A 115,343-nucleotide genomic window follows, 5' to 3' on the forward strand; every position below is an offset into this window, starting at 1 on the left:
TTTAGGTCGCGATAAAAACAACAAACCAATATTGGCTGCTTGTGGGCTAAATAATCACGGTCAACTTGGGTGCGGTGATATTAAAACCAGAACAACTCTTTATCCAATCAAATTCCCCAAAGACATTGTTTCTATTGAGTCGGTGCAAATCAGTGATAACCATACGGTGATTTTGGGAAGAGATAAGCACAAGAATCCGATAATAGCAGCCTGTGGACTTAATAATTACGGTCAACTAGGCTGTGGGGATACAAAAAACAGAATGCTACTCACACCCATCAAACTGCCCAAAGAGATAGTTTGCATAGACTCCGTGACAGTAAAATACAGCAGCCTTTTTGTTTCAGGTCGTGATAAAAACCATCGTCCCATACTGGCGGCTTGCGGGGATAATCGCTACGGTCAACTTGGGGTTCCAAGCAAGAAACTTCTAACCGAACTGACCATCGTTCCCACACCCATTCTCACATTGCCTGCAACACCAAAAAGAGAGGCTTCTTCCAGGAAAGAGGCTACAGAGAAAGCTCTAGTCTTTGCTACCCATGGCAGCAGAGAGCAAAAACCCCGAAAAAGCAATAGGATACTCACTGCAATCATTGCATCATTCGGTCGTTTTTTTACTGGAGCACATCCTCATACTCCGGACTCCGATAAAGAAAGCCCTTCACCCAAACGAAGCGCCTAAGCAAAACATGCATTTTAGAAGCAAGAGGATCCAAAAGTCCTCTTATGCTCGTTCATCAATTGATTGTTTTTTGAATTCCATTTGTCCTATTGTTTGATACAATCGTCATAATTTAAACAACAATGATAAATTCTTTCAGGGCCTGTTTACATTTGTCACTCAGTCGATATGTTGAAGCTTTATTTTCAGGTATGTTATCTCTCAGCAATAACCTCCTGAGAGATAAATTTCGGTTTGGTTTGCCCATGCATGCCAGCTAATAATTTCTCCTTTGGAAGTTGCAACAAGGTCACGGGCAAAACTTCTTCGGTTTCCACACTATGAGCATAAGTCGGGCTAATATGGATTAATTGCTCATGCAGTTTTTTCAGTGGTAACTCAGAAATCTCTGCCTCATCATCAGTCACTAAAACAATACGATTCCCAACACTATTGCGCGCAAAATACCAATAAGGCTCTAGGTTGATCAGGGTTGCCTGGACTGCACTTTGCAGTTCCTTGCCTGTAATTGAGCAGGTTTCCAATTTCAGAAGTTGAGTTTTATAACAAAACTCAAGCTTTGGTGAACTATTCAAATATCCGGTACATTTCACAATATCTTTGAGTCTGTAGCGAACAAATCCCATAGCTGTTGTCAAAAATACTTCGTATTTCTTCCCTACTTCCAACTCCCAACATTGTAAAAGATTCTCTTTTTCAATTGCCGCCCCCTCTGGAATAAACTCCACAATATGGGCACCTGGATGTAAAATTCCACCCACGCTGTTAGTCTCTACAGGAACTGTTAACCACCCCTCGGTTGCCGAATAAGTACCGTCTACCAGTTTAATCTCAGAACCCAGCAATTTTTGTAATTGCTGAGCGGGATACTCACAAAGACCAGAGGTCCAGCATCCAGCCATTTCCAGTGATGGCCACAGTTGTTTGAATGAGAGATGGTCAACCTTGGCTAAAGCCTGCAAATGTCTTCGTCGTTTCCGGGTTATTTTGAGAGGTGGAAGATGTGATGGAAGAAGTTTATCTCCCAATAAATAAGGAAGATAGTCTTTAAAACCGTCGATGCAGCGTTGATAAAAAGCATCGATTACCATCGGCGTCACCGCAAATACCGCACTTAAATCAGAAGCCAAACCATAGATGGGTCCCCACTGGTTGTATGCTTCATGGCTGGCAAAAACCTCATCAGGCATGGCATAAAATTTTTTAATAAAGGAAGGCAAATGACGATAATTAAAATTACTAATCCATCCCGTAGGAATACCGGCAGGAGTCGTTTTATGAGTATCTACCGCGACAAGATACAACATTTTTTCCTTAAAAAAGCCGGGGAATCGCTGAGTTAGACTGTAAATATACGGGGCCATTGTACGCTGAAATTGTTTCTGAAATGAATCTGTTATAGGGAAAAACTTTCTAACTCCTGATGTTCCTGAAGTTTCTGACCAAAAAATCAATTCCTCACCATTAAAAGGTTGGATAGTAGAATGCTGGGCTGCCAACAATCCTTCCTGATAATCTTCATATTCTGTAATTCCAAAATCATTAAGAACTATAGAAGATTGATCTTTTAATAATTCCTGCCAATAAGATGATTTTTTCAGCAACGGGACAATTTCTGAATTCCATAATCGTTCTCTGGCCTCTTTAGGATGTTTGGTATCATTCAGAAAAAATTGGTATTTTTTCTTTGTCATGGCAGCAATTAAAAACCTTTTCCAATTCATCCTTCATTACCCCGCAATATGTATTGGCATAATAGAAAACAGCTGTTTTTCCTGATAAAAAGAATACAAACGCTCACTCATAGCTTCTTGTAACAAGCTATCAATCATCGAACATGAATTCAATCGCTTAAGAATTAACTGCATAGCTAAATCCAGCCAATCTGTATTTTGCAAATCATCAGAAAGTATCTCCTGATTATAGTGCCAGAACTGCAAACAACAGCTGGCTGCAAAAATCCAGCAATATTTTTCTGCCAAACGAAAAACAGTTAAGCTGCGTGGGTCAAATAATTTCTGATCATGTAAATGGATAACTTCCTGATCCAATTTTTCAATTTCATGACGTATTGTAGTAATCAGTGGATTGATTGCAGGTGAGTTTAAACGCATGATACCAGCCAATACATCATCTTCCTCATGAGTAAACAAACCGAGTCTATCCTCCTTAAAAGGAGGACAAGACAAACGAACATTAAAAATTTTCTCAATTTTTTCGGAATGCTCTGCCTGATGTTTACCCCGCATGCCTGCCTGAGGCAACAAATTACCAGCAATAAGTGATAAATTAACTTGAGTACTTCCATCAAACAAGCCAACCACTTGAATGTCGCGTCTTATTTTCTGAAAAATCGCCCATTGCGTGGTTCTCAGATAAGCTCTGGCACCTAGAATAATGGCACACTGTTCTGCTATATCTTCTCCAATATGCGGAATAAGAAATTTAATAATTGCTGACCAAAGACTCATTTTTTTCGGTATTACCGTACAGGCGCGAACCATAACCTGAGCAGTGCAATCCGCGATTAATAAAAGAGTAAACAATTCGCCAAGCCGCTGTTTTACTGCGGGTATTTCAAACACTGATTTGCCATACAGTTGTCTTTCCAAGCTATATGATAATGCCAGCCTCAAAGCAGTATCAGCGCCCCCAATAGCCAAACAGGCGCATAAGGTTCGCGAAATCTGGAATACCTTATAGGTTATTTCCAAACCACGTTGTTCCTTCCCTATTAATGCGTCTTTAGATACTTTCACTTTATCAAAAGAAAAACCACTGATATCTAACCCTCTGACTCCATGAGTCGGCAGCTTGGGCGTAGGAGAAATACCCTTTTCGGCTAATTTTTTATCGATATAAAACAAAGAAAAACCTAATAACCCGCCCTTTTCATTAGTACGACACAACACCACAGCGTACTCGCTCAAGGTTGCAAAATTAACACACCATTTTCGCCCCGAAATTTCCCAGCCATCTTCAATTGGCTTGGCATTCATCTTATTGGAAGTCAAATCAGTTCCATGCTCTTCTTCGGTCAAAGCCAAAGCACCTATCTTTCCCTGGCGAAGGCTCTCACTCAAATGTTTCTTTTGCTTTGAGTTTCCAGCTATCCATATTGGCAATGCAGCAAAGAAAGCCAATCCAAACATAATAGCCATCGTGATGTCACGTCTGGCCAACAACCTGGTTAAGGTATATAGCTCATCCAGGGAACTCAGCTTACCCCCTAGATAATGAGGTATGGTATAGTCCAAATACCCCCATTGTTTAATAAATTCTATTGCTGACGAAGCTAATACTTCCTGCTCATCAGCGAGCAAAATTTGTTGAAAATTAACAGGGGAATTGTTTTCCAGAGGATTACCCAGGCATGACTCAAAAAATTCAGACAGTTGTATCAAATTTTCATAAGAGGTCATTATTTTCCTTATACAATAGAGTGTTTTGCCGGGGGCATGGTTTCCATGCTTCTATATAAAAACTCCAAATGGGAGGCAAGACGACTGCGAATTTGCGCTGCCTGGATAATTTCATCAATCAAGCCCAATGAATAAGCCTCCATGAGGGAATCATCAATTTGAGACTTTTCTGTCAATTGGGATTGTGATGATTCCTGTACTGGTTGACCATCCATGGCTTGCACCTTATTAGTTGTTTCCTTCCCCATGACACCAAGATTTGCTGTTTCCAGAGCCAAAACCAAATCGCCATTCTGTGATTTGGTTTGCATCATGAGAAAGGCTGCCGCTCCATAACATTTACGCACGATGACACTTAGCCTTGGCACTCTGGTTTGCATAGCTACGCAAAACCTTGCACCATGCTGCAATAATCCCTTTTGCTCCTCTCTTTTACCGGGCATAAAACCGGGAACATCGATAAAAGTCAAAATTGGAATAGAATAAGCATCACATATTCTTATAAATTTGGCTGCTTTTTGAGCTGCATCGGAATCGATGGCTCCGCTGTAACGAATGCTTTGATTAGCGACGACCCCAACAGCAAAGCCATGTATATGCACAAAAGCACAAATCATCGCCTGTCCATAAGTCCTTTTGTACTGGATAACGTTTGAATTATCCACGACAGCCTGAATTAAATTGAGCATATTAAATGGCATTCTCGGATTTGCAGGAATATCAGGAATGGGGTGATTAGGCTCCATGATAGGATGAACTGGCGGACGTTCATTGGTATGTAGAGGAAAAAAGCCAAGCATTGCTTTCACATGGTTTATTTGTGCGGTAACACTATCGTCCACGAAATCAGCAATACCCGTTGTCGTTGCATGCAGTGTTGCGCTCCCCAGCTCGCCCATAGTCACTTTTTCACTAATGGCTTGTTGTACTACCGTAGGGCTAGTCACCATAAGATAGCTTCTATGCTTGTTAAAAAATAATAAGTCCATTAACACAGCAGAATAGGCCGGAGCTCCAAGAGTGGGTGCCAGTATCACTGCAAATTGTGGGATAATTCCTGACAGTCTAATATTTCGAGCAATAATTTGAGTGTATTCGTCGCCACTCAGCAAATTTTCTTCGAGAGAAACCCCGGGAGATGCTAAAAAGGCAACAATAGGAATGCGTAATTTTTCCGCCTTATCCATTAAATGAATAATCTTTCTAGCGCCTTGTCGGGTAACATACCCCCTGTTGACTGAAGAATCATGAGCATAAATCGCTACTGGCCTTTGATTCACTTTGGCTAATCCGGTAATCACCTCAGCGCCAGGAAGGGAATGAAGATTATTATCTGGAATATATTCAGAACCTATTGGTAAAAAGCTTTGTTCATCAATTAAATTATCTATCCATTTAATTAACGTCTTATCTGTATGTTGGGAAGACATACCTCTTTCCTCTTGCAATATTTAAATCTTGGAATCTGAGACTTTGTAACTTGGAAATTTGATCAATATCCATAATAACTTAATTCCCAAAATAGGCTACTCTTAATTGTATAAGTTTAGAGCTATTTATATGAAAAAGATAAAAATTCTTGATCTGGCAGGATAGAAAGAGTGTAATTTCAATAATTGTAACCTCTATGCGCTCCAGACAAGATAAGGCCACTTTATGAATATCTTAAAACCTAACATACAATTTGAAATTACTGGCGCATCAAGGATTCTGCCTGCATCAGGCCCTATCACAAACCTGGAAATTTTAAAGAATTTTCCGAGAACTGCAGATAAGTCTCAAGGTTTTCTCGAAAAATTCGCAGAAAAAATAGGCGAAGAATTTGGCTTTCATACTCGATACTGGTGCCACAAACCTTGGGAATCACTCGATAATTCAAGAGAACTGTCTTCCGAATCACTAGCTATGCAAGCAGTAGATAAACTGATAACCCACAGTATGTCAAAAGATGTCGACGCATTTCTCTTAGGCTCGACAACTAATAAACGCTTTACGGGATCTCAAGCGGCTGCTGTACTTGGAAACCTGAAGTTGAATGCGCCCGCTTACGATTTAAAAACCGGTTGCTCCACTTCTTTATCGACCTTGCATTTTGCCTACGCATTGATGGCTTTGGGTTATCAAAAAATATTGGTTTGTTGCTCTGAAACACTTTCCAAAGTGATTGACCCTGAGAATGAAAAAACCTGGATAGGTTTGGCTGATGGAGCTGCCTCCTTACTTTTAGAAAAAAGCAAGGAGGGGTCTTTTACCATTGAAAAGAGTTTTTTTTCTACTGATGGTCAATACGTCAACGCATTTACGACTCAAGGGGTATTCCCGCCAACTCATGAGCAAATCGATTCGGTTGGTTATCATCTGGTGGGTGATGAAACCCTAATGAAAGAATTAGCCTATTCCAGATACATGCAAATGCTTGATCATTTATTGCCAACAGAAAAGGAAAAAAACGAGATAACATGGGTAATCCCCCATCAGGTCAATCGAAAATTAATAGACCAAGTACTTCATGAAAATAATTTAAACAACAAAATAATAATCTGGGATGCTGATACGATAGGCAATATAGGTGGCGCATCAGTTCTCTACACATTAGCAAGGGCAGTTGAGGAAAAATTGTTTGACAGATCAGGGAAAATTCTCCTGATGAGTGTTGGTGGTGGTCTATCCTATGCGGGACAAGTCCTAAACTATCAAAAAGCATCATATAGCAATTAAGGTGTTTTATAGTGAAAAAAGAATATTTGCAGTGCCAGTCTCTGGTTGACGTCGTCAGGTTACGTGCTTTACACAGCCCTAACAAGAAAAGCTGTACTTTTCTGAACAAAGAGTTGGAAGAGACGATGACTTATGAGCAACTGGATCAACACGCCAAAGCAATTGCGGCAACTTTGCAAGCAGAAGGAGCAAAACCTGGGGATAGGGTCTTGTTATTGTTTGCACCTGGATTACCCCTTATCCAGGCATTTTTGGGCTGCCTTTATGCAGGCTGCATTGCTGTACCCATTTACCCACCAGCCCAAGAAAAATTATTGGACAAGGCACAACGCATAGTTACCAACTCAAAACCGGTCATAGTACTGATGATTGCGGATCACATCAAAAAATTCACCGCAGACGAATTAAATACAAATCCCAAATTCCTGAAAATTCCTGCTATTGCGCTTGAGAGCATTGAGTTAAACAGAAGTAGTAGTTGGCAACCAACCTCCATTAAGAGCAATGACATTGCGTTTCTGCAATACACTTCCGGCTCAACCATGCACCCTAAAGGAGTGATGGTAAGCCACCATAATTTACTGGATAATCTGAATAAAATTTTTACCTCTTTTCATATGAATGATGAAACCATTATTTTCAGCTGGCTGCCCCCACATCATGATATGGGTTTGATTGGCTGCATTCTGACCCCCATCTATGGTGGAATTCAGGCAATCATGATGTCCCCTTTCTCATTTTTACAAAACCCGCTTTCCTGGTTAAAACATATTACCAAATACAAAGCAACTATCAGTGGAAGCCCTAACTTCGCTTACGATTATTGTGTCAAACGAATCAGGGAAGAAAAAAAAGAAGGGCTGGATTTAAGTTCATGGGTGACTGCTTTCAACGGTGCTGAGCCAGTACGAGAAGAAACCATGGAACATTTTTATCAGGCATTTAAAGAGTTTGGATTTCGTAAAGAAGCCTTCTATCCATGCTATGGCCTGGCTGAGGCCACTTTGTTAGTGACGGGAGGAACACCAGGAAGTTCATACAAAACATTAACTCTGGCCAAAGAACAATTTCAAGATCATCGCGTGCATTTTGCAGACGATAACAGTCCAGGCAGTTACAAGTTAGTCAGCAGTGGTAATCCCATTCAAGAAGTTAAAATTATAGATCCTGATACCTTGATCCCATGTGATTTTGACCAGGTTGGTGAAATTTGGGTACAAAGTAACAGTGTCGCCAAAGGATATTGGAATCAACCCGAAGAAACAAGGCATGCGTTCGCAGGAAAAATTAAAGACGATGAGCGTAGCGCAATCTATTTAAGAACCGGGGACTTGGGCTTTCTCCATGAAAATGAGTTATACGTTACTGGACGCATTAAAGACTTAATTATTATTTATGGTAAAAATCATTATCCTCAGGACATAGAGTTCAGCCTGATGCATTCTCCGCTCCATCACGTATTGGGCAAATGCGCTGCTTTTGTGATTCAGGAGGAGCATGAATATAAACTGACTGTGATGTGTGAAGTAAAAAATCGATTCATGGATGACGTAGCTCAAGACAATTTATTCAATGAGATTTTTGAGCTTGTTTACGAAAACCACCAATTGGAGGTACATACTATAGTCCTGATTCCTCTTAAAGCAATGCCACATACTACCAGCGGAAAAATTCGCAGGAATTTTTGTCGAAAACATCTTTTGGATAAAACTCTGCCAATAGTGGCTACCTGGCAACTCAATAAAATTGAGGAATAAAACCATGCTGTTTTTGGCACCAGATGTTCCAAATAAAGTAGCAATCACTCAGGGCAATCGAGTAATAACCTTTGATGAATTAAGGCATGAAGTTTTAGCAAATTCAAAGCAACTCATGAAACTTCCAAAAACCATCATTGTCCTCCATGCAACACCTGAGATTGGATTTATTATTCAACTATTGGCCTGTTTGGAAACAAATCGCCCCATTGCCCTTTTCCCCAATTCCATTTCAGAGGAAGAAAAGCAAAGACGGCTTTCTCTTTTAGGTAATGCCGTAATGATAAATGAAGAAGGGGAATTGCAGGAAATATGTGAAAATAAGACGATCCAGCCCCATCCCCAGACAGCACTTATTCTCTTCACCTCAGGAAGCACAGGAGCAGTCAAAGCAGTTCAACTATCAAGCATCAACATAAAAGCCAACTGCCATGCGGTCATAAAGGCGCTGGAATTTAAAAAAGTTCAAGATCAATTGCTCTTTTTACCTTTATCCTATTCTTTTGGCCTTCTGGGCCAATTGCTCCCTGGTTTAATGTTTGGCCTGACCACTCGACTAATCACTCATTTTACAGACATTAAAATGCTAATGGAGCAAGGTACCGTTCCTCAAATGTGGAGTGGCGTACCTTCTCACTGGGTAGCTATCAATGCCATAGCAAAACGATACCCTGATAGCGCAGCCAAAATTAACGCGATTGTTTCTGCTGGCGCTCCTTTATCCACTACACTCAGAGCGGATTTGAAACAAATATTTCCTAACGCTATCATCTATAACAATTACGGTTTAACTGAAGCATCTCCGAGAGTGCTGACTTATTCCAGTAAGGATCCTTTATTCACAGAAAATTATGCAGGTTATCCTGTTGGCGATTGGAAGGTCAAACTTTCTGCTGAACATGAATTATTAATTAGCGGCACTCAAATGATGCTGGGTTATCTTGGTGAAAAAGACAGTACTAAAATACAAAATGGCTGGTTATCAACAGGAGATATTGCGGAAATATTACCCAATGGGTTAGTTGCAATCAAAGGACGTCGAGACAGTCTTGTTAATATTGGGGGAGAAAAAGTTAACCTCTCTGAGATCGAGCAAGCAATTTGCCAAATTGATGTAATAAAAGAGGCCATTGTTATCCCTCAGGAAGACAAGATATATGGGACACGATTAATTGTCTGTATCGAAAAAAAATCGCTGCCTTCTTCCATTTCTGAACAAAATTTAATAGAAAAAATACAAACGCATCTACTACCCAGGAAATTGCCTATTCAATTACAGCTCATGTCATCCCTACCCAGAAATCAACATGGGAAGCTTGATAGAAAAGCGTTGGTTTTGAATATTGATGGTTTAGATAATAAGGAAAAAAATAATGCTAAGTAATCGAATTGAACAAGTACTGGAACGAATTGGTCTTACCAATCTTCCTAAAAACAAACAGGCAAAACTTGAGCAAGGGGGCTTGGATAGTTTGATGCTGGCCTTGTTAATCATTGAGTTGGAACGTGAATTTGAAATTAAAATCCCTGTCATTCCACTCGAGAAAGAACATTACGAATCGATCAATACTATTGAACAATACCTCATTGAGCTGGGGGCAAAATGAATATCCTTATTACTGGCGGCTCCTCTGATATTGCCCAAGCCATAGCGAAACGACGCAGTGAATCAGGCGATAAGATCATCATTACCTGCTCTAATGACATCAGTCTTAATCAAACTCTCGCAATATACCGCCAACAGAACATTGACGTGACGGGTTTCATTTATAACTTTTCAGATCCTCAAGCTTGTGAGGCCGATTTGGAATTGATTTTAAAAGAACCACTCGATGGCATCATATTAAATGCGTTCACTCGGGTCACCCAACTGCGTAAATTACATGCATTGCCCTATCACGCTGTTCGTACTTACCTGGATAACAATCTCAATGGCAACATTTGGCTTATTCATCGTTTATTACCTGCCTTGCTAAAAAATAAATTTGGGCGACTAGTCCTCATTTCAAGTCTTTCAGCAACAGCTGGCACCAGTCGATATCCGGTTTATTGTACGGCAAAGGCTGCTCTAGAAGGATTATTTTTTAATTTGGCTGTTGATTATAGTGCTAACAATATCTTGTCTAATATAGTACGCGTAGGCTTAATTAAAACCTCCAGAACAGAGCAATTTTGGAAAAATCCAGCCTATCAAGAAAAAGTAATACAAATTATTCCACAGGGCACTATGGGTGAACCAACTCAAGTTGCGGAAGCCATTGATCCACTTTTGTCAAAAACCTCGTTTATGACGGGATCAGTTGTAACAGTCAGTGGTGGTCTGCCTTTAATGCGTTCAGAAGGATTGTTGTCATGAATTTTTTCCGTTGTGAAAAACCCATCTATATAAAAGGCCCTTTTGTTGCGCTTCCCGAGAGAATCATGAGCAACCAAGATGTTCTCAATTGGATGAACAGTACCCAAAATCCAACCGTGATTGGATTTTCAACTGGAATTAAAAACCGGCATTGGGTAAATGAGGATCAAGCCTGTAGCGATCTGGCTGTGCGAGCGGCAGAACATTTGTTTATGGAAAAAACGAGGGAAAAACATAAAGTGAACCAAGTGATCCTGGCCACTATCTCAGGGGATTACCCCTCCCCGCCAAGCAGTCCTCTCGTACAATACAGACTTGGCCTACAAAACGCAGGGGCTTTTGATATAGGGGCTGCCTGTGCCGGATTTGTTGTCGGTTTGCATACCAGTGCTGCTTTAGCACAGACCAATGATGGTTCGGTATTGCTCATAGCTAGCGAAATTCGCTCCAAATTCTTAAATAAAAACAATTTTGCAACCAGTGTCTTATTCGGTGATGGAGCAGCAGCATGTTGTGTTTCTCAAGATAAAGAAGAAGCTGATTTTCGCTTTATAGCGTCTGCGTTGTTTGCTGACGGTGAAGTATACGATGCCGTCTCAACTCCGGCAGGAGGTTCCCGCTTGCCCGCCGCGGTTTGCAATGATCATGAGCAATTTTACATTACCATAAAAGAAAGTACTGCTTTATTTGTAAAAGCAGTGCATGGAATGGCAGATAGCGCCAAAGATTTTCTAAAAGAATTAAATCTGACAATCTCTGATATCCAATGGCTTGTTCCTCATCAGGGAAATAAAAATCTGGTTTTGTCGGTAGCAAAACAATTAGGTTTTCCTGAAGAAAAAACGATAAAAACTGTTGAAGAAACAGGAAATACTTCAGGATCCAGTGTAGGCATTGCTTTGGATCGACTGAGGTCGGATGGCAAAATAAAATCTGGAGAAAAGGTACTTTTGGTGGCAGCAGGTGGAGGAGGAATTGCAGCCTGTTCTTTATTGGAAGTTGTCTGATTTGGCTTCAGGAATTGTTTGGGTCGAGACTTGCGAAAAACCCCATGGTCAAGGGAAACGATTAGCAAATTCTAATTTAACAAATTCAATTTTATATAAAAATAAATAAGATAATCTTTGAAATTTTTTCGATAATCCCTTGTCCTTGTTCGTTTGGGCTGAGGAGGCGTTTACGCCGTCTCGAAGCCTTTACGAAAAAAATAACAAGGCTTCGAGACAGCGCTTAAGCGCTTCCTCAGCCCGAACGGATAGTTGATCTATACGAATAAGCAATTTTAGATTGGCGGCCCTGGATCAAAATGCCCCAACTCTTACTACAAAAAATGGAATAACTGGCAACAATCAAGCTTGCGTAAAATCATACAAATCTTTATAAGTATGAAAATTCATCGCGTCTTCTTCACTGACCTCTAATTGATATTCTTCACTGAGGATAGCCAAAAGCTCAACAATTTTTAAAGAATCCAAATGCAAATCTTCTATTAGGGCCGTATCATCTTGAATTTCATCGGCTTTAGAGCCAGATAATTTGCTGATAATTTTTTTCAATTCTTCATCGGTAATTTTCATTAATACCCCTTAATTTGAAATAGCGTCATCTTGCAATCCAAGATAATACCATGCCACTAAAGAACTTAAACCTAAAATCAGTAATATTATAGCTAAAGAATATTGACCATACCCCTTAATTCCCGCAATAAAACCACTGGTCAATGCTGCACTTAAATCCTGCATGCTGGCATATAAAGCCCCAACCGTTCCAGCCATTTGCGGAAAAGGATGAAACGCACCGGCAAAGGCATTAATAAATGTAAATCCGGCGCCAGCACTAAATAATGTCATTGAAATCATAATAAAATAGATTTGTGACCAACCCAGTATCGTAATTAATAACAGGCTTAAACCACCGACAATCATAAAAAGAACACCGGTACAAACCATAAAGGATATTCCTTTACGCATGACCAACTGACTGTTGACAATCCCGCTAAAACAGATGGCGCCCGCAATAAAAAAAGTTAAACGTCCAAATTCCAAGGGACTCAATCCCATGGTATTTTGAAATAAAAATGGCGCAATCGTAAGATAAGAAACCATTCCCGCAAAAGCAAAGCAAGCACACATTGTATATCCCACAAAGATCTTGCTACGTAATAAGGTGAAATAATTCTTCGCCATCACTTTGATTTTTGTAGCTTCAGGATTTAAGTGTTTATTCGTTTCAGGAAGAATACAAAATGCTAAAAGCCAAACAAGGATTCCAAAAACAAATAAGAACATAAAATTGGCTTTCCACCCAGCCATCTCCTGAATAAATCCTCCTAAAGTGGGTGAGGCTGCCATAATAAAAATACTGACAACACCGACATAAGAACCAATTTTAGCCAGCAAACGATCGGTGAATAAATCTCTCACTAAAGATCGCCCCACTGAATTGCAACACCCAATTCCAAACCCCTGAAGAAATCGACCCAAGATTAACACACTGACATTGGGCGCAACAAAACAAACCAAACTACCTAATATACTTAGCCCAACACCGAACATTAACGGAGGTTTGCGTCCTATTTTATCTGACAAGGGGCCATAAAAGATATGAGATAGGCTTAAACCCAACATAAACATAGAAATGGTTAACTGAATAGACGCCTCAGTGCTGTTCAATGCTGTGGTAATCGCTGGAAGAGAAGGAATGTATTGATCGGTTGTTGTTTGCATCAAAGCCATCAACATTAATATGACAAATATTAACCAAGGATCTATTTTTGGGGTATCGGTTTGGCCTGGATGTTCCTGATGCATCAAATATCCTTTAGAATGATTTCTAACAAGGCTGATAACAATATCATTATTTACAAGCAAAACAAAAGTATTAGAAAATAAGGCATTGGCCTCAACGTCTGCAAAATAGAAAATACCTATTGCAAAGCGTCTATCACTGTTCAAAGGATATTTATGGATATAAATTTAATGGTTTTTGCCTCACCTCTTTTTTTGATCCTCATAGGAATTGAAACTTGGGTAGCCTATTATAAAAAATCCGGTGTCTATCAACTGAATGATTCGGTCAACAATTTCAGCAGCGGTATCCTTGAAGAAATTGGCGCACTCCCCATCAAGGGCCTGATTATTTATAGTTACTATTATTTATATGAGCATTACGCTATTTTTAATGTGAATACTCAATCGATTTTTTCCTGGTTACTTTTATGGATCGGGGTTGATTTTTTCTATTACTGGTACCACAGAGTAAGCCACAGAAACAGTTTCTTCTGGATAGGTCATTCGGTCCATCACCAAAGTGAGCACTTTAACTTATCTGTTGCCTTAAGACAGGGCTATTTCCAGACATTAACTTCCTGGGTGTTTTATTTGCCCTTGGCTCTGATTGGTTTTCCAACCTGGATGTTTGTCATTGTCGCCTCTGTCAATACCATCTATCAATTCTGGATTCATACTGAATCCATTCGGAAAATGGGTTGGTTTGAAAAAATATTTAATACTCCGTCTCATCACAGAGTTCATCATGGCAAAAACCCTCAATACATAGATAAAAATTATGCGGGAAGCCTGATTATCTGGGATAAACTGTTCGGCACTTTTGAACCAGAAGAAGCGCCGGCTGATTATGGAGTCACCGAACCCCTGGATTCATGGAACCCTTTTTACGCCAACATCAAAGTGGTTAAAGATATCCTGTATTATGGTAAAGGGCTAAAAAGTAAATGGGATGTGTTACGCGCGTTCTTTATGCCGCCAGAATGGATCATTCATCGCTTGCAACAAGAAAAATCCCCTCTCTCAAAAAAAACAACGATTAAAAAAAATACGACCTCACCTGGGATTTATATGTTAACCAATACTGCATTTGCAGTGTTATTATATACTTATCTCTCTCTTGTTTTTGATCCCGCCATGGTCACATCCTGGCTGATTGGCGCATTAATTTTATTGACACTTTATACCCTTGGCCGAATTGCAGATGGCCATAGCAATACTCTTTACCTGGAAATATCGCGCGCAACATTGGTACTTTTAATATTATTGCTATTTAAAAATACTCTGTTATTGTCGCTCGGTTGCAGTGTTTTGTTTTATGTCATCAATTATGCCTTATGCACTACTTTTCCTTATAAAAGAACCGCATCTTCTTTCTGAGAAGCAGACACTATTCAACAAGGATTAACCCTGTGGGTACTGGAGATGTATGGTTTTCTAAGAGTCAGTTTTGTAGCTAACATGAATTGTTTCTTGTAAAGATCCTCTTTATAATCAATGCCGAATTGAACCATTCCGCTAAGGATAGCCTGATGCATACTATTGCAAATGAAACACCTGTTCAAAAGGATCACTCATTTGACCCAATAACTAATGTTTTAAAATGGGTTTTACTAGTCACTGCCATTCTTTGTTTTCTAATCCTCATCTGGGGCACTGTTAAAACCTATCAATTGGTACCTCCTTTACCAGACCGTTTTGTGACCTCTACAGGCGAAACGGTGATGACATCACAAGACATCGTGGAAGGAAAAGCAGGTTTTCAACGCGCTGACTTAATGGACTATGGCAGTTTATACGGTATGGGATCCTATTTTGGTGAGGACTACACGGCAAAATATCTGGTGCGTTTGGGAGAATTGGTTCAGGAAGAATTGGCAAAAATTCGTTTTAATAAAGCCTATTCTGAATTAACAGAAAGTGAACAATTCGTTATTAATAAAGAAATGCAGAACTCACTGCAGCGCCTTAATCTCAATAAAAAAACGAGCATCCTGACACCGGCAATTGCCACCTCAATACGGCAATTACAGGCTGAAATCAGTCAATCGTTATTGAATCATAATTTTATGGCGGGTTATACCCAGGCCTATAGCTTAAATCCTGATACCGCGCTTCAAACCGCAAACTTTCTTATTTATTCCTCTTTAACAACGATAGCTCGCCGCCCAAATCAAAACATATCTTACACCAATAATTGGCCATACGAGCCAAGCGTTGGCAATACCCCTTCATCAGGGACGTTTTATTGGACCTGGATTTCATTTTGCTTTGTGTTTATGGGATTTGGTGCGGTTCTCTACATTTATCATCGCTATTTAAGTGATGTTGATCATGGACCCATGGAACCTATTTTTTCAGGTTTCAAACCCCTAACTCAAAGCCAGCGTAAAGTAGGTCAATATTTCCTTGTAGCCGCGTTGTTTCTTTTGCTGCAAATCGCGGTCGGAGCCATCATGGCTCATTATTATGCTGAGCGCGAAAGCTTCTATAGTATTAATGTCAATACTTGGCTGCCTTTTAATTTCCTTCGAGACGTCCATATCCAGACTCCCATTATCTGGATTGGGCTTTCATGGATAAGTGCAGGCATATTTATGGCACCCATCATTAGCGGTAAGGAAGCCAAAGGACAGGGATTTTTAGTTGACTTCCTGTTTTATGTCACCTTGCTCGTAGTGGGTGGAGCCATCCTTGGCAATTACCTGGGGATTATGGGGTATATTGATAAAACCTGGTTTTGGTTGGGCAATCAAGGTTTGTCTTACATACAATTAGGAAGACTGTGGCAAATCGGGTTTTGCATTGGATTGTTTCTTTGGAGCTTCATTGTTTTCCGCGGCATGTGGCCTACGTGGGAAGGATTAAAAAATGCCACCATTGAGTTCTGGACAGGTCGAATCAAACTTGAAAACCTGTTCTGGGCCAGCACTATCAATGTCGCTGTTTTATATTGCTTTGGGATGATCCCCTTAACAGGAATTGAAAAATCATTCACCATAACGGATTTCTGGCGTTGGTGGGTTGTGCATCTATGGGTTGAACAATCCTTTGAGTTTTTTGCTGCTTGTGCCACCGCCTACGTACTTATGGGAACTGGTTTGGTTTCCAGAAAAGCCGCAGAGAGAACAGTATTCTTTGAATCCATTTTAATCTTCCTAGGTGGGGTAATAGGTACTGGTCATCATTGGTACTGGACAGGTACTCCCGAAATTTGGATTCCGCTAGGTTCCATGTTTTCTTTTATCGAAGTCTTGCCACTGGTTCTTCTTATTATTGATGCGATTCAGCATCGACAATTAATTAAAAGGCAGGGGATGTTTACCTACAATCTTGCTTATCTTTACATATTGGGAGCTGCGTTCTGGAATTTTGTTGGTGCCGGTGTGTTCGGTGGAGGTACACTTAATGCGCCACTGATTAATTACTACGAGCATGGAACATTCTTGACTTTAAATCATGCCCACACTGCTTTATTTGGCGCATTTGGGCTTCTTGCTCTCGGGTTAATCTATTTTTGCCTGAGATATGCTGCTGGTGAAAGCAAGGCATGGAGTGATAGATTGGGTGTTTATGCCTTTTGGTTATATAATGCAGGTCTCTTTTTATGGATTGTCCTGAATTTTTTCCCGATCGGCTGGTCACAATTAATGGCAGTATATGAACATGGACTATCCTATGCCAGAAGTCTTGAGTTCTATAACACCACATTATTATGGCAATGGCTTCGTTTTCCGGGAGATGTCGTATTTGCCTTGGGAGCCCTTCTTATGGCTTATGATTTTATTGTTAAGATTGGACCTTTTTTCCCGAAATTTGCCCGTAATCGTCGCTTTATAGCTGGCCCTCCAAAAGCAACAGATCCAAGCTTATGACCAATGATAGCAAAGACAAAGCCAGTGTATTTTTTTGAAAAATTATTTTGAGAAACCGTGTTTAGAAGTGAATGTCGACACCCAGATGATGGGTGTCGGCTTGCAATCAAATTCAAGGTAAGAGATCAGCCTCTACCTGGAACGGGCGTATTTGGTTCATCTTGAACGACAATTGTTTTTTGGTTAAATTACACTTGCGCCAAATAAGGCCGGTCAAATTCTTTAGCTAGCTCAGTCTCATCTTCTTGTTCCACAGGCAAGAAACCTGAGGTTTGCGCATCCCACATGGATTTATATAATCCATTGTTTTCTATCAACTCTTGATGTGTGCCATCTTCTACTATTGCTCCTTTATCAAAAACCAGGATTCTATCCATGTTAAGGAGGGTTGAAAGCCGATGTGCTACAACGATAGTTGTTTTTCCCTCGCATAATGGTTGCAAGGATTCTTGAATGCATTCTTCAGTTAAAGAATCCAGTTGTGAAGTGGCTTCATCTAAAATCAATATAGGAGTATGATGCAAAAACGCTCTTGCTATAGCGATTCTTTGTCTTTGCCCCCCTGACAACTTAGTACCCCTTTCCCCTACTATAGTATTAAAACCCTGAGGCAAATTCTGAATAAAGTCCATGCAATTTGCTAAAGAAGCTGCTGTTACTACTTCATCCCTGTCAGCATCCTCTTTACCATATTGAATGTTTTCTAATAAGGTACGATGGAATAGATTGGTATCCTGAGGAATCATACTGATTGATTTTCTTAAAGAATATTGCGTGATCTCGCTAATGTCTTGATTATCAATCAATATCCTTCCGCTATCCACATCAAAATAACGGAGAATTAGATTGATAAATGTTGTTTTGCCTCCCCCGGAATAGCCTACAAGCCCAACTTTTTGTTTAGCCGGGATGACCAACGATTTATTGGTAAATAATACCTGACCATCTCTATGACGAAAGGTCACATTTTCAAACCTGATTTCACCATGCGTGACTTTCAACTCCTTTGCATTGGCTATATCTTGAACTTCGATAGGTTGGGATAATATGGCAAGTGCTTGCTTGACTATTCCTATTTCGACAAACAAATCACAAAGCGAATTACTGAGACTCCACATTTGATTCATAATGGCAAATGAAGTAGCAAATATAAAAACCACGTCACCAGTGCTGATTAAATTTCTTTGCCAGAAGCTGATGACTGAATAAATCATGGCGATTAACATAATACTGACAGGAACATCGACTAAAAGACGAAAAAAATTGATAAAAAGAACCAGGCGCTTATTACTTTGAACCTCTCTATTTTGTGTTTTCCAAACGTATTTTTTTTCATACTCATTTTGGACAAATAATTTCACGGTATTGATATTGTTCAAAGAATCAACGATCTTTCCCTTTAAAATACTTTTATCTTCCGCATTCACCCTAGCAAGCTTATTGATCTCTTTAGCTGAATAAAAGCTGATAAATAATTGAATTATGATCCAGCTTAACAAAATGAATGCAAACCAGGGATTAATGGTTAACATTAAAACGATTGAAACTACAATTGCCGCAAAAGTAGTGTTTACATTACAAGATACGATTTTACGAATGGCTTCCAATGATCGAGGTATATCACTTATCTTATTAGCCAGGTTTCCCGCTAATTGATTAGAAAAAAAATGATGGGAATGCTGTATTAAATAACCGAATAGGGTCATACGGATATTGGCTTGAAATTGAGGAACAAGGTAGGCTTGCCACCAATTATGCAAGCGCAACACCAGAATCACACCAAACCAGGCAACTCCACCCAAATACAAAGCCGGTGCGATGTCTTGAAATATGCTGTCTTTTCCCCCTTTATGGTTTGTTATCCCATCAATAATCATTTTTAAAGCATAGGGAATCACATTCGTTTCAAGCACCATCACCACTGGTGCTATGAAAAACAAAGCATAAAGCCAGGGACTTTTTTTTATAAAATGCCAGGAAAATCTCAGGATAGTCTTAGGCAATTGTTGTAAGTCAGACATATTCACATCCTTGTAAAAAATCTGTAACTTCTTATTTAAGATAACAAAGTCAAAGACAAAGAGTAAGTGTCTATAACCAATTAGATGCTAAATTGATGGATTTTTGCGCCTTAAATCATCACTCGGTGAATTTTTTTGAATAAAGACATACCTTGCCAAAATTTTTAAGGAATACTAAGCCATAAAATAGAGAGACAGCATATTACACCCAAAAACCATACAGTGGAGCGCAGGGAAGACCAATTCAGCAAATAAAACAAATGATAAAAAAGCCGGGAAATAATATAGGCGATAGCGAAATATTGGGTCATTAAAGTGACTGAATTAGTGGCCAATGCAGTTAATGAAGCTGTTGCAAATATCAGTAAAGACTCAAAAGCATTTTGATGCGCTGCCAGAGCTCTTGCGCCAAACCCTTGCAAGCGAGCTTGTTGCTCTCTGGGATAACGATTATTATAGCCACCCGCCTTATGCATGGCATAAGCTACAGGAACTTTTGCCAGATAAGGTAGCAATATAGCGATAAACAAGCAAACAATTATAGTATACATGGTTATAGAGTATCTCAGGCATATATTAAAAATAACTAAATGACATATTAACCAAGATGTTCTCTCAACTCAATCGGGCAAATTTAATTGTAGTCCACTTTAGTTAGCAGGAATACTCCTTAAATAGCTTTTAAATTACTTCACGGCCAGTTTTTGGTCAATAATTAATAAAATTGCTATAATTTTATTCTAAAGTATCTTTTTGGTACGATGAAAATGAACGAATATATTGAGCTTTATGAACGCCATAAATATGAGGGAAATAATACAATAGATTCCTTGATTCTGACTTTGAATAGTTTAAAACAGAGCAGGGAAAGCTGGGGACAGGAGAATAAGCTTGCCAAGTATTTAGGCTTTGGGTTGCGTATTGACAAACATCCGTTTTTTCAACCCAAAGTGACGCAAAAAAATTTACATGTAATAGAAACTGTTATCGAAAAATTAAATGCTTTAAAAGAGAGTCCAGATTACCAGCAAGAAGGAGAGACATCAACAACTCGCCTGGATATTTTAGGGATATTAGGAGAGCGATTTAACGAACTATCCAAGAATGGTAAAACCCGTGGATTATTTAATTACGTCATGTTTAATGAGGGTTCAATTGATTTCTCAATGAGAGAGAGCACTCTTGTGGAGCCATCACCTTTAGAAATTCTTACTGGAAATGAGGAGCCTTACGAAGATGAACAAACGTGGGAACCTCCCTATATTCATAAACTACTCGATTCAAAAGGAATACCATATACAATTTTTGATTCTTTAGAAACGAATGATTTAAATCTTGAAAATGATTTGGGCGATCATGTCAAGTGGGCTTATGACAATATTTATCGTTATTCCTATCCTGACTCGCACCAGGAATCAACTATAGCTAGATTTCATCACGGAATACAACATGTTACCCGAGCTGCAAACTATGCATGTGCATTTGCCAATTTATACAGGAGACATGGTAACGAGGAAGCCCAAAATTTAACAGAAACAGACATCAAACTCATTCAAATTGCTTTGTTATTCCATGATTCGGCCCGAGAAGGAGATGATGAAGATTTATGGGATCATGAAAGTGCTATCTTTTTATACTATTATCTGACACGTGTTTTACATATTGATGCAGAAACAGCAAGATTTGTAGCTGAGGCAACTGCGAACAAAGATCCGAGTCCGGAAAATGGCTATTTTCAGCTCATTGAGGACGAATATGGTCAATTATTCTGGCAGTTTGCGAAGTATGAAGAAGGAGATTTTCCTGCAAAAAATATCTATCAAAAAATAATTCATGATTGCGATTGTCTTGATATCATCAGGGCAAGAAATCAATACGATGCCACCTATCTTGATTTTTATAAGGATATAGCCAGCAAAAACAATCTCGCATTAGAAGAAATGGCCGAACTTGTCATAGAAGCCAGAGGCCTCATCTATAGCCAGGGTGATTCCCACATTACTAAAAAAGCAGAAATCAAAGCAGGTTATGAAAACGAAGAAGCTCATGCCCGCATAATCAGGGATATGCAGTCAGAAGCTTATCCAATACTCAGCACATTGTATGGAAAACTGTTATCTTTAGAAGAATTACAGGCTATGACCTTGGTTAATCTTACTCCCTTCGATGAAACAGCAGGAATGGCTGGAGAAAACCTTGCTGCGGCATTGAGAGAAGGGAGAGTTCTGGCCCGTGGCATTACTACACCAAGTGCCATGCCTACACCCAGACCCAATAAACCAACTCTAACAGATGAAACATTGGCCGAAAGAGAAATGCGAAAATCCATGCGCTCTGACAATATTAACATCAAAAGCAGAAAAGAAGCACCTAATCTCAAATACAAAAACCCGCTGCGCTCAACCTCCATACTCGGTTATGGAAGTGGAGTCTATCCAGCTGCAGGCATGTTGATCTTCAATCCGGATATAGGTCAAATTAAGAGGATTTCAGCTGAGGATTTTGATAGTGGCCGAGGTCAAAAAAACCATCTGGCCCATTTACAAGAAAAAGAATACAAAGAGTCTCGTGAAATTCTGGAAAGGGAACTTCATGATCTTCATCATAAAATGAAATTGGGCTTATTTGGCAAAAAAACGCAACTTGGCTCAAATTACGTTGAACTTTTATATGACATTAACAAATACGATGCCATTTTCTTTACTAATGACCCAACCATAGGAAATGAAATTGCCTATAATGATTTCAATCCAGCTCATCCCCTGTCCCCTCTCTTGCAAGCCATTTATTTACAGAAGCAGTATGCAAGACAATATGAAGAAACTCGTAAAGCTTATTATGAACGCTATGGACAAGAGAGGGGTGAAACACTATTCCTCGAACGCTTTGGCCCTAACCAATTTTTACCAATTTACGAATATTCCGGCTTAAGGAATAAGTTAACGCCTTATGATACAGAAAAATTAACAGATGAGAATATTGTTAATATGTGGGTGGAGATGTGTTCTGATTTCATGAGAAATGCTCTGTCCCATATGGGTAGAGATAATAGCTATGATTTTTACGATGAACTTCTTTATAACATGAGTATTGAAGACATAAAAGTTTTAAGCATGTACAAAACAAAAGGAAATATATTGGCAAAAGTGAATCAACCAGCTGATTTAAGCTATAATGTTGAATTAAGGGAGAAAATTACTGATACCATAGCCAAAGCTAAAGAAAAAATAATAGCAGAATATGAAGAGGCTGTTTTCAAAAGACTTCAAGACAATCAATTATCTCCATTTTCAAAAGAAGCATTTTTAGCACTAGAATATAGCCCTCGTTTGAGAGATTTGTGCTCTGATAAAATAAAGGATGATCTATTACGCTTTATATACTCCCCAGATGGAGTCATTTCTTACAAATTATCTGATATTGCCTCAACCTCATTAAGAGAAAAAACAACGACGCTTGATATCCAACATTGCAGCACTGATCAAAGGAATTTTTTGTGTAAAAATCAATTTTTACAAGCCTTTATTCTATGTCAGCAATTAGGTTTAGAGGGAGAAATACAATTCTTGCGCAACAAAGTGAATGAATTGGCAATACAAGTTATTAATGATCAAAGTGCTTTCATTACAGGGAGCAAATATGAATTGCAATCAGGCTTACATCAGATGATTAACCTAAACAATATAATGACTTTAATAGATAAGGACAATCACCTAAGGGGTAACATTGAATCAATCTTATTGGAGATAGTTTCTAAACTGATAGACACTTACACAAATGAAAGGCTGAATTTATACGAAAGCTACATGTTACTTAAGACACTCGAAAATGCAGGCATTCCAGATGTCAAATTAAAACACTACTTTAGGCCTGTATTAAACAAAGCGAATGAGACCCTCCATGAGAGGAAACCCCATGATTGGGGTCATTATTGCTCCATTGCCAGGTTGGTAGGAGATGAAGCGAAACCTTATATTTACAGCTGGTTGAATGATTACGACAAGCCATTCTATTCCGAGATTAATTCGATGCTTGAGACATTTAAGAATGCCGGGATTGTTTTTGATGATGAAAATTTGGATGTATTCAAATCATTATTGGAAAAAATTCATTACAATGATGTGGCCTACAACTACGTTCGCTTATCATATTGGCTTAGGGTGATGAATAACCTGCAGTCCTTAGCTTCTGAAAGCCATTATTCAGGATCCCAACTGGAAATTTTAAAAAACCAATTTGATAGAGTCATTGAAAAGCTTATCAAGACTACAAAATCAGAGTATGAACATGCTTCCTACTACTCACAAGAACAAAAATGTTACCGTCAATTAACATCGTTTGCTGAAGAAATTAACACCATTTTGGCCTCTGATTTTTGTTTACCAGTCCCTGACTCGCTGATTACGGAATTCAATCTGACTCTGATTGCCTTTAGTGAAATGGACTTAAGCCAAACTAAAGTGGATGAATCAAAGTTTCATCTTTTAAAACAACTTCATAATAAATTGCCAAATCCGGAAAAAAGAGAGCAGGCGATGGAAAAGCTCACTGAATCTATGGATACAAAAAAACAAGTTGAAAAAGATCAAAATAAAAACATTTCAGCAGCGGGCCTCTAGCGTGATAATATCAGACTAATTAGATCATTATTTAATCTACTTGAGCCAATAAATTTCATATTAATGCGTTGAGCGATGTTAACATCTTTTGGTTTGTAAAATTTATACCATATTTTATGCATTATCATGATTTAAGGATTTTTTATTTAAGATTGATGTTCTTGGCATGTACCGTTACTATTAAGCTCATAACACTCTGTAAAACGGAAATAACGGAGAAGTAAAATGAGTGATATCAGTCGTGGCGATATTCGGGTGAAGGGTTTTACTGATTCAGAGATGGATTTTCAACTAATCCGGCAACTGGGATCCAGCAGCTATAGAGCCGCATCAGTAGGTGAATGTTTAAATATTGCAAACACCATGAAAAATGAAGACCCTGAAGAATGGGTCAGACAGTTTGAACGGTTAGCCGAGTGGCAAAAAAAGGACGGTTTGGAACGCATGGTAAAAAACCATGTCATAAGCGGTCGAGAGCAATTGTTCAAAGCCTCCAATTCATTTCGTGCCGCTGAATATTACTCCCCTCCTTCCTCAGAACATCACAGAAAATTGGGATTGAATTCAGCAGATTGCTTTTGCACAGCCATCTCAAGCATGGATATCCATTTTGAAAACCATTCCATTCCTTATAAAAACATCAATCTCCCATGCTATTTTATCTCCCCTGCCAATGATGGAGAAAAACGAGATACCGTCATGATAGTCAGTGGCTTTGATGGAACTTTGGAAGAAGAGTTCCTCATGCGCGGATTAGCTGCGGTAGAACGTGGGTATAATGTGATTCATTTCGCAGGCCCCGGCCAAATGGATGTCTTTCGAAAATATCCGGACACTTATTTTGAGCCTGATTTTGAGCAAGTGGTTAAAAGAATCATTAATTATTTTGAGTTCAGGCAAGAGATCAATATGGCCAAATTGACATTGATGGGCATTAGTTTTGGCGGCTATTTCGCAACTCGTGCCGCGAGCCATGAACCAAGAATCAAAGTTTTAATTGCTAACTCCCCTATTCTGGATTTACATGCTTATATGTGTTCCTTTGTAAAAATGGACCCTTGTGAAATGCCTGATTCTGAAGATTTTAGCATCAATGACTTACCCTCTATACCCAATGAAGTGATGCCCCCTCAACTCAAAGCCCAAACAGAACATTTAATCAGAAGATTTGGGCAACCTACTTTTAAGGCAACATTTCATTATTTAAGAGAGTTCACCGTAGGTGATTCATTAAATCATATTAAAATCCCTTGCCTTGCATTATTAGGAAGTGGCGAAGGAGGAGAGCCTGGAAAACAATTCGCGGAATTTTGCAAAATAACGAATTCTGCACAATATGAATTTAGTGATTTTGAAGGGGCTGGAAGTCATTGTCAGGTAGGCAATGTTTCTTATTCCAATGCTGTGGTTTATGATTGGTTAGACAGTTTATAACAACAGTGTGCACCTGCTTATAAAAGATAAAAGATAAAACAACCGATTTATTTGAGCACCGTTGAAACAAAAGGAATTAAGTATCATGTCACCAGATGATTCAAAGAAAAAATCAAAAGGACACATTGTCTTGTCTTCACACCCGGCAAGCCACACACAAGCTCCATTAAAAATCAAATGGGGTGAAAAAAACCCTAAAGAGAGGGGGCCTGTTATTGCTTCTCTCACTAATATCAAAAATCGAAATGCAGTTGGAACTCACTCAGGGTCTTACTCTGTTTACAGGGCCTTGGCAGTAGCAGCTGGTCTGCTGGATCCCGAACACGTTCCTGATCTGACCGATACCCTGCCTCCTGTTGACATAGGGCCTCATAAGCAATGGGGTGAAGCAGGCAAAATTGTCTCCCTCGATCCCTGGGGGCATCTAGTGGCTTCTGTTTTCTCAGAAGAAATAAAAGCCGGCTATGACATCAGACCAACCATTGCCGTCACAAGGGCACATATTAATATCCCGGAATTGCATATTGCCATGCAAAAAGGCAGATTAAAACCTGATGGAAAAATTTTAAGTGAAACAGGGGATGTCGTGGTGACTAAGGCCGCGATTGAACCAGTCTGGTACTTGCCTGGAATTGCGGAGCGCTTCCAGGTTTCAGAAGCATTGCTCAGACGCACTCTTTTTGAACAAACCGCTGGAATGTTCCCTGAACTGGTGACCCGTAGCGACTTGGATGTCTTTTTGCCGCCCATTGGAGGATTAACTGCTTATTTCTTTGGTGATGTGACTACCATCCATAATCCGGAAATCGAATTAACTTGCCGTATCCATGATGAATGTAATGGCTCCGATGTCTTTGGTTCTGACATATGCACTTGCAGACCATATTTGGTCCATGGAATCGAATTATCCATCGAATCCGCACAAAAAGGAGGCGCAGGCCTTATCGTTTATAATCGCAAAGAAGGAAGAGCTCTTGGGGAGGTCACTAAATTTCTGGTTTATAACGCCAGAAAAAGACAGAAAGGTGGTGACACTGCAGCCAAGTACTTTGAAAGAACGGAATGCGTTGCCGGTGTTCAGGATATGCGTTTCCAGGAATTAATGTCCGATATTCTTCATTGGCTGGGGATCACTAAAATTCATCGCTTCGTTTCAATGTCCAATATGAAATACGATGCCTTGCTCAAATCTGGAATCAATGTTATTGAACGGGTAAAAATACCGGATGAGTTGATTCCTCCAGATGCCCGGGTAGAAATAGATGCCAAGCGTGCAGCAGGATATTACTCACCCGAAGGAATTATTGATATCAACGAATTGGCTAAACCGAAAGGACGTGCCCTTCATGAATAATCAAGAGCAGCAAATACAAAATGTTTTGAATACGCTTCGTGATCCTGACACCATAAGAACCCGGTCGCATCGTATTTTAAACTTGGCAAAACAAAATCGGCTGGAACACTTTTCCCTGAACCCGGAACGAATGACAACAACGGCATCGTATATCGTAGACATTATCACCAGCCGTTATCCTGAGCTTGATATTCCATATCACAGCCGCTGGCGTCATTTTGAAATGGATGGCCTTCCCCGAATTCATAATTTACGCAAACAACTGGATCCAATTTCCCCCTCAGAATGGGGAAAAATACTCTACGAACTGGTCATCATCAGTGTTTTCCTCGATGCAGGGGCAGGCCCCCTATGGCGCTATAAAGAAGCTCTCACTGAAAAGGAGTACAGTCGCTCTGAAGGATTAGCCCTGGCCAGTTTATACCTCTATGAAAGTGGGGCATTTAGCGCTGACCCAACTAACCCGTTTCGCGTGGATGCCGAGCGTCTGCTTGACTTTAAAGAAACGGATCTCATAAAAGGTTTTCAGGTTAGCTCTACCAATCTGCTTGAAGGAATACCCGGTCGAGTATCCTTGCTTAATCGCCTTGGAGAAATCATTCATCGCAAGGAACACTGTTTTAATCGCCGAAAACGTCTTGGTGAATTTTATACTTATGTGGAATCCTTGCAAGACAACAAAATACTGCCTACTACCAAATTATTCGAGGCCGTGTTAGAAACATTCAATGACATATGGCCTGTTCGATTGATCTATCATGGAGTATCTTTAGGCGATGTCTGGATCCACAGCGCATTGAAAACCAATGAGGCCGGATCTGAATACATACCCTTTCACAAATTATCACAATGGCTCACTTATTCTTTAGTAGAACCACTGGAACAAACAGGTATTGATATTGCTGATTTGGATGTATTGACCGGATTGCCTGAGTATCGAAATGGTGGTTTACTAATCGATACCGAACTATTAAAAGTAAGAAATAATAAAATTCTGGAGCAACCTCAAGACCCTGGCTCAGAGCCCATAGTAGAATGGCGTGCTTTAACCGTAGCCTTGCTGGATGAGCTAGCGCTATTAATCAGGCAACAGCTCAACATGAATGCAGAATCTCTTCCCTTAGCCAAAATACTGCAAGGAGGCACTTGGGAGGCGGGACGACAGATTGCACAAAAGAAACGAATTAATGGAACACCCCCAATAGAAATTATCAGTGATGGCACGATATTTTAATAAGGAATAATAATGGACTTCAATCAAGTTAAGGTTATAAATCATCCTCTCATTCAGCACAAACTCACCATAATGAGAAAAAAAGAAACCAGCACAGTAAAATTTCGGACACTCATGCACGAAGTCAGTATGCTATTAGCCTATGAAGTCACTCGGGATTTGGAAATAGAGTACGAAGAAATAGAAACTCCTTTGGCCACTATGCAATCACCTGTTTTGAAAGGAAAAAAACTTGTTTTTGTCTCGATATTACGCGCGGGTAATGGTCTACTGGACGGCATGTTACAATTAGTTCCTACTGCCCGAATTGGTCATATAGGTCTCTATCGAGATCCCAAAACGCTGGAAGCAGTCGAATACTACTTCAAGCTACCTGAACACACACAAGACAGAGATGTTATTGTTGTTGACCCCATGCTGGCGACAGGAAATTCAGCCATTGCCGCGGTTAAAGAGGTCAAGGCATTACATCCCAAGTCAATTAAATTTCTTTGTCTACTGGCCTCTCCTGAAGGAATTTCCAATTTTCATGGAGAACATCCTGATGTCCCAATATTCACCGCAGCCATAGATGAGCAGCTGAATGATCATGGATACATTGTTCCTGGTTTAGGAGACGCAGGAGACAGGCTATATGGCACAAAACTGGCTCATTAATGCTGAATTATCCTTATTTCAGGGATACCTAATCAGCCAATAGTACGTTTAAATAATAATTAAGATTGTCTTGCCCTTTCAGTAATGACTGCTTTCACTTTTTGACAAGGGCATGCTGAAAAATTACCACCAATTTTTCTGTGGACTCCCTCTGAGTGTTTATGCGGGAACAACAGATGTGATGTATCAAGATTCTAAAGAATTTTGGCAGGGAAATGCCAGGAAACAAGCAACAGCAAATATAGTCTCTTGGCATAGCCCTTATTGCATAAAGTCATATCTAATCACTCTACGAGGGAGCGAAGAATGTTAGAACTGAACGACAAAGAAACTGCAGTCATTAAGGCTATTCATCATAACCATAAGAAGCGACTTGAAAGCCAAATGATAACCCGTTTTGGGGTATATTTTGAGCAATCAAAACATCCTGAAAAATTATATTCCTGGATAGAAAAAATTGAAGACACGCGCCTCTTAGCTAATCACTATCTCGACACTATCGCTCTAAGCCGAGCTCCAAGCACAATATCTTCATTGGAAAAGGAAACAGCAGGTTCTTCCTACTACATTGAAAAGGCAAAACTGCTTATCCCGGAATCTATAAGAAATTTTCTTTCTGATATCAATTCTTCCAATGACAATACCTTATTCAATTTTGTAGCCGCCGAGGTCTTTTCTCTCGCTTTAGGCAAATCAATTACCGACCTGTTATTCGATTACTTCAATAATGAATTTTTAGGGGCGCCAGAGAATGTACAAAAAGAATTTAATGAAACCCTGGAAAAACAAACTGAATTATCCAATTTGATAAAAAAAGAATGTGAGCGCATCTCCATAGAAATTATCAAATTATTTCATTTCAGAGAAATGTTGCTGCTTGGGAAAATAAGCAAATCACCAATCGAACCCAATTCCAGAGAGGAATTCATTGCCAAAGCAAAAATTGCCAACCAATCTGGCGAATCTGTTCATTTGGCTATAGAAATCTATTTTGCACGTGAATTAAGTCGTATTTTTAACTCAGGTTTTAAATCACTTTATCAAGTCCACGATGTGGAAATTCAAAGTGAACATCAATCGCCTCTGGTCAAGTGGATCAATCAAATGTCAGAGTCTGAACAGGTTCGATTGGCCTTTACTCAGGAAATCCAGTTGAAATTCATGCTTCTGGCAAAAGATTTTTTACTGGAAAAAATGAATCAGAAAGGGATACTCGCAAGATACCCTATCATTTTTTCACTCTTTGCAGGAGTCATTATTGCTCCAATAGTCGGTGTGACTATGATTATTATGACTGGCGGTACTTTTCTATGGGCGATAGGTGCTCTAGCTGTCCTGGTTTTTGCTCTCTCTTGCATAGCAACGCACCTCCTGATCAATAAACTCAGCGTATTAACTTACCAACGTTCTTCGGATAATAGAGCTCATATTCAGCAATCTATCGACATGATAAATGGAGAGTTTTTACGTTTGAAAAAAGAAAGTTTATTAAAAAAAGAAACAACCAGTGAGGTTATTGAAAATACAAGAGATTTTCAAAAAATCAACCAGAATTTTCATTTAGTCACGATTGGTAAAAAGGTAGCCAGAGGCTCAGTATCTGGATGGTTAAGAGAATACGCTTCTCGGTATAGGCACAGTAAAGCCATCGAAATTGATTTGGGGGATGAATACAAAGAATTAATTACTCAAAGCAGGATACAAACTCAAGAACTCATTCATTCGATTAACAAGAAAAACTCCAAGTTATTGATTAAGTGGATTCACGATACCATGACTTATTTGCAGGATGAAAAAAATCAATCTGTGATTGAAGAATTTGAATTAATCCCCAAAATGAAAGAGCAAGTCCTTGAGATTGTCTGTCAACTCAATTACATCCCCCCTATGTTATTGAAATTCTATTCTAACTCCAGAGAGAAAGGTGGCCTGGGAGGTAATGAATCTGATTTTTCTCATATAAAACGTTTGACCCCCATTGATGCGCCAGATAAACCCAGGCATAATCCCTATAATTATCTCTGCGATACAGCTCTGAATCTGTTTAAAAAATATGAGCCTTTATATACTTCGACTTGTATTTTTTTAGGAGACCCGGAATATCGACAAATGTTAGGTATCGCCAGAAGAGATGCCGGGGAGCCTCTAACAGCGGAAAACATCAATCGTTATCTTGATAACTCCTATGCCTTTTTATTATCGCTTTGCCATAAAATCAAACCTGGATTAGGCTTGGATCCCTTACAACAATCAGCGCGTGTCACTGATGAATTCGTTCTCTACAGAATGCTGTTGTTAAAACAGCTGGCAGCAATTTCCGAATCTGATAGCAAAGAAATAAGCAATGAAATCAAATTTAAGATTAGGCTTTTTATTCAAAAATACTTTAATCAGGATACCAAAATCATTTTTGATGATCTTGAAAACCAAATGTTTTTGCTAAACAAGGAAGCCCCCAACTCCCGTATCTATAAAAACAGCGATCATTTTGAGGTAATTGATACGGAATTGGATAACATTTTTCAAGCCATCACTCTTGATATGGCTTATAACTCCAATAATTTCAGATTCATTGATATTCTTGACTACTTCATTAATAAATTTATTAAAGAATACGACTCCCAGTCCGCAACAGTATTTGCTTATGGAAAAGCAGAACAGGAAATCAACCCTCAAGGCACAAAATACTATCTCAAAACTCTTGCTCAATACTGTAACAATACGACCGAATTTTTAAAAAGCGCTCAAACCAATACAACATTAACGGCCACAAATCTCCTTGATTGCTATCGATACAACATCAGTTTGCAAGTTTGTAGAACGCAAATTCGGATTATCTGTAGCATAAAGGAAATCAATAAATTAAAAATAACAAATGAGACTACTGAACAAATAACCCTTCTACTCAAATCCTTTCAACAACTTGCAGAGTTCGCAAAAATCCATTGTTTCTTGTTAAAGACTGACTCTTCTTGTTATCGATTATTTAAACTGATTGAAAACAAAGCAATGCAATCTACTTTATCCAGAGATTGGATAAGACAGCTCGATGCAAAAGAAGCGCTCGTTTACATGATGGATGATCTGCCTAATCAGTTAAGACTTTCTACAGATTACAACGTTTCAAATTTATTTTTTAGTTCGACAAAGCAAAATAAAAGAGAAAAAATGGAACCCTTGGAAGAACATATAGTGAAACCAACCTAAATTAATTTAGAGGTATTATTGGTAAATAAAAACTCGGTATTTTGGAGCCTGGATGGCTAATACAAGGACATCCAGGTTTTTCTATAAGCTTGATTTTTTTGAGGGGTTACATGCCCCCTTTCGCAATAGAACGGGACTTACCAAAAACTCCAAGGTCGAGGCAAAAAATGTTTTTAATGAGGGAGCTTAGATAAACTAAATGACCGAATTAAAAACATTTTTCACGATGAGATTGGGGTTTTTCGTGAGTCCTGTAGAAATTTTACATCTCACTAGCATAAACACTTTTGGTTTCTGCTTGTCCTTTTTCTTGCAATTCAAATTGAGTTTTCTGGTAATCCAAAGATTGTTGCCACCTGGAAATAATAATCGTGGCGATTGCATTAGCCATCATATTAATAATTGACCTGGCTTCATTCATGAATTTATCGATACCCAAAACAAGAACGACACCTGCAGCAGGAATATGTCCTATCGTAGCTAATGAGCTTGCCAACACAATAAATCCGCTTCCGGACACCCCAGCGGCACCCTTGGAACTAATGATCATAACTCCCAGAAGCGACAGTTCCTGCCAAACAGTTAAATCAGTATTGGTAGCCTGTGCAATAAACATAGCTGCCATTGTTAAATAGATTGCAGTTCCTGCCAAATTAAAAGAATATCCTAATGGCAAGATCAAACCGACTACAGATTGCTCACACCCCAATCGCTCCAGTTTCTGCATCAAACTTGGCAGTACGGTTTCGGAGGAAGCAGTACTCCATACGATTAAAAGCTCATCCTTTAAATATCGTAACAGATGCCAGATATTAATTTTGCAGTACCATTGCAAAAGACTTCCCAAGATAATCAAGATAAAGAAAATGGAGGTCAGATAATAACAAGCCAATAATCCAATTAAATTAAACAAAGGGCCAACTCCAAATTTCCCAACGCTGAACGCCATAGCAGCAAAGGCAGCTATAGGCGCCATATACATTACAAGATGAATGATTTTAAAAAAGACATTAGACAGGATTTGCATCCCATTAACCAAAGATTTGCCCATATTGCCTGTAAGAATCAGACCTATAGCAAACAATATCGAAATAAAAATAACTTGCAGCAGCTCACCATCGACAAAAGCGCTAATAAAAGTTCTCGGGATAATATTAATTAGCAGATCAGTCACATTGGTTACCTTATGTGCCCCCTCAAGGTATGAACTCGCTTCCTTGGCATCCAGAGAATTGGGATTCACATTTAAACCAACACCAGGCTTAAAATAATCTGTCGCCAGAAGACCTATTAGCAATGCCAGAGTTGTGATGAACGTAAAAAAAAGCAATGCCCCACCTGCCAAGCGCCCAACTTGCCTCATATCATTCATTGCTGCGATTCCGGAGACCAGGGTGAGAAATATAATAGGAGAAATTAGCATCTTAATGATTTTGATAAAAACATCGGCTATAGCTTTTAATTGAACCCCTACATCAGGCAAAAAATATCCAAGCAAAATACCAATGAAAACACCCAGAAGAACTTGTACATATAATTTTTTAAGAAAATTCATTTTTATTCTCCAGGTCGTTTACTATAAACAACTATTCAAAAGCAAAGCATGAAGCACTAAAAATTCTTTCCCTAGACAAATCATTATTACATGAATAGTTTAAATTATTCTAGATATGATCAATATTGATATATTTTTTCAATTTTAACTATTATTACAACAATTTGAAGAGATTTTGAAAAATAAAATTGCAGAATTGATTGCTTCAGGTTTGCTTGATGCATCATTATTATTGGATAAGTCCAGATCATCTTAGACTGGATCTGAACAGTCATTAAGAAATGAGCCAAATGAAAGAAGTAAACTTTATACCTCGAGAGCTTAAGGACTATTGTATAGAAACAACCCATTTTCATCATTGCCATTACTGATATCACAAAGCCAATCGATAATTAATACGCTTGTACCTAAGGCGGGATTATAGAAATTCACACGCAAGGTGGCAGTATTATCTTCAAAGACATTCAAACGACTTGAAACAGATAAAAATACACCCGGCGAATATTCAAATATCTTGCTTGAGACAGTAGTTACCGTATCTCGTAATTGATCATTAATTCTGGTTCGAAAATGCAAATACTCTGTAAAATTGAATCTTGTTGAAGCGCCATCCAAATTTTGTACTAATTGAGTTTGCAGTGCAGGATCTGTAATTTGGCATCGATCCAATCGTATAATGGCCTTGACATCATCACCTTGTTCAACTGCTTTAACTAATTGCGCAAAATTAGTCAACAAGGAAGTGTTAGTTAACAAAGAAGTAATTGCATGGGCATGGCCTATAAATAAAGACAAATAAATTAACAAAAGAAAGCTATTCCATTTCTTCATAACGTCCCCTCTTATTGATTCATTATTTGCTTAATCTATAAGAACAAATATTACATAAAGTGTATAATCAATAATCCATATTTGCCAGAAAATTTCATTTTCTTTTAAGAAAATTGGGGATTTTATGTAAGTCGTGTAGAATTTAGTAAGCTTTTTAAAAGGTAATAAAAACAATAATATTTTGGGCTGATGAAAAAGTAAGCTTTCACGGGTATAAATTTCGAGGTCGAGTTAAAAAGATCAAAATTTTTCATAAACTCTATATTTTCAAAATGGGTATCCTTTTGTTTCTTTAGAGTAACGTGAGTGATGAATAAAGATTATATAAGAACCAGTCGATACCCAGGGAGCCGTTCAGGCTGAGGAGATGCCCGAGTGGTTTGAGATAACAGCTGATTTTATCCATAACTCACGTCAGTATAGATACCCTGGAATTCACGTCATACATTTAATCCAAAGAGACACTATGCAAAACATACAGCACCTGATTGACTACATTCTTCATATCGATGTTTATTTAAATGCCTTTGTATCAACATATGGGTTTTGGACTTATCTTGCGTTATTTGCTGTCATCTTTTGTGAGACAGGCCTTATCGTCACTCCTTTCTTACCAGGAGACTCCCTGTTATTTGCTGCAGGAAGTATAGCAGCTCAACCAGGAAACCCTATGAATATCATGCTGTTGTTTGTTTTGCTTTTCATGGCTTCGATATTAGGGAATCAAGTGAATTTCCTTGTAGGGCGTGCAATAGGCCCTCGTGTCTTTAGCGCTAAACGCTCCTGGTTACTGAATCCCAAGCATCTGCATGATACCCATGCTTTTTATGAGAAGCATGGCGGCAAAACAATAATACTGGCGCGTTTTATTCCCATAATACGCACCTTTGCTCCATTTATTGCAGGTATTGGCAGGATGCGATCATTGCATTTCACGCTTTTCAATCTGATCAGCGCCATACTTTGGATTGGAAGTCTTCTTAGCCTGGGATATTATTTAGGCTCAATCCCATTAATAAAAGAGAATTTCTCATTGGTTATCTATGGGGTCATAGCGATTTCAATTTTACCGCCCATCATCGCTTTAATTAGTAAAAAATCGACGTCCTCAATTAAAAAATAATATACTTTAGGGACTTATGCGGGTGCAAAGGGCTCTAGGATGCCTTTTACACCACGCTCTTACTAAGGAAGTAACCTTTACACGGGGTATGCAAATTTTTCTGTTTATAAGCCTATTTATTTGAGTTGTCTTTCCCGCGAAGGCGGGAAGCTAACTAAAAATCAACCCTTGTGCTAGCTTTATGGATAGATTCCCGCCTTCGCGGGAAAGACATAGGACCTAATATTCCTTAATCACATACCCCATGAACAGTTACCTAAGGAACATATCTGTTGGCAAACAATTGCACTTCTAAAACAGATGCTAGTTTATTTAAAGAAGAAGTAAAATGCCTGGACAAATATTGCAAATCTTTTTTATTGTCATGATTCCCTTGTAATTCATGCAGTAACATTGTTCTGTAGGAATGTGGATGTGTATTTCCATTCCTGCTGTCATTTAAATAATGAACCAAAGCTTCTTTGGCTTGGCCATAATCTGTTATTTTAGAAAATGTTTTGCAGAAGTTATTAGCCCGATCTCGGCCTGTTTGACCATGATAATGAAAGAAGCAAAACCAGATGCTTTCACTGTAGGTAGTGTAAGCGAGCGTAGCATTGGCAACAATTCGTTTTAATTGCTCCAATTTTCTCTGCTCTTCACTAACTACCGGTCTATCATGGAAAAACCCTTTACCGATTGGTTTATTGGTCTCTACCTCTTTCTTATGATGGGGGTTAGATATTTCATCAAAAGGAGGTATCATAAAATCGTTGGCTGATTCTTTTCCAGGAAACCCCTCGTTAACTCGCTGTTGCTCCCCGGTTCTTTTAGCTCCACTCAGGTGAGGGTTTCGCCCCAAAAGCATTCCTGTAGTGGCTCTCGCCGTTGTAATTTGGGTAGTCCAATGGGTATTATTGCTATTAGTTAAAGTAAGAGTGTGTCGCTCGGGAATATCGACAAACTCTTGAATTGGACTATTATTCCTTAGCACATGAAGATTTACCTCAAACGCTTCGGCTAAATAATTTAAATCCAAATGGGTGCCCCAGAAAAAATCCTGAGTGATGTTATTCATCGCAGTAATGATAGGTGAATCACTCTTTGGTTCTGTTTCCAGGGTGATATCAGCTGGATTCGTAGTGTCACCATATAATAAATCTAAAAAGAGAGGAACCAATACATCGTTTTCATGTCCTGGATGAACACTGTCTCGATCAATGTTTGCCATTTTAATCAGTATAGGAACAGAATCGGCAAAAGGATTGAATCGAGAATCTGTATCCAGAGGATCGCCATAATATAAGGCTGCAAAATTAACAAAATTACTGTTTCCAGTTAATCGATTATAATTTCCATTTCTGAATACACAGACATTTCTTAATTCTCGTATTTGATATTGATAAGTCACTATTCTTAAGGAGCTTTGCAACCTGTCCAGTAATTCTTTATCGGGATCTTCGAGATTAAGTTTCAAAATCTCATCGTATTGACCTGAAATTGACCTGTCGAGACCTACCCATCGATCAAACATGGTTCTTCTATTATACTTTGCCTCTTCCTGAATTATATTCACCAAACCTATCGCAAAGGCATAAAAAGCGCAATTGCCAAGGCCAGGGTTATCAATGGTTCTTTCTCTTAAAAAAACGCCAGGCTCTTCAATCAAATCCAACTGCTCAGATGTTGGTGCACTAACTTGTTTATCACCTCGATAAGCCTCCAAGGAAGTCATTTTCAAACGTGAGGGTGTCGAATCCAGAAAACGCTCGCTATCTTCTTCATTACACAATACATTCCAATGCTCTTCCTGGTTCTCTAATCTGATTTTGATTCGGTTGTCCGTAATGTCCTCTTCTCTATTCTCAACCAGACTGATCGCTAAGGCATCTGTCATACCCTTTAACTCATCACAGCTATAACCCCTTTGAAAGGCATGAGGATCTGAACTGATCTTTTTCTTTAAAGCGGATAATAATTCTTTAGCCTTTTCGGTCAGAAATTGTTTTACATTTTCACGTGTCAGTTCAAGTTTGTAGTCTTTAAGAATTTCTCGTAATTTATCTAATAAAGGAGCCCTGTCTTTTTTCAAATCCAGATTTTCCAATTTGGGAAAAAGTGCCTCGCCCAAATCCCCTGTGTTTTGCAATTGAAACCAGGCTTGGCCATTTTCAATATTGGCCTTATTTTTCCATACAAGATTGGTTAATTCATTGAGAATTTCTTCATCCAGATGATCTTGATATTTCTGATTCAAATTAAATAATACGGGTGCTAAAATCAGCTCAATGTCTCTGGTATCGTTGTAATAGGCTAGCCACTCTTTTAAAGTTTTCCAGCTTTTGGGGTTAAATTGCGGGTGATGTTTGGCAAATTCATCCAGCAAGGCCTGATAACCGGGTGTATCCAGCTGCGAATCCAGTCTTCCGCTCAAGATCTCGACACTCAGTCCGATTGACACTGCATTAAACAGACAAGCGCCATCTCCAGTAGCCTTAATTGTCTTCGCCATACATACTCCCGATAGTTCTGGTCAGTGAATAAAATTAATGTTCACATATTGTACTCTAAGGGGGTATAATAATCAATTAAAAACAGCTCATCAGGCTTTTAAAAAATTAACTATCCACTGGGCAATAATTGTGTCATCCTCATGTAACTCAAGAGATTTCATCCCTTTTGCAAATTCAATTTCATTGACCGAATCCTCGCGAGACACCATCAAATCACGAGAATAAGATTTAGTAAACTCAGGGTGCCCCTGCACACTAAAGAAAGAACCAATTTGCATCATATAATTTGGACAAAAATCACTCCCTGCCAATATCTCCGCACCGGTTGGTAACTCAATCACCTGATCTTGATGGCTAACCAGCAAGTTGAAGCAATTTAGAGATGGTCTCATCCATTCTTTGAATTGGTAAATTTGATTTTGTGACATACCTACCCCCCAACCCTTGGGAGATTTAATCACTTTTCCACCTAAGGCTTTCGCTATTAATTGATGCCCAAAGCAAATACCAATTAATTTTTTTTGGGAAGCATGCAAAGTACGAACAAACTCTTCAAGCTTTCTTATCCAGGGATAATCATCATTCACCCCATGTCGACTTCCTGATATCAGATAAGCGTCTACGGCATGGATATCTGTTGGCAGCTCCCCATGCTCTGCATCAAATACAGTCAATTCAAGAGTAGAATCCGCCGGGCGCAATAGATTGGCAAACATCTCAGGGTATTGACCATGATCCGCAACAAATACTTCACTTACCTTATCACAAAGCAAAATACCAAGATTCATTTAATTCACCTAATTAATTATCGCAAAATTTTTATTGTCTGGATTAGACTTAATTTCAATATACAAGTCCTTTCCATCTGATTTATACCTGGCAAACAACCCGTTTCTGCACCTTTTCCTTTACAACGATTACTCACCAATGGCTTTGCTCAATAGTTCTTTGTATTGCTCTAATGTAAAAAGAACAGGATTGGAAGCTGCTGCCGCATCCTCGGTGGCCATTTTTGCCAGTCTGTCTATCTGCGAATGATCAATACCTAACTGACTTAATGTATTTTCGATTCCTAACTCTAATCTCATCTGCTCTATCCAATCCAAAAAACCATCAAATCCATTTGCTATTGACAAATAATTTGCCAGGTGCTCTATCTTGTTTTCAATTTCACTACGATTAGCCAATAAAACATAGGGCATCAAAACCGCATTAAGCCGCCCGTGATGGACATCATAAATTGCACCTAATGGATGAGCCAAGGCATGCATCGCTCCAAGACCACGCTGAAAGGCGGTAGCCCCCATTGCTGAAGCAACCAGCATATGGGTTCTTGCCTCCAGGTCACTACCATCCTTGTAAGCTTGAATTAAGTTCTCCTTGATTAATCTTATTCCTTCCAACGCAATACCTTCTGCCATAGGATGATAATAATTGGAACAATAAGCTTCAAGACAATGGGAAAGAGCATCCATACCTGTAGCTGCAGTAAGTGATTTGGGAAGACCGACTGTTAACACTGGATCCAGAATAACCATAGCAGGCAACATTTTAGGATGAAAAATGATTTTTTTAACCTGCTTTTCAGCATCGGTAATTACAGAAGCTCGCCCGACCTCTGAACCAGTTCCTGCTGTTGTTGGAATGGCAAGAACTGGGGCCATGGCTGAAACATTCACCCGAGTCCAGTTATCACCCACGTCCTCAAAATCCCATAAAGGTCGATCCTGGCCAACCATTAAAGCGATGGCTTTGCCGGCATCCAAAGCCGAGCCACCTCCGAAAGCAATCACGCCATCATGCTGGCCAGCTTTAAAAGCATAGACTCCATTCATCACATTGTCACCGGTAGGATTTGTTTTAATTTGGCAAAATAACCCCGTTCGCAAACCGGATGCCTGAGCCTGTTGTATGACTTTACTCACCATTAACGACGAAGCCAATCCCGGGTCTGTGACTAACAGAGGAGCATTCATGCCTAACTCACGACATACTTTCGCTAGTTCATTGATTCGCCCAGCCCCAACCAGGATTCGTGTCGGGTAATTCCAATTGACAATTAATGATTGGTTTTTCATGTGTGATCTTCCTTTGATTCGAAAAAGACCATTGTAACTGATAGCAAGTATCTTTCCGCAGGAAAGATTAGGTCTTTTTTATAATTATATTTTGAGTTTTAAGGCGTAGGTAATCGTAGGTATCAGGCTTTAAGTCTCAATTTTAGCTCTGATATGGAATGATTTGGGCCGCGTTAAATACTCATAGCCTATGGCGGATAAAGTGCAACCCCTGCCTGATTTTTTTACACCTGTCCAAGCCAAACCGGGATCAAGGTAGTCGCAACGATTGATAAAAAAAGTACCTGTTTGTAATCGTTCACCAATCGCTATTCCTCGATGAATATCCTGAGTAAATACAGCAGCGGTCAAACCATAGTCACTATCATTCATCCTTTCGATTGCCTCTTCATCACTATCAACCGACATGATCCCTACGACTGGGCCAAAAGTTTCTTCTGTCATAATTCGCATGCGATGATTAACATCGGTTAAAATTTGCGGTGCCAGATAGGGTGTACCAGGTCTATCCATTACAAAATCCCGGGTATTTATATGTGCTACTGCTCCTTGGGCTACCGCTTCTTTGATTTGCTCTCTGACAAAGTCAGCTGAAGAAGCACGTACCAGTGGACCCAGAGTGGTTTCTGGATCATCGGGCCGTCCCAATTTATACTGTTTAACCAAATTAACTGCTTTATTAACAAATTGTTCGTATATCTCTTTATGAACATAAATCCTTTCTATACCACAACAGGATTGGCCTGAATTAAAAAATGCACCATCTATAACTGTTTCTACTGCATGGTCCAAATCAGCGTCTGCTCTGATATAAGCCGGATCTTTTCCACCTAGCTCCAAATTCACAGGAATGAAACGTCCTGCCACTGTCTGTTCCACTCTTTCACCACCAGCAACTGAACCTGTGAAAGCGACAGAATTAACTGCTGGCGATCTCATGAGTTGTTCTGTATCTTCATGTGTCAAATGCAAATATTGAAAAACACCCATGGGTAAGCCTGCTTTTTTGAATGCCTGATCGAAACGCTCAGCCACTAACGGAGTTTGCGCAGAATGTTTCAAAATCACAACATTACCCGCCATAAGTGCAGGAATAATCGCATTGACTGCTGTGAGATAGGGGTAATTCCATGGCGCTATAACCAACACAAGTCCTAACGGCTCTCGTTTGATGTATCTTGTAAATCCTTTTTTTTCAGGTAACTCCACAGAAGCCAGTGATGATTCGGCCTGTGCAATCATATATCTTGCTCTCTCTTCAAACCCATTGATTTCACCAGCTGCGTATCGAATTGGTCTTCCCATTTGCCAACAAATTTCTTCTGCAATGTCTACTTTGCTAGCGACTATTTCATTGACAGCAGCCAAACAATATTCCTGGCGTTCGGCCAGAGAAGACAAAGACCACAGTTTTTTTGCTACTTGTGCTTTGCTTAAAACAGTTTTTATCTCTTCTTGATTCGCATACTCTCTCTCAACATAAAGAGAGTTATCGACAGGAGAATAGGTTTTTAAGGTAGCAATCATTTTTAATCCATAAATTTTATAAAATCTGTCGTTTCAATTAAATAATTTCAAAATACCTGTCGAGTTCCCAATCAGTAATATGTTTTCTAAACTCTCTCTCTTCCCATTCTCTTGAAGCAGCAAAATGCTCAACAAATTCTTGACCAAATAATTCGTAAGCAGCGGAAGAGTTTTTTAAATTTTGTGCCGATTCCCATAATGTGCGAGGCAACGCCAATGCCGGACTATGATGTTGCTCGTAGGAATTCCCTTTTACCTCAGCCTCAGGCTCCAACTCATTCTCAATGCCATATAAACCCGACCCTATGGCAGCAGCCAACGCCAGATATGGGTTCGCATCTGCAGAACCCAAGCGATATTCAATACGCTGTGACTTATCACTGCCGGGAATCACTCGTAAAGCAGTGGTGCGGTTCTCGACACCCCATGTTGCCTCTGTTGGAGCCCAATAGCCGGGAATTAGTCTGGAATAGCTATTCACAGTCGGGGATAACATGGCTAAAAATTCAGGCATCAACTTTTGCTGCCCGGCTAAAAAATGGCGTTGAATTTTGCTCATATTATATTCTCTGCCTGATTCATAAAAAGCAGACTTGCCACCATCTCTATCTCGCAAAGACAGATGAATATGACCACTTTGCCCAGGGTAATCACCTGACCATTTAGCCATAAAAGTTGCCATTTTATTATTGCGTTGCGCGAGAATTTTCATAAATGTTTTAAACAAAGCCGCTTTATCTCCTGCGGCCTCGGCATCATCAACCGCTATTGCTGCTTCCAGAACTCCCGGGCCTGTTTCAGTATGTAAACCTTCAATGGGGAAATCCATTTTTTCCGCCATAGTGAGAATTTGATGATAAAATTCAGCATGTACCGTATTACGAATAATTGAGTAGCCAAAATTATCAGGAGTAACAGGCTTTAGATTACGAAATCCTTTTGCACGCACGCTGTCAGGTGTTTCATCAAATACAAAAAATTCATATTCCAATGCGGCATAAACATCATACCCCATACCCGCAGCTTTATTGATTACACGACGCAAGATCCCGCGAGGACAGATGGCTTCTGCTGCTTGTGAAAATTCAGCCATAAACAACAGTTGATTTTCTTCAAATAGTATTTCACGACAGGTTGAAGGAACAATTCGCACTGAGGCGTCAGGGTAACCCGTATGCCAACCCGTATATTTCACATTATCATAAAGCTTATCTTTAGAATCCCATCCTAAAATGACATCACAAAAAGCAAAACCATGCTCCAAAGCCGAAAAAAACTTGTTACGGCTCATGTACTTGCCCAGCATCACACCATCGATATCAAAAAGACCAACCTTAACATGAGTTAATTGTCTTTCTTCCACGATGCGTTTTGCATCTTCTATGGTTCGGATCTCTCTTGGGTTTAGCATGGCATATCCTTATGTCGTTCTGTCAATGTAAGCTTCTTTACCTCCCAATGTCTAATTGCGACGAATACGACACTGAGATAATAACCCATTTTGAATCCAGTTTTTTAAATAAGACGCTGCTTTCATTCCGACCTCTTCGGCAGACATCCACTGGCATAATCCCTCACAAATCACCCCAAAAGAGGAGCCCTGAATCAGAGCGTCTAAAGCCCAAGCCTCTTCTTCCGACAAGCTGTAATATTGAATGATATAATTTTGACCTCGCCATAACACCCAGCCAGTAGTAGCAGGACTATCTTTCAACTCTGGAATCTCAAGATTATTGACCAAAGCTTGCCACAATGAAAAAACATTCCAACAAAAATCAAGCCTATGGACTGATGAATGAAGTACAAACCCCATCTCAGCCCAGGATTCGGGCGGCACTGCTGCCATCTCTTCTACATTAAGCACTGTATCATCTGCTGCATCGAAGGCTAAGGTCATTTTCCATTCCAGCTCAGCCAGTTCATACAAATAATAGCAAGACTTCGCATAGTACTTTTTTATCAATTCAGGCAATCTATCACCATACCATCGGATTGAACGGTAAGCAGATGGGTAAGAATCAATATAACGAGCACTTAACTTTTCAAATTCCTCAGTACCTAAATACGCATATAAAGCGGGGTAATTCGCTGCCAAACATTCAATCAATCTCAATCGATAACCGTCTTTATAAATATTCAGACGCGTTTCTGTTGAAACTAACTTGGTTGGAACTATGGACTCTTTAATTGATCCCTGCCCGGAATAAATGAATTCTTGAAATTGGGTTTGTAAAGTCAATAGCGATTTCATACGGCTACCTTTTCTTTTGCAGCTTGTATGGCAAGGCGTTTTGCATGATTAATTTCACTTAAAAGCTCGCTAAAATCAGGCATGTTATCATCACGTTCAATCATAGTAGATACAGGCCCAAGTCTCTGTATGGTTGCCTCATAAAGATCCCAAACTGGCTCAATTACTGGAGCATTGTGAGTGTCTATAATGTAATCTCCGTGATTAGTGTGACCTGCCAAATGGATTTGAGCTACTCTTCCAGGAGGCATGGAATTAATATAAGCCATTGGATCGAAATTATGATTGAATGAACTGACATAAACATTGTTGACATCCAACAATAAATAACAACCGGATTGTTTTACTATTTCCAGAATAAAATCCCATTCTGACATTTCTGACTGTTTGTATGTAAGGTAGCTTGATACATTTTCAATCAAAAAAGGACGTTTTAAGAAATCTTGTATTACTTGAATACGGGATACTATGTGCTGAATCGCTTCACTTGTATACGGAACCGGTAATAAATCATGCGTATTTAATCCATGAACGCCAGTCCAACATAAATGATCTGAAATCCAGGCTGGTTCAATGCGAGACGCTAATTCTTGTACTTGTTTTAAATAATCGAAATCCAAAGGATCGCTACTTCCCAGAGAAAGAGAAACACCGTGCATGACAATAGGATAGTGTTCGCGAATTTTGTCCAGATAATAGAGAGGCTTGCCTCCAGGAATTAAATAATTTTCAGTTAATATTTCAAACCAATCCAAATCAGGTTTACTCGTCAGGATTTCTTCATAATAGTTTGGCCGTAATCCTAAACCAAAACCTAAATATGGTAATTTTTGAGCCAATTTATTGGGGAATACTTCCATATTAGACCATAAAAAAGAATGGGGACCAGGCATGTTTGTTCTACATACCTGGTAAGATGCGACTGAAATAATTGCTATTAATTACTCAGCAACGGTACCACCTTGTTTTTCGCAATCTTCTTTAGACATTTCAAGAATGCCTTTGCCTTTGCAAGAATTTTGACCTTTGCAAGCGTTATCAGCAGTTTTACAGCTGCCTTGGCCTTTACAAGCATTAACACCTTTACAGTGAATAGTGGTAGCTGTAGCATCAACAGCAAATGCAGGAGCCAAAGCAAACATAGAAGCAGCGCCAACAGCTAAAGCAGCGCCTGTTAATTGTAATTTATTCATAGCAATTCCCTTTTTAATTAAATGAAAATGATTATAAATCCGGCAAAGATCTCTCGTTTTGCCAATAGCATTTTAAGAATCAATAATCAAAAAAGTCAAGATTATCCAAACCAATAAATAATTATTTTTTCAAATAGTTAAGTAAAGATACTCGAACAGCTGTGAGTCTTGGAAAATACTTTATATCACCAAAACCCAGCCATTAAACCAAACAGACTCAGCGTCTAATGGAATCAATCTGAGATTTTATAGATTCTGGATCATCAGATTCAATTCATGCCCAACTGTTTCAACTAAAGCTGATTTTTAGGGGACTAACCACTTTTGCTCAGAATATTAAATTAAGTACTATTCTTGGGATTTATCAATCCAAGTTTACCTTTTGAAGATAGTCAGGTATCTTACAATTCCACCCCAGTTCCGTTTCAATATGCCCCTTTAATCCCAATGCCGCTTGAGGCTCGCCATGGGTAATAAAGACTTCCTTTGGGGCCTTCTCAAAATGCTTTAGCCAAATTAGTATTTCCTCATAATCTGCATGAGCAGAGGCATTGGTTAACGTAGCTACCTGAGCCCTGACGGGGTAATCATCACCATGGATTTTAACGGACGGCTCATGATTTAACATTTTTTCACCTCTCGTTCCAGCAGCCTGGAATCCAGTCAAAAGGATAGTACTTGCAGGATCAGGAGCATATACCTTCAAATGATGCAAAACCCGGCCCCCTGTCATCATGCCACTTGCAGAAATAATAATTTTAGATTCGCGCTCCCAATCCACTGCCATGGATTCATTTGGGGCATGGACATAAGTCGCTATTTGGCAGACGGCTCGGCACTCCTCTGCACTTAAGCGGTGTTCGTTATGATGTTTTAATAATAATTCAGTGGCATCAATAGCCATAGGGCTATCCAGATAGACAGGGACATCAGGAATTAATTTTTTTTGTTTTAAAATATACAAATAATACAACATAGTTTGTGCTCTACCGACTGCAAAAGCAGGAATTAGCACTGTACCGCCTCTTTTACAAGTCGTATTGACTATGTTGGCTATAAACGCTAAAGGATCGGTTTTATCATGCAAGCGATTCCCATAAGTTGATTCAATCACCAAATAATCGGTAGATTTCATTAACTCGGAAGGCTTCATAACAGGATCATTGAGTCTTCCAATATCACCACTAAATAATAACTTGATTTGCTTTGTTTGAAATTGAATAAATGCAGACCCTAATATATGCCCAGCCCTATGCCAACTGATTTCGCAATCATCCATTAAAGGATAAGGGGTGTCATATTCTACTGATTCAAAATACTTTAAGGTATTATTTGCATCTTCCTGAGTATACAAAGGTAAAGCCGGATGGTGCTTGCTATACCCATATTTATTTGCCCTTCTGGCATCTTCCTCGTGCAAAAAACCGCTATCGGGCAGTAAGATAGAACATAAATCGGTTGTCGCAGCAGTTGCATAGATGCGCCCCTTAAATCCTTGTTTCACCAATAATGGCAAATAACCGCTATGATCAATATGTGCGTGGGTCAAAACAACAGCATCTATTGATTTGGGAGACACAGGAAGGGGTGACCAGTTTCTTAGTCTCAATTCTTTTAAACCCTGGAAAAGTCCGCAATCTACCAAAATCTTTTTATTATTTGATTCTACCAGGTACTTAGAGCCGGTAACCGTACCAGTCGCACCTAAAAAAGACAATTTCATAATAATACCTTGTTGTATGTCATTCGCAGTACTGTAATGAATAATACGACCTATTGCCAATTTATTTTAAAGTCATTTGAAGCTTCAAATGCTAACTTTTTATCCCGCCCATTCTTTTGCACTTACGGTGTGGATATTTTTATAAAACTGTTTTTTAAGTTTTTTATCCACTTGTCTCGATTCTCTTTAGTCATATCCGATTTTTTAATTGCATAATGAAGTACATAAATTCCGTCCTTACCTTTGGTAATTTTCAAGATTTCGTCTTGTTGCAGATTAGCAGGCTTTTGAATTTTAAATTCAAAAATGAGTAGCTCGGGTTTTTCCTCAATGACATGGACAATATATTTTACCCCTGATTGATTCAGGTTATATAAAAATTGATTGCCAAACTGGGCTGGTGTCATGTGAGTTAAACCCGGCATAAATTGTGTGGTAATCAACTCTTTCCAGTTATTAATGTCATCTCCAACAGGAATATACTCAACGGTAGCTACCTTATCCGTTTTCTTTCCCCAAGCGATCTTCCAGGGCCGGTCATCAAAACGTACTATTTGCTTCTCATAATGGATAACTTGTGAATCACCTGAGGAATCAGCCAAAGGAACAACACTGCAATAAAGTTCTCCCTTATAGGTTACAAACTCCACACATTTAGGATTATTTTCTTTATTGACTTTGATTAATTCTTTTGGAAGAGAAGAGCCATTAGGCTCTGCGTAGCAAATAACGGCATTAAGTAATCCAAAAAACAACCCAATGAAATAATTCATGCTCTTAATCCCAAAAGTGGATACTATTTAATTGTAGACGTTGAAACCCATGACCCACAATTTTGATTAGACAAACTGGTATATAATTATATTAGAGAGCTAATAAGGAGATTGCCATGAATGGTTGCAAAATCAGTCCTGTTGGACTGGGTCTTTCTTTAGGAATTCTATGGGGATTATCATTGTTAGTCATGGGATTAATCGCCTATTTTTATGCCTATGGCAGGCCCTTTGTTGAAGCAGTTGCCACCTTATACCTTGGCTACGAACCTTCTATCCTGGGAAGCTTCATTGGTGGCGTCATTGGCTTTATTGATGGGTTCGTCACGGGATTCCTTATCGCTTGGCTTTACAATTGTTTTAGTTGTTGTTCTTGCTGCCGAGGTAAAGAAAATAAAAAAGAATAAGCTTGCTAATAATGAGAAATCATGTGGTCAATGACGTTAAAACCAACGTCATTGACAAGAGAAATTAATTTATTCAAGAGTTAAAATAGTTTAGGGGCGAACAATAATACGGTTCTCCACTGACTGAACTCCCTGGACTTGTCTGGCAATTTGTTCTGCGATATCACTCTGGCGAATTTTTTTCACATAACCACTTAATATGACCACATTTTGATTGGATTCCACATGAATTTGATTGATCACAGGATCATTGCTTTCCATTAGCGAATCTTTTACCGACTGAGCCAAAGTCATGCCTGATGGATTAGACGGAATAAACATGTTACTCACAGTATTGGTTTGACAACCGGTTGTAAACAAAATCAAAAACACAATGATTACACTGGATAAACATTTTAGCATCACAATCTCCAAGATAGAGTGGATTTATCTACACTAAATTAAAAGAACCGAATAATAGCACAACTCCCCTTATTTCTATAGTCAAGCCACTGCCTATAAATCATCGTTTAGCAAGAGAAACTTAAGTCTTTTCAAACAATAACTCAGATTAAATTGTCATTTATGGAATGCTGCTATACTATTTTTTATAAATCAAACACCTACAGGATGCAAGGTATGAAAAAAACAAACGAGAAACCTATCAATAAAACAAATGAAATGCCTGCATCCTCAAAAAAAGAAATCGTAAGCCCACTAGAACAAACACCTGCTTCCGAACAATCTGACCCCATTTTCAGATTCATTGATAAGCTATATCAAGCTAACCTGGGAAAGTTAACTGCTGGTATAAGTCCTGCCGCATTAGGTACAGCCTATTACTCCTGGTTTGCTCAACTGCTGCAATCACCTGGTTCAATGTTACGACTGGCCTCTTATCCTCTGTTGCATGCTAACGATTATCTTTCCAACCTTTTCAAGTATGACAAGCCCAGAGATGGCAAAGATGTACGCTTTCATACAGATAACTGGAGTTACTATCCCTGGCGGCTTTGGGCTGAACAATTTCTCCAATTCGAAGATTGGTGTTTACAAGCCTCGAGCAAAGTTCCAGGGATACCACTTCATGTCAAAAGGACAGTAACCTTTTCCACCAGACAGATTCTTGATGCCTTGTCACCATCCAATTTTGTTTTGACCAATCCTGATTTGCTTCAGGAAACAATTCGCTCGAACGGACAAAATTTAATTCGTGGAACAGAACTTGCTTTTCAGGATTTTGTAGAAAAGATAACCGGTTCTCCTCCTGCGGGAGTCGAGAATTTTATCCCGGGGAAACAAGTCGCTATAACAAAGGGGAAAGTCGTTTATAGCAATCATTTAATTGAATTAATCCAGTACACACCCCAAACAGAAAAGGTATACAAAGAACCGATCTTGATTTTACCCGCCTGGATCATGAAATATTATATCCTGGATTTGCTGCCGGAAAACTCTTTAGTAAACTGGCTGGTTAGACAGGGACATACTGTATTTATTGTATCCTGGCGCAATCCAACGAAAGAAGATAGAAATCTTGGACTGGATGATTATTATAAGTTGGGCGCTATGGATGCCATAAATGCAGTGAGCAATGCCATTCCACATACCAAAATCCATTTAATGGGTTATTGTCTTGGGGGCACCCTGGCTCTGTTAACCGCAGCAGCGATGGCTCATGATCACGATAACCGTCTTAAAACATTATCCCTGCTCGCAGCTCAAGGCGATTTTATTGATGCCGGCGAATTACTGCTCTTTATAACCAAAAGTGAAGTATCCTTTTTAAAAAGTATGATGTGGGAGCAAGGGTATCTGGACACAAAACAAATGTCTGGAACTTTTCAAATGCTCCGTTCGTACGATTTGATTTGGTCTAAAATGGTTCAGGATTACATGCACGGGACTCAAAGAGGGATGATCCCTTTACTGGCATGGAACGCCGACGCAACTCGTATGCCATACAAAATGCATAGTGAATACCTGGAAAAACTGTTCCTTAATAATGATTTTGCCGAAGGCCGATTTATTCTGGACGGAAAGCCGGTCGTAGGTGAAAATATTCGTATACCTGCTTTTGTCGTAAGCACAGAAAAAGATCACGTAGCTCCGTGGAAATCCGTATACAAAACCCATTTGTTAATCAATTCCGATATTACTTTTGTCCTGACTAATGGAGGTCATAACGCTGGAATAGTCAGTGAACCCGGACATGAAGGACGTTATTACCGCATTCGGGAAAGAAAAATGGATTCAACCTATCTTGACCCAACTACCTGGGTAAAAAGGGCTGAATTAAGAGAGGGATCCTGGTGGATTGCCTGGCACGATTGGTTAGTTAATCACTCATCCCAAAAACAGGTGTCTGCACCCAAACTGGACAAAAAACTACCAAACGCTCCTGGGAAATATGTATTACAAAAATAAAGGAATTAGTAATGAATAATGAATTTCTTGAAAATGTCACCTATGAAGAGCTGACTTTAGGACGCAGAGCCAGCTTAAATCGTACATTAACTCAGGATGATATTAATTTATTTGCCGCTATGTCTGGAGACATAAATCCCTCTCATGTCGATCCTCAATTTGCTAAAAGCGATGTATTTCATGGCGTAGTCGGACATGGCATGTGGTCTGGAGCTTTAATTTCTACCCTGCTGGGCACTGTCCTTCCCGGGCCTGGAACTATCTATCTTGAACAAGACATTCAATTTATAACTCCCGTTCGCATTGGAGATAATCTGACAATTACCATCGTTGTTCGTGACAAACATCCTGGCAAATCGATTGTTCATTTCGACTGTATGGGGGTAAATCAAAAAGGAGAAACAGTAATTAAAGGCCTTGCCAAAGTCATTGCCCCGACTAAAAAAATGAAGGTACCCCGAACTGTTCTGCCTCTGGTGCAAATCCATCACAATGATCACTTTAATAAAATCATTGAAGCCTGCAGTAACTTGCCCTCAATCAAAACAGCAGTTGTTCATCCCGTCACTGCCAATGTCCTGGAAGCAGTTTATGACTCAGTCAAGGCCGGTTTAATTACTCCAGTATTAATAGGTCCTATGGCAAAAATCAAATGTGCTGCAAGTGAGGCTAAAATCGATTTATCCAATTGGGAAATGATTGATACAGAACACAGTGATGCTGCTGCTTTTAAAGCAGTTGAATTAGCGGCATCCGGGAAAGTCGATTCTATCATGAAAGGCGCCCTGCATACTGATGAGTTAATGTCTGCGGTGGTACCTGCCACTTCTGGACTAAGAACCAAATACCGCATCAGTCACGCCTATGTTATGGACGTTCCAACTTACCATAAACCTTTAATCATTACCGACGCAGCCATTAATATAGCCCCAAACGCAGCGGATAAGGCAGATATATGTCAAAATGCAATCAATCTCTGGCGTATTTTATATGGAGAAGAAATAAAACCCAAGGTCGCTATCCTTGCAGCTGTTGAGATAGTAAATCCCAAAATGCAGGCAACCGTTGATGCCGCTGTCCTGTGTAAAATGGCTGACCGAGGTCAGATAATTAATGGCATACTGGATGGCCCCCTCGCCTTTGATAATGCCATCAATAAGCAAGCCAGTAAGGAAAAAAACATTATCTCTCCTGTAGCTGGTGATGCCGACATTTTGCTGGTACCAGACATTGAATCGGGAAATATGCTAGCCAAACAACTCACCTTTCTCGGACATGCTGATGCAGCAGGAATAGTTCTCGGAGCAAGAGTCCCTATCATTCTAGCCAGCAGAGCTGATTCATTACGAACACGTTTATTGTCCTGTGCGGTAGCAACTAAGATAGCAGCGGCTCGTAAAGCAGGCAAAATAAAATGAGGCATTCTGCACTGTTAATCATCAATTCAGGTTCCTCCAGCGTTAAATTTCAAGTGTTCTCCAATACAGAGACACTTGATCTTCTCGCCAAAGGCAAGATTATTAATATTGGAGGAGAACCATCTTTTACCGCAGTTAACGAAACATTGGAGCACCAGAGAACTCTAATCACTTTGGAAAAGGACATGACGTATGAGCAAGCCATTCATCTTATACTGGACTGGATTAGCCAACAACAGCAAAGCTGGGAAATTCATGCTGTCGCCCATCGGGTCGTTCATGGCGGAGAATATTTCACTCAAAGTGTCCTGGTTACTCCGCAAATCATCAGCCAATTGGAAACACTGAATTCTCTCGCGCCCCTACACCAGCCTCATAATTTGGCTGCCATAAAAATCATTGGTCGGATTAAGCCAGAATTACCTCAGATTGCATGCTTTGATACCGCCTTTCATGCTCAACATACTCCATTATTTACTACTTGTGCTTTGCCCGAATATTTAAGACAACAAGGGATTAGGCGTTATGGATTTCATGGCCTTTCCTATGAATGGATTTCTCTCGTTCTCAAAAAAGACTACCCTGATTTGGCTAACAATCGAATTATTATTGCCCATTTAGGCAACGGCGCTAGCTTGTGCGCTATAAATAGGGGAATCAGTATAGACACCACCATGAGTTTGACAGCGCTGGATGGTTTACCAATGGGAACTCGTTGTGGCAGTTTGGATCCTGGGGCTGTTATTTACATGATGAGAGAATTGAATCTTCCACCAGATAAGGTAGAGGAAATACTTTATAACGAATCCGGCTTGCTTGGTTTATCAGGAAAAACCAATAATGTGCTGGAATTACAATCCAGCCCTGATAAAAACGCTCAATTTGCTTTGGAGTATTTTTGCCTGAAAACAGCTCAATTTATTGGAATGATGGCCATTTCACTAGGTGGAGTAGATGGTATTGTATTCACAGGAGGAATAGGGGAAAATTCAGAACCGATTAGAGCAAATATCCTTAAGAGGATAGAGTGCTTACACCCTTTTTCTGTTATCGTTATTCCTGCGAATGAAGAAAAAATGATGGCTATGCATACCTTGACAGCCCTCAGGACGTAAAGGCGTATTGTTTACTGGCATAGGTAATGAGTATAAAAAATGGATAAAGACTACTATAAAATCATGGGAGTCAGTCAGGATGCTTCTGAAAAAGACATCAAAATGGCTTACCGAAAATTAGCCCGCAAATATCACCCCGATATTAGTAAAGAACCAGATGCTGAAGAACGATTTAAAGAAATGGCAGAAGCCTATGAAGTACTGAAAGACCCTAAAAAAAGATCCGAATATGATCAATATCTGAAATACAAGGAATTCAATCCCCAAAGCGATGGATTTACCGGGCGAAGAACTCAAGAGCAACCCTTTCAGGAATTTCATTTTGACAGCGATTTTTTTGAAACCTTGTTTGGACATTCGCGCTATCAACAGCAACCGATGACTGGTCAAAACTATCATGGCAAAATCACTATCAGTCTGGAGGAAGCTTACCATGGAGCTGTTAAAAACTTACAAGTTCCTGTTGAACAAGGCACAGAGACTAAAATACAGACCCTGAAAGTTAAAATCCCTGCAGGGGTTAAATCAGGACAACAAATTCGCTTGGCAGGACAAGGAGGCAGTGGAAGTGGAGGGGGGGCTCGTGGCGACCTTTATCTAACAGTCGAAGTGATGAAACACCCCATATTTGATGTCATGGAGAATGATATTTATCTGACATTACCTGTCACACCGTGGGAAGCTGCTTTAGGAGCTACGGTTGTCATACCAACCCTGGCAGGAAAAATCGATTTAAAAATCCCTCCGGGCTCACAAGGCGGGCAAAAACTCAGAATTAAAAATCGCGGATTACCAGGTTCACCCCCTGGTAATCAATATGTTCTATTAAAAATTATTACCCCCCCTGCTCAAACTGAAGAAGCAAAAGCTTTATATAAAAAAATGGCGGAGGTAATGCCTTACAACCCTCGTAAGACTATGGGAGTATAAGCATGGGCAAAGACAATCTTTTAATAGGCATGCTTATCGAAGAAACCACAACGATTTCTTTTATTGAAGTATGCCAAAAGTATCATATTCCTGAAGAATTATTCATTGAAATGATCGAACAAGGTTTGTTTCCAGATCAACCATCTGATCCCGAAAAAATTGCATTAGGCCAAAAAGAATTGCGTCGCCTTGAATCCGCCTTTCGATTACATAGAGATTTAGGCATTAACCTGCCTGGAGTCGCTTTAGCTCTTGATTTACTGGAAAAAATTGATCAAATGCATCATGAGCTTGAAATTTTACGCAAGCATTTTTAGGCATCAGAATCTTTAGGATTATAATCAGGTATCTCTTTAGGGCGATAACCTTTAATCGTTCTAAAAAACTCGATAATGCACTGAAAATCCTTTTTAATATCTCCTGTGGTCCAAAAAGGTTCATGGATACGGATTTCTTTAGTAGAATAATCAGGCCCCACCATCACTATAGGAATACCTGCTTGCCGAGCAATATGATAAAACCCCTCTTTCCATCTGGTCACCGGACTTCGGGTACCTTCGGGAGCTAGGCCCAGCTTTAATTCATCGTGTTGGCGAAACAACTCTACAACTTTCTCAACCCTGTTCCCCTTTTTAGAACGATCAACCGGAGTACCTCCAACTGCACGCAAAAAATAGCTCAAAGGGAAAAAAAATAACTGATGTTTCGCTAAAAAATTGATTTTAACCCCGACAACAAAACGTGCACACAGGCAAATGACAAAGTCCCAATTGCTGGTATGCGGAGCAACAATCACAATATATTTTTTTTCATTCGGTAATTCACCAACTATCTTCCAACCGATTAATTTAAAAATAAAACGACATATTTTTTGCATGACAAAAATCCATTTTTGTTTTAACCAAAGTATACTTGATTTTGATATCTATTTAGAAGAAATTGTTATTTCACATGATCAAGGTACAATATCCCTTTTTTCGAAACCACTTACCCTATGCTCTATCATGATCCATTGATTTCAGAACACACCATGAAATGGGTGCGGACATTCATTATCAATTACACGATTTGCCCTTTTGCAAAAGGCCCCGTAAACAAAGGCACTTTAAGAATAATTACTTCAGATACCCCCAAAAAACACCAGGCACTTAAAGATTTAATCACTGAAATTCAATTTCTGGAAGCAAACCCTGCTGTTGAAACGACTCTGCTTATTTTTGCTCGAGCATTTAAAGACTTTTTTTCTTATCTGGATTTCATAAGCCTTGCTGAACAATTAATTCAAAACTTAAATTATGAAGGGATATACCAACTCGCTACTTTCCACCCGGATTATTATTTTGCTGATACTTCTCCAGATGATGTTGCCAACTACACTAATCGTTCCCCTTATCCCATGATCCATTTATTAAGGGAAGACAGCCTAGACAAAGCAATCGCTGCCTATGGTGATACCCACACTATACCAGAAAAAAATATAGCAACTATGAATGAGCTTGGTTTAGAAAAAATGAAACAGTTATTGGCTTCCATTTCTATACCCTAGTATTCAACAGGACTTCTGAAAAAGACCTTGCTTTATAATTCATTCTTATAAATGACCCCATCTTTCATAATCAATTTAAGGTTTTCATCCGGGCGGAGCAGAACATTTAAATTGACTAAAGGATTACCATCTACTACTAACAGATCAGCATAAGCTCCTTCGCTTATGACGCCAAGTTTTCCCTTTTGCATTAATAATTCCGCATTGACTACGGTAGCTGAACGAATAATATTGGCTGCTGAATCAAGCTCCTTGAGCATTTCAAATTCTCTTAACTGATCTCTCTGTGCCTCAGGACCCCACAAATCTGTACCAAAAGCAATAGGAATCTTATATTTTAAAGCATATTCATAAACCTTTTTGCCTTTTTCAATAGTATTTTTCAAATTGGCTACAATAGCTTCAGACAACCGGTTTTGTTCAGCACTTTCAATTCTTTGCACCAATGAAATAAATGTCGGATCGTAAAACACACCACTTTCCGACATTAATTCTACAGTTGGTTCGCTTACAAAATTAGCGTGTTCAATGGAACGCACACCCGATTTAATGCACTTTCTTACTGATTCATCGCTATAAGCATGGGCCATAACATAAGTATTTCTTGCTCGTGCCTCTTCAACAATAGTCGATAACTCCTCCTCGGAATATTCATACAGTGTTGGATTGCTAAGGGAAGGGAAAACAACCCCGCCTGAAGCAAATACTTTTAATTGTGTTGCTCCTTTCCTTAACTCTTCTCGAGCAGCCTTTCTCACTTCATCAATCCCATCTGCAATAACCGACATCGTCGAGAAAGAGCCAACATGCCCACAAGGATCAATCTGTTCATTCGGTTTTCTAAAGTCAGCTCCTCCACCCGTTTGAGTTAATGCCCTCCCAGAATAAAATAATCGAGGCCCTGGAATACTCTTATTATCTAGTAATTGTGCTATTCTAAAATCAGCGCCTCCAGCTTCTCGTAAAGTCGTAAAACCATAAAACAAGCTGTTTTTAAGATAAGTAGCAGCAGCCAAAAATATCTCTGCTTCAGAGTAGAAGATATTTTTTGGGCTTAGGGTCAATCCGGTAATATGAGCATGGGCATCGATTAAACCAGGCATTAATGTTTTCCCTTTGACATCGATAATGCGCATTCCTTCGAAAGGTTGAAGCGGTGTTTGCGACACCTGGGAGATCAAATTATTTTGCACCAGAACATCAAATTTTTTTTTAAGCTCTGTAGACTCTCCCAAAATAACGTTGGCATTTTTAAAAAGAATTGAGTTCATTTTAATCTCGAAGTCATTAATCTAACTTACTCTATTTATAGTCTATTTTGGCAACTCCGACTCGCTCTCATTTTCCTTTACCCTGCTTTTTCAAAAGTATTTAATTTAACGTGAGTTACTGATAAGGATGATATAAATCCAATTGATATCCAGGATTCGTTTGGGCTGAGGAGATGCATAAGCATCGTCTCGAAGCCTTAGCACGAAACATTAAATTCCATACAAGTCTTCTAGATCTAGATAACGACCACTCTTGCCCATAACTATAGAAAATTAATCAAACCCAAGTCCACATTATTGAAATTATGTACTAAAATTTATCATATAGAACTCATTATCAGGTGCATCATGAACACACCAGATCCAGCACTTTCGATCTCAAATCCACGGTTATTATCAGCAATCTATTTTGGCTTGTTATCGGTCGTTGGCACGATACTGATCAACGCCTTTCTCACTTCGATTGGAATTGAAGAAATTATCCCGGTCTATCAATCGGTCATTCTTGGCATGGTTGTAGCGTCCTGCACCGGGGCCATTTTTGGGGAAGCCATCGTTCGCTGTAAAAAACCATATAAAAGAAAAACCTTTTGGTTAGGATTCAGTATGGTCATAGCCTCACTGCCTGTCTTTGATCTCGGTCTTGTCTTCTTGATGTCAGAAGATCATGCCAAGCTTTTTGAGGTAACCACTCTAACCAGCATGGTTTTGTTCTACCTAATTGTTCTGGCCTATAGTTATGTGCTTTTTGGTATTTTGCTGGCTATTGCATCCGGGCTTGCCGCTATGTATTTAAGAGGACAATTAGTATACGATATCCTGCATACCCAAACTCGACGTCAACAAAAACATAAGCATGCATTGGCAAAAAGTAAATCAGAAGGACATGCCCATAAAGTTCACCGATGAACTTAAGTCAGATGAGCTTTATAATCTATTGTCTCAAGGAGCAGTCGTTATTACTCCTAACAATAGATTAAGCGGAACCATCCTTCAGAATTACTTCACTTATTGGTCCAGAAAAACAATTACCAAGCCAATATGCTTGCCTTTTAATACATTTCTGGTTAACTCTTTTGAACAACTCAAATTCCAAAAACCAGACCTGGAACATCCCATACTTTTAAATTCGGCACAATGCCAACATTTATGGCGAAAACTAATTGAATCTCATCCTTCTATCATTTACACGGAAGGCTTGCTTAAAACAATAATGCAAGCATGGGAATACTGTGAGCAATGGCAACTTACACCTGAAGCGCCTGCTTTTCACTACACGCCGCAAACACAACAATTTCAACAATGGTGGCAATCTTTTAATAAAATACTTAAAGAAATTTCTGCCATCCATCAGCATCAATTAATTCCCTACTTGCTTGATTCCAATTATCAAGGGCTCTTAAAAACCGTTGTCTGGATGTGCTTTGATGACTTTAATCCACAACAATTATCCCTGCAAAATTATTTGAACGCGCAGGGGGTAATTCAATATGGTTATGATTTAAAAGAAAACCAGGAGACTCCGGAGGTTTTCTCAGCTAAAGACAAAAAAACAGAATACCAGGAATTGATGACCTGGTTGGAGAAGAAAATTCAACAAGGAAAAAAGCAAATCGGGGTTGTTGTGCCTAATCTTGAACAAGAATCATCGGTTTTGCAACGAATTTTACGCGACTGCTTTGAACCCAATTTATTTAATATTTCTTTAGGCAAACCATTAAGCGCATTTCACTTGATCTCTCATGCCCTCATTTGGCTGAGTCTTGATCACAATCTCTTAAATAATCATCAAGCAGCTTTGCTGCTCCAATCACCCTACCTTGGCAAGGCAAAAGATGAGTTTCTTCAAAGATCAGATTACTTACAGGAAAGCAAGTTGTTGCAAGACCAATCTTTCCCCACAAAATTATTTATTGAGGACATTGCCCACCACACGCCTAAACTGGCTGAATTGTTAAAAAACATGAATTTTTATCCGGAAAAAACTACCCTGGATGAGTGGATTGAGTTATTTCAGGAGAGGTTAAATGGCATTGGTTTTCCTGGAGATTATGTTTTGAACTCAGAGGATTATCAATGCTTTAATCGCTTTACAATGATTTTTGACGAATTCAGACAATTAAGTCTGATAAGCAGCCATTTGACTAAAAAAGAGGCATTTGAAGCGTTAAAACAACTCATAGACAACACTATTTTTCAACCACAAAAAAGCAATTCACCAATTCAAATTTTGGGATTGTTAGAAGCATCAGGTTGCGAGTTTGACAGCCTTTGGGTAATGGGATTGACTGATCGATGTTTACCTCAACAAACACGTTTATCGCCCTTTATCCCATTTGAATTACAGCGTGAACTGGGTATGCCTCACAGTATCCCGGCAAGAGAGCTCCAATATGCCAAGCAAATTTTGCAAAGACTGCAACGAGGTAGCGTGGAAACCGTTTTTAGTTATCCACAATTTGACGATGACACGCCTAATTTACCCTGCTCATTGATTACTCATTATCCTGCCTACCTCAGCCGGCCTGCTGACAATAAAACAAATGTTCAAAGTTGTTTGGTTCCTCTTGAAGAAAACTATGAAGTGCCTGTAAAACCTGATGAATCCATTTCTGGCGGAACCAGCTTACTAAGCAATCAGGCCAAATGCCCTTTTAAAGCATTAGCACAACACCGACTTAAGGCAAACCCTGTTCTAAAAACTACAGATGGAATGGATGACAAGGAAAAAGGTCAATTAATCCATAAAATCCTGGAGTTGCTCTGGCAAAGATTGGAAAATCAGGAACACTTAATTAAATTAAAACCCGCTGAACTTGAACGATTCATTGATCAAGCAATTCAAGGCGCTTTAAATCCGATTAGGCAACAACACTCCCAGACTTTTCCTGACTTGGTTGCCAATGTTGAATACATGAGATTAAAACGAATTATCTTGTCTTATCTGGAATGGGAAAAGCAACGCCCTCCTTTTAAAATCACAGGCCTGGAAGAAAATCATTCGATCAATTTGGCTGGGCTCGATTTTAAAGTAAGAGTGGACAGACTGGATGAAGTAGGTAACAAGCAATGGGTCATTGATTACAAAAGCACTCTCCCTGGCGGCAAACCATGGAATGAAGAAAGACCAATGGAGCCTCAATTGCTACTTTATGCGTTGCTTAACGAACAAATCAATACTTTGTTATTGATTCAATTAAAAACCGGAAAAATCAAGCTCAGCGGTTTTAGCGAAGAAAAATGGGAAACCAAAGAGATTAATACTTTGAAAGAGGATGAAAATTGGGAAGACTATCGACAACGCTGGCTAGAACAATTAACTCATTTAGCTGAAGAAATTAAGTCTGGCTATTGTCCACCACGCCCTCAAAATCTGACCATTTGCCAACGCTGTGATTTTCAGAACTTATGCCGCTTCCAGGCTAAACAATAAACCAGTTTTAATTTATCGGGACTACTTATGCATCATTTAATTCTTGGTTATGGCTATTGCGGTTATTACCTGGCCCAAGAGCTTCTTGGGCATCATCAACAGGTAACCGTAGTATCACGACAATTAAAAAAGGAATTGGAACTTTCAAAACTACAGCATATAAGCCATGATCTCGAATACCCATTTCATTGGAGCGAGCCCGACTCCATTATCTACTATCTAATTCCCCCACCTTCTCAAGGTACCTGCGATACTTTCTTACAACAGTTTTTAAATCAAAGTTCATTAAATGCAAAGAAAATTATTTACTTTGGTTCAAGTGGAGTCTATGGAAACCATCAAGGAGCCTGGGTTGACGAATTATCAGCTTGTATTATTGACTCCCCACGTCAACAAAGACGATTGGATGCAGAACAACAATGGCTGGCCTATTGTCAGCAACACAATAAAGAGCTTTCCTTATTGCGTATTGCAGGCATATACGGACCGAACAGAATCCCAGCCGATGCAGCCAAATCGAAAATTCCAATAATAAAACCGACTGAAGCCCCTTTTACCAATCATATTTTTGTCAAGGATTTGGCTTTAATAGCTTATTTGCTTGGCCAAAAGCAAACAACATCGGCTGTCTATAATGTTGCCGATGGCAACCCAACCCATATGGGCGAACTACAACAAACGGTAGCAAACGCATTAGGAATTGAATCAGCATCCTATGAGTCCTTTGAGCAAGCTTGGGAAAAAGCAAGCCCTATGAAAAGAGAGTTCATGCGAGCGTCCAAACGATTGAAGATTGATCTGTTAAAAACTGCATTGGGTGAAGATATTCAATTTACTAGTTTGTATGATGCAGTAAAACAGAGCTTATGATTTTCTGTTTTTGTAAAAAACTATTCTTGATAAGTTAAACTTTAATTTTCTTTAAAATATGGTATTATGCTGCCACATTGGTTATATATAATCCAATAATTCGTTATAAATCAATAGGATTTTAAATTTATAATTACAATCGAGGTAAACTATGCCTTCTTACAACAATGCCCGGCTCTTGGAAAAACGTTTGCAAAACTGTGATACACAATTAAATCAATTTTTTAATGGCCAGGAATTATCAATAAAGTTTCTCCAACAATTAAATCAAATCAAGTATTTTTATAATTCAGCTTTCAACAAAACCGAAAATGAAGACGATGGCCTCGAAGTCGTTGAGGAGTACGAAAATTTCATTTCGTTGGTCTCACAGGTAAAATCTGGGCAAATTAATGCTGACAAAGCGTTTGAAACAATAAAAGATACGACAGAATCCAGGCAAGCAGACGTTATTATTGCTAATTTCTTTAAAGTTTGTGAACTCATGTTCTGGGCTACTGCAGCATTTTTTAGTTATGTAGCCTGTGTATCAGTAGGTATCCCCTTAACTTTTTGTGATCCTCTCTTGGGTATCGCAGTCTCCTTATCTACCTTTTTGATGGCAATTAGCACAGCAAGCAAATTTTTAGACTGTTTCGATGAGTTCCAATCATTAGATAAGATTAACGAGCATGATCAAAATCAAAAGGATACCGTACGGTTTTTCAGTAAAACGTCAAACTCCACTTCATCAGTACGTAATAAAGAAGCTGAAGTAGAAGAAAGCTCTCAGAGATTATATCCGAATTTACAAACCGTCTAAATTAATAAACAATGACACATCAGACCAAAGATTATTTTGGTCTGATGTTTTGGTTTGCTTTAAAGAGCATAATCAAAATTAAGGCAATACATAAGTCACCTCATGTTTAAATACTTTCTAAACAGCCGCTCCGATAGGAGGCTACTCTGTTACAAATTAATCTCTGGAATTTCTCTATTCATCCTTAATCACCAAATAAATCATAACGGCTAAAATAGTAATGAAGATATGAAAAGCTGTGGTAAGGGCTGAGTTGAGCGTGGGAGACATCCACATACCAAACCACTCTCCTCCTATGGACATAAAAATCACTTGCCAGGTTACAAAACCCAACGTAAGACCTCCAATAGCCCAGTTCTTGGAATGATTAAAAACAGAAGCACTTTCATTTCTTGCCTTAAACAATTTCCACGCACCAATTCCACAAAATATGGCGGTTAATAATTCCAGGATAACAATGATAATAAATGCAACATAATGCAGAACTGGACTAGTAATTGCTCGATAGGTGATGGTGGAATCAGGAAATATATCGCTCATGGTTAATACTTTTACCACAGCAGGAAAATTGGCGGAATAATCAGTGATGTTTCCAAATGCAGTAAGTAAGCAAAAAAAGGAAACAGCAACAACAAGCAACACTTTTGAGAATCTGATAATCATCATTTCATCCTTTGAAACAAGTTAAAAAATATGTATCACCTAATTGATAAGAACGTTCGTGGAGAGGATGCTTATGCTCGTTTCTCACCAAGCCAGGTTCGCTTTCTTCAAGCTTCGCTAACCAAACCGATGAATCAAAAAATCTTAGCCCAAACCCTTGCCCACTTTATCATCAACTACCCTTTCTCTTTGAGTATTTCTGGCAAAACGTAACAATAAATGATTCGCTCTGATCGTCGCCTCGTTCAGAGCTTCCTCCGGACTCATCAAATCTGCAAACATTGCCTCTAAAACCTCATCATTAATTCCACGAATTTGATTTTGCGGGCCCATGTGTTTATAAGGTTTCTCAGGTAAATTGTCCTCGAGATCTGTTCTGGCTAATAATAAAGCGGGATGTTGACTTGATTGCACAATGCTAGCGTAAATTCCTTTTAACCCCAACGGCAAATAACCCGTATGCTCATGCCAGCGCTTTTGCACTTCAGGTTTTGCAATAAATGCAAAAAATCTGGCAATTCCTCGATATTGCTCTTCTGTTTGTCCTCCTACAGCCCATAGAGCAGCACCCCCTGCCACATTCGCATGTCTTATCGGACTGGCCCCCGTATCCAAAGGCATTGTTGCAACACCCAAATGAAAAGGAACAAGGGCAGACAAACTATTATAAGCCCCCGATGATTGACTAAATAAAGGACAAACACTACTGGTAAATAAAATGGTAGCATCATCAACACGACCACCATAACGAAAATAATGCAAATCATGCCAGCGCTTTAGACGTTGAAAATGAGCCATTAATTGGGGAGTATGGAAAACAGCACGAGCAGGATTACCTTGAGTTATGGGCAACCCATGGATAGCAAGAAAAGATTCAAATAACACCCATCCAGGATAAGCCGTAGTATAAGTACAGTCATAACCGGCTTTTTTAATTTTTTCTGCCATTATTTCCATTGCTGACCAGGTTTGAGGGAAGTTATGCTTGCCATATCCCACCTTGGCTAAAATGTCAGCATTATAGTACAGAACTGGTGCCGAGAGATTGAAAGGCATCGCCATTAATTGCCCATCCCTGCTATAAAACTCACGCACTGATTGAATAAAATCATCTTTAGGCAAACTGATCCCCTGCTCACTCATCAACAAATCAACGGGTTTGATCACACCAGGGGGAGCTAACATAATTGAAGTGCCTACTTCAAAAATTTGAACTATTGATGGTGCTTGACGAGCTCTGAATGCAGCAGCAAAATTGGTAAGAGTTTCCGTATAATTTCCTTTGTAAATCGGTTTGACTCGATATTGATTCTGACTTTTATTAAAATCATCAGCAAGCAAACGGACTTCATCACCCAAATGCCCTGCCATCGCATGCCAAAAAACCAGCTCAACTGGTTTGGCCTGAGCAGGAATGACACTCAGAAAAATTAACAAAAGCAAAAAGAGTATTTTCATTTTAACAAGTCTGGATAATCACTAAAGAGAGCATCAACACCCCAATCAAATAACTTTTTGGCCAAACGTTTACGGTTTACAGTATAGGCGCATACTACATAGCCTTGATCCTTAACTGCCTTCACTCGATCAGCGGTTAATATCTTTCTATTGAAATGTATTGAATAACATTCCAATTGCTTCGCCTTCTGTAACCAATCTTTATCCCACTCATGCAGCAAGAGCCCTAAAGGCATTTCTGGAGCAATACTGCGGCATAATACCAAAGCATCCCATTCAAAACAGGAAACGAGAGGTAATTCTTTATTTTGGGGCCAATGCCGATGGATATGACTTAGCACTGATACAGTAGTTTGCTCAACCGTTCCAGGATAAGGTTTTATTTCTATGTTCGCCTGAACATCGGAAAAAGACAACCACTTTAATACGTCAGTAAAGTGTGGAATTTTTTCTCCCTTATACTGCTTCGAATACCAAGAGCCAGCATCAAGACCACGGAGATAATCTGCCTCCATCAGTCCCACCTCTCCTTTTCCATTCGTGGTTCGTTTCAAATTGTCATCGTGAATGATAAAAGGTTCACCATCAAGACTGCACATCACATCAAACTCAATGAAACGACAACCTAAAGACAATGCTTTATTAAAAGACGCCATCGTATTTTCTGGAGCATAACCCGATGCTCCCCGGTGACCGATAATTTTTTCAAGGATCAACTAATTAATCTCCCTGTTTGCGATTGGATGCTGCTTCTACCATAGCGGTCAATATTAATTCATTACTCACTGTCAATGGTGCCGGAGCAGCAGCCATCGCTAAAGCATTCATTTCTTTCGCTTGATAGGCTCTTGGTTGCTGGGGAATGTTGTCACCCTCGAAAAAAACCAGGTTACTTACAGAGTAATTTTGCTTGGGATAGGCTTTATTCATACGATCAATTTCATCATTCACTTGCTGATAAAGCTGTTCACGAATCTTGGCACGTACGACTTGAGTCTCTTCCAAACTGGGTTTGAACTCCACACCACTGATCTCGTACTTGGCTCCAGGCTTACTGACCGATTTGGCATTCTGATAAATATTAGTCAGAGCAGATTGATCGACTCTTGCCTGAGCTTGTACATAAAGTTTCTCAAGGCCAGAACTATCCTGAGAACGGTCAAACTGCACCAAATGCCACTCCCCTTTAGCAATTTTGTTTAAGCTATCCATTATGTCAGCACGTGCTTTCACCAAATCAGCATTACTTAGAGTGGCATTGATACTGACATTGAGTAACGCTGTTTGGGTAGTAACCCATTTTTTAGCAGAAACTTGAAAAAAAATCTTATCAAGCACCAAATCTGGTGTCTCATTATCAGCCCAAACAAAAGGAGTTAAGACCATTAAACCCAGTATCCAGGCAATTTTTCTCATAATATGCTCCATTCATAATGTTTCTATTGGAATTAGTGTATACCAGCAAGCTAGAAGACACCACAGCAGTTTGAACATAATCACTCTAAAACAAATCCTATACGGCATTGCCTGCAAACAGTCGGATTTGAGTACAGGTTGAGAAAATAAACAGAGTAAAAAAGCGGCGTGTACATTAAAGTACATGAGCATTTTTTAGAATGTTTTTTTCTCAAGATGCGCCAAATACGGCCGTTTGCTAAGAATTACATTGATTTAATTGACGAATAGATCTATAACTTCTTCCAAAATTATTGCAAGAGGAGCTTAAAAATGATGTCTGTTGACAATATTAAAAATGATAACCAGGTTTTGGCTGAAGAAGATTTCCTCGAATACGCATTGTCTCATGGATTTGGTGATTTACATTTTAAGGTGGATCCGCAAACGGGGATGAAGGCTATGATTGCAATTCATAGCACCAAGTTGGGACCTGCTTTGGGTGGTTGTCGATTTATTGAATATCCTAATACTGCTGCTGCTTTGAAGGATGCTATGCGCCTTGCCAGAGGCATGAGCTTTAAGGCTGCTTCAGTCAATTTACCTTTGGGCGGTGGAAAATCAGTTATTATTAAGCCTAAGGGGTTTTTTAATCGAGCAGAATACATGCATCGGTTTGGTGAATTCGTTAATGAATTGAATGGCAGGTACATCACTGCTTTGGATAGCGGTACTGAATTAAGTGACATGGATATTATTGCTGAGCATACTGACTATGTTGCCAGTTTATCCAGATACAATGGAGATCCTTCACCTTCTACTTCCAAGGGTGTGTTAAGAGGGATTCAGGCTGCTGTTGCCTTTAAATTAGGTAAAGACTCTCTCAAAGGTTTGCATATTGCTATTCAGGGTCTTGGCCACGTCGGTTATGCTCTGGCAAAACAATTACACGAATTGGGCGCGACATTAACTGTTGCTGATATTTCACCTGCTGCTGTGAACATGGCGGTTCAAGAGTTGGGAGCTAAAGCGGTCGGCACTGACATTATCCATAAAGTACCGTGTGATGTATTTGCTCCTTGTGCTTTAGGTGCGATTATCAATGATCTTACTATTCCCCAGTTACAAACCAGTATTATTGCTGGCGCTGCCAATAATCAGCTCGCACACACATACCATGGCAAGATTTTACACGAAAAAGGCATTCTGTTTGCTGTGGATTATGTGATTAATGCAGGTGGTTTGATATTTGCTGCCTCTAAATACTTACAAACGCCTGAAGACAAGGTAAGTGAGCAAATTGATAGTATCTATACCTCTCTGACTGAAATTTTTACTCGCTCTGCTAAAGATAATTTACCTACTAGCGAGATTGCTGATACTTTGGCTAAGGAAAAATTGGCTTAATTTGGATACCGTTTATGAAACATTTATCCCTTACTCCTGAGTTGTACAAATACCTGCTTGATATTTCCTTGCGTGAACATCCTGCTCTTGCGGCATTACGCAAAGAAACATCCACTATGGAACTCGCCAATATGCAGGTAGCTCCAGAGCAAGCCCAATTTATGCAGATGCTGATACGTTTGACTCGTGCAAAGAAGGTATTGGAACTTGGGACATTCACAGGTTATAGTGCCTTGGCCATGTCCCTTGCTTTGCCTGATGATGGGCAAGTTATCACCTGTGATATTAATGAGGGATGGACAAAACATGCTCATCCTTATTGGCGTGAAGCCAAACAGGAACATAAAATTAAATTACGCCTTGGACCTGCTCTTGACACTTTACACTCATTACTTAATGAAGGTGGAGAGCATCAATTTGATTTCATTTTTATTGATGCTGACAAAACTAATTATCTGAATTACTATGAACTGGCTTTAAAATTAGTTACACCTAAAGGATTAATTGCCATAGATAATATTTTTTGGGATGGAAAAGTAATTGATCCGAATGATACGAGTGGACAAACCAGAGAAATTAAAAAATTAAATCAAGTGATTAAAAACGATTCAAGGGTCTTTGTCAGTTTGTTAGCTATAGCTGATGGGATGTTTCTGGTGCAACCCATTTAATCTTTAAAATCCCCGGCAAGCAATACACTGCATTGCTATGTAAATAAGTACAAGGAGAATCTGATAATGCAAAATAACAACCCCTGCGGATTAGATGGCTTTGCCTTTTTAGAGTTTTCAGGCCCTGATAGGAATAAATTACATCAGCAATTTTCTGAGATGGGGTTTCAGGCTGTTGCCCACCATAAAAATCAAGACATTACTCTTTTCAAACAAGGGGAAATACAATTTATAGTGAATGCGGCCTCCCATTGTCAGGCAGAAGCGCATGCTTCAACTCATGGTCCAGGCGCTTGTGCAATGGGCTTTAAAGTAAAAGATGCCAAAGCCGCTTTTCAACACGCTATCGCGCATGGCGGTATAGCATTTCAGGATGCACCTCATGCCAATCACGGCTTGCCAGCCATCCAGGCTATTGGTGGTAGTGTTATTTATTTTGTCGATGAAGAACACCAACCCTTCTCTCATGAATGGAATATTACCTCACCAGAACCCGTAGTTGGAAATGGTCTGACAGCAATCGACCATCTCACCCATAACGTTTATCGCGGTAATATGGATAAATGGGCCAGTTTCTATGCTTCCATTTTTAACTTCCAGGAAATTCGTTTTTTCAATATCAAAGGAAAAATGACAGGTTTGGTTAGTCGAGCATTAGGTAGCCCTTGTGGCAAAATCAAAATTCCTTTAAACGAATCCAAAGATGATTTATCACAAATTGAAGAGTTTCTTCATGAATATCATGGCGAGGGCATTCAACACATCGCTCTCAATACCAATGATATTTATAAAACAGTCAACGGCTTAAGAAAACAAGGGGTCAAATTCCTGGATGTGCCAGATACTTACTATGAGATGATTAATGACCGCCTCCCATGGCACAAGGAGCCACTGAATCAACTCCATGCTGAGAAAATTTTAATTGATGGAGAAGCAGATCCCAAAGACGGCTTGTTACTGCAAATATTTACTGAAAACATATTTGGACCAGTCTTTTTTGAAATTATTCAACGCAAAGGCAATCAGGGGTTTGGTGAAGGGAATTTCCAGGCTCTATTCGAAGCTATTGAAAGAGATCAAGTTCGACGTGGTACTTTAAAAGAATTAAGCTAGACAAACAGTTGAAATGTAATGATGCTGTTTTTCAGGCATAAGCCAGGAGATCTATATGAAACTCGCCAGTTTGAAATCAACTCGTTCCCGGGATGGAGAGCTTTGCATTGTCAACAGATTGCTGACCGCTGCAATACGCGTTCCTCATATCGCATCAACACTTCAATATGCCCTGGATCATTGGGATGTTGTTGAACCCAAATTACAACTGGTTTATCAACAGTTAAATGATAATCAAATCGAAGACGCCTTTGCGTTTGCTCCCGAGCTATGTGCCTCGCCATTACCCCGTGCTTATCAATGGGCCGATGGCAGTGCCTATGTAAACCATGTCGAATTGGTTCGTAAAGCCAGAGGAGCAGAAATGCCTGCTGATTTTTGGACCAATCCACTCATGTATCAAGGCGGATCTGATGCTTTTCTGGGGCCTCGTGATCCTATTTTGGTAAGCTCAGAAGCCTATGGAATTGACTTTGAATCCGAGGTGGCTGTTATCACTGATGATGTTCCCATGGGGATTGATCATACAAACGCTGCCCATCATATCAAACTGTTGATGTTGGTTAATGATGTCTCTCTACGCAATCTTATACCCGAGGAACTGGCAAAAGGGTTTGGGTTCTTCCAATCAAAACCTGCCAGCAGCTTCTCCCCGGTAGCGATAACCCCGGATGAGCTAGGTTCTTACTGGGATGGACAGCGTGTGAATTTGCCATTAATTAGCCATTTGAATGAACAGTTATTTGGTCAACCCAATGCCGGAGTTGATATGACCTTTTCTTTTCCAGAACTGATACAGCATGCGGCAAAAACAAGGTTTTTAACTGCAGGCACTATTATAGGTTCTGGAACAGTATCCAACCTCGACCGCAGCAAAGGCTCTTCTTGTATCGCTGAAAAGCGAATGCTGGAAATGATCGAATTCGGACAGGCAAAAACACCGTTTATGCGATTTGGTGACCGAATTCGCATAGAAATGCTCGATGGTCAAGGGTATTCCCTATTTGGCTCCATTGACCAAATAGTGACGAAATACGATAAGGACTCCTTATGATTTTGTATGATTATTTCCGCTCTACCGCATGCTATCGAGTAAGAATCGCTCTTAATTTAAAAAAAATTGCTTACGAAAAAATTGAAGTGCATCTGGTTAATAATGGTGGCGAGCAGCATAGCCTTCAGTATCATCAAATTAACCCTCAAGAACTTGTTCCTAGCCTTGACATCAATGGACAAATCCTGAGCCAATCAATGGCAATCATTGATTATTTGGAAGAAATCCATCCGGAAATGCCTTTGCTTCCTAAAGATCCTTTTATGAAAGCAACCCTAAAATCAATGGCTTTAATTGTTGCTTGTGATATGCACCCTCTTAATAATTTAAGAGTACTAAATCGCTTAAAAGAGCAATTTAATGCCAATGAAGAACAGGTACTGGAATGGTATCACCATTGGCTAAAAACAGGATTTGATGCTTTTGAGGAAAAACTTGGAGCTTTGGAGCGCGACAAGCCAGTCTGCTTTGGAAGTGAGGTTGGTCTGGCCGATGTCTGTTTGATCCCCCAAGTTTATAATGCTCACCGATTTCATTTTGATATGGCGAGTTACCCAATAATCAATGAAATTAATGAGTATTGTTTAACCCTACCGGCATTCCATGATGCAGCACCAGAAGCCATTTCATCTTAAAACCATGCTCTTCTCAACTCTACCGTGATTACGCCTTTAGGGGTTTTCTCCAACATACTCCAGGCTGTTTTACATCGTTGCAGGTAACCAATTAAAACATTTTGATTGCTGCAACGGTACCTTACAGGCATTGAATCATATTGTTCGTTAGAATTTATAGCCAAACAATACTCACCATTAACCAATTCAATAGCCCAGGGAAAAGCGCGAGACATATCTAAGGTCTTATGATATTCGTTATTCAAAGGTACCTCTACGTTAATTTGTACACTATCACCAACCCATGGCGATTGAGGACAAACAGCCTCCATTTTTTTACTACCTGCTTTTACAAAACAGGGATCGAATAATTGACCTTCCGCCTGACAACGCCACGCATCTTCGCGTATAATGATGTGGGATTGTTCATAACATTGGCCAGACATTATTTTTTTAATGACAGGTGGTGCTTGTTCAAAAACATCACCAAAAGGTCTGTATAATTTTAGAACAGTATCGCTGGCGCTGGCTAAAAAAGAAAAAAAACATAGCAATACGAGTAAAACTCTTTGCAGCATGGTGTTCCCCCACGGATTTTATTTAGTGTATCATCACATTTTAATTCAGGGTTTAGGAAATACTACAAACGGGAGAAAATCAATCCCTCGAAGGATTGGAATATTTCCTAAGCCCTGAATCAATCGTTTTCGATTTTGGAGTATATAATGACAGAAGTCTTTACTATAAAACAATGTCTCGACGGCGAAATCAGTATTGATGAAACCGTTACGGTAAGAGGATGGGTGAAAACTCGAAGAGATTCAAAAGCTGGCTTGTCTTTCATCAGCCTTCATGATGGCTCTTGCTTTTCTCCCATACAAATCGTCGCTACCGATCAGTTATCCAACTACCACAAAGAAGTAACAAAATTAACTGCTGGCTGTTCAATGATAGCGACTGGAAAATTGGTAGCATCACAAGGAAAAGGGCAATTTTTTGAAATCCAGGCCGAATCTATTGAAGTGGTGGGATGGGTTGAAAACCCAGACACATACCCTATTCAAGCCAAACGCCATACTCTTGAGTTTTTAAGAGAAGTGGCTCATCTGCGCCCCAGAACCAATACCATAAGCGCTGTCACCAGAGTACGTCATTCTTTGGCGCAAGCCATTCATCGTTTTTATCACGAACAAGGCTTTTTTTGGGTGCATACACCGATCATTACTGCCAGCGACTGTGAAGGAGCAGGAGAAATGTTCAGAGTATCTACTCTGGATTTATTAAATATCCCTAAGAATGATAAAGGACAAATCGATTTCAGTAAGGATTTTTTTGGCAGAGAAACGTTCTTAACTGTTTCTGGCCAACTAAATGTCGAAGCTTATTGTATGGCCATGTCTAAGGTCTACACTTTTGGACCAACATTTCGGGCTGAAAATTCGAATACAAGCCGACATTTGGCTGAATTCTGGATGATCGAACCAGAAATCGCTTTTGCAAATCTGGAAGACATTTGTAAACTCAGCCAAAATATGCTGCGTTATCTCTGTAAAACGGTTCTTGAAGAGCGTGCCGATGATATGGACTTTTTCAATCAATTTGTCGCCCCAGGTTGTATAGAACGTATGGAACATATTGCGGATTCTGAATTTGAAATTATGACCTATACTGATGCGATAAAAGCACTTGAGGCGAGTGACCAAAAATTTGAATTTCCAGTTAGCTGGGGGCTGGATCTGCAATCAGAGCATGAACGTTACCTGGCTGAAGTGCTTTGCAAAAAGCCTGTCATTGTGACAAATTACCCGCAAGAAATTAAGGGGTTTTACATGCGTCTTAATGACGATGGGAAAACGGTAGCCGCCATGGACGTTTTAGCTCCAGGCATCGGAGAGATTATCGGCGGCAGCCAACGCGAAGAGCGCTTGGAAATACTGGATAGACGCATGGACGAATGCAACCTGAATAAAGAACATTACCAATGGTATAGAGACTTGCGTCGTTATGGCACTGTTCCTCATGCCGGGTTTGGCTTGGGCTTTGAACGCCTTATCAGCTATGTTACAGGAGTATCCAATGTGCGAGATGTGATACCTTTCCCTCGCACACCAGGCCATGCCGATTATTAAATCGATAAGGCGCTTAAAGAATCTTCCTCAACTTCAGCTGTTTGTTGTTGAGGTTGATTCCCCTCAGACAGCAATCGACGTCTATTTCTTGGCGAAAAAATTTTTTCTAATATTTCATCCTCTGGGATACTTGCAAGCGGCCCTCCTGTATCCACTGTATCATACTGTTCCCTATTGAAATCAGGTCCAGGTAGAAATCCTTTGTTACTTGCCTGTTCTGAAGAAAGCACTTTTGAATTTTCGGTTGAGTAAGGATAAAAAATAGAAAAACTTCTTCTATGTGACTTTACAGGTAGACTACGCTCGGATTTTCTCAATGGTTGGGCTTTTTTTTCGTCCTCAACAGTGCTTGTCATTTCATTGATCTGAATTGTTTTATCTTTTTTTTCATCCATTGTTAACACTCCTTATCTTATTTTTATTCTCTCGCATACAAACTGCCTTCATGCAAAACAAGTACTCTATCCATACGTTCTGCAATCCGTTGATCATGAGTTACTATAACCAGGGCTGTATTCATTTTTTTATTAAGTTCCAACATCAAATCAAAAACTTTACTGGCCGTTGCCTCATCCAAATTTCCAGTCGGCTCATCAGCCAGAACACAATGTGGCTGATGCACCAAGGCTCTCGCTATGGCAACCCTTTGCCTTTCTCCTCCAGACAACTGAGCAGGCTTATGCGCTAATCGTGGTTTAAGCCCTACATGTTCCAGCATATTAATGGCTTTTTCTTCCGCATCTTTCACAGCCATACCCGCCAGTAATAACGGCATCATCACATTTTCAAGTGCCGTAAACTCGGGTAACAAATGGTGGAATTGATAAACAAATCCTAATTGTTGATTGCGCAATTGACAACGTTGTTTTTCATTTATTTTTTGCCAATTGACATTGCCAAGAGTAATCAGGCCGCTGGTTGGTTTATCCAGCCCCCCCAACAAATGCAAAAGGGTACTTTTTCCAGAACCTGATGGCCCGATAATAGCGATCCTGTCCCCTTTTGTTATGGCCAAGTCCACTCCTTTTAACACCTCAACTGTTGAAGTGCCATCATGGTAGGACTTATACAGTTTTTGACTGGTTAAAATGATGTCATTCATAATGCAAAGCCTCCGCGATGACTGTCTTTGATGCTCGCCAGGCAGGATAAATAGTTGCAGCAAAACTCATTAATAATGCCATAGCACAAACTTGCCACAGATCACGAAACATAATTTTAGAAGGCAAGTAATCAACAAAATAGATGCTTGAAGACAACACCTTCACCTGGAAAAAGGACTGCAATGCATTAACTATCTCCGTTGCATTATTGGCCAACACTAAACCTCCTAACAGCCCGAGAATTGTACCAACCAGACCAACCATCATTCCCTGTACAATAAAAACCCATAAAATGGTAGAAGGAGTAGCGCCAATAGTTCTTAAAATGGCAATTTCAGCTTGTTTGTCATTGACTACCATTACCAGAGAGGACACCAAATTAAAAGCAGCCACAGCAATAATAAGCAATAAAATCATAAACATCATCGTTTTTTCCATTTTAACTGCTTCAAAAAAAGCTCCAAATTGTTGGGTCCAATTGCCTACTTGATATCCTTCTCCCAAAAGATCGGATAATTCATAAGACAATTCAGGTGCTTTGTATACATTATTAATTTTCATTTTTATACCTGAAACGTCATTCTTATCCATTTGCATTAATTTTTGAGCATCTTCGATATTAATAAATGCCAATTTAGTATCGAAATTAAATCCTGTACCAGCAGAAAAAACACCTACAACGGTAAAGCGCTTGAATCGAGGGATCATACCGGCAGGAGTTACTGTTGCTTGCGGGATCATTATCGTAACCTTATCCCCAATCATCACTCCAAGGCTGTCCGCAAGACCTTTTCCGAGAATAATCCCAAAATGTTTCAGATTACTCATATTACCTGCCAGTAGTTTCTTATTGAGATGAGTTACTGATTGTTCTTTCTCTGGCAAAATACCGGTTAGAACGATAGGCAAAACCTGGCCTTCATGAGTTAATAATCCTTGACTTCCAACATAAGGCGCAATTGCCTTTATTCCAGGAATTGTTTCAACCTTTTTAACCACTTCAGGCCAATCACTTAATCGCTCATCAGGACCTGTTATGGTGATTTCAGGCGCCATCCCAAAAAAACGACGATGAATTTCCTGATCAAAACCATTCATCACTGATAAAACAGTGATTAAAACCATCACTCCCATGCCTATACCCAACATGGAACTTAAGGAAATAAAGGAAACAAAGTGATTTTTCTTACGTGAACGCGTATAACGTAATCCGATAAACAGAGCCAATGGTTTATACATAATCGTATTCAGCTGGATTAAAGTTAGTATTGTACAGTACTTATAGAAAAGGCCAAGATTGAAGCCTAAAGATTTTAAAGAACTTATTAATAATTCATCATCAGACAACCCACATAGTTATCCACAGAATCTGTGGATAACTAATAGCTAGGATTTCATAATCATGTGTTTTGGGGAAATCCTTTTTAAATAGTCATCTAGTAGACTTTGTTTTCTCAGCAAACGTATCTCAATTTTTTTATTCAAGATTACCAAACTTTCCTTCATAAAAATCGATAAAAGCTTGCTGAAGCTCTTCACGAGTATTCATAACAAAAGGTCCATGATGAGCTATAGGTTCTAACAAAGGTTCTGCACTCAGAACCAAAAGAATAGCATTTTTCCCTTCACTATTTATTTTGATTTTTCCTGCACTCAGTGAAAAAACGAGTAATTGATTCTCATGTGCGCTCTGGTTTTGGTTAATAGTAATTTTGCCTTCAAGCACCAAGATAGCTACATTATGATCACTTGGTAGTTCTAAAATAGCCTCACTCTGAGCAAGTAAACGTATATCAAATAAATTAATTGGTGTAAAAGTTTTGGCAGGGCCATGAACTCCGTCATAATTTCCAGCAATAATATTTAATAAACCTTGTTGATTTGAAAAATGATACAGCCCCATTTGTTGCTTGGTTAATGCTTGATAAGCTGGAGGAGTGTTTTTATAGAGCGCTGGTAAATTGACCCATAATTGTACCATTTGTAATAAACCACCTTGTTTCGCAAAATGTGTTGCATGATATTCTTTATGTAGGATTCCAGCCCCTGCTGTCATCCATTGAACATCTCCAGCTTCTATGATTCCGTGATTTCCATCACTATCATGATGAGCTACCGCACCTTTATAGGCAATAGTAACCGTTTCAAAACCACGATGTGGATGTGGGCCTACACCAAGAGGACTATCTGTTGGGGGAAAATAAAATGACGGATTATAATCCAACAAAACAAAAGGATTTAATCGTTTAGCCAAATCACTATCACCGGGAATAAAATTAATGACTCGAAAACCATCCCCTACCATATGAGTAGGGCCTGCCTTATAAATATTTTCGAGTTCTCGATATAAACTCATCGCCGACTCCTGATTATGCCATTTGAAACTGTAATAACTGTTGTATCTTTGCTTCTGCTTGATGTAAGGATTGAGTGCGAATCTCTTCTCCAACATTCACTCCTTCTGCTCGGATAAAGGTAATATCAGATATGCCAATAAAATTTAAAATTGAAGTTAAATAACGCTCCTGATGATCAAGATTTAGCGCAGGTTCCGCATTATAAAAACCACCACGGCTTGATAATATATAAGCCCTTTTTCCTGTTGCTAATCCTTGTACCTTACCATCCACATATTTAAAAGTTTTTCCCGCAATAACAATGCGATCAATCCAGGATTTTAATTGAGAGGGTATTGAAAAATTATACATAGGGGCTCCGATAACTAGTACAGAAGCACTTAATAATTCTGAGATTAATTGCATTGATAAATTCATTTCCTCCCTAATTTCAGCAGATATTTGTGTAGATGGTACCGAATTGGCAGCTAAAATTTTTTGCGATAAATGGTTAATAGGTTGGGCGTGTAAATCACGATAAACTACTTCCGTTTCAGGATAAATCTTTTGCCATCGACTAACAAAACTTCGGGTTAGCTGCCGTGAAACAGAGGTATTAGTTAATATACTTGAGTCAATAGCTAATAATTTCATTTTATCACTCCATATTTATTGATTCTATTATTAGCATATTATAAAGAACAATAAATAATAAGATGGCTTTTATATGACTCATTGTCCTATAAATAAAACCAATAAATGCTATAATTAGCAGATAACTAAACTTACACAAGTGTAAAAAATGTTACCTGATCTCAATGATTTGTATTTTTTCTATCTGGTTGTGGAGCAAAGAAGCTTTACTAAAGCAGGGCGGAGTATAGGTATTACAAAATCAAAAATCAGTCGACGGATTAGTGAATTAGAGTCTCGTTTAGGGGTGAGGTTATTGCATCGCTCCACAAGAAAACTCGCGTTGACTGATATTGGACAAATTTTTTATCAACATTGCAAAGCTATGGTTGACGAGGCTCAATCTGCGCAAGAAGCAATTGAGTTAGTGCAGAGCAAACCACGAGGGCGTATTCGTGTCACCTGTCCTGCATTGTTTGCACAATCGACTTTTACCGATATTATTACCCGATTTATGCAACAATATCAGGAAGTGACTATTGTTTTAAATGCCACAGATCGCCCTGTGGATCTGTTCCAGGAAGGATTTGATGTCGCAATTCGTTTTCAAGCTAATACCTTTGAAGATTCAACTTTAGTCGTACGCAAACTGGGGCTTAGTTTTAGCTCGTTGATTGCTAGTCCCACTTATCTAAATCATCATGGAACCCCTCAAACACCACAAGATTTGGTCAATCATGCTTGTTTTGCTAAAACACGCAATGAAGGAATGAGCCAATTTTTATTAACTCATAACGATGGTCGTCAAATTTCTGTGCATTTTCAGCCAATTTTAGAAAGTAACGAATGGCTGGTTCTAAAACAAGCGGCATTATCACATCTTGGAATAACAATGATGCCTCAAGAAATTTGTCGCAAAGAAATTGATTCTGGGTTATTAGTTCCGATATTGACAGAATGGTCTTTGCCAAAGGCAAGCCTTTATATAATCTATCCCTCTCGTCGGGGTTTGATACCAGCCATACGATCTTTTATTGATTTTGTAGCCGAAGAATTAATTAATAATTGTACCAACATTAGGCTTAAGTAATTTAAACACATCAAATTTTGGTGCCCAGGGCCGGAATCGAACCGGCATGGTGTTACCACCGAGGGATTTTAAGTCCCTTGCGTCTACCTGTTTCGCCACCTGGGCATTCACTGTTTTTTTAATGGAGGCTGAGGCCGGAATCGAACCGGCGTACACGGCTTTGCAGGCCGCTGCATGACCACTCTGCCACACAGCCTCAAATCTATATACTTCGCTATTGCTCTAAAAAAAAAGCGACTTCGATGTCGCTTAAATTTGGAGCGGGAAACGAGACTCGAACTCGCGACCCTAACCTTGGCAAGGTTATGCTCTACCAACTGAGCTATTCCCGCGTCTCTACGGGATGAGATTCTACCGAAAATAAATACCCTGTCAACAGCAAAATTAACTTTTTTTCATTAACTCTGGCCAAGCAATAGCCAAATAAATCACCATGGACCAAATCGTCAAAATAGCAGACACATAAAGAAGAACAAACCCTAAGCTCCCCCACCAAGAAACAAGGGGATTAAATGCCAGCAATAATACCAAAGCGATCATTTGCAAAGAAGTTTTAACTTTCCCTATATACCCAACGGCAACACTAGCACGACGTCCAACTTCAGCCATCCACTCGCGCAAAGCTGAAATCACGATTTCTCGTCCAACGATTACGATTGCAGGTATAGTGATATAATCTATATCTTTCGCTCCAACTAACAATAACAAGCTTGTCGATACCAATAATTTATCGGCGACGGGATCAAGAAAAGCTCCAAAATGAGACATCATTTCAAGTTTGCGCGCCAAATAACCGTCTAACCAATCAGTAATGCTTGCAATAGCAAAAAGAACCGCAGCGGTAGGATGAGCCCATTTGAAAGGAAAATAAAATACCATAATAAATACTGGAATGATCGAAATCCGCATTAAGGTTAATATATTAGGCAAACTGGTTAACGTACTCACTGCTGAACATCCCCCTTTTTTATGCTTCCGGCAACATCAGATAAGCTGACAATAGCTTATAATCATCAAATACAGCCAAAGCACCTGCTGCCTTAAGCGCATCCTCTTGCTGATGGTAAAAATCCATGCCTATAGCATTAACATTGATTCTTTTTGCCATTTCCATATCCGTTGTAGAATCACCTATCATCAAAGTTGATGAAGGATCTCTCCCGAATTCCTCCATGATTTCCTCAAGCATTTGCGGACAAGGTTTTGCCGGTACTTGTCCAGCAGAGCGTGTCACTTTAAACAATTGATCAAGCTCAGTTGCCTGCAGAGCACGGATTAGAGAATTGTGGCCTTTATTTGTCGCGATGGCCAAATCGACCTTTGCTTGATGAAGTTGTTGGATAAATTCTAATACTCCAGGTATTAAACGCACTTCTGTTGGCCGTGAAATCATTGCGGATTGCACCGCCTGTAACAGATCTTCCTGCTGCCCGGCAGTTAGATTGGGCAATGTTTTTTTTACTGCCTGAACCAATCCTAAGTCTACATATTTTCTTGCTTGATATGGGTCAATATCACCAAAGCCCAACATTTTAGCTTCAGTAGCAACAGTATGTAAAATAACTCCCAATGTATCAGCAATCGTGCCTTCCCAATCAAAAATTACTAATTGATATGCACTACTCATAGCTCAATAGGCTCCTTGCACGCAGTTGCTTTAAAGTATTTCCAAATCCATCGTCTACATCAGCTTGAAATACATGCATTACCCCATTCAGATTGAATTGAATAGACCTTGCATGCAGATAAAGACGATTCTGTTGATAATCTATACCTTCCACCTCACCCACCTTAGCGCCGTATTTCTCATCACCAACAATGACATGACCAAAGTAAGCGCTATGAACACGAATTTGATGTGTCCGTCCTGTTTTAGGAGAAGCCTCCACCCAACAGGCCTGATGATAATTTTCCAGCAATTTAAAATCTGTTTCTGATGCCTTACCATCTTTTTGAACGGAAACAACCCTTTCTCCGGATTTCAATGTGTTCTTCTCGAGAGGAGCTGTAATTGTAATTTTCTTTTTACCGTCCCAACGATGCGTTAATAAAGCCCAATAAATTTTCTGCACTTCGCGGGCTTCCAGTAATGCTTGAATGGCTCGTAACGTGCTTCTTTTTTTGGCTAATAAAAGACAACCGGAAGTCTCTCTATCCAATCGATGTACCAATTCCAAATAGGATAAATCGTGCCTTGTCTTTCTTAATGCTTCAATAACCCCCAGGCTTAAACCACTGCCACCATGTACTGCAATACCTGCTGGTTTATTAATTACCAACAAGGAAGAATCTTCAAAAATGATACTATCCTTCAAGCGTTTTGCCAAATTATCGCTTACAAAAATTTCTTTAGAATCAGTCATTCGAATTGGCGGTATTCTTATACTGTCCCCAATTTGTAAACGACTGCTAGCTTGAGCTCTTTTTTTATTAATCCGAACTTCGCCGCCACGAATAATCCTGTAGATATGGCTTTTAGGAACTCCTTTTAAAATGCGAATCAGATAATTATCCAAACGCTGGCCATTCTCTTCGGAGCCAATTTCTTTATAACTTACTTCACTCATTGTCAATAAACCTGTTTTCTGAGCGTGATTTTTTTGATATGATTAGATATCGTACGGGAAAATCCCTGTACGACCGAATTATAACGTATAAATAGAAAAATAGTTTAATAATCGATTCATAATCGATAAAAGATTTGTAATTAATTAGTTAAAATACTTGCGTTCATCTTAATTTTTCATCATTAATGAAGAATGAAAAATTAACAGAATAGCATAAATTTAGTTAATCTGATAGCAAATCAAACTAAAGAAGCAGCTGCTCAAGCGAATATAAAACAGGTTGAATTCAATAAGAACTTGAACCACAAGTTAAAGAATCACCTCTGTTTTTTCATCGTAATACGCCTGAGTAGATGCTTGGAAGAAAAAACAAAATGCGCTTCCATTTAAGTCGAAGATATAAGGAAGCGACCCAATACCAGAGTAAAATTGATAATTATTTCGACAGATACCTATGCATGCCAGACATGCTTTATACCAATTACGAATTATTGCCGGGCTTTTGCACGCCTGATGAAAGGCCTTTTTTTTCCAACCCACTTAATCTGTAAACGGTACATCATACAGTGTGCACCTTTAACTACTGAGGTAACATGCGTACGGTCTGTCCACAAGGTCATGGGTCAGCTTAAAGTTCCTCACCCTGCCAGCTTAATAACATTGTTTTTCAAAAACAAAATTGAGCAATTAGGGAATAGGCTGTTATCATTTCACCAGAATTATAGAGACCAGGATATTAATTTTCTGACTCCCTCTCTCTGCAGATTCAAGACGAATGCAAGATATGGGACCCGGAAAATTAACTTCATGGCAAGAAAACTGTAGAAATGATCATACGGCTATACTGAGCCTTACACTATCTCGATGTAAATGCATGCGCCCTAAATATGGGGTTATACATGGAAAAAATGCTAATCAATGCAATGCAAACAGAAGAAATTCGTGTTGCACTAATTAAAAACAATCAATTATTTGATCTGGACATTGAATGCCCGGGAGAAATAAAGAAAAAAGGTAATATTTATAAAGCCATTGTAACAAGAAGAGAACCCAGCCTTGATGCTGTTTTCGTTGAATATGGTTCCAAACGCCAAGGTTTCTTACCCCTAAAAGAAATAGCGCCTGAATACTTAAGCAAGAATCCGGAAGAGTTTGGAGATGAGAAACCTCCAATTACCAGCCTCATCCGTGAAGGTCAAGAATTACTTATCCAAGTGGATAAAGAAGAAAGAGGGAATAAAGGAGCAGCACTGACAACTTTTATTACCCTGGCAGGTTGCTACCTGGTTTTAATGCCCAATAACCCTCATTCGGGCGGAATATCAAGACGTATTGAAGGTGATGAGCGTGATGAATTACGCGAAACATTAAATGCTTTAACACTCCCTGAAGACATGGGCCTTATTATTCGCACTGCAGGTGTTGGAAAAAGTCTGGAAGAACTGCAAGATGACTTAAACATGCTTTGCAATCAGTGGCAATCCATCAAGGAAGCTTATAATTCAGAACTGGCACCTTGCCTGATTCATCAAGAGGGCGATGTCATTATTCGTTCCATTCGTGACAATTTGCGAAAATCCATCAGTGAAATTATTATTGATGATCAAATATCCTATATCAAAGCAAAACAATACATTGAACGCGTAAAACCAGAATTTTTACCTAATCTAAAACTCTATAACAGCAGCATCCCTCTTTTTAATTTCTATCAGATTGAAAGCCAAATTGAGACAGCTTATCAGCGCCAGGTCATGCTTCCTTCTGGAGGTGCCTTGGTCATAGATAGAACTGAAGCTCTGGTATCAATTGATATTAACTCAGCCAAGGCTACAGGCGGTGCCGACATTGAAGCGACTGCATTAAATACCAACCTTGAAGCAGCTGATGAAATTGCTCGCCAGCTTCGCCTGCGTGATTTAGGTGGTTTGGTAGTTATTGATTTTATTGACATGAGTTCTAGTAAAAATCAAAGAGAGGTAGAAAATCGACTCAAAGAAGCACTGCAGGCTGATAGGGCCAGAATTCAAGTAGGGCGAATTTCACGCTTTGGCCTTCTTGAAATGTCAAGGCAACGCCTCCGATTATCATTAGGAGAAACTGCCCAGGAAATTTGTCCACGTTGTGAAGGTAGAGGAACTGTACGCAGTATACAGTCTCATGGCTTATCAATTACCCGCCTTATCGAAGAAGAGGCGCTCAAGGAAAAAACAGCTGAAATTCAAGTGCAATTGCCACCAGAAATGGCTACATTCATTATGAATGAAAAACGTAATTTTATCAGGGACATTGAAAAAAGGCATGGTGTCAGTGTTGTTGTTATTGCGAATCCTTATATGCACCCTCCACAATATACGATTACTCGCCTGAAAGAAGACAACGTAGGCAAATCTAAAAAACCAAGTTACTCTTTGATTCAGCAACCTGAAGTACATGTTCCCAGCAGTGATAAAGAACCCGTGTCACATGATGAACCTGCTGTGAAATCATTTGCCGAACACAGGGTCATCAAACACCCTCAAACCAGTTTTATTAAACGATTATGGACTAGTTTATTTGGTGGTCATTCAGTTGCCCACACCGTAACTCAAGAACCCGGTAAAAAACATCATCGTGCTCAAAATCAAGGTAAACACGCATCGTCCAAAAGCTCAGGAGGAGACAAGCGTCAACAAGGCAGCAACGCAAATCGTAGACGTCGTTCAGGAGGAGGCCAGCAGCGTTCTTCATCAGGAAATACAAATGCTGCGGCCAGCACACATCAACAACGAAAAAAATCTAACGCAAATCAGCAAAGTCATGGCAGCCAACAAAGCAATCGTTCAATTCCTGCAAAAAATGAAGGCAACAAAAAAAGGGAAGCCATACTGGCTAAAGAGCCAGAGGAGAAATAGGCCGCCATATCAATTATTTGCCTATTCACCTTTTCAATAAGCACTTATCCGCACAGTCCAGTTAACTCTGGATTGTGCGGGTAAAACACAGCACTCTTTCTTGTCAGGATACCGATTTTAAAATTGTAACTATTCACGGGATATGCAAATTCTTCTGTTTATAAGCCTGATCATTTGAGTCGTCTTTCCCGCGAAGGCGGGAATCTATCCATAAAGCTAGTATATAGGTTAATTTTTAGATGGATTCCCGCCTTCGCGGGAAAGACAGAGGACTTAATATTCTTTGATTGCATATCCCTTAACCGGTTACTTAAAATTATAACCTTTAAAACAGCCTGATTCTTCTTCCTTAAATCCTTCTCTTAATTGACTAAAGCAATAGTTTGTCTATCTTCTACTACCTCTACTTTAGGCTGGGTGACTTTACCCTTGGGCGTACTATAGATTCCATGGGAAAGCAAACCTGAGTGGACAGGGTCATTACTGGGTTTCACATTCTCTTTGTCTACTATTCTTTCCAATTTATGCAAGCCCAATTTTTCCAAACGTTCAACCTGTTGTTCCTGACGCTTTAACAGTTCACTATAACGATCATTGCTTTGTCTTAATTCTTCTTTGACTTTTTTAAGTTCTTCTTCTGCCTTGCAAATTCGTTCAGCTACTTGATCAAAGCTGAGCTGTTTGTCATTCAGGAATCCATCCAGTTTCTTTTGAAAAGAAACACGTTGCTCTTCATCAGCAATGACCGTTCCAGTTAAAGTCTGGACTGTACCTTCCAACGTTTTCGCAACTGTTTTAGCTTTTTGAACTTCGAGACCCAACGACAGTCTGACTTCATGTAATTCAGCTATTTTTTCGGCTAACTGCAATTGGCTTTTTTCGTATTCCTTTCTAATTTTTGACAATTCCTTTTGATTTTTTTCCAATAAATCAGTTTGTTTTGTTGTAGATTCTTGAAGTTTTTTGACGGTTTGCTCCATTTCATTTGTATCTTTACGGAGCATTTTCTCAATTTCCATATATAATTCAACCTGAGCACTCAGTGATTCCACTTCATTGCCCAGCCTGTCAATGTTATCAGTTAATCTGAGGTTTTCATTCTTAAATTTCTCAATTTCTTCAGCAAATTTTTTGCGAATTGCATCCAATGCCTCAATCGTAATTTGTAACAGATCTGCCAAACCAAAAAGCCCTTCTTTTAATCGTTTGGCAATATTCACATTGCATGTATGGTGGTCGTCCAAAACAATTGCACCTGCGGTATAGGTTAGTCCTGTAACTCCCCCTATTACTAATAAGACGCCAATGTGCGCAAATAATCCTACTGCCAAAGTAGGCGCTGTCAGGACAAGGCCACCCGTGACTTTCTGCCACATAGGCAGTTCGCCCCAGGCTGACGCAGCGCGAGTAATCAGGCTAGGATTTTCCGCTATACTGTCTACTATTGATTCCAGGCTTTCTTTAACTTGGCTCAGTTGTTTTTGGGTATCGACGATTTGGGCAAGACTAGCGCTTTCAATTTCAGGAGTGCCAGTACTTGCTTTAGGATCCTTATCAGTACTGTCCAAGCTAGAAGTAGTGATTGTTGATTTGCTATCATGTTGGATCAATACTTGAAGCTCTGTTTCATTAGTAGCCATATTTACTCCTTACGATTAAAAATCTTCCTTAGATGTCCATTTTTAATCATAAATTATCAATAAGACAAGTAATTCTTGCATTTTTTGCAATTAAATTTTATTTTAATAAACCTACTACAAAAAAGATCTGAAAATTCAAATACTAAGTCAAAATGAGGCATTATCATCTTTTGACTTATTAATGTTCTTTATGAATTAATATTCTTCATGCAATATCAGATGACAAAATAATCTTTTCTTTTATTTAAAAATAAAAATTTGCCTTCACATGCAAATAAAACAATCAATTTGCCACAAAAATTATTTGTGTAACTTGTATCAAAAATTGATACAATCACGCATTAAAACATACAGTTCATTTTCAATTATTTAATAATGAACGTGAGTTATGGATAAGATAGGTCGTTATCTCCAATCGTTCGGGCTGAGGAGGCATTTATGCCGTCTCGAAGCCTTATATGGAATTTTAATGTTTCATACCAAGGCTTCGAGACGATGCTTAGGCATCTCCTCAGCCCGAACGAACCCTGCATATCGACTGCTTCTTATATAATCCTTATCCATAATTCATGTTAATGAGGAAGTTTCTCTAAATGACATTTCGCATTGGTCAACGCTGGATAAGTAATACCGAATCACAACTGGGTTTGGGCATTATTACTGAAGTAGATGGCAGACAAGTTTCTATCAGTTTCCCAGCTGCTGGGGAGGATAGAATTTATGCCATAGATAATGCGCCATTAAGCCGCATAGTCTATAAAACAGGTGAAGAAATACTTACCAATGATCAGCAAAGAATAAAAGTAACTTCCATCCAGGAACAAGATGGTGTTTTACTGTATACAGGAAATGACGACTTGGGAAATGTGGCTCAAGTTAGTGAGCTGGCACTTAATTGTTTTATCAAACTTAACTCCCCTCAACAAAGGCTCTTCAGCGGATTATTGGACAAACTAAATGCTTTTAAACTCAGAATTAAAACATTAGAGCATTTAGGCCGATTACAACAGTCAAAAGCAAGAGGCCTATTAGGTTCACGGACTAACCACCTTATCCACCAAATCTATATCGCTTATGAAGTTGCCCAAAGATTTGCTCCCAGAGTGATGCTTGCCGACGAGGTTGGATTGGGAAAAACCATTGAAGCGGGAATGATTTTGCATTATCAACTGCATACTGGCCGTGCCTCACGCGTATTAATCATTGTTCCAAATTCATTAATTCACCAATGGTTTGTCGAAATGTTAAGGAGGTTCAATCTGCATTTCTCTATCATTGGTCCAAATCAATACGATGCCATGCCATCCACACTTGATGAGTTGGAAGATAACGACAACCCTATCGAGCCAGCATCAGAAGATGGCAATCTGTTTGAAGGTGAACAACTGGTATTAACCAGCCTGGATTTCCTTATGGAAAATGAAACGGCACGTCAACAGGCATTAGCTGCGCAATGGGATCTTCTGGTAGTAGATGAGGCGCATCATCTTTATTGGTCGGAAGACTCACAAAGTCCCGAATACACGTTCATTGAAAAATTATCAGCTCGAAGCACAGGCCTGCTTCTTCTTACTGCGACTCCTGAACAAGTTGGAATGAAGAGTCATTTCGCTCGTCTTCGTCTACTTGATCCAGCACGCTTTTATGATTTTTCAGCCTTTGTAAATGAAGAAAAGCAATACCATGAAATTAATAAAATAGTTCAGGATCTCATGGATTATAAGGAAAAAAATGGCGTAGATGAGTTAAATCCCCAACTCCACTCTCATTTAAAACAACTCTTGGGTAAAGAAGCTCCTGCTGGCATTAATGCAACGATCAAAGAATTGCTTGATAGATTTGGCACAGGTCGAGTACTTTTTCGCAATACTCGTGCAGCGATTAAAGGATTTCCCGAAAGAAGAATACACCCTGTCGCATTAACATGCCCAGCGCTTTATTCCGAGATAATCAGAGAATCCAACTTAATCCATCTTTACCCTGAAACTTTGCTTAATAATGACTCCTGGATAGAGCATGACCCCCGAGTGCAATGGCTTGTTAACAAAATTAATGAATTACGTCCGGAAAAAATTCTGGTAATCTGCGCAAAGGCAAAAACAGCCATTAGTCTGGAACAGTATTTAAAATTAAGAACAGGCATTCGAAGTACTTTATTTCATGAAGGACTTACCATTATAGAGCGTGACAGAGCCGCCGCTTATTTTGCAGAACAAGAAAATGGTGCACAGGTTCTTGTTTGTTCCGAGATAGGAAGTGAGGGAAGAAACTTCCAGTTTTCCCATCATTTGGTTTTGTTTGATTTGCCATTAAACCCTGACCTTTTAGAGCAGCGTATCGGGCGTTTGGATCGTATTGGTCAAAATCATCCCATTGAAATTCATGTACCCTATTTAGCGGGTACCGCGCAGGAAAAGCTATTTCGCTGGTATCACGAAGGAATCAACATTCTTCAACAAAGCTGTTCTGTTGGCTTTTCAATTTTTGAAGTTTTTGAAAATCGGCTGACACCTGTTTTATCCAGTCCCCTACAGGATATTAGCGAGCAATCATTAGAGAAGCTTATTGCTGATACTCAATTGCATACCCAGCATATTAAGGAAGCCCTTAATGCAGGAAGAGATAGATTACTAGAATTAAACTCCTGTAATTACACTATAGGGAAAGAACTCATTGAAGCGATAGAAGCAGAAGAAAATTGCCTTGAACTTGAAAATTACATGTCGCAAGTGTATCAGGAGTATGGAATTGATCAGGAGTATCATTCCGAGAATGCCGAAATATTGCGCCCTGGTAACCACATGAAAACCGCTCATTTTCCTGGGCTAAAAGAAGACGGCATGACCGTCACTTATTCTCGCTCTAAAGCCCTTGTTCGGGAAGACATGGAGTTTTTAAGTTGGGAACACCCCATGGTTTACGACACTATGGAAATGATCCTGGAGTCAGAACTTGGCAACGCCACAGTGACTACTATTTCAATCAAAAGCATAAAACCGGGTACCCTCTTCCTGGAAACTTTTTATACCATTAATTCTTCCGCCCCTAAATACTTACAACTTGACCGATTTATTCCTTCATTGCCAATTCGAATTTTGATGGATACTACCGGTAAAAATTTATCAGGCATTTTAAGTTATGAGCAGCTTAATAATCTGTGCCAACCACTTAAACGTCATCTGGGTTACCCTGTTATTAAACAAGTTCGTGAAGAGATTGAATCCATTCTGCAACAAACCAACAAAATCGCAGAAGATCAGATGAAATTATTTATTGAAGAAGCAAAATCAACGATGGAGCTAACGACTTCTCAAGAAGTTAATCGACTGGAATCCTTGCAAAAAATTAATCCCGCCATTCGGGATGAAGAAATTGAGTTCTTTAAAAAGAAAATTTCAGAGAGTAATTACTTCATTAATAGCTCCACTTTAAAGCTTCAAGCGATTCGGGTTGTAATTAATGTCAGTTAGTTAATCATCCCTTGACAAATTGACACGATAATAAAAGAAATTGCTTGTCTTACAGGCTGGACGCTGATTTCACAAAATCAACAACTATTAGATTATTAACGGAAAATTTCTGTTTATAGGCCTGTCGCAACAGGATTGACGCCAATATTAGGATTAATCCCACAATCATCCAGAATTTTTAATAAATTATTTCCTTTACGGGTTAATCGTTTAATACAGTATTCTTCCAGATAACTGCTCAAAACATAATAATATTCGTCTAAAATCAAAATATTAAGAATTTTCTCCGCTCTTTCCAGATGACGCTTGTTAGCGTGATCACAAGCCTGAAACAAAATGCCTCCCAAGATTGCAGCAATACTTGCCTTACGTTCAGGACTGGCTAAATAAAATCGTTGTATGCATTCATCAAGAGCCCTGTCTTTATCCCACTCGACCCACTCATCATATAGTGATAAGGCCACATCAGGTTTAAAATTTTCTACGCTGGTCAGCTCCTGCATAGAATACGCGACTGGTACAACAGCTTGCACATTAGCCCACGAACAATTTCCACTAATTTGAGAACTAATTGGCATTTGAGCAAAAGGAAGCAGCCCCAATTGTTGATTAATCATTTGATGATAATATCGTCTGTTTTGTTTTTTATATAAAAAATCATGGATAAAATTGATTGTTAGTGCCTCTGGCCTGGTTATTCGGTAAATATTAACGCTTCCTTCTTGTAAGCTATTTTCACCTCTGTCAATTTTTGCCCACCACTGGTGATAACGGACAAAGCATAAGGCATGGCCACGACTCGCCGCAGGAAGAATCAGCATAGGGGCTTTTAACAAAGCAGCAATACGTTTGAAATGCTGTTCGCCAAGCCTGGGATGATGTTGATACTGCAACAGCTCTGCCGCATCAGTAAAAGCATCCATAATATTATGAATATATGGAAAATAATCCCTTAAATGCCGAGTCGAATAACTACTGATAAATCTCCGCAGAGAGTCTTTTACAACAGCAACAGTGAATTCCAAAATAAACCCTTCATAATCAAGTTCGATGAATTCGCCTTTCGCATTGACAATATCCACATCGCCTTGCAATTCAAATCGATGACCAATCAATTTGGCATTAATAAAATCAAGAGCAAAATCAAGCTTCGCGCCATGATGATATAACAACTGCTTTATTGCATCTTGGCCACGCAAAACCGGATAAACCAACACACAAAGACCATTACGAGTGTAGGCATTAGGATCAGCGCCGTAGGTTAATAAGAGTTTGGTCATATCCAAATCATTATTGTCCACTGCCCAATGTAATGGAGTGCGTCCTGTGACGTCTGGCTTGTTGATATCCACTTTGCGAGCAATTAACTGCTCTGCTATTTTAATTTGTCGTGTAATAGCACACTCTATGAGGGGAGTAAAACCATATTCATCGATATCATCCAAAGATTCCCCTGCACGCAGATAAGCATCAAAATCAGGCATTCTATGACTGATAATATCGTTTGCAATACTCATTTAGGGCCCCCGGGGGGTAGGTGCTGTAGTAAATTTTGGCATATTGCCTAAGCGTAATTGTTTTTCTTTATCCTGTTCTCTTCTCTCATTATCAAACTCCCTTCTTGCTTCTGTATTAAGCGGCGGTTCAGGGTTTAAATTAGGATCTATTCCATCAAAACGCTGACTATTCAATTCAGGGTGTTGCAATATATTGTTTTGTAACTCCCCCTCGGGAGCAACCTTGATTTCTTCTTCAGGGTGTTCACGCGCTTTAACAGAAGCAAACCTTCTCTCTCCCTGCTGTTCAGCCAAACGTCTTCGTCTTTCCATTGCTTTTGTTTCAGCCACCAGGAAAGTACTTTCACTGCGATTGGAAGGCAATCGTGTGGGTAACTCAACATGAAACACTGAGCCCAACAAGACATAAACAGCTGCAGAACCACCATCCTTGGGTTTGGCGCTATGAAATGCCAATACCTCATTGATCTGAGGCAACCACCGATTCACCAGATTTTTCATTAAAGGCGGTTTGTCCTGAGAATTATCCGCGCCATGAATAATTAGAACGCATTGTTTGTTATTTTTTATTTGAGTTTGGATAAATTGATATAAGCTCTTACGAGCAGATTCAACGTTTAAACCTTTTAAATCCAGTTCCGCTTCCCAGGGAGTTTTTCCATTTTTTAAATCATTGAAGCTTTTTGATGATAAATTGGGTCGAGAGTAAGACAATACAGTACTCGCGAGCACTATTTCTTCGATCTCATCGGATAAATAATATTCTTTCGCCATCTTTTTCAAAATTTAACAGTCATAATAGAAGTATAACTTAGGATATAAAAAGTATGGCATTTTTTCTAATATAACCTGCATGACCTTATGGGGGCATACAGGTTTTCTATCAAGATACTGGACCTATGCTATTGCGGGGTCGGAGCTTCACAGAAACTCTTTTTGCAGTATTTCAGCAATTTGTACCGCGTTAGTTGCCGCACCTTTGCGAATGTTATCCGCGACTATCCACAAATTGAGTCCACAAGGATGAGAAATATCCTGTCTTATGCGCCCTACAAAAACATCATCATGCCCGACTGCATTCTTAATTGCTGTGGGATAACTTGCTTTAGAAAGATTATCCACTACAGTAACGCCGGGTGCCTTTGCCAAAAGCGCGCGAGCATCGTCAGCCGTCAAAGGCTTTTTTAACTCCAGATGAACCGCTTCAGAATGCCCATAAATAACAGGAACCCTGACGGCTGTAGGGTTAACCATAATGCTGTCATCTTCCATAATCTTGCGGGTTTCCCAGACCATCTTCATCTCTTCTCGGGTATAACCATTGTCTTCGAACTGATCAATATGAGGAAGCGCATTAAAAGCAATTTGCTGAGGATAAACTTGAACATTAGCTGGTCTCCCATTTAAAAGATCGCCTACCTGAGCAACCAGCTCGCTGATGGCTTTTTTGCCAGTCCCGGAAACAGACTGGTAAGTCGCCACATTAATACGACTAATACCAACAGCGTCATAGATTGGCTTTAGGGCAACGACCATCTGAATGGTAGAGCAATTAGGGTTAGCAATAATGCCTCTTTTAGTATAATCAGCGATTCGATGAGGATTCACTTCAGGGACAACAAGAGGAATATCATCCTCATAACGAAAACAGGAGGTATTATCAACCACCACGCACCCAGCAGCTACAGCTTTTGGCGCATATTCTTTTGAAACAGCGCCGCCTGCAGAGAATAAAGCAAGATCGACTTTGCTAAAATCAAATTCTGCTAAATCCAAAACATCCAATTCCTGATCTCTAAAAGTCACTGTCTTACCTACTGAGCGAGAACTCGCTAATGGGTAAAGGGACTTAATTGGAAAGTTTCTTTCTTCCAAAACGGTTAAAAAGGTTTCTCCAACAGCGCCGGTGGCACCTACGATAGCTACATTCAAATGTCTGCTCATTATGACCTCATCTTACCATCAATTAACAATGTGCTAGTCAAGTACAGTTCCTGCTTGCGAAGCAGAAAACGGACTACGATATGGCTATATTTTGAAACGTTATAATTTATTATTTACACTGTGCTTTATGCCGTAAATAATGATCCATTAACACCAAAGCCATCATTGCCTCTGCAATTGGCACAGCCCTTATCCCCACGCAGGGATCATGACGCCCTTTGGTTACTACAGTAACCTCTTCACCTTCAGTATTAATGGTCTGACCTGGAGTTGTGATGCTTGAAGTTGGCTTTAAAGCGATGCTCACTTCGATGGGTTGCCCTGTCGCTATGCCTCCTAAAATACCACCGGCATGATTACTCAAGAATCCCTTGGCAGTCATCTGATCTCTATGATGACTTCCTAACTGCTCCACTGCATTAAAACCAGCTCCAATTTCAACACCTTTAACAGCATTAATTGACATCATTGCATAAGCAAGAGTAGCGTCCAGTTTATCAAATACAGGGTCTCCCAATCCTGTTGGCACTCCCCGTGCCAGTATCTTTACCCGAGCACCAACGGAATCACCCTGGCGTCTTAAACGATCTACATAATCAGCCAGCTCCTGAATTTGCTTATTATTAGGACAAAAAAAGGGATTTTTATTGATTTCATTTTCATTTTCAAACTGTAACTTCAAATCGCCCATTTGTTGTAAATAACCAATAATATCCAAGTTTAAATAACGCTTTAAATACAATCTGGCAATAGCACCGGCAGCGACTCGTGCGGCTGTCTCACGAGCGGAAGAACGGCCTCCCCCTCTATAATCTCTATGCCCATATTTATAATGATAGGTAAAATCAGCATGTCCTGGACGGAACAAATTTTTAATGTCTTCATAATCCCGGGAACGCTGATCAGTATTCTGTATCAGCAATGCAATGGGAGCTCCTGTCGTTTTCCCATCAAATACACCAGAAAGAATCTGTACCTTATCTTCCTCTCGTCTCTGGGTAGTATATTTGGATTGACCCGGCTTACGTTTGTCTAAAAAAGGTTGGATATCTGCTTCAGTTAAAGACATGCCGGGAGGACAACCATCGACTACACATCCGATAGCAGGACCGTGGCTTTCACCAAAGGTTGTTACAGTAAATAACGCTCCAAAGGTATTCCCTGACATGCCTTACTCGCTTATTTAAAATAGTCTTCTAATTGCTGTTTTGTTAATAAAAACACCCCTTGCCCGCCGTTGCTCATTTCAAGCCAGGTAAAAGGAACCATAGGATAAGTCTCGCATAAAGCCTCTTCACTATTACCTACTTCCACTACCAAAATCCCATGTTCACTTAAATAAGCATGAGCATTCTTTAAAATTTTTTCAATAATAGCCAAGCCATTATTTCCTGTTTCCAATGCCAAAACCGGTTCATGGCGGTATTCATCCGGCAGGGTCTGCATCTCTTCCTTCCCCACATAAGGAGGATTGCTCACGATCAAATCATATTGTTTACCTGACAGTGCCGTAAAACAATCCGATTCAATCAGTGCCAATTGATCGCCTACATCATGACGTTCACAATTGATAGTAGCGACAGCCAATGCTTGATTTGAAATATCCACAGCATCCACCTGAGCCTCAGGGAATGCATAACAACAGGCAATCGCTATACAACCACTCCCGGTACATAAATCCAAAACATGATGCACTCGTTCTGCTTCTATCCAAGGGGAAAATTGATTATTGATTAACTCTCCTATTGGTGATCTGGGTATAAGCACTCGTTCGTCAACATAAAAAGGCAAATCGCAAAAATAGGCTTCCTTAATTAAATAAGGTACGGGTACTCTTTGATTAATTCGTTTATCCAATTGATTACAAAGATGTTTGCGTTCACTGGTTGTTAAACGTGCATTCAACAAAAAAGGGTCAACATCATATGGTAAAGACAAGCTTCTCAATATCAGGGATCTCATGTCATCCCAAGCATTGTCAGTTCCGTGGCCATAAAATAATTGCGCGTTTTCTGCACAAGACAAACTAAACCGTAAAAAATCCAGAATAGTAACCAGTTCTTCTGTTTCCTTGCTAAAATAACTACTCACAAGCGTATCAACCATAACCATAGAAAAAGTACAAATTGTACACTAAATTAAAATCTATGTCCTGTATTCTTTGTTAAGGGGTGCGATTTAAGACGCCCCTTCGCATGGCTCGATTTTCACCTAACCTAAAGAATTACTTCAAATTAAGTTATAATTAAATATATTCTTTTGATGCCTGTTAAAAAATGACTGATGATTTCCTGTCTGATGAGGATAAAGCTCTATTTCGTCATCATATGCGTTCTGTAAAACCATTAAACGAAAAAACAAAACGCGTAAAAAACCCCACGCAACCCACTCATGAAAAAAAAACCACAACTTTCAAGAGTCAGCCCGTACCCAAAGAAGAATATTTTTTATCTGATTTTATTCGTGACACTGTTCAACCCGATACTATTTTATCTTTTTCAGAACCAGGCATTCCCAATCAGAGATTCCGTGCACTAAAAAACGGACAAATTCCATGGGAGGCCAAGCTGGATTTACATGGATTAAAAGCTGAAGCAGCTCGCCAAGCGCTTTATGATTTTATCCAGACTCAGTCACTCAATAATAAACGCTGCTTACTCATTATTCACGGCAAAGGAGGCCATCAAGGCGCTCCCCCGGTAATAAAAAACCTAATCAATCGCTGGCTGCCACAATTTAGTCAAGTTCTGGCGTTCCACAGCGCTCTTCCAAAGGATGGAGGATTGGGAGCTGTGTACGTCTTATTAAAAAGAAACAGAGAAAAGGATGAACAGGGCAATTACTAGTAACACTTTACTTGCGTTAAAGCAGTAATCTTAGGATAATTCGTCAAATTAAAAAATATCTTGAGTACAGCTATGGAAAAATTAGGTCAGTTCATCATCAATCATTGGCAACTCTGGCTCGCCTTTGTTGTGGTTGTATTTTTAATTTTCATTAATGAAATACTCTCTCAAAGAAAGAAAGCCAAAGAAGTTTCACCGCAATCCCTGGTTGATTTAATGAACAATGGAAATGCCATCGTAATCGACATACGCGACAAAGAATCATTCAAAAATGGCCATATCATTAATTCAATGAACGTAAATCCTGATGATTTTGAACAACAAAAAATGAGCAAGTACAAAGATAAACCCATTATCCTGGTCTGCGCACGAGGCTTACAATCTCCAACCCTAGCCATGAAAATCCGCAATCAAGGTTACCAACCCCTGGTTTTGAGTGGAGGAATTCAAGCCTGGCAAAATGCTGATCTTCCTTTAGTGAAGGGTAAATAAACAGATGAATGAAGTCATACTCTACACTACAGGCTATTGTCCTTATTGCATCAAAGCAAAAGAACTACTAGATAGAAAAAAGGTTATCTATACCGAAATCCGCGTCGATTTACAGCCTGAATTACGTGAAGAAATGATACAAAAAAGTGGCCGGCGTACAGTGCCTCAAATTTTCATTAATGGCCAGGCAATTGGTGGCTGCGATGATTTATATGCCCTGGAAGCCCAGGGAACATTAAATGAACTTTTAAAAAAATAGGAATAAAACATGACTGAACAACTGAATACCAATCAGCAAAATGATGAAGCTCAATTCATGATTCAACGAATCTATATCAAAGATTTATCCTATGAAACACCAAATACACCGGCTGTTTTTCAACAACAATGGGAACCAGAACTCAAACTGGATCTCAATACAACGACTACTCAACTGGATAAAAACGTTTATGAGGTGGTTTTAACTGTTACAGCCACTGTGATGAATCAAAAAACCACAGCATTTTTGGTTGAAGTAAAGCAAGCGGGCATCTTTACTATCCAAGGCGCCGCAGCAAGTCAGTTGGACCACTTGCTTCATAGCTTTTGCCCCAGCATCCTGTTCCCCTATGCTCGTGAAGCAATTACCTCGCAAGTCATTCGTGGCAGCTTCCCCCAATTAGTACTCGCACCGATTAATTTTGATGCTTTATATATGCAGCAGCTGGAAGAAAAACAAAAAGCAACTGGAGCTAAAGACGAGACTGTTTCTCACTAAGATGAATAAAAAAACCATTGCCATGTTAGGTGCCGGCTCCTGGGGCACTGCTGTCGCAATTCATTTAGCTAAAATAGGGCATAAAACGCTGCTGTGGAGTCATAATCCACAGCATGTTGCCCTCATGGCTGAACAGCATTCAAATCCAGCTTACCTTCCTGGTATACCTTTTCCAGAGAATTTGATTCCTTCTGATAATTTAATTGAATGCGTTCAATCAGCGGATTATGTCATCATAGCAGTTCCTTCTCATGCCTTTGCGGAAATAATCAATAAAATCCCTAAACCAACCCAAGGATTGGCGTGGCTTACGAAGGGTGTTGATCCAGCGAGTCATGAATTATTAAGCCAACTGGTTGCCAGTCGATTTGGGGTTGATTTTCCCATAGCAGTTATTTCAGGCCCATCGTTTGCCAAAGAAGTGGCTCGCTTCCTGCCTACAGCTCTCACTTTGGCTAGTAACAATACGAACTATCAAAAAAAAATGCATCAACTATTTCATCACGACAACATTCGTGTCTATTTAAGTGATGATTTAATAGGTGTGCAATTATGTGGCGCTGTTAAAAATATCCTGGCGATAGCCTGTGGAATCAGTGATGGCTTAGGGTATGGCGCTAATGCCAAGGCAGCGCTTATTACCCGTGGACTTGCTGAAATGACTCGTTTGGGATTAAGCATGGGAGCACGGCAAGATACTTTTCTAGGCTTGGCTGGTGTAGGGGACTTGGTATTGACTTGTACAGATGATCAATCGCGCAATCGCCGCTTTGGATTGCTCTTGGGTCGTGAAGTGCCTATTCCTGAAGCCGAACACCAAATTGGCCAAGTAGTTGAAGGGAAACACAATGCCGCTCAAATTTGCGCTATAGCCAACAAAAATAAGGTGGAAATGCCAATTTGTGAGCAAATTAATGCGCTATTGCATGGTATTGTTCATGCCCAAGAGGCCGTGAACAACTTAATGAGTCGTCCCGCCAAGGAAGAATAACCTTTGCCCTTGCAAAGAATCATATTAAATTAGGTTTAGTGCACCAGGACACCAGGACGCAGGTGATACTGGTGGATTGTCGACATTAACCCATAGCATCAATCAATTCAATATCACTCAAACTCAATTGCTCACCTAAAAATATCTCGCCTACCTTCTGGAACCTATTGATAGAATCTGTTACCAAATAGTTGATTCTGGGGGGAGCTTCCAAATTGTCATTGTGCAGATTTTGATTTTGCAATAATTCATAAAGAGAAATTGCAGTCGCCTGAGCAGAATCGACAATTGCGACATCTTTTGGCAATAAGCTGGATAGCAAGGGTTTAAATACTGGAAAATGAGTGCACCCCAATAACACAGCATCTTCATCCGAAAAATCGTCGAGATAATGCTTCAATGCCTCACGAGCAACTGCATTAGTCACCATACCTTCCTCTGCCAAGGCGACTAAAACACTACATGCCCGACTACTGACAACTGCCTCAGGCAAATTCTTTATGATCAAATCATGATAGGCTCTGGAAGCAATGGTTGTTTCTGTAGCCAGAACAGCAATACGATGATTTTTGGTAGCTGACACAGCAGCGGCTGCACCAGGTGCCACCACACCCAGAACCGGAATATCGGTTAACATGCTCTGTAAATGAGGTAAGGCAGCCGTCGTTGCAGTATTACAGGCAATGACTAAAGCTTTTATGCGGCGCTCAACCAAAATTTTTGCCATTTGCATAGCATATTGTTTGACTGTGTCAGGGCTTTTTGTGCCATAAGGTAAACGGGCGGTATCTCCCAAATAAACAAAAGATTCATGAGGTAATTTATCCCGCAGAGCCCTTAAAACCGTAAGTCCCCCCATGCCTGAATCGAATACACCAATAGCCAAATCCTTGTTAGAGTTCAATTGATTACTCCTTCTTGTCATTTGTTTCCTGGCTCTCTTATTTGGCAAAATAGCTTCGTTCTACCAAAAATGAGAGCCAAAGTCATTATTATTTACTTACGCATCCCTGTACTCGGACTTTCAGGAGCAGGTCCTTCTTGTTCAATGGTTCTTTCAGTTGTTTTATGCACCGGATTCAGTTCCTTCTTCATCTTGCTTTGTTTATCAGTAATCTCTTGTACTTTGGAATCCACTTTTTCTCTTTCTTTCTGAGGACTAAATTTCTCATCAGTCATTTGTTGCATATGTTTTATTTTAGACTGTATGATATTCTGGGTCTCTGTTAATCCTGTGTTAGTAAATACCTGACTATATAATGAATTGCTGCTAAATCCCCACAACCGTCCTTTCACATTATCCGGATGGAATACTGCAGAATTCACCTCAATCGCATCACGGTTAAACTTGAATTTTGGATTCTTTTCACCAAGGATCACCAGGGCTGTGTACAAATATTCCAGTTCTTCGGGATTAGATCCGCGTAATCGTATCGGTTTATCCTTGGTTGGCGGACTATCCAGACTCGCTAAAATATCAGCCGCCATCGCCATGGAAAAATTGACTTTAGCTTCTACCAGAGGATCTCCACTTGGAGGGTTTGGAGGTGGAACTTGGGTCGGGAATTGTAAAATCTCAAATTTACTTCCGGGAACCTTGCTTATTTCTCCTTTTTTGCTCGTTACTTGATCAGGAACATTGTTATCCTGAGTATACCGTCCTATCGTTTCCACAGGAGCACCGGATTTCGGTGCTGTTTTATGAGATACATCAACGACAACAATCTGCCCTTCCGGTATTTTTTCACCAACAAGAAATTCTTGTATCCTTCCGTTAGACCCAGTAGTAGCGGTTGTACTCGATCTCAGAGAAGGATTAGGAACATTGGGTAATGGCGGTATCTGATCACGTGAAACAGGAGGATGGCGTTTGATACCCTCAGAATTGTAGTAGTAATGCATCTTCCCTTTGGCTGCCACATCCACTTCTTTTACAATAGTCTCTAACTTTCCTTGTATTTTTTTATAAAAATCCAAATCCTCGCGCACCGCACTCAATTCGGCTTCCAAATCAGTACGCAACTTTTTGATTTCCGCTTTTTGCTCCAGGGTCAAGCCAGCGGCCTTAAATTCACCTTCTTTGGGCAGACTCTTCAAATGACCTTCGAGAGCGACTACCTGACGCCTTAATTGATCAACAACCAGTCCACAATCCCTGGACAAACCTTCGTATCTTTCTTTCATTTGAGCTGCTTTCGATCTGGCGGTACCCTGAAAGGTTGGATTGTATAAATGAACCGGATCGATATCATTGATAAACTTTAACTTATCTGCGTTTGTTCTTATTGGTCCTGTGATTCCTTTAATAGACTCTAATTCAGTACTCAGAGCTTTGATTGCTGTCATCACATGAGCTGGATTGGTATCTAATAGTTCCTGTTTTCTGAGATCATTTTTTATCTCGTTAAATACAGTTGGTGTAAGTTCCCGCAACAAATCGTCTTTAAATTTTTTATTTGCCGGATTAGTTGGATTTTCTCCAAATAATGTATCAGCATAATCTTGAGGAGTTTCGCTATCCTTCAGAGGACGTAAAAACCGATTGACTATATCTTTGGAAAAGGTGACAGGTTTCTCTATACTCAACAGGACAGCTAATAATTTTTTATTACCTGAATTAGAAGTACTGTTGTATTCAGCATATATATGTTGGTTATGTTGTTGCTGCTTACTCATCTCATCTTTTCGAGGAGTTGAGCTGGTAAAAGCTCTGCCATCATCGTTTAAATTAAATGCATTATAAAAATCTTTTTGATTTACCGAGCCAGATTGAGTTTTAATCGCATCAATCAAGATTTTATAGTCGGTGGCCTGGGTATAGGTATTGGGGTTAGAATTGGCGGTGGTTAATGCCTGATTAATAGCAGCAACTTGCTTATCATTTAAAGTGATTTCGGGTTTAAAATTAGCCAAAACCCTGGCTACCTCGGCATTGTGAATAGCCCTAAATCCCTCGAGTCTTTTATTCTCTGTCAAGAGCTCTGCAATGCCGGATGCGTTTTTCCCAAGGTAATGTTCTGCTACATGAGATTCATAAGCGTTCATTAAATGGCGTAATTGTTGTGGCTTGGCCAAAATCTCTCTTTGTTTTTCGACTGGAAGCTTAGTTAATGTGCTCATTAATTTCGAATGGGCCCCGCTGCCTAAAGAAGACACTCTATTTATTTCAAGTTCAAACTGGCGAGCTCTTGCCCATTGCTTCATATCTTTCAAATCGGTGTCTTTCACCCAATCCGCTGGAGTAATACCTAACTTCCCGAGTACCTCTTTAAATTTATCCAAATTTTTAGCCCCGTCTAATGCTTTTAAAGCATCCAAGGCCTTTAAATTTGTTTCATCCTTGATATTATTAATAAAGCTCTTCATCATATTTTTTTTGAGCGAGCCTAAATTTTCTTCTGTCACCGCTTTATCAATGTAGTCATGGGGTCCCAAGAGGGCAGGTTTTTTTAATTCAGTAATCAATGCATTGGCATCTTTAGCATTGAGAGCATCCTTGAGATTTTGGGTGCCTGATGATAAAACCGCTTGAAGATAACGAGCTCCCAATACTCCTTGGGCTCTCTCCCATTCCGACTCCGGTAAGTACGTTTTATAAGGTTCATCCAAACTGTTTTTAAACCCTGCAGCTGTCGTACTTTCTAACCCGTTTTTTTTGGCTAATAGCGCATTGTGAGATAATGATTGGACATAACTATCAAATCCTCTCTTGGCAGCTTCCTGTTCTAGTTTTTCAACCCTTTCTTCCAGAGCATCAACTACTTCTCTACTCAAAAACAATACCCCGTTTCCTTCAGTAGGAAAACCCAAGGCATTCGCAGCACGTTCAGCCTCGGGTTTACTCATGGCATCACGCAAATCCTTTAATAATTGAGTATTTCCAGAACTGTTAATCAATTTAAGCAATAACAAGTCACGAGCTTGTTCTTTAATTCTTTTGATCGCTTCATCAGATAAAACACCAGTAGATTTGTTAATAGCTTTCGGAGGAATTGTCGGGGTATATTCTTCTTTTAACCAACCATGCACATTTCCTTCACTAAAATTACCCAAACCAGGCTTTTTGGATTCGATATAAGCCCTACACTCTTCAGGATTGTTTTTTAAAATAGCAACTAAAGTGTCTGTATCTGATTTTTCTAACCCGAGTTTGACTCGTTGTTCTGCAGCAAATTGATGTAATTTTTGAAAATTATAGGTTGGATCTGTAGAATTTAAAAAATCATCTGATTTCAAATATTGTTTTCTACTCTTACCAAAAAAACGCCCTTCATTAAACTCCATCAAGCTAGGATCATGCTCATCCCAGAACTCCTGATGCTCAGCTACTATCTTTCTAAAAGCTTCAGGATCAGAGGGATCAGTTTTCAATATATCATCTAAAACTTTTGCAAGCTCATTACGAAGAGTTTCATCATTTTTTGCTGATTCCGCAATTTCTTCCAGCGCATCAAAAAATTCTTTATTTTTGGCCATACGGATGTACTCCTCGAGAATCATTATGTGTTCATTTTAAGCCAAAAAACTTAAGTTATCCTTAAATTTTGCCGATATTAATACCACAGATGAAAACCTAAGCTAGCTTTATAATTAGAAGTATAGCAAGGATAAGGTGAATAGAATGAGAATAAAAATAATTCTTTGTGGGTTAATTCTAACAAACCTCACCTATGCCCAAGGCTGTATTGTTGGCGGTCAGGCCTCTCAACCCAGGTATGTCTGTTTTGATGGGCGAACGTTGGATCTAACTGAAACAGGCCTTGTATGGAATGCCAAACGGGGATGTTTTATCAGCTCAGTACCTTGCTGTAACTACAATGCCACTCATTATGCCTATCACCCAAATCCGGCCAAAATAGGCGGAGCCTATGCCCGTTGCAGGCACGACTATCCCTTTACTCTTGGCCAAATGCAAACTCATTAATGTTTAAACCAACAAAAATCGAAAATTCTTTTGAATTTCATTTAAATCAAACTGGTTCAAATACAGAGAGAAACTCATCCACGCACTTAATGCAGCCAAATCCTGGAAAGGAGGTGGAAGATACACTGGATCCGTTAAAATCTCGCGTTCTTTTAATTCACCTAGCAAAGGTAAATCATCCAAAACCAGCTTGCCGGTAAATAATAGTGGGATTGTGTCGACTCTTTTCTGCCCTATAGCAAAGCGTATGTAATTGTAAATTAATACAAATCCCTTGGCATAGGATAAATCCTTGGTAAATGGGCCACCTGTCGGTGTGCTGCCTCTAAATATACGTACGGACTGGTTATAGCTGTCTTCTTCTGACAATCCGCACTCCAGGAAATAGCGATAAATATCAATAAAATCTGCCCCTTGAGTCACCTTATCCAAGGCAATCACCCGGTTTGTAATTTTCAACATCCGACCTGGATAAGAAGAAAATGTCACGACTTCAGTAATAACTGCCAAGCCCTCCTGAATCACGCTGCTGGAAGGAGAACCTTTTGACAGGAAAAAGCAATTCGGTTGCAAGGCTCCATTGAGAGTCGTTCCCACATGAACCCAGCCCTCATGAACTTCCAAATAGCGTAAATCTCTATCGCTAAACATAGCGTTCTGACTTAATTTGATGCTGTCAGCTCCAGCAGAAGCGTCAGCAATCATATCATCGCTGACCATAACACTCACTCGGCCAGGATGCTTGTCAAAAAACTTTCCTAATCGCTCCTGTAAAATTTCCTGAGCCTGTATCGGAGTGTAGCGCTTGATATCAGCTTGAGATTGCAATTGGACCTGGAGACTCTTTAATACATCAAATAGCAGGGAACCCATTTCACACATACGCGGTCCACCCACATAAAACACATCGTCCGGGCTACCATATAATTCCATAGCCATTTCGCTAAATGAAGGGGTACCCCGCAAAGATAACATCTGGGCTGCGCGGCTATACTCTTCGCATTGACGTCTGATTAGGCGAGTTACTGTGGAGTATTGCCCTAATTGATTCTGTGCGTCACGCAAAATAATACGAAACTCTTCCTGCTTGTCTTTGACTTTAAAAGGCAGTGGCTTACCGTCATAATAAGCCTTATCAATAGAAGGAAGTTTTTTTCCCTTGAACTTAAAAAATTCCTGCTTTACTGATTCATCCCATTTGATGCTATCAAGAATCCTGATTTGACGCTGCGCCTCCACGATACGCTGAGACAACTCCTGTATTATTGACAACTCTCCTGATTCTGATGGCGACATGATGAATCCTTATGAAGTTGTGATATCTTCCACCGGAGGCGCTATACTCACCCGCGCATCCTGAGTTTGTTGAGGTAAATCATAAAAATTACTAATATTAGCACTAGTCAATGGAGGTGGTACTACCAAAGCTTCGCCATTACGGCTCTGTAAATATAAATTTTCTCCATTACTGGCATAACGAGAATTACATGCTGTTAGTACCAGTGCTGCCAAGACTATAAAACTCAATTTTTTCACAACAAAACCCTCAGTTATATCAACTCTAAATTCTTCAACACCTTTTCCAAAGCCTGATGATGTTTTTCAGACAACTCCGTCATCGGTAATCTTAATTCCCCTCCAATTAATCCCATTTTGTTCATAGCCCATTTTACCGGGATTGGATTCGACTCCACGAACAAAAGTTCATGTAAAGGCATTAATTGCTCTTGAATACGCAAACATCCTGCTTGATCATCATCCATTGCCAAATCACACATTTTTGCCATCAATTTAGCAGCCACATTAGCCGTGACTGAAATAACACCTTTAGCCCCGGCCAACAACCATTGGGCAGCTGTCAAATCATCGCCACTGTAAACATCAATGCTCCCTTCGCATAACCGTAAAATCTGCTGTAAACGAGTCATCTGTCCGGTTGCTTCCTTTATTCCTATTATATTCGAAATTTTAGCCAGTCTTGCTACCGTTTCAGGTAACATATCACAGGCTGTTCTTCCGGGAACATTATATAAAATAATCGGAATCGCTACGGATTGGGCAATATGACTGTAGTGCAAATACAATCCTTCTTGAGTAGGCTTGATATAGGCTGGTGTCATGATTAAAGCAGCATGCGCCCCATATTCCATAGCTTGCTGGGTTAGTTCAATACAATCCTTGGTCGCATTCATAGCAGTACCTGCAATCACAGGCACTCTTTCTTTTGCTTGTTCAATGACTGTTTTGATGACCAAAAGTTTTTCGCTATGTGATAAAGTACCAGCCTCACCAGTCGTGCCAGCTGCGACCAAGGCATGAGTTCCCTTAGCTATATGAAATTCAACCAGTTCTCGCAAATGATGAACATCGACGCTATCATTTCGCATGGGGGTTACCAAGGCTACTATACTTCCACTGAACATGTTGCCCTCAAAAATTAATGATCCATGATCGTATATTACTGGAAAACAGACACCCGAGTAAATTTTTATATAACACTTTAGTCAACTGGAATCTCTATCAGCAATTATTATCTTCAATCCCAAATACATATTTGTTTAAATTTTTTACATATTTAGCTTATTTTGTACTATTCTTGATATGAAGACAACAACTTACAAAAGGAAGTTTACTATGAAAAAGATTATACCAACGTTGTTTTTCATAGGGATATCAACCACTACGATGGTAGGTTGCACAAATACTCAAGTTGGAACAGCAGTTGGAGCAGCTGCAGGCGCTGGTATTGGCTATGGAGTTTCAGGAGGATCAGCACTGGGAACTGCAATTGGAGCAGGGGCTGGTGCATTGGTAGGCGGTGCCATCGGTCAAGAGCAAGACAGACGTGAGTATTATTACTACAGTGGCTACCCCTATTATTATTAATTCTGACTAGTCGACTAAATATATTCCTTAATCATTTTAGCGATCATAAGAACCTGGTCTTTTCAAGATAGAGAAAGGGCCAGGATAATTCTTGATTTGGGTAAAACCAAAACTCTTGGTGAAATGATACAGAAAAGAAGCAATTACCTCCCTTAAAGACAACTCTCTAAAAAACTTAAACAATTCATCAAAGATTTTTGTTAGCAAATAATAAGGCATTATTAAAAATCCATTGCTATAATCAATTCATGGAAAACAATGACAAGGATAGTAAAAGATGAAACTGAAGAATAAAGTCGCTATTGTTACAGGAGCAGCAAGCGGAATTGGTAAAGAAATTGCGCTTGTTTATGCTAAAGAAGGGGCAAAGGTAGCAATCGCTGATCTGAATCTTGATCAGGCAAGCCATGTAGCAGAGGAAATCAAATCATCAGGCGGACAAGCAATGGCCGTTGCCATGAATGTAACTGATGAAGCACAAGTCAATCAGGGCGTGGATAAAGTAGCCGATCACTTTGGAGGGGTTGATGTTTTAGTCAGCAATGCCGGTATTCAAATCATCGAATCAGTGGATAAATTAGCCTTTTCAGACTGGAAAAGAATGCTTGCCATTCATTTGGATGGTGCCTTTTTAACTACTAAAGCTTGCTTGAAATACATGTATGCCTCAGGCAATGGCGGCAGTATTATTTATATGGGCTCGGTCCATTCCAAAGAAGCTTCTGTACTCAAAGCACCTTATGTTACTGCCAAACATGGTCTATTGGGTTTATGCAAAGTAGTTGCCAAGGAAGGTGGAACTCATAAGGTAAGAGCCAATGTCATTTGCCCGGGGTTTGTCCGTACTCCTCTCGTTGACAAACAAATTCCAGAGCAAGCAAAAGAATTAGGCATCAGTGAAGAAGATGTCATCAAGAAAGTGATGCTAAAAGAAACAGTTGACGGGGAATTCACCACCACAGACGATGTAGCACAAACCGCTTTATTTTTTGCATCATTTGAATCGAATGCGCTTACAGGACAATCATTGGTAGTCAGTCATGGTTGGTTCATGGAGTAAACAACCATGACTCGAACTAAAAAATCTGCAAGACAGATTGAGTATCGCCATATTGCATGCAGCTTTCAGGGAGGAGGGGCTTTGGGTGCCTATCAAGCTGGAGTATTGCATGCTTTAAATGAAGTGGGATACCACCCTCATTGGTACGTGGGAACCTCAATTGGAGCAATTAATGCGGCGATTGCTGCAGGTAACTCTGACAAAGAGCGGATAGAAAAAATGTATCAATTTTGGGAGTCTATAGCTACTCCGTCCGCAGTCAATGAATCAACTCTCCTCGATGATAAGATAAGTCGGAAAATTCAACATTTAATTGCTGCTCATTCCGCTTTACTCTTGGGACAGCCAGGTTTTTTTGTACCTCGTTTCCCTTCCCCTGATTTTGGTTGGCATAACAGCCCTGATTTATTAAGTTACTATGATACTTCTCCTTTGCATAAAAGTTTGGAAAAATTTATTGATTTTGATCGTCTGAATAACAATAAATTAACCCGAATCAGTGTAGGAGCAGTTGAAGTAAGTAGTGGAATGATGACTTATTTTGATTCCTATAAACAAAAAATAGGACCTGAACACATTATGGCAAGCGGTGCGCTTCCTCCCGGCTTCCCGGCAGTTAAAGTTGATGGTAAATATTACTGGGATGGTGGCATATCAAGTAATTCACCAGTCAATTATATCCTGAATCATAATAATCAAAAGCAAATGCTTTGTTTTATGATTCATTTGTTTGATTCTTTTGGGATGGTTCCCACCTCAATGGATGAGGTATTAAAACGTAAAAAAGACATTGAATTTTCCAGTCGGTTTATAAAATTAATTAACCTTCACAAGGAAATTCATGATTTAAGAAACACAATTCACATTTTATCAAACCATATTTCTCCTGAGGAAAAATCAAAACCTGAAATAAGGGAATGTATTAAAAAGGGACGTCCTTCCGCTATTTCGCTGGTTCGATTTTTATATGAGCACGATGAAACGGAATTGTCTTCAAAAGATTATGAATTCTCCAAAAAATCTATTCATGAACGCATTCAAAAAGGTTATGATGATGGTAAAAATGCGATCAAAAAATCGCCTTGGAATCAATCAGTCCCAATGACTGAAGGTATAGCACTGTATGACATGTCTGCCAAAGACACTATGAAAAAATATCAAGACTAATTGGACACTAGATACTATAGGATAGGGATATGTTAATTATAGTAGGTTATATTGTAATACTACTCTGTGTATTTGGTGGATTCAGCCTGACAGGCGGCCATCTCGCCGCAATATTTCAGCCTGTTGAATTATTGATAATCGGAGGGGCCGCCATGGGTTCCTTTATCGTTGGTAATAATATTACCGTTTTAAAATCTGTTCTAAAATCTCTGCCTGCTACATTTCGCGGCCAAAAATCGGCAAAGCAAGCCTCCAATGATTTGTTAAGCCTTCTATACCATTTACTCAGTAAAGCAAGGCAACAAGGGTTAATGTCGCTCGAAAATGACATTGACGAGCCGGATAAAAGCCCAATTTTTACCGGTTATCCCAATTTAATGAGTAATCATCATTTAATAGAGTTTATTTGTGATTACCTGAGATTGATTATCACTTCCAACATGCAGCCTTTTCAATTGGAAAGCTTGATGGATATGGAGATCGAATCTCACCATGAAGAAGAAATGATCCCAGCCAATGCCATCACCAAACTGGCTGATGCCATGCCTGCTTTTGGTATCGTTGCAGCAGTATTAGGTGTTGTCCATACCATGGAATCCATCAGCTTACCTCCCTCTGAATTAGGTGTTTTAATCGCTCACGCGTTAGTGGGAACCTTTTTAGGTATTTTAATTGGCTATGGTTTTGTTGGGCCTATCGCTACTGCTATGGAACAAAATGCCAATCAAAATCAATTGATGCTGCAATGTATAAAAGTTACCATACTGGCAAGTTTGCACAATAACCCTCCTATTATTGCTACTGAATTTGGCCGTAAAGTATTATTTACATCGCAAAGACCTTCATTTAATCAATTAAATGATGAAATAAAAAATGCCAAAACCGCTCAGACAACAACTCAAAACTCTGAAGCAACAGAAGCTACATCCAGTTAGGTTACAGCCATGAGCGAAATAAACGACATCAGCGATCCGATCAACGACGATCTGGAAAAAAAGGACAAGCGGGAAAAAAAAGAAAAAACCACTCACTATACCCCTATCATCAGAAAAATTAAAAAAAATGATCATAAGCATCATGGAGGCTCTTGGAAAATTGCCTTTGCTGACTTTGTAACGGCCATGATGGCCTTCTTTCTACTCATGTGGTTAGTTGCTTCATTAAACAAAGCTCAAAAAGCGGGTATTGCCGAGTATTTTAAACAGCCAATGAAAGTGGCATTGTTTGGCGGGGAAAGCATGGGGAATAGAAAAGCAACGATTAAAGGAGGAGGCCCTAATATTGAAGACACAGATGGCCAGGTTTCTGCCACCAATAAACCTTTAATCAACGAAAGCATAGCAAAAGATAAAGAAATTGTTGAATCTCAAGCTAATGAAATAAAAAAACTTGAAGAGCTGAAATCAGAGATCAATTTAAGTATGGAAAAAGATCCATCGCTTGCTGGCCTAAAAAAACAACTCCTGATGGATGTTGTGTCTGATGGCTTGCGCATTCAACTGATAGACAATCAGAAAAAACCCATGTTTGATGTAGGCTCTGATAAAATCAATCCGGAAATTGAACCCATACTCGCTAACATCGCAAAACTACTCAATTCAGTGCCTAATAAAATCACTATTCAAGGCCACACCGATGCCAATCCTTATCATAATCCTGAAGAATTGGAATACACCAATTGGGAATTATCTGCACAAAGAGCGAATGCAGCAAGACGCGCATTGATAAAAGCTGGAATGGACGAAAATAAAGTTATGACAGTCACAGGTTATTCTTCCACTATTCTTCTCGATAAAAAAAATCCCTACAATCCTGAAAATCGGCGCATTAGCATCATTGTCATGAAAAAAGGGGCAGAAAACAAAATCAAGGTCAATAAATAATTTGGCATTCGACCAAGGCTAGCCCCGTTTTTGAGAGCTTTTCATTAAAATTAATACTATTTACTTTACAAATTAACATTCACAACATCAGAACTCATAATGCATTCGCCATCTTGATTAATCATAAGATAAATCCTGCTATCGCCATTTTTATACAAATGAAAAATAATTCGATAAATGGTTACCTCTCCCCCTTCAATCTGAACCGCTTTGGGCTTCATATCCGACATAAATGCATAATAATTACTTAAACCGAGCGGATGTAGTGTTTCGCTCCACTTGGTCGATTGCAACTGTCTTAAGTGAGCTAGTCCCATATTTCGCTCAAAGTTATAGTCATAATCAACAACGACCTTTGCATTATGCAGCAAAGCCGGGCATGAATTACTACGCTCTGTATTGGCAAGGGTAAAGAGAATGCTGGCATGGGATGGAAGTGAGTGAGAAGAATAGGCTGAATTCAATAAACTCCAAGCGATCATAAACAAAATGATTCGTTTCATAACTACTCCATTAATTAAACCTGGTTCGAGAAACATTCTTATTACAATACGAATTCATTTGCAACAATTTAAAAGAATAAGATCGGAATGAGCTTCATGAATTGTTAAGAAGGCAAGGCCATTTTCCTCGCTCCTTACCTTAAATTAATCTCTTGCTTTGTTCATTTCAGTTGGATATGATTTAGTTCGCAATTGTTGAAATATTGTCTTTGTAGTGTTAATATTGATCAACCTGCGAGGCGCTATTTTATTAGTTAGTATTAAAACGAGGATGTTTTTCATGTCATCAAATGAATCTGCAGCTATAGTATCTCCGATAGTCAACCAAAAACTATCACAATGGAAAAAACAAGATACGATTTGGATGTTAAGCCTCTATGGCACAGCAATTGGTGCCGGAACTCTTTTCCTTCCTATAGATGCTGGTCTTAATGGCATTTTGCCTTTAATCATTATGACAATTCTGGCCTTCCCCATGACTTATTATTCTCATAGGGCTTTATGTCGTTTTGTCCTTTCAGGCTCGTCCTCACACAATGACATCACCGATGTTGTAGAAGAACACTTTGGCTCATTTGCGGGTAAGATGCTAACTATCCTGTACTTTTTTGCGATTTATCCAATTTTGCTTATGTACAGTGTCGCAATAACTAATACCACGGAAAGTTTCCTGATTAATCAAATGGGAATTACCCCTCCGCCACGGGCTCTTTTAGCAATCATATTAATTCTTGGGTTAATGGGTATCGTGCGTTTAGGACAAGAAATTATTGTCAAATCGATGTCGGTATTGGTATATCCTTTTGCCACTATTCTATTTCTGCTTTCGCTTTATTTAATTCCAAATTGGAATAACGCTATTTTTATCCAAAGCAATTCCTTACATGCCAATGGAGGGCATGGACTATTAATGACTTTATGGTTAATTATTCCAGTGATGGTGTTCTCCTTTAACCATTCTCCTATCATTTCATCTTTTGCTGTGAATCAAAAGCAGCAATATGGTAGCCAAGCTGACGAGAAAAGCTCATTAATTATGAAATACAGTCACTTGATGATGGTTTTCTCTGTGATGTTTTTTGTATTTAGCTGTGTGTTGAGCCTGTCACCTCAAGATCTTTTGCAAGCAAAGCAACAAAATATTTCCATTTTGTCTTATCTGGCGAATCATTTTAATACCCCTATTATGGCCTATATTGCACCGGTTATTGCATTCATAGCCATTTCAAAATCTTTTCTGGGACATTATTTAGGTGCCAAGGAAGGTTTAAGTGGAATTATTGTTAAATCATTAAAATCAACAACAGGCAAAACAATTAATAAGAATTCCCTGCACAGAATCATTGAAATCTTTATGATTCTGACTTGTTGGGTTGTTGCTACAATTAATCCTAATATTTTAAAAATGATTGAAACATTAGGAGGTCCCATCATAGCTGTCTTATTATTTATCATGCCAATGTATGCCATTGCTAAAGTGCCAGCCATGAAAAAATACAACAATCAAATCAGTAACGTATTTGTTACCGTCATGGGCATTATTTCTATCTCAGCCATCATTTATGGCTTAATTTAACAATTAATCTGCTAATTGCATATATTTATTAAGGCGTATATTACGCCTTAATAATATTGCTAAACATTGGTATTTTTCTCAATAGAATGAACTTAGATTTTATTCTTTGATAGTGATATATCCAAAAAGACATTATCCAAAGTACTGCTGTCTCTGGAATCAAATAATGAAAGTCTCTTTAAATCTTTAGTATCCAAACGCGCCAGCTCTTTATCAATCATATAATCAATTTCGCCTTGCGTTGTAGACCAGCCATAAAGTCCTCTGATTTGACGTACAATCCATAGCCGACTTCTTAATTGACGTATATACATTAAAGCCGCATTTTCTGATTTTGTTCCCTTACCATCCACTTCCTTTTTTAATTTTAACAGTATTCCTCTTAAACTGAGATTATCTTGATTAGCCTTTATAAATTCAGAAATGCATTCAACTGCCAACATCTTTTTGAATTTCAAACAATACTGATGATCTTCACCAATGTCCCTGAGTACTTCTTTCAGTTCATGATAAGTTTTAGCCTTTATGGCTTTGTTTAGATAAGGAGTATGAAATTGATAGGATCTGATGTTTTCAATTTTATCGAACTCTTCAAACTGTTTTGTCTGATTAGCTCCATTCGCCAATAAATGTTTCATGATAAAACGATAATCTTTACGCACATCCGCAGGATGAACTTTAGACTGCCCTGCCATCTGTAAAGCGATATCCAAAGGAGTTTTTCCTGAGCTGTTTTTCGTGTTGATGAATTGCCCATACATGCCAATCGTTTCATCATAACGATAATCACCTGACTTAATTGCTATATGCAGCGGGGTATCCCCATCCTCAAAAAGACCGGAACAACAGAGGTTATGGCTATAATCTAACGATTGTCTAATTTCATTTTCAAAAGATTTTCTCTCTTCCTCTGGCAAGTTATTCAGGATTTCATGACATAATAAATCTCGCTCTTTTCCATTTTGGGAAAGAATAAAATCACGAAAATCTTTTAGAGAAAATAACATCGCCTTTAAACGCGCCTGTCTGGCTAACATCGCTTGAATTACCAGAGAAATATGTGCCCTGTCTGAAGAGTTATTCTCATCAAAGCAGGCCTTTAAGGTAGCTTCCATTTGAGATTGAGAGATTAAAATATGCTTGTAAAAAGACCGCCATTTTGCCTTGTTAAACTCTTCCACATGGGATAAATCCGCAAAAGCCTGAATTTCAGCATAGGTACGATAATCTTTATTATCCCATGGTTTATAAAAAATGCTGGTTTTGGTTGGCCAATAACCATTAGCAGAATATTTTAAATTAGGAAATTTTAACAAGTCTTCTTCTGTGATATCAAAAGCATCACATCCATCAAACAAATGGCAGAATCTTCTTGTTGTAAATGACATGATGCTGTCTACAAACATTAAATCATGATCAATTTTGAAAAAAACAACTCGTGGTTTTCCCTGTTTCTTCACCAAATAAAAACCAAAATTCCCTTTATGCAAATCGTCTTCTTCCAAAGTGTACGAAGTAGCCAATATACTTGCCAAAGAGGCATAATCTATGCTCAATTTATTATTTTTTTCTGCCGCCAGTAATTGATTAAAAAAACCTTGAGGCAACTTATCCAGGAAATAGAAAGGTATCTCATTCGAGCTGGTCACTCGCTTTTCAGTATAATCACATCCATTCCTTGGTGCATTCAAAGTATAAAATGGCTGCTTCAATCCTTCTTTATTTTCAATCACATAATTTAAATGCTCAACTATCAATCCCTGTACTTTATTTGCATCATTCACTACCATTTTTTGAAAGGAAGTTAATCCATTATCTAAAAATAATCGGGCTAACTGACTAAAAGCCACTTCCATGCGAGATAAGTTAGCGTTACCAAACTTGTTTTTCTTATAAATAACCCTGAAATTTTTTTCGGACGAATCAGAAGGATAATAAACCGCATCAAGATAAACTTCATGCCCTGAAAAAGAAGGGGCACCCAGATAAATATCTTTAAGATTATAAACTCTAGGCATGGACTGGAAGAAAAATTAACAAATTAGATTATAATTTTATCACAATGTTTCATTCAAAACAATGTTCAAAATTGATTCATAATGAATCAAACATTATCAATATCATCGGGTTGTATTTGTAAATTCTCATCTTGAATATTAAAGCTTTTTTCTTCGCCCAATCGAATTTGTAAACCCACATTGTTTTTTGAATCAGCATACTTAATCGCATTTTCTTTGGTAATTTTTCCTTCTTTATATAAATTAAATAAAGCCTGATCGAAAGTCTGCATGCCTTGTTCCGCGCTTCTTGCCATGACTTCTTTAATATCGTCTATCTTCCCTTTTTCAATCAAATCGGAAATGTAAGGAGAGTTAATCAAGATCTCCACCGCTGCGACACGTTGATTATCAACTCCTGGTATCAAACGTAATGAAATGATTGCTTTTAAATTAAGAGATAAATCTAATAATATCTGTTGTCTTGCCTCATCGGGGAAAAAATTAATCACTCTATCCAGAGCCTGATTGGCGTTATTGGCATGCAAAGTAGAAATGCACAAATGTCCTGTTTCAGCATAAGCTATCGCATGTTTCATTGAGTTAAGATCACGAATTTCACCAATTAATATCACATCAGGCGCTTCTCTCATCGCGTTTTTCAATGCATTGTCATAGCTTAGAGTATCAATACCTATCTCTCGTTGATCAACTATTGATTTTTTATGTTGATGTATATATTCAATAGGATCCTCTATTGTTAAAATATGCCCTCTGTGATTTTCATTACGGTGGTTGATCATCGCGGCCAGAGTCGTTGATTTACCCGATCCCGTGGACCCAACAACCAATACTAAACCACGCAGCTCCAAGACCAGAGACTTTAAAATTTGAGGAAGATTTAAATCTTCTATAGAAGGTATTTCGCCCTTGATGTAACGCACCACCATAGCCACTTCGCCACGTTGCCTGAATAAATTGATTCGGAAACGCCCTACTCCAGCTAATGAAAAAGCCATATTGAGTTCCATTTTAGACTCAAATTCTTTTTGCTGTGCGTCATTCATAATAGATAAAACAATTTCTGCCATTTGATTCGATTTGATAGGAACCTGGCCAATAGGTGATGTGATGCCCTCGATTTTAATATTTGGTGGTGCCCCGACACTGAAAAACAAATCTGAGGCACCTTTATCGACCATGAGCTTAAAAAAAGGAGTAATATCCATAGGTTAACTCAAAATATTATTATATTTTTAAGTTTAGTAGAGACTCCTGAATTTGCTAGGCTCTGCCTTGTGCTTATTTTCCTGATTGCTTAACTCAATAGAGGTACAGGGGCTTCTAATCGACTGTTCCTGTGCTCCAATTCCGCCTTACATGCTTCTAAAAACCCTTTTTTTGCAGTAAGAGCCTCTTCTGAAAACGTACTCATCCTGGACACCTCGGCATATAATTTACTCAAAAACTCAGCACATTCGAGATCAGAATGCTCCTCATGCAACTTCTCTATGCGTTGCTCGTATTTATTTTGATCAACTAATTGATTGGTAGGTGCACTTGCAGATAACATGCCTTGCAAATAAGGGGTATAAAAAGGAGACATGCTCAGGCGCTCAGCACCATCGTTCTTTCCTGGACTGCAATAGAATCTCTCCAGTGCCTGCTTATACTTTGACACCCTCTCCGCACCCAAAAACTGATCATAATGCACTACGCCCGCGGGGAAATTTTTTCCCAAATGATTTCTGGGAATAATATTCATCTCTTTTAAAAAAGACATGAATCCCTTCTCAAAATTTGTAATCCCAGGTGCTTCAGGATGAGTGACTACGTCTATCGCTAAAATACGCTCATCATCTGATGAAGTAAAACTGGTTGATAATCCTCCGTTAGTCCCCTTAAGATAACGAACATAAATCGCATAAGTAACAGGAAATTCCCCCATACTACCCGCTTCGTTCAACATGGCTTCCATTTTTTGTAAAATAAGTTCCAATTTTTGCCCTGCTTCGTCATCTTTGACTGGAATCAAATAACTCACATCCCTCATCTCCTTTGGAAAAGCCACCTGAGGATGTGTGATATGATTTTCATAATCTACTTTTGGTGATGTACCACGAGTACCTGTGACTACTGCTGCTGACAGTAACATAAAAGAAGGTAATAAATGCTTTAATCCTGAGTCCAGTAAGAAATCCATCACTGAGGCACCAATGCGAACCTGTAACTCTTGAGCAAAAGAGCGAACGTCCGGATCATAAGGGGCCTTTTCCTTTTTTCCTGGTTTGTCGGTAGTATAATTCCATTGACGAATTTGCCATTTGGAAACCAGTTTATCCGATTCAGGACAGCCGTAACTTGGCATTCCCATAATACTGATGTATTGATTATTCTTTAATATATCACTTAACCTGCCTGTCATTTCCCTGGTATTGGGAAATAATTCTATTGTTTCACATAAATTAAATGCCTTAACCGCTCGTAATTTCATGCTAACAACAATACCCAACAACCCGCTATGACCACCTGTCAAATCTTTGAAATCAGGATGATCAGAATTAATTTCACGCAGGTTGCCGTCCATATCACAAACTGTAACCGATTCAATTAGGCCACTGAAAGCCGGTTCATCACGCCCGGTACCATGTCCCGCTGTTCCAGCCAAGCCAACAGGGGTCACCCAGGAAATCATGC

The 115,343-nt window shown here is 39.3% G+C and carries 98 protein-coding genes and 3 tRNA genes (2 of these 101 running past the window's edge); 48 read left to right on the top strand and 53 right to left on the bottom strand.

Going from position 1 to position 115,343, the window contains the following annotated elements; genetic code table 11:
- Positions 1–685, top strand: the end of a protein-coding gene (gene ppgA, locus LPG_RS11175) for a Dot/Icm T4SS effector PpgA (RefSeq protein ID WP_010947933.1). Its footprint begins 1,097 nt before the window's first position; only the last 685 of its 1,782 coding nucleotides appear in the window; its start codon lies beyond the left edge, outside the window; the stop codon is at positions 683–685.
- Positions 686–879: 194 nt separating this feature from the next.
- On the opposite strand, the gene LPG_RS11180 is transcribed toward ppgA, so the two are convergent.
- From LPG_RS11180 to LPG_RS11190, 3 genes are read right to left on the bottom strand one after another with little or no spacing between them, the layout of a single operon-like run.
- On the bottom strand, positions 880–2,409 hold the full coding sequence (locus LPG_RS11180) for a GH3 family domain-containing protein (protein WP_010947934.1): 1,530 nt from the start codon (positions 2,407–2,409) through the stop codon (positions 880–882).
- A gap of 6 nt (positions 2,410–2,415) precedes the next feature.
- Positions 2,416–4,107, bottom strand: a complete 1,692-nt coding sequence (locus LPG_RS11185) for an acyl-CoA dehydrogenase (protein WP_010947935.1) — start codon at positions 4,105–4,107, stop codon at positions 2,416–2,418.
- Positions 4,108–4,115: 8 nt separating this feature from the next.
- The gene (locus LPG_RS11190; protein WP_015444173.1) at positions 4,116–5,537 is read right to left on the bottom strand and encodes an acyl-CoA carboxylase subunit beta; all 1,422 of its coding nucleotides are present in this window, start codon (positions 5,535–5,537) and stop codon (positions 4,116–4,118) included.
- A 226-nt stretch (positions 5,538–5,763) separates the two neighbouring features.
- Between LPG_RS11190 and LPG_RS11195 the strand changes: the two genes are divergently transcribed.
- From LPG_RS11195 to LPG_RS11220, 6 genes are read left to right on the top strand one after another with little or no spacing between them, the layout of a single operon-like run.
- The gene (locus LPG_RS11195) at positions 5,764–6,825 is read left to right on the top strand and encodes a 3-oxoacyl-ACP synthase III family protein (protein ID WP_010947937.1); all 1,062 of its coding nucleotides are present in this window, start codon (positions 5,764–5,766) and stop codon (positions 6,823–6,825) included.
- An 11-nt stretch (positions 6,826–6,836) separates the two neighbouring features.
- The gene (locus LPG_RS11200) at positions 6,837–8,582 is read left to right on the top strand and encodes a fatty acyl-AMP ligase (protein WP_010947938.1); all 1,746 of its coding nucleotides are present in this window, start codon (positions 6,837–6,839) and stop codon (positions 8,580–8,582) included.
- A 4-nt stretch (positions 8,583–8,586) separates the two neighbouring features.
- Positions 8,587–9,966 (top strand): class I adenylate-forming enzyme family protein, encoded by a 1,380-nt coding sequence (locus tag LPG_RS11205; RefSeq protein ID WP_015444172.1) that lies wholly within the window; start codon positions 8,587–8,589, stop codon positions 9,964–9,966.
- Complete coding sequence (locus LPG_RS11210) at positions 9,956–10,189, top strand: acyl carrier protein (protein ID WP_015444171.1); 234 nt, start codon at positions 9,956–9,958, stop codon at positions 10,187–10,189. The genes LPG_RS11205 and LPG_RS11210 overlap by 11 nt, the downstream gene beginning before the upstream one ends.
- A complete protein-coding gene (locus tag LPG_RS11215; RefSeq protein WP_010947940.1) occupies positions 10,186–10,938 on the top strand; it encodes an SDR family NAD(P)-dependent oxidoreductase in 753 nt (250 codons plus the stop codon). The genes LPG_RS11210 and LPG_RS11215 overlap by 4 nt, the downstream gene beginning before the upstream one ends.
- A complete protein-coding gene (locus LPG_RS11220) occupies positions 10,935–11,945 on the top strand; it encodes a 3-oxoacyl-ACP synthase III family protein (RefSeq protein WP_010947941.1) in 1,011 nt (336 codons plus the stop codon). Before LPG_RS11215 ends, LPG_RS11220 begins: the two co-directional genes overlap by 4 nt.
- 342 nt (positions 11,946–12,287) lie before the next feature.
- Here the strand turns inward: LPG_RS11220 and LPG_RS11225 are convergent, their stop codons facing one another.
- Entirely contained in the window at positions 12,288–12,515 is a 228-nt protein-coding gene (locus tag LPG_RS11225) for an acyl carrier protein (protein ID WP_010947942.1), read from the bottom strand.
- Between the two features lie 9 nt (positions 12,516–12,524).
- Positions 12,525–13,748, bottom strand: coding sequence for a multidrug effflux MFS transporter (locus LPG_RS11230; RefSeq protein ID WP_025862417.1), 1,224 nt, complete (start codon positions 13,746–13,748; stop codon positions 12,525–12,527).
- Positions 13,749–13,901: 153 nt separating this feature from the next.
- Between LPG_RS11230 and LPG_RS11235 the strand changes: the two genes are divergently transcribed.
- Positions 13,902–15,104, top strand: coding sequence for a sterol desaturase family protein (locus LPG_RS11235; RefSeq protein WP_010947944.1), 1,203 nt, complete (start codon positions 13,902–13,904; stop codon positions 15,102–15,104).
- 152 nt (positions 15,105–15,256) lie between these two features.
- On the top strand, positions 15,257–17,599 hold the full coding sequence (locus tag LPG_RS11240; protein WP_015444167.1) for a nitric-oxide reductase large subunit: 2,343 nt from the start codon (positions 15,257–15,259) through the stop codon (positions 17,597–17,599).
- A 188-nt stretch (positions 17,600–17,787) separates the two neighbouring features.
- Here the strand turns inward: LPG_RS11240 and LPG_RS11245 are convergent, their stop codons facing one another.
- Both LPG_RS11245 and LPG_RS11250 read right to left on the bottom strand, forming a co-directional pair.
- Positions 17,788–19,620, bottom strand: coding sequence for an ABC transporter ATP-binding protein (locus LPG_RS11245; protein ID WP_015444166.1), 1,833 nt, complete (start codon positions 19,618–19,620; stop codon positions 17,788–17,790).
- A gap of 164 nt (positions 19,621–19,784) precedes the next feature.
- On the bottom strand, positions 19,785–20,171 hold the full coding sequence (locus tag LPG_RS11250; protein WP_010947947.1) for an MAPEG family protein: 387 nt from the start codon (positions 20,169–20,171) through the stop codon (positions 19,785–19,787).
- Positions 20,172–20,381: 210 nt separating this feature from the next.
- Between LPG_RS11250 and LPG_RS11255 the strand changes: the two genes are divergently transcribed.
- The 6 genes from LPG_RS11255 (at position 20,382) to LPG_RS11280 (ending at position 32,125) form a co-directional block, all read left to right on the top strand.
- Positions 20,382–24,239, top strand: a complete 3,858-nt coding sequence (locus LPG_RS11255) for a lpg2239 family Dot/Icm T4SS effector (RefSeq protein ID WP_010947948.1) — start codon at positions 20,382–20,384, stop codon at positions 24,237–24,239.
- Positions 24,240–24,464: 225 nt separating this feature from the next.
- Complete coding sequence (locus LPG_RS11260) at positions 24,465–25,673, top strand: alpha/beta hydrolase family protein (RefSeq protein ID WP_010947949.1); 1,209 nt, start codon at positions 24,465–24,467, stop codon at positions 25,671–25,673.
- An 85-nt stretch (positions 25,674–25,758) separates the two neighbouring features.
- Positions 25,759–27,027 carry a GTP cyclohydrolase II gene (locus LPG_RS11265; protein ID WP_011216144.1) on the top strand — a complete coding sequence of 423 codons (1,269 nt, stop codon included), beginning with the start codon at positions 25,759–25,761 and terminating at the stop codon, positions 27,025–27,027.
- Positions 27,020–28,261 carry a URC4/urg3 family protein gene (locus tag LPG_RS11270; RefSeq protein WP_015444165.1) on the top strand — a complete coding sequence of 414 codons (1,242 nt, stop codon included), beginning with the start codon at positions 27,020–27,022 and terminating at the stop codon, positions 28,259–28,261. Before LPG_RS11265 ends, LPG_RS11270 begins: the two co-directional genes overlap by 8 nt.
- A 12-nt stretch (positions 28,262–28,273) precedes the next feature.
- A complete protein-coding gene (upp, locus tag LPG_RS11275) occupies positions 28,274–28,918 on the top strand; it encodes a uracil phosphoribosyltransferase (protein WP_010947952.1) in 645 nt (214 codons plus the stop codon).
- Positions 28,919–29,224: 306 nt separating this feature from the next.
- On the top strand, positions 29,225–32,125 hold the full coding sequence (locus tag LPG_RS11280; protein ID WP_015444163.1) for a hypothetical protein: 2,901 nt from the start codon (positions 29,225–29,227) through the stop codon (positions 32,123–32,125).
- A 262-nt stretch (positions 32,126–32,387) separates the two neighbouring features.
- Here LPG_RS11280 and dctA read toward each other — a convergent pair whose 3' ends face one another.
- Positions 32,388–33,680, bottom strand: coding sequence for a C4-dicarboxylate transporter DctA (dctA, locus tag LPG_RS11285; protein WP_010947954.1), 1,293 nt, complete (start codon positions 33,678–33,680; stop codon positions 32,388–32,390).
- Positions 33,681–34,001: 321 nt separating this feature from the next.
- Positions 34,002–34,511, bottom strand: coding sequence for a hypothetical protein (locus LPG_RS11290; protein ID WP_010947955.1), 510 nt, complete (start codon positions 34,509–34,511; stop codon positions 34,002–34,004).
- Positions 34,512–34,977: 466 nt separating this feature from the next.
- On the opposite strand from LPG_RS11290, the gene LPG_RS11295 reads away from it, so the two are divergent.
- Entirely contained in the window at positions 34,978–35,634 is a 657-nt protein-coding gene (locus tag LPG_RS11295; protein WP_015444161.1) for a DedA family protein, read from the top strand.
- 256 nt (positions 35,635–35,890) lie between these two features.
- On the opposite strand, the gene lem21 is transcribed toward LPG_RS11295, so the two are convergent.
- The 10 genes from lem21 to LPG_RS11345 form a co-directional block, all read right to left on the bottom strand.
- The gene (gene lem21, locus LPG_RS11300) at positions 35,891–38,125 is read right to left on the bottom strand and encodes a Dot/Icm T4SS effector Lem21 (RefSeq protein WP_010947957.1); all 2,235 of its coding nucleotides are present in this window, start codon (positions 38,123–38,125) and stop codon (positions 35,891–35,893) included.
- 90 nt (positions 38,126–38,215) lie between these two features.
- On the bottom strand, positions 38,216–38,914 hold the full coding sequence (locus LPG_RS11305; protein ID WP_010947958.1) for a GMP synthase: 699 nt from the start codon (positions 38,912–38,914) through the stop codon (positions 38,216–38,218).
- Positions 38,915–39,043: 129 nt separating this feature from the next.
- The gene (locus LPG_RS11310; RefSeq protein WP_010947959.1) at positions 39,044–40,204 is read right to left on the bottom strand and encodes an iron-containing alcohol dehydrogenase; all 1,161 of its coding nucleotides are present in this window, start codon (positions 40,202–40,204) and stop codon (positions 39,044–39,046) included.
- Between the two features lie 129 nt (positions 40,205–40,333).
- Entirely contained in the window at positions 40,334–41,731 is a 1,398-nt protein-coding gene (locus tag LPG_RS11315) for an aldehyde dehydrogenase family protein (protein WP_010947960.1), read from the bottom strand.
- Between the two features lie 37 nt (positions 41,732–41,768).
- Entirely contained in the window at positions 41,769–43,142 is a 1,374-nt protein-coding gene (locus LPG_RS11320; protein ID WP_010947961.1) for a glutamine synthetase family protein, read from the bottom strand.
- Between the two features lie 51 nt (positions 43,143–43,193).
- Complete coding sequence (locus LPG_RS11325) at positions 43,194–43,982, bottom strand: HvfC/BufC N-terminal domain-containing protein (RefSeq protein WP_010947962.1); 789 nt, start codon at positions 43,980–43,982, stop codon at positions 43,194–43,196.
- The gene (locus tag LPG_RS11330) at positions 43,979–44,842 is read right to left on the bottom strand and encodes an MNIO family bufferin maturase (protein ID WP_015444160.1); all 864 of its coding nucleotides are present in this window, start codon (positions 44,840–44,842) and stop codon (positions 43,979–43,981) included. Before LPG_RS11330 ends, LPG_RS11325 begins: the two co-directional genes overlap by 4 nt.
- Before the next feature lie 81 nt (positions 44,843–44,923).
- The gene (locus LPG_RS11335) at positions 44,924–45,175 is read right to left on the bottom strand and encodes a BufA2 family periplasmic bufferin-type metallophore (protein ID WP_010947964.1); all 252 of its coding nucleotides are present in this window, start codon (positions 45,173–45,175) and stop codon (positions 44,924–44,926) included.
- Between the two features lie 364 nt (positions 45,176–45,539).
- Positions 45,540–46,898 carry an MBL fold metallo-hydrolase RNA specificity domain-containing protein gene (locus LPG_RS11340; RefSeq protein ID WP_015444159.1) on the bottom strand — a complete coding sequence of 453 codons (1,359 nt, stop codon included), beginning with the start codon at positions 46,896–46,898 and terminating at the stop codon, positions 45,540–45,542.
- 122 nt (positions 46,899–47,020) lie between these two features.
- Complete coding sequence (locus tag LPG_RS11345; RefSeq protein WP_010947966.1) at positions 47,021–47,671, bottom strand: hypothetical protein; 651 nt, start codon at positions 47,669–47,671, stop codon at positions 47,021–47,023.
- 116 nt (positions 47,672–47,787) lie between these two features.
- Between LPG_RS11345 and LPG_RS11350 the strand changes: the two genes are divergently transcribed.
- Positions 47,788–48,078 (top strand): bacteriophage holin, encoded by a 291-nt coding sequence (locus LPG_RS11350; RefSeq protein ID WP_010947967.1) that lies wholly within the window; start codon positions 47,788–47,790, stop codon positions 48,076–48,078.
- A 90-nt stretch (positions 48,079–48,168) separates the two neighbouring features.
- On the opposite strand, the gene LPG_RS11355 is transcribed toward LPG_RS11350, so the two are convergent.
- Positions 48,169–48,480, bottom strand: a complete 312-nt coding sequence (locus tag LPG_RS11355; protein ID WP_010947968.1) for a BON domain-containing protein — start codon at positions 48,478–48,480, stop codon at positions 48,169–48,171.
- 216 nt (positions 48,481–48,696) lie between these two features.
- Between LPG_RS11355 and LPG_RS11360 the strand changes: the two genes are divergently transcribed.
- From LPG_RS11360 to LPG_RS11380, 5 genes are read left to right on the top strand one after another with little or no spacing between them, the layout of a single operon-like run.
- The gene (locus LPG_RS11360) at positions 48,697–50,484 is read left to right on the top strand and encodes a PHA/PHB synthase family protein (RefSeq protein ID WP_015444158.1); all 1,788 of its coding nucleotides are present in this window, start codon (positions 48,697–48,699) and stop codon (positions 50,482–50,484) included.
- 11 nt (positions 50,485–50,495) lie between these two features.
- Positions 50,496–51,902, top strand: a complete 1,407-nt coding sequence (locus tag LPG_RS11365) for a bifunctional enoyl-CoA hydratase/phosphate acetyltransferase (protein ID WP_010947970.1) — start codon at positions 50,496–50,498, stop codon at positions 51,900–51,902.
- The gene (locus LPG_RS11370; RefSeq protein ID WP_010947971.1) at positions 51,899–53,017 is read left to right on the top strand and encodes an acetate/propionate family kinase; all 1,119 of its coding nucleotides are present in this window, start codon (positions 51,899–51,901) and stop codon (positions 53,015–53,017) included. The genes LPG_RS11365 and LPG_RS11370 overlap by 4 nt, the downstream gene beginning before the upstream one ends.
- A gap of 39 nt (positions 53,018–53,056) precedes the next feature.
- Positions 53,057–53,947: a DnaJ C-terminal domain-containing protein gene (locus LPG_RS11375; RefSeq protein WP_010947972.1), complete on the top strand. Its 891-nt coding sequence runs from the start codon at positions 53,057–53,059 to the stop codon at positions 53,945–53,947.
- A gap of 2 nt (positions 53,948–53,949) precedes the next feature.
- Positions 53,950–54,264 carry a chaperone modulator CbpM gene (locus LPG_RS11380; protein ID WP_010947973.1) on the top strand — a complete coding sequence of 105 codons (315 nt, stop codon included), beginning with the start codon at positions 53,950–53,952 and terminating at the stop codon, positions 54,262–54,264.
- On the opposite strand, the gene LPG_RS11385 is transcribed toward LPG_RS11380, so the two are convergent.
- Positions 54,261–54,824, bottom strand: coding sequence for a lysophospholipid acyltransferase family protein (locus LPG_RS11385; RefSeq protein WP_010947974.1), 564 nt, complete (start codon positions 54,822–54,824; stop codon positions 54,261–54,263). The two genes, LPG_RS11380 and LPG_RS11385, sit on opposite strands and share 4 nt — an antisense overlap.
- Positions 54,825–54,941: 117 nt before the next feature.
- On the opposite strand from LPG_RS11385, the gene LPG_RS11390 reads away from it, so the two are divergent.
- Positions 54,942–55,493, top strand: a complete 552-nt coding sequence (locus LPG_RS11390; RefSeq protein WP_010947975.1) for a DUF1415 domain-containing protein — start codon at positions 54,942–54,944, stop codon at positions 55,491–55,493.
- A gap of 32 nt (positions 55,494–55,525) precedes the next feature.
- On the opposite strand, the gene LPG_RS11395 is transcribed toward LPG_RS11390, so the two are convergent.
- On the bottom strand, positions 55,526–56,764 hold the full coding sequence (locus LPG_RS11395) for a metal-dependent hydrolase family protein (protein WP_010947976.1): 1,239 nt from the start codon (positions 56,762–56,764) through the stop codon (positions 55,526–55,528).
- Between the two features lie 348 nt (positions 56,765–57,112).
- Here LPG_RS11395 and LPG_RS11400 point away from each other — a divergent pair, with 348 nt between their 5' ends.
- From LPG_RS11400 to LPG_RS11415, 4 genes are all read left to right on the top strand, one after another.
- On the top strand, positions 57,113–57,673 hold the full coding sequence (locus tag LPG_RS11400; protein WP_015444157.1) for a hypothetical protein: 561 nt from the start codon (positions 57,113–57,115) through the stop codon (positions 57,671–57,673).
- Positions 57,621–60,197, top strand: coding sequence for a PD-(D/E)XK nuclease family protein (locus LPG_RS11405; protein WP_010947978.1), 2,577 nt, complete (start codon positions 57,621–57,623; stop codon positions 60,195–60,197). The genes LPG_RS11400 and LPG_RS11405 overlap by 53 nt, the downstream gene beginning before the upstream one ends.
- A gap of 27 nt (positions 60,198–60,224) precedes the next feature.
- Entirely contained in the window at positions 60,225–61,067 is an 843-nt protein-coding gene (locus LPG_RS11410; RefSeq protein ID WP_010947979.1) for an SDR family oxidoreductase, read from the top strand.
- A gap of 151 nt (positions 61,068–61,218) precedes the next feature.
- The gene (locus tag LPG_RS11415) at positions 61,219–61,869 is read left to right on the top strand and encodes a lpg2271 family Dot/Icm T4SS effector (protein ID WP_010947980.1); all 651 of its coding nucleotides are present in this window, start codon (positions 61,219–61,221) and stop codon (positions 61,867–61,869) included.
- A 174-nt stretch (positions 61,870–62,043) separates the two neighbouring features.
- Here the strand turns inward: LPG_RS11415 and LPG_RS11420 are convergent, their stop codons facing one another.
- The 4 genes from LPG_RS11420 to LPG_RS11435 form a co-directional block, all read right to left on the bottom strand.
- Entirely contained in the window at positions 62,044–62,532 is a 489-nt protein-coding gene (locus tag LPG_RS11420; RefSeq protein ID WP_015444155.1) for a DUF2165 family protein, read from the bottom strand.
- A gap of 144 nt (positions 62,533–62,676) precedes the next feature.
- Positions 62,677–63,990, bottom strand: a complete 1,314-nt coding sequence (locus LPG_RS11425; protein ID WP_010947982.1) for an extracellular solute-binding protein — start codon at positions 63,988–63,990, stop codon at positions 62,677–62,679.
- Positions 63,987–64,706, bottom strand: a complete 720-nt coding sequence (ugpQ, locus tag LPG_RS11430; protein ID WP_010947983.1) for a glycerophosphodiester phosphodiesterase — start codon at positions 64,704–64,706, stop codon at positions 63,987–63,989. The genes LPG_RS11425 and ugpQ overlap by 4 nt, the downstream gene beginning before the upstream one ends.
- A 4-nt stretch (positions 64,707–64,710) precedes the next feature.
- Positions 64,711–65,406 (bottom strand): hypothetical protein, encoded by a 696-nt coding sequence (locus tag LPG_RS11435; RefSeq protein WP_014844450.1) that lies wholly within the window; start codon positions 65,404–65,406, stop codon positions 64,711–64,713.
- A 312-nt stretch (positions 65,407–65,718) separates the two neighbouring features.
- Here LPG_RS11435 and LPG_RS11440 point away from each other — a divergent pair, with 312 nt between their 5' ends.
- The 5 genes from LPG_RS11440 (at position 65,719) to maiA (ending at position 70,265) form a co-directional block, all read left to right on the top strand.
- The gene (locus LPG_RS11440; protein ID WP_010947985.1) at positions 65,719–66,792 is read left to right on the top strand and encodes a Leu/Phe/Val dehydrogenase; all 1,074 of its coding nucleotides are present in this window, start codon (positions 65,719–65,721) and stop codon (positions 66,790–66,792) included.
- A gap of 14 nt (positions 66,793–66,806) precedes the next feature.
- Entirely contained in the window at positions 66,807–67,463 is a 657-nt protein-coding gene (locus tag LPG_RS11445) for a class I SAM-dependent methyltransferase (protein ID WP_010947986.1), read from the top strand.
- A gap of 66 nt (positions 67,464–67,529) precedes the next feature.
- On the top strand, positions 67,530–68,576 hold the full coding sequence (hppD, locus tag LPG_RS11450; protein WP_011216180.1) for a 4-hydroxyphenylpyruvate dioxygenase: 1,047 nt from the start codon (positions 67,530–67,532) through the stop codon (positions 68,574–68,576).
- Positions 68,577–68,631: 55 nt separating this feature from the next.
- The gene (locus LPG_RS11455; RefSeq protein ID WP_010947988.1) at positions 68,632–69,630 is read left to right on the top strand and encodes a fumarylacetoacetate hydrolase family protein; all 999 of its coding nucleotides are present in this window, start codon (positions 68,632–68,634) and stop codon (positions 69,628–69,630) included.
- Positions 69,627–70,265, top strand: coding sequence for a maleylacetoacetate isomerase (gene maiA, locus LPG_RS11460; RefSeq protein ID WP_010947989.1), 639 nt, complete (start codon positions 69,627–69,629; stop codon positions 70,263–70,265). Before LPG_RS11455 ends, maiA begins: the two co-directional genes overlap by 4 nt.
- Here maiA and LPG_RS11465 read toward each other — a convergent pair.
- Entirely contained in the window at positions 70,262–70,822 is a 561-nt protein-coding gene (locus LPG_RS11465; RefSeq protein WP_010947990.1) for a hypothetical protein, read from the bottom strand. The two genes, maiA and LPG_RS11465, sit on opposite strands and share 4 nt — an antisense overlap.
- A 147-nt stretch (positions 70,823–70,969) precedes the next feature.
- Here LPG_RS11465 and asnS point away from each other — a divergent pair, with 147 nt between their 5' ends.
- Positions 70,970–72,373, top strand: coding sequence for an asparagine--tRNA ligase (asnS, locus tag LPG_RS11470; protein ID WP_010947991.1), 1,404 nt, complete (start codon positions 70,970–70,972; stop codon positions 72,371–72,373).
- Here asnS and LPG_RS11475 read toward each other — a convergent pair.
- The 5 genes from LPG_RS11475 to LPG_RS11495 form a co-directional block, all read right to left on the bottom strand.
- The gene (locus LPG_RS11475; RefSeq protein WP_010947992.1) at positions 72,370–72,768 is read right to left on the bottom strand and encodes a hypothetical protein; all 399 of its coding nucleotides are present in this window, start codon (positions 72,766–72,768) and stop codon (positions 72,370–72,372) included. The two genes, asnS and LPG_RS11475, sit on opposite strands and share 4 nt — an antisense overlap.
- Before the next feature lie 23 nt (positions 72,769–72,791).
- The gene (gene lolD / locus LPG_RS11480; protein ID WP_010947993.1) at positions 72,792–73,475 is read right to left on the bottom strand and encodes a lipoprotein-releasing ABC transporter ATP-binding protein LolD; all 684 of its coding nucleotides are present in this window, start codon (positions 73,473–73,475) and stop codon (positions 72,792–72,794) included.
- Positions 73,468–74,715 carry a lipoprotein-releasing ABC transporter permease subunit gene (locus LPG_RS11485; protein WP_025862413.1) on the bottom strand — a complete coding sequence of 416 codons (1,248 nt, stop codon included), beginning with the start codon at positions 74,713–74,715 and terminating at the stop codon, positions 73,468–73,470. The genes lolD and LPG_RS11485 overlap by 8 nt, the downstream gene beginning before the upstream one ends.
- A 238-nt stretch (positions 74,716–74,953) precedes the next feature.
- Positions 74,954–75,832: a pirin family protein gene (locus LPG_RS11490; protein ID WP_015444152.1), complete on the bottom strand. Its 879-nt coding sequence runs from the start codon at positions 75,830–75,832 to the stop codon at positions 74,954–74,956.
- Positions 75,833–75,845: 13 nt separating this feature from the next.
- The gene (locus tag LPG_RS11495) at positions 75,846–76,466 is read right to left on the bottom strand and encodes an FMN-dependent NADH-azoreductase (RefSeq protein ID WP_010947996.1); all 621 of its coding nucleotides are present in this window, start codon (positions 76,464–76,466) and stop codon (positions 75,846–75,848) included.
- A 148-nt stretch (positions 76,467–76,614) separates the two neighbouring features.
- On the opposite strand from LPG_RS11495, the gene LPG_RS11500 reads away from it, so the two are divergent.
- Complete coding sequence (locus LPG_RS11500) at positions 76,615–77,535, top strand: LysR substrate-binding domain-containing protein (protein WP_010947997.1); 921 nt, start codon at positions 76,615–76,617, stop codon at positions 77,533–77,535.
- An 18-nt stretch (positions 77,536–77,553) separates the two neighbouring features.
- On the opposite strand, the gene LPG_RS11505 is transcribed toward LPG_RS11500, so the two are convergent.
- From LPG_RS11505 to LPG_RS11530, 6 genes are all read right to left on the bottom strand, one after another.
- Positions 77,554–77,640: transfer RNA gene (locus LPG_RS11505), tRNA-Leu, on the bottom strand.
- A gap of 17 nt (positions 77,641–77,657) precedes the next feature.
- A tRNA-Cys gene (locus LPG_RS11510) sits at positions 77,658–77,731 on the bottom strand.
- A 60-nt stretch (positions 77,732–77,791) separates the two neighbouring features.
- A tRNA-Gly gene (locus tag LPG_RS11515) sits at positions 77,792–77,867 on the bottom strand.
- Between the two features lie 52 nt (positions 77,868–77,919).
- Positions 77,920–78,483 (bottom strand): CDP-diacylglycerol--glycerol-3-phosphate 3-phosphatidyltransferase, encoded by a 564-nt coding sequence (gene pgsA, locus LPG_RS11520; protein ID WP_010947999.1) that lies wholly within the window; start codon positions 78,481–78,483, stop codon positions 77,920–77,922.
- A gap of 19 nt (positions 78,484–78,502) precedes the next feature.
- Positions 78,503–79,162, bottom strand: coding sequence for an HAD family hydrolase (locus LPG_RS11525; protein ID WP_010948000.1), 660 nt, complete (start codon positions 79,160–79,162; stop codon positions 78,503–78,505).
- On the bottom strand, positions 79,155–80,102 hold the full coding sequence (locus tag LPG_RS11530; protein WP_015444151.1) for an RluA family pseudouridine synthase: 948 nt from the start codon (positions 80,100–80,102) through the stop codon (positions 79,155–79,157). The genes LPG_RS11525 and LPG_RS11530 overlap by 8 nt, the downstream gene beginning before the upstream one ends.
- A gap of 899 nt (positions 80,103–81,001) precedes the next feature.
- Here LPG_RS11530 and LPG_RS11535 point away from each other — a divergent pair.
- Positions 81,002–82,993, top strand: a complete 1,992-nt coding sequence (locus LPG_RS11535) for an Rne/Rng family ribonuclease (protein ID WP_015444149.1) — start codon at positions 81,002–81,004, stop codon at positions 82,991–82,993.
- Positions 82,994–83,355: 362 nt separating this feature from the next.
- On the opposite strand, the gene legC7 is transcribed toward LPG_RS11535, so the two are convergent.
- On the bottom strand, positions 83,356–84,633 hold the full coding sequence (gene legC7 / locus LPG_RS11540) for a Dot/Icm T4SS effector LegC7/YlfA (RefSeq protein WP_010948004.1): 1,278 nt from the start codon (positions 84,631–84,633) through the stop codon (positions 83,356–83,358).
- Between the two features lie 593 nt (positions 84,634–85,226).
- Between legC7 and rapA the strand changes: the two genes are divergently transcribed.
- On the top strand, positions 85,227–88,103 hold the full coding sequence (rapA, locus tag LPG_RS11545; RefSeq protein ID WP_010948005.1) for an RNA polymerase-associated protein RapA: 2,877 nt from the start codon (positions 85,227–85,229) through the stop codon (positions 88,101–88,103).
- A 113-nt stretch (positions 88,104–88,216) separates the two neighbouring features.
- Here the strand turns inward: rapA and ankH are convergent, their stop codons facing one another.
- From ankH to prmB, 5 genes are all read right to left on the bottom strand, one after another.
- The gene (gene ankH, locus LPG_RS11550; RefSeq protein ID WP_010948006.1) at positions 88,217–89,620 is read right to left on the bottom strand and encodes a Dot/Icm T4SS effector AnkH/LegA3; all 1,404 of its coding nucleotides are present in this window, start codon (positions 89,618–89,620) and stop codon (positions 88,217–88,219) included.
- Positions 89,621–90,394, bottom strand: a complete 774-nt coding sequence (locus LPG_RS11555) for a Smr/MutS family protein (RefSeq protein ID WP_015444147.1) — start codon at positions 90,392–90,394, stop codon at positions 89,621–89,623.
- 147 nt (positions 90,395–90,541) lie between these two features.
- Positions 90,542–91,564, bottom strand: coding sequence for an aspartate-semialdehyde dehydrogenase (locus LPG_RS11560; RefSeq protein ID WP_010948008.1), 1,023 nt, complete (start codon positions 91,562–91,564; stop codon positions 90,542–90,544).
- A 109-nt stretch (positions 91,565–91,673) separates the two neighbouring features.
- Positions 91,674–92,732 (bottom strand): chorismate synthase, encoded by a 1,059-nt coding sequence (aroC, locus tag LPG_RS11565; protein ID WP_010948009.1) that lies wholly within the window; start codon positions 92,730–92,732, stop codon positions 91,674–91,676.
- Positions 92,733–92,743: 11 nt separating this feature from the next.
- A complete protein-coding gene (prmB, locus tag LPG_RS11570; RefSeq protein WP_010948010.1) occupies positions 92,744–93,676 on the bottom strand; it encodes a 50S ribosomal protein L3 N(5)-glutamine methyltransferase in 933 nt (310 codons plus the stop codon).
- A 164-nt stretch (positions 93,677–93,840) separates the two neighbouring features.
- Here prmB and LPG_RS11575 point away from each other — a divergent pair, with 164 nt between their 5' ends.
- The 5 genes from LPG_RS11575 (at position 93,841) to LPG_RS11595 (ending at position 96,650) form a co-directional block, all read left to right on the top strand.
- Entirely contained in the window at positions 93,841–94,410 is a 570-nt protein-coding gene (locus LPG_RS11575) for a Smr/MutS family protein (RefSeq protein ID WP_010948011.1), read from the top strand.
- A 72-nt stretch (positions 94,411–94,482) separates the two neighbouring features.
- On the top strand, positions 94,483–94,902 hold the full coding sequence (locus LPG_RS11580; protein WP_010948012.1) for a rhodanese-like domain-containing protein: 420 nt from the start codon (positions 94,483–94,485) through the stop codon (positions 94,900–94,902).
- Between the two features lie 4 nt (positions 94,903–94,906).
- Entirely contained in the window at positions 94,907–95,161 is a 255-nt protein-coding gene (gene grxC, locus LPG_RS11585) for a glutaredoxin 3 (RefSeq protein ID WP_010948013.1), read from the top strand.
- Positions 95,162–95,170: 9 nt separating this feature from the next.
- The gene (secB, locus tag LPG_RS11590; protein WP_010948014.1) at positions 95,171–95,659 is read left to right on the top strand and encodes a protein-export chaperone SecB; all 489 of its coding nucleotides are present in this window, start codon (positions 95,171–95,173) and stop codon (positions 95,657–95,659) included.
- 1 nt (position 95,660) lies between these two features.
- On the top strand, positions 95,661–96,650 hold the full coding sequence (locus LPG_RS11595; RefSeq protein ID WP_015444146.1) for an NAD(P)H-dependent glycerol-3-phosphate dehydrogenase: 990 nt from the start codon (positions 95,661–95,663) through the stop codon (positions 96,648–96,650).
- Between the two features lie 85 nt (positions 96,651–96,735).
- Here LPG_RS11595 and murI read toward each other — a convergent pair whose 3' ends face one another.
- Positions 96,736–97,575: a glutamate racemase gene (murI, locus tag LPG_RS11600; RefSeq protein ID WP_015444145.1), complete on the bottom strand. Its 840-nt coding sequence runs from the start codon at positions 97,573–97,575 to the stop codon at positions 96,736–96,738.
- Positions 97,576–97,646: 71 nt separating this feature from the next.
- Positions 97,647–101,150, bottom strand: a complete 3,504-nt coding sequence (gene ceg28, locus LPG_RS11605; RefSeq protein WP_010948017.1) for a Dot/Icm T4SS effector Ceg28 — start codon at positions 101,148–101,150, stop codon at positions 97,647–97,649.
- A 121-nt stretch (positions 101,151–101,271) separates the two neighbouring features.
- Here ceg28 and LPG_RS11610 point away from each other — a divergent pair, with 121 nt between their 5' ends.
- Positions 101,272–101,574 (top strand): hypothetical protein, encoded by a 303-nt coding sequence (locus tag LPG_RS11610; protein WP_010948018.1) that lies wholly within the window; start codon positions 101,272–101,274, stop codon positions 101,572–101,574.
- 3 nt (positions 101,575–101,577) lie between these two features.
- On the opposite strand, the gene LPG_RS11615 is transcribed toward LPG_RS11610, so the two are convergent.
- The 3 genes from LPG_RS11615 to dapA are packed head-to-tail and all read right to left on the bottom strand — an operon-like array spanning position 101,578 to position 103,997.
- Positions 101,578–102,870 (bottom strand): flavohemoglobin expression-modulating QEGLA motif protein, encoded by a 1,293-nt coding sequence (locus tag LPG_RS11615; protein ID WP_010948019.1) that lies wholly within the window; start codon positions 102,868–102,870, stop codon positions 101,578–101,580.
- A gap of 9 nt (positions 102,871–102,879) precedes the next feature.
- Positions 102,880–103,110, bottom strand: coding sequence for a hypothetical protein (locus tag LPG_RS11620; protein WP_011216206.1), 231 nt, complete (start codon positions 103,108–103,110; stop codon positions 102,880–102,882).
- A 14-nt stretch (positions 103,111–103,124) separates the two neighbouring features.
- Positions 103,125–103,997 carry a 4-hydroxy-tetrahydrodipicolinate synthase gene (gene dapA, locus LPG_RS11625; protein WP_010948020.1) on the bottom strand — a complete coding sequence of 291 codons (873 nt, stop codon included), beginning with the start codon at positions 103,995–103,997 and terminating at the stop codon, positions 103,125–103,127.
- A 211-nt stretch (positions 103,998–104,208) separates the two neighbouring features.
- Here dapA and LPG_RS11630 point away from each other — a divergent pair, with 211 nt between their 5' ends.
- The 5 genes from LPG_RS11630 (at position 104,209) to motB (ending at position 108,570) form a co-directional block, all read left to right on the top strand.
- On the top strand, positions 104,209–104,460 hold the full coding sequence (locus LPG_RS11630; RefSeq protein WP_016357005.1) for a glycine zipper domain-containing protein: 252 nt from the start codon (positions 104,209–104,211) through the stop codon (positions 104,458–104,460).
- A 277-nt stretch (positions 104,461–104,737) separates the two neighbouring features.
- Entirely contained in the window at positions 104,738–105,520 is a 783-nt protein-coding gene (locus LPG_RS11635; protein WP_010948022.1) for a 3-hydroxybutyrate dehydrogenase, read from the top strand.
- Positions 105,521–105,526: 6 nt separating this feature from the next.
- On the top strand, positions 105,527–106,687 hold the full coding sequence (locus LPG_RS11640) for a patatin-like phospholipase family protein (RefSeq protein ID WP_010948023.1): 1,161 nt from the start codon (positions 105,527–105,529) through the stop codon (positions 106,685–106,687).
- Between the two features lie 29 nt (positions 106,688–106,716).
- Positions 106,717–107,622: a flagellar motor stator protein MotA gene (gene motA / locus LPG_RS11645; protein WP_010948024.1), complete on the top strand. Its 906-nt coding sequence runs from the start codon at positions 106,717–106,719 to the stop codon at positions 107,620–107,622.
- A 9-nt stretch (positions 107,623–107,631) separates the two neighbouring features.
- On the top strand, positions 107,632–108,570 hold the full coding sequence (gene motB, locus LPG_RS11650) for a flagellar motor protein MotB (protein WP_010948025.1): 939 nt from the start codon (positions 107,632–107,634) through the stop codon (positions 108,568–108,570).
- 65 nt (positions 108,571–108,635) lie between these two features.
- On the opposite strand, the gene LPG_RS11655 is transcribed toward motB, so the two are convergent.
- Positions 108,636–109,073, bottom strand: a complete 438-nt coding sequence (locus LPG_RS11655; RefSeq protein WP_015444141.1) for a hypothetical protein — start codon at positions 109,071–109,073, stop codon at positions 108,636–108,638.
- A 280-nt stretch (positions 109,074–109,353) separates the two neighbouring features.
- On the opposite strand from LPG_RS11655, the gene LPG_RS11660 reads away from it, so the two are divergent.
- Positions 109,354–110,649, top strand: a complete 1,296-nt coding sequence (locus LPG_RS11660; RefSeq protein WP_014842281.1) for a serine/threonine transporter — start codon at positions 109,354–109,356, stop codon at positions 110,647–110,649.
- Positions 110,650–110,741: 92 nt separating this feature from the next.
- Here the strand turns inward: LPG_RS11660 and ankK are convergent, their stop codons facing one another.
- From ankK to LPG_RS11675, 3 genes are all read right to left on the bottom strand, one after another.
- The gene (ankK, locus tag LPG_RS11665) at positions 110,742–112,667 is read right to left on the bottom strand and encodes a Dot/Icm T4SS effector AnkK/LegA5 (RefSeq protein WP_010948028.1); all 1,926 of its coding nucleotides are present in this window, start codon (positions 112,665–112,667) and stop codon (positions 110,742–110,744) included.
- 86 nt (positions 112,668–112,753) lie between these two features.
- A complete protein-coding gene (locus LPG_RS11670) occupies positions 112,754–113,875 on the bottom strand; it encodes a PilT/PilU family type 4a pilus ATPase (protein WP_010948029.1) in 1,122 nt (373 codons plus the stop codon).
- Positions 113,876–113,964: 89 nt separating this feature from the next.
- A protein-coding gene (locus LPG_RS11675) for an FAD-binding oxidoreductase (RefSeq protein WP_010948030.1) crosses the window boundary here: on the bottom strand, positions 113,965–115,343 show its 3' portion. Its footprint extends 550 nt past the window's final position; only the last 1,379 of its 1,929 coding nucleotides appear in the window; its start codon lies off the right edge, out of view; its stop codon occupies positions 113,965–113,967.

This window comes from Legionella pneumophila subsp. pneumophila str. Philadelphia 1 (assembly GCF_000008485.1).
In the GTDB taxonomy this organism is placed as follows: domain Bacteria; phylum Pseudomonadota; class Gammaproteobacteria; order Legionellales; family Legionellaceae; genus Legionella; species Legionella pneumophila.

Bases quoted from the DNA above. Each gene is read 5' to 3' on its own strand.
- upp (WP_010947952.1), top strand. From the start codon at position 28,274: ATGGACTTCAATCAAGTTAAGGTTATAAATCATCCTCTCATTCAGCAC.
- LPG_RS11210 (WP_015444171.1), top strand. From the start codon at position 9,956: ATGCTAAGTAATCGAATTGAACAAGTACTGGAACGAATTGGTCTTACC.
- LPG_RS11330 (WP_015444160.1), bottom strand. From the start codon at position 44,842: ATGGAAGTATTCCCCAATAAATTGGCTCAAAAATTACCATATTTAGGT.
- LPG_RS11615 (WP_010948019.1), bottom strand. From the start codon at position 102,870: ATGTCGCCATCAGAATCAGGAGAGTTGTCAATAATACAGGAGTTGTCT.
- LPG_RS11250 (WP_010947947.1), bottom strand. From the start codon at position 20,171: ATGTATACTATAATTGTTTGCTTGTTTATCGCTATATTGCTACCTTAT.
- LPG_RS11345 (WP_010947966.1), bottom strand. From the start codon at position 47,671: ATGAATTATTTCATTGGGTTGTTTTTTGGATTACTTAATGCCGTTATT.
- LPG_RS11490 (WP_015444152.1), bottom strand. From the start codon at position 75,832: ATGAGTTTATATCGAGAACTCGAAAATATTTATAAGGCAGGCCCTACT.
- ankH (WP_010948006.1), bottom strand. From the start codon at position 89,620: ATGAGTATTGCAAACGATATTATCAGTCATAGAATGCCTGATTTTGAT.
- LPG_RS11260 (WP_010947949.1), top strand. From the start codon at position 24,465: ATGAGTGATATCAGTCGTGGCGATATTCGGGTGAAGGGTTTTACTGAT.
- LPG_RS11560 (WP_010948008.1), bottom strand. From the start codon at position 91,564: ATGAGCAGACATTTGAATGTAGCTATCGTAGGTGCCACCGGCGCTGTT.
- LPG_RS11185 (WP_010947935.1), bottom strand. From the start codon at position 4,107: ATGACCTCTTATGAAAATTTGATACAACTGTCTGAATTTTTTGAGTCA.
- LPG_RS11400 (WP_015444157.1), top strand. From the start codon at position 57,113: ATGAACACACCAGATCCAGCACTTTCGATCTCAAATCCACGGTTATTA.
- murI (WP_015444145.1), bottom strand. From the start codon at position 97,575: ATGACAAGAAGGAGTAATCAATTGAACTCTAACAAGGATTTGGCTATT.
- LPG_RS11360 (WP_015444158.1), top strand. From the start codon at position 48,697: ATGAAAAAAACAAACGAGAAACCTATCAATAAAACAAATGAAATGCCT.
- LPG_RS11660 (WP_014842281.1), top strand. From the start codon at position 109,354: ATGTCATCAAATGAATCTGCAGCTATAGTATCTCCGATAGTCAACCAA.
- LPG_RS11410 (WP_010947979.1), top strand. From the start codon at position 60,225: ATGCATCATTTAATTCTTGGTTATGGCTATTGCGGTTATTACCTGGCC.
- LPG_RS11190 (WP_015444173.1), bottom strand. From the start codon at position 5,537: ATGTCTTCCCAACATACAGATAAGACGTTAATTAAATGGATAGATAAT.
- ankK (WP_010948028.1), bottom strand. From the start codon at position 112,667: ATGCCTAGAGTTTATAATCTTAAAGATATTTATCTGGGTGCCCCTTCT.
- LPG_RS11290 (WP_010947955.1), bottom strand. From the start codon at position 34,511: ATGAAGAAATGGAATAGCTTTCTTTTGTTAATTTATTTGTCTTTATTT.
- LPG_RS11310 (WP_010947959.1), bottom strand. From the start codon at position 40,204: ATGAAAAACCAATCATTAATTGTCAATTGGAATTACCCGACACGAATC.
- LPG_RS11390 (WP_010947975.1), top strand. From the start codon at position 54,942: ATGCTCTATCATGATCCATTGATTTCAGAACACACCATGAAATGGGTG.
- LPG_RS11255 (WP_010947948.1), top strand. From the start codon at position 20,382: ATGAAAATGAACGAATATATTGAGCTTTATGAACGCCATAAATATGAG.
- LPG_RS11500 (WP_010947997.1), top strand. From the start codon at position 76,615: ATGTTACCTGATCTCAATGATTTGTATTTTTTCTATCTGGTTGTGGAG.
- LPG_RS11245 (WP_015444166.1), bottom strand. From the start codon at position 19,620: ATGTCTGACTTACAACAATTGCCTAAGACTATCCTGAGATTTTCCTGG.
- LPG_RS11425 (WP_010947982.1), bottom strand. From the start codon at position 63,990: ATGAAAATACTCTTTTTGCTTTTGTTAATTTTTCTGAGTGTCATTCCT.
- LPG_RS11415 (WP_010947980.1), top strand. From the start codon at position 61,219: ATGCCTTCTTACAACAATGCCCGGCTCTTGGAAAAACGTTTGCAAAAC.
- dctA (WP_010947954.1), bottom strand. From the start codon at position 33,680: ATGAATTTTCTTAAAAAATTATATGTACAAGTTCTTCTGGGTGTTTTC.
- LPG_RS11670 (WP_010948029.1), bottom strand. From the start codon at position 113,875: ATGGATATTACTCCTTTTTTTAAGCTCATGGTCGATAAAGGTGCCTCA.
- lem21 (WP_010947957.1), bottom strand. From the start codon at position 38,125: ATGGCGAAGACAATTAAGGCTACTGGAGATGGCGCTTGTCTGTTTAAT.
- LPG_RS11420 (WP_015444155.1), bottom strand. From the start codon at position 62,532: ATGATTATCAGATTCTCAAAAGTGTTGCTTGTTGTTGCTGTTTCCTTT.
- prmB (WP_010948010.1), bottom strand. From the start codon at position 93,676: ATGGTTATGGTTGATACGCTTGTGAGTAGTTATTTTAGCAAGGAAACA.
- LPG_RS11270 (WP_015444165.1), top strand. From the start codon at position 27,020: ATGAATAATCAAGAGCAGCAAATACAAAATGTTTTGAATACGCTTCGT.
- LPG_RS11575 (WP_010948011.1), top strand. From the start codon at position 93,841: ATGACTGATGATTTCCTGTCTGATGAGGATAAAGCTCTATTTCGTCAT.
- LPG_RS11355 (WP_010947968.1), bottom strand. From the start codon at position 48,480: ATGCTAAAATGTTTATCCAGTGTAATCATTGTGTTTTTGATTTTGTTT.
- LPG_RS11640 (WP_010948023.1), top strand. From the start codon at position 105,527: ATGACTCGAACTAAAAAATCTGCAAGACAGATTGAGTATCGCCATATT.
- grxC (WP_010948013.1), top strand. From the start codon at position 94,907: ATGAATGAAGTCATACTCTACACTACAGGCTATTGTCCTTATTGCATC.
- LPG_RS11280 (WP_015444163.1), top strand. From the start codon at position 29,225: ATGTTAGAACTGAACGACAAAGAAACTGCAGTCATTAAGGCTATTCAT.
- LPG_RS11580 (WP_010948012.1), top strand. From the start codon at position 94,483: ATGGAAAAATTAGGTCAGTTCATCATCAATCATTGGCAACTCTGGCTC.
- rapA (WP_010948005.1), top strand. From the start codon at position 85,227: ATGACATTTCGCATTGGTCAACGCTGGATAAGTAATACCGAATCACAA.
- LPG_RS11335 (WP_010947964.1), bottom strand. From the start codon at position 45,175: ATGAATAAATTACAATTAACAGGCGCTGCTTTAGCTGTTGGCGCTGCT.
- lolD (WP_010947993.1), bottom strand. From the start codon at position 73,475: ATGAATGACATCATTTTAACCAGTCAAAAACTGTATAAGTCCTACCAT.
- motB (WP_010948025.1), top strand. From the start codon at position 107,632: ATGAGCGAAATAAACGACATCAGCGATCCGATCAACGACGATCTGGAA.
- LPG_RS11440 (WP_010947985.1), top strand. From the start codon at position 65,719: ATGATGTCTGTTGACAATATTAAAAATGATAACCAGGTTTTGGCTGAA.
- LPG_RS11320 (WP_010947961.1), bottom strand. From the start codon at position 43,142: ATGCTAAACCCAAGAGAGATCCGAACCATAGAAGATGCAAAACGCATC.
- LPG_RS11340 (WP_015444159.1), bottom strand. From the start codon at position 46,898: ATGAAATTGTCTTTTTTAGGTGCGACTGGTACGGTTACCGGCTCTAAG.
- LPG_RS11315 (WP_010947960.1), bottom strand. From the start codon at position 41,731: ATGATTGCTACCTTAAAAACCTATTCTCCTGTCGATAACTCTCTTTAT.
- LPG_RS11225 (WP_010947942.1), bottom strand. From the start codon at position 12,515: ATGAAAATTACCGATGAAGAATTGAAAAAAATTATCAGCAAATTATCT.
- LPG_RS11525 (WP_010948000.1), bottom strand. From the start codon at position 79,162: ATGAGTAGTGCATATCAATTAGTAATTTTTGATTGGGAAGGCACGATT.
- LPG_RS11375 (WP_010947972.1), top strand. From the start codon at position 53,057: ATGGATAAAGACTACTATAAAATCATGGGAGTCAGTCAGGATGCTTCT.
- LPG_RS11370 (WP_010947971.1), top strand. From the start codon at position 51,899: ATGAGGCATTCTGCACTGTTAATCATCAATTCAGGTTCCTCCAGCGTT.
- LPG_RS11530 (WP_015444151.1), bottom strand. From the start codon at position 80,102: ATGAGTGAAGTAAGTTATAAAGAAATTGGCTCCGAAGAGAATGGCCAG.
- LPG_RS11295 (WP_015444161.1), top strand. From the start codon at position 34,978: ATGCAAAACATACAGCACCTGATTGACTACATTCTTCATATCGATGTT.
- LPG_RS11495 (WP_010947996.1), bottom strand. From the start codon at position 76,466: ATGAAATTATTAGCTATTGACTCAAGTATATTAACTAATACCTCTGTT.
- ceg28 (WP_010948017.1), bottom strand. From the start codon at position 101,150: ATGATTCTCGAGGAGTACATCCGTATGGCCAAAAATAAAGAATTTTTT.
- LPG_RS11595 (WP_015444146.1), top strand. From the start codon at position 95,661: ATGAATAAAAAAACCATTGCCATGTTAGGTGCCGGCTCCTGGGGCACT.
- asnS (WP_010947991.1), top strand. From the start codon at position 70,970: ATGACAGAAGTCTTTACTATAAAACAATGTCTCGACGGCGAAATCAGT.
- LPG_RS11220 (WP_010947941.1), top strand. From the start codon at position 10,935: ATGAATTTTTTCCGTTGTGAAAAACCCATCTATATAAAAGGCCCTTTT.
- LPG_RS11465 (WP_010947990.1), bottom strand. From the start codon at position 70,822: ATGCTGCAAAGAGTTTTACTCGTATTGCTATGTTTTTTTTCTTTTTTA.
- LPG_RS11230 (WP_025862417.1), bottom strand. From the start codon at position 13,748: ATGCATCAGGAACATCCAGGCCAAACCGATACCCCAAAAATAGATCCT.
- LPG_RS11455 (WP_010947988.1), top strand. From the start codon at position 68,632: ATGAAACTCGCCAGTTTGAAATCAACTCGTTCCCGGGATGGAGAGCTT.
- LPG_RS11655 (WP_015444141.1), bottom strand. From the start codon at position 109,073: ATGAAACGAATCATTTTGTTTATGATCGCTTGGAGTTTATTGAATTCA.
- LPG_RS11485 (WP_025862413.1), bottom strand. From the start codon at position 74,715: ATGTATAAACCATTGGCTCTGTTTATCGGATTACGTTATACGCGTTCA.
- secB (WP_010948014.1), top strand. From the start codon at position 95,171: ATGACTGAACAACTGAATACCAATCAGCAAAATGATGAAGCTCAATTC.
- LPG_RS11180 (WP_010947934.1), bottom strand. From the start codon at position 2,409: ATGAATTGGAAAAGGTTTTTAATTGCTGCCATGACAAAGAAAAAATAC.
- LPG_RS11350 (WP_010947967.1), top strand. From the start codon at position 47,788: ATGAATGGTTGCAAAATCAGTCCTGTTGGACTGGGTCTTTCTTTAGGA.
- LPG_RS11555 (WP_015444147.1), bottom strand. From the start codon at position 90,394: ATGGCGAAAGAATATTATTTATCCGATGAGATCGAAGAAATAGTGCTC.
- LPG_RS11380 (WP_010947973.1), top strand. From the start codon at position 53,950: ATGGGCAAAGACAATCTTTTAATAGGCATGCTTATCGAAGAAACCACA.
- LPG_RS11635 (WP_010948022.1), top strand. From the start codon at position 104,738: ATGAAACTGAAGAATAAAGTCGCTATTGTTACAGGAGCAGCAAGCGGA.
- LPG_RS11205 (WP_015444172.1), top strand. From the start codon at position 8,587: ATGCTGTTTTTGGCACCAGATGTTCCAAATAAAGTAGCAATCACTCAG.
- LPG_RS11195 (WP_010947937.1), top strand. From the start codon at position 5,764: ATGAATATCTTAAAACCTAACATACAATTTGAAATTACTGGCGCATCA.
- LPG_RS11240 (WP_015444167.1), top strand. From the start codon at position 15,257: ATGCATACTATTGCAAATGAAACACCTGTTCAAAAGGATCACTCATTT.
- LPG_RS11435 (WP_014844450.1), bottom strand. From the start codon at position 65,406: ATGAGAAAAATTGCCTGGATACTGGGTTTAATGGTCTTAACTCCTTTT.
- LPG_RS11445 (WP_010947986.1), top strand. From the start codon at position 66,807: ATGAAACATTTATCCCTTACTCCTGAGTTGTACAAATACCTGCTTGAT.
- LPG_RS11365 (WP_010947970.1), top strand. From the start codon at position 50,496: ATGAATAATGAATTTCTTGAAAATGTCACCTATGAAGAGCTGACTTTA.
- legC7 (WP_010948004.1), bottom strand. From the start codon at position 84,633: ATGGCTACTAATGAAACAGAGCTTCAAGTATTGATCCAACATGATAGC.
- LPG_RS11475 (WP_010947992.1), bottom strand. From the start codon at position 72,768: ATGGATGAAAAAAAAGATAAAACAATTCAGATCAATGAAATGACAAGC.
- LPG_RS11385 (WP_010947974.1), bottom strand. From the start codon at position 54,824: ATGCAAAAAATATGTCGTTTTATTTTTAAATTAATCGGTTGGAAGATA.
- aroC (WP_010948009.1), bottom strand. From the start codon at position 92,732: ATGTCAGGGAATACCTTTGGAGCGTTATTTACTGTAACAACCTTTGGT.
- LPG_RS11265 (WP_011216144.1), top strand. From the start codon at position 25,759: ATGTCACCAGATGATTCAAAGAAAAAATCAAAAGGACACATTGTCTTG.
- LPG_RS11305 (WP_010947958.1), bottom strand. From the start codon at position 38,914: ATGAATCTTGGTATTTTGCTTTGTGATAAGGTAAGTGAAGTATTTGTT.
- LPG_RS11405 (WP_010947978.1), top strand. From the start codon at position 57,621: ATGCATTGGCAAAAAGTAAATCAGAAGGACATGCCCATAAAGTTCACC.
- hppD (WP_011216180.1), top strand. From the start codon at position 67,530: ATGCAAAATAACAACCCCTGCGGATTAGATGGCTTTGCCTTTTTAGAG.
- LPG_RS11395 (WP_010947976.1), bottom strand. From the start codon at position 56,764: ATGAACTCAATTCTTTTTAAAAATGCCAACGTTATTTTGGGAGAGTCT.
- LPG_RS11235 (WP_010947944.1), top strand. From the start codon at position 13,902: ATGGATATAAATTTAATGGTTTTTGCCTCACCTCTTTTTTTGATCCTC.
- LPG_RS11610 (WP_010948018.1), top strand. From the start codon at position 101,272: ATGAGAATAAAAATAATTCTTTGTGGGTTAATTCTAACAAACCTCACC.
- LPG_RS11215 (WP_010947940.1), top strand. From the start codon at position 10,186: ATGAATATCCTTATTACTGGCGGCTCCTCTGATATTGCCCAAGCCATA.
- motA (WP_010948024.1), top strand. From the start codon at position 106,717: ATGTTAATTATAGTAGGTTATATTGTAATACTACTCTGTGTATTTGGT.
- dapA (WP_010948020.1), bottom strand. From the start codon at position 103,997: ATGTTCAGTGGAAGTATAGTAGCCTTGGTAACCCCCATGCGAAATGAT.
- LPG_RS11325 (WP_010947962.1), bottom strand. From the start codon at position 43,982: ATGAAATCGCTATTGACTTTACAAACCCAATTTCAAGAATTCATTTAT.
- LPG_RS11535 (WP_015444149.1), top strand. From the start codon at position 81,002: ATGGAAAAAATGCTAATCAATGCAATGCAAACAGAAGAAATTCGTGTT.
- maiA (WP_010947989.1), top strand. From the start codon at position 69,627: ATGATTTTGTATGATTATTTCCGCTCTACCGCATGCTATCGAGTAAGA.
- LPG_RS11630 (WP_016357005.1), top strand. From the start codon at position 104,209: ATGAAAAAGATTATACCAACGTTGTTTTTCATAGGGATATCAACCACT.